The following is a 115,343-nucleotide window of genomic DNA, read 5'->3' on the forward strand; positions in this document are numbered from 1 at the left end:
CCGTCGACGATCTCCAGCCCGGTGACCTCGGTCTCGAAACGCACCTCGCCGCCGACACCGGTGAGCAGGACCTGCTGGAGGTCGGCCCGGGACAGCGCACGGGACTCGCCGACACCGGCCCAGAGAGCCGCGACGTCCATCTCGAAGAGCTGGCGGCCACGGGAGTCCAGGAAGACCTGACGGAAGATCAGATCGCCGAGCGGACGCAGCGGGACATCGAGTCCGAGCAGCCGCAACGCACGTGACGCGTTGCCCGGAAGATAGATGCCGGCACCGGGCACGACGGTGGCGGGCAGAGCCTCCACCACCTCCGGCCGGAAGCCGGCGACGCGTAGTCCCCGCGCCGCAGCCAGGCCGGCAATGCCGGCGCCCACCACGAGGATGCGCAAGGTCATCGCACCAACGCTTTCTTGTCGATGGATACGCGTCGGAGCCAAGACACTACCCCCCGCCATCGTCGCGGGGGAACACCCGCGATCAACATCGAGTCCGATTTGTTCGTACCGTCCCGCTCGTGTGCATGTGGACACACCCTCCCGCCTGTGGACACACCCCCCTCCGCCTATGGACACACCCCCTCCGCCGAGTTACACCGGTGTATTTCTCGATTCGCGCGGGCAGACAATCAACTCATGACGGACCGCCTCGACGAGTACCGCAGCAAGCGGGACGCCCGGCGCACCCCAGAACCCGTGCCGACGTCAAGAACAAGCAACACCGAACAGAGACGCTTCGTCATCCAGCAGCACCACGCCCGCAGCCTGCACTGGGACGTCCGCCTCGAACACGACGGCGTGCTGGTCTCCTTCGCCGTTCCCCGTGGGCTCCCCCGCGACCAGGCCCGCAACAACCTGGCCAAACACACCGAGGATCACCCACTCGAATACCTCGATTTCGCCGGCGTGATCCCGGCCGGCGAATACGGCGGCGGCCGGATGACCATCCACGACCACGGCACCTACGAGATCGACAAGTGGCGCGACGACGAGATCGGCGTGACCTTCCACGGCGAACGGACCAACGGACGCTACGTGTTTTTTCAGACGGATAAAACGGATAACCGGGACTGGATGGTCCGCCGGATGGACCCGCCCGACCCGGGCTGGGAGACGATGCCCGAGCCGGTCCAGCCGATGCTCGCGACGAGAACCACTGGACTCCCCGCCGACGACGCCGACTGGGGATACGAGATGTCCTGGGGCGGTCGCCGTGTCTCGGCGTACATCAGTGGTGGAAGGTCTCGACTGATCGACGCCGACGGCGTCGATGTGACCTCGTGGTTCCCTGAGATCCGGCCTTTGGGTCCGGCGCTCGCGCCGGTTGACGCCGTGCTCGACGGCGAGATCGTCGCGTTCGACGGCGCGCGACCCTCACCTGATCTTCTGGCGCGGCGCAACGCGCCGAAAGACCCTGCCGCGGCACGGCGCGCGGCGGAGCGCACGCCGGTGCAATTTTTGGTGTACGACCTGCTCTGGCTGGAGGGTCACTCCACGATGGAGCTTGTCCGGTACGCCGAACGCCGCGAACTTCTCGACGGACTGGCCCTGGCCGGCGATCACTGGCAGACGCCGCCGTTCTTCGCGGGCGGCGGCGATTTCGCGCTGGAGGCCGCCCGCGCGCAGGGCCTGCCGGGCGTGGTGGCGAAGCGGCTCGATTCGCCCTACCTGCCAGGCCGCCGCAGCCGCCTCTGGCTGAACATCCCGGCGGATTAATCCTTCAGATCCGGCCGATACATGCCGATCACAAGGTTTCCACCGGACACCACAGGGAAGGGTCGTCATCACCATGCACGCCGACGTCTCCGCCGAGCTCTGGAAGTCCGCGACCTGGGTGCTCGACACCGGCCGCGCGAATCGCCCAGCCCGCACGAGCTGGGACATCGCGGTCACCTCGATCGGTTTCGCCTACACCGACCCCGCGCGCGCCTGGGGCGAACTTCGAGGCCTCTTCGAGGCCCAGCGACCCGACGGCCAGGTGCCTCACCAGACCTTCATTCCCGGGTACGCCCAGCGCCCCGCCCGTCCCGTGTCACCACCTCTGCACGCCGTGGCCGCCTGGGAGGTCTACCGGCGTTCGGCAGGACACGGCGCAGCGCCTCTCCGTCATGCCCTCGCCGAACTCGACTGGCTGTACCCCCGTCTCTCCGCTCAGCAGGAGTTCCTGACAGACGAGGTGGAGAACCCCGGGTTCGACGCGATCCTCGGTGCCGCCGACCTCGCCCTGGCCCAGATCGCCGGGGCGCTGGGCCGGCCCTCCGACGCTGACCGGCACCGCGACCGGGCGCATGCCGTGACGGCCGCGATGGTCCGGCGGCTGTGGGATCCGGCGACCCGCACGTTCCGGTCTCGGGACGCGCGCACCGGCGAGTCCGGGCCGGCGCACACGGCCGGTGGGCTGCTGCCGCTGCTGCTCCCGGATCTGCCCGGCGAGCTGGCCGAGGCGATCGTCGACGAGATGGCGTCGGAGCGGTTCGGGCTGCCGGTACGGACCGGGCTGCCGGTACCGGAGCACGACGGCACCCGGCGCGGACCGATCCGGATCGACCTGAACTGGCTGCTGTGCCGCGGCCTGCTGGTGCACGGCCGCCGCGCGGAGGCGGAACAGCTGCGCGCCGCCGCGACCGGCCTGGTCCACGCGAACGGCCACCACGCCGGATACGACCCGGACACCGGCGAGGGCATCGGCCCGTCGTCGGACGAGCGAACCGCGGCGCTCAGCCTGGACCTGCTGGCCGACCGCTCAGCCCCGGCATACGCCCGCGCCTAGCGGCGGTCGCGGACTTCGAGCGGGTCTTCCAGCAGCGCCTCGGTCACCCGGGTCAGCTGGCGTGCCTGTGCGGCGGTCAGACGATCGAAGACCAGCTGCTGGACGGCCTCGGCGTGGCCCGGCGCGGTCGCCACGACCTTGGCCCAACCCTCGTCGGTGAGCACCGCGATCTGCACGCGGCCGTCGGCGGCGTCACGTTCCCGGCGGATCCAGCCCTTCTCCTCCAGCCGTGCCACCACGTGGGACAGCCGGGACAGCGACGCGCAGGCCCGCTGCGCCAGCTTGCTCATGGCGAGCCGGCGGTCGGGGCGCTCGGAGAGGGTCACCAGGACCAGATAGGCCATGTGGGTCAGCCCGGCGTCACGCTGGAGCTGAGCTTCGAGCGCGGCCGGCATCTTGACGAGCACCTCGACCAGCTGCCGCCAGGTGTGCTGCTGCTCGTCGGACAGCCAGCGAGGCCCGCCGTCGATGGGCTCAGTCATGCTGGCAGGTTAATGGTGATCGAACGGCCTGGGCGAAGCCGGTCAGCAGACATCCGCCAAGATCCATATATCGCGCGTCGATTCGATCGACTTACGTGAACCTGGACCGGTAGTCTGTGCGGGGACTTTCACCCCGACACGACGCCGGAACCGGCTGGCTGGGGGGCCTCGGCCGGTTCCGGCGTCGTTTAAGCGGGCCGAGCATTTGAACAACGCTCACGCCGACGGCGGCTCGTCCTGCCCGGCCTCTTCGGCGGCGTCCGCCTCTTCCTTCGTCTTGTGCACAGCGCCGTCCGCGTGCTCCGGCGGGCCGTAAACCGTGTACAGGACCAGCGGGTTCGGACCCTCGTTGGTGAAGTTGTGCTTGCGGCCGGCCGGCACCACGACGAGGTCACCCTGCGCGACGTTGCGGGTCTCGCCGGAGATGATCGCCTTGCCGACCCCGCTCACGAACGTGAGGATCTGGTCGACCTCGTGGATCTCCTCGCCGATCTCGCCGCCCGGCGGGATCGTCATGACCACGAGCTGGGTGTGCTTGCCGGTCCACAGGACGCGGCGGAAGTCGGGACTGGTTTCCGCGACGGTGGCAATCGTGAAGTGCTCCATGCACCGCACGTTACCCCCGTCAGGCGCCGCGCAATCGGAGCGGCGAAACAGGTGACGGACGACCGATCAGATAGCCCTGTACGTAATCGACGCCCAGCTCACGCAGCATCCGCAGGGTCGGCTCGTCCTGCACGAACTCGGCGACGGTGTGAATCCCGTACGCCTGGCAGACCTGGACCAGAGCACGGACCAGGACCTGGTCCTGTGGGTTGTCGACCAGATCCACGACGTACTCCCCGTCGATCTTGACGAGGTCGATCGGGAAGATCCGCAGGTAGCGGAAGGACGCGTACCCGGAGCCGAAGTCGTCGAGGGCCAGCCCGCAGCCGAGGTCACGGACCCGGTCGGCGAAGCGGCGCGCCTCGCTGAGGTTGCCGATCAGCGCGGTCTCGGTGATCTCGAAGGTGAGCTGCGCCGGGTCGACCCGGTAACGCTCCAGCAGCTTCTCCACCTCGGTGGTGAGCCGCGGGTCGCCGACCGAGCGGCCGGAGAGGTTGACCTGCAGACAGAGGCCGGGCTCGTCGGCGGCGAGCCGCATGGCCCGTTCCACCACCCAGAGGTCGATGTCGAAGATCGCGTCGAGCCGCTCGGCGGTGTCCAGCACCTGGATCGGGGACTGCGGGCCGTCCGCCTCGTCGATCACCCGCAGCAGCAGCTCGTGCCGGGTCACCTTGTTCGACTGGAGTTCCAGGATCGGCTGGGAGTAGAGGGTGAACCGGTCGGTGCCGAGCGCGTCGGCGACCCGGCTGCGGTACGAACCCTGCCGGTCGCGTACCGGAACCGGGTGGGCGACCAGGGTGAGCGGGCGGCCGAGCTCGCGGGACTGGCGCCAGGCCTGCTCGGCGTCGATCAGCAGGCCGTGGCTGCCCGCTTCGGCGTCCTGCTCGAACCGGACCAGGCCACCCCAGGCGCCGACGGTCAGGCAGTCCTGCTCCAGCCGGAACGCTCGCAGCGCGTCGACCAGCTGCCGGGCGTGTTCGTGTGCCGCGTTCCAGCCGGCGCCGGCGAGCAGCACGCCGATCTCGGTCGGACCGACGCGGCCGAGCAGGTGTTCCGGCCGGACCTGGTCCTCCAGCAGCCGTGCGGCGCCTCGGAGCAGCTCGGCGTTGTGCTCCGGGCGTACCCCCTCGGCGCCCTCACCGTCGACCTGGACGCGCAGAACGAGCACCGCGCCGGCCGCGCCGCGCAGCGCGCGGTCGATCTCGTCGGCGAACCTGGCCCTGGTGAGCAGGCCGGTGCCCGGATCCGGTTCGACAAGTGACGCCTGCACGGTCTCGCCGCGGCGGGTGAGCCGGGCGTTCTCCCGGCGGGCGCGTTCCCGGGCGGAGACGTCCAGGACGGTGCCGCGGATGCCCCGGACCGTGCCGTCGGAGCTCATCATCGGCTCGAGCCGGCAGTCGACGTCGAACCAGCCGCCGTCGGTACGCATCAACCGAACCGTCGTGTGCACGGTGTTCCGGCTGGTCCACGACCCGGTGATGGCGCCGAGCGCCTTCGCGTGGTCGTCGCGGTGCACGTAACGAGCCAGGATCTGGCGGGTCATCTCCTTCTCGGCGGGTGGTCGGCCGAGCATCGCGGAGAGTGCCGCGGACCAGACGATCTGATCACCGGTCGCGGTGTAGGTGAACCAGGCCGCACGATCCTCGGCGGACTGCCGCGGCTCGGGCAGCGCCTGCTCGGGCAGCGCGGTCGGGGACGCCGGCGACCAGCGTTCCCGTTCTTCGGGCACGGTCATCCGCCGACACCTCCCCCCTTGCGCAACGCTGTTCCCCCCAGCAAGCCAAGACCCCTCACCTATTACGACCCGTCACCGGGCTGTAGTAACAGTGGACGCAAGCGTCAAAGTTTTGACGGTTTCGCCAGCAGGGTCATGAGCAGGGAATTATCGCCCATCCAGAGCAGCGAAACAACCGAACGGACGACCGCGTCGCACCACAATTCCGCCGAAATGCCGCCTCCAACTCCATGACAGACAGTCACTGCAAGTGTCCGCCTTGGAACCTTCCGCATTGTTCTACCCGGCAGTAGTCGTCCACATGCACTCAGCGTTCCATCAAGAGTGCACAATGTGATCCTCAGTCAGCGTCGGTGGCGACGACCGAGGCGATTTCGAGCTCCTCGATCCGCTGCCAGAGCGGCCGCATCGCCGCCTCCGGCTCCCGGGCGAAAACACTCCCCCGGATCCGTACGAAGACGCAGTTGCCGACCCGTTCGAGCACCGACTGCCGGCGCATGTCGCTCTCCCAGCGCTCCGGGCCGTGGTACGCGTCCCCGTCGCACTCGATCGCGAGCCGCCTGCCGTCCGGCGCGTTCAGCACGAAGTCGATCCGGTACCCGCCGATCCGGAACTGCGGCACCGGCCGGAAACCCCGGGCCACCAGCAGCTTGAGCACGTCACGCTCGAAGTCGCTCTCGCAGCGGGCGGCCAGGTCGGCCGCGCCGGCCTCGGTCGGCAGGTTCAGGGCGTACGACAGGAGCAGTCCCCGGGCGTCGTCGGCGGCCAGAGCGGACGGCCGTACCGAATGGAAGATCCAGAGCTGGTCCCGGGCGCGGGACGCCGCCACGTTGATCCGCCGGTGGTAATCGCGCTTCGTGAACGCCGCCACCCGAGGATCGTTTTCGGACACCACCATCGACACCAGCATGACGTCACGCTCGTCGCCCTGGAACGTGTACGCGTCACCCACCCGCAGCCGCCGGGCCTGGATCTCGTCCTCGCCGATCGCCTCCCGCAACGCCGCGATCAGGTGCCCGGCCTGCCCACTGCTGCTCAGCAGGCTGATCACGCCAAGCGTCTTCCCGTCGTACCGCGGGTCGGCCACGATCTTGGTGATCCGCTCGGTGAGTGCCGTCGACTCCTCCAGGTTGACGTCGCCAAAACCGGCCAGCGACTGGCGTACACCGGTCGCGCAGAAGACCGTCTGGATCGGCGGCAGCACCGGGCGGTCGGCCCGCAACGGCATGATCTTGTTGTCGTAGTAGTGCCGCGACGAGAACTCGATGATCTGCGGCACGCAGCGGAAGTGCTCGGTCAGCAGGATCCGCTCCGGCGAGCGGCGGACCGCGTGGTCGTACAGCGACGACTCCGGGTCGAAATGCTCGGCCGACGGCACCCCGTCCAGGTGCCGCTGGATCAGACCGGAGACCGCGCCGACGAAACCGAGCTGCGGACCGATCTGCTGATCGTCGCCGACCACCACGGCCCGCTCCGCGAGCGAGAGCACCGGCAGCGCGAACAGGTCCGCCTGCGAGGCCTCGTCGACGATCACCACGTCGAACTTGGCGCCACCGGCGAACTGCTCGATCGCCCGGTCCACCGACATGACCCAGACCGGCACCGCGCTCACCGCGGACTCCATCGCCCGTTGCGCGTGCGCCTGCCAGGCCGCGGCACCCCGGCCGGTGCCCTTGCCGATCTTGCGAAGGGCCGTGGTCCAGTCCGCCAGCGCGGCACGGCGGCGGTCGTCCAGCGCACGGGCCACTTCCAGCCACGCCGACCCGACCACCAGCTCACCGGTCAGCCGCCGGATCTTCGCGCGCGCCCGTTCCACCCGCCGCGCCAGCATCGCCGGATCCACGTCACCGACCACACCGTCGAACCAGGTCTGCGCGCGCCGCCACTCCCACGCCTCCAGGCACGCCTGGCCGGAGACGACCGGATGCTCCCCGCTCGCGATCCGGGCAGCCCACTCCGGCGCCGACGACGTGAGCCGGTCGTGCGCCGCATGGAACCGCATCACGTCCGGCTGCATCAGCACCAGCCGACGCACCTCGGCGACCGCCTCGTCCCACCCCTCCAAGGTCTTCCACGCCTCGGCCAGCTCCGGCCAGGGCGCCACCCGCTCGGCCACGGCGCGCGCTTGCGCTTGCGCCTTCTCCAAGGCGAAAACCCCGGCCGCGCTCTCCAGAATCCCGGCCACGTCCGCCAGGCACGCTGCGTCGAGCGCAAGATCTTTCTGGGGTACGAGTAAAGCGATGCGCTCCTCCAGCGGAGGCCACCGGTTCAGGTCGAAGTCGAGCGACTGGTTCGCCTCGGCGAGCAGTGTTCCCGCCCAGATCTCCGGGTCGCCCCAACCGGTCGCCGGAGCCGGCACCGACAGCCGCTCCACCCACTCCGCCCACGAGTCACCCAGCCGCTGACGGGCCTGCGACCGGCGGACCCCGGAGGTCACCAGGTCGATGTCAGCCACCGTACGCAGCGGTTCGCCGTCCACCCGGATCTCGTCGGCCAGCCGGTACAGCCCGGCCTGGAGCAGCCTGTTCAGTCCCCGGCCCGCCTCGAACCGCTGCCGGATCTCGCCCAGCCGGGTCAGCAGCAGTTTCGGCTCGGCCAGGATCGGCTCCGGCACCGCGATCCGGTGGCCGGTCACCTCCCGGGCCAGCGTGGCGAGCTCGGCGAAGAGCGTCTCGGTGGCGACCACCTGGTCGTTCCAGAGCCGGCGCCAGTGCGGATCGTCGAGCAGCCGGCCCAGCCGGTCGGTCCAGGTACCCTCGCGCCGGCGCAGCCAGGCCAGGGCGTCCTTCAACTCGGCGAGCAGTTCGGTCATGCCGGCCCGCTGCTCCGTGCGTACCCTCGTGATGTCGAGGCCTTGGTCCACCAAGCGGGAGAGGGCCGCTTCGATCTCGTCGCATCGCTGCCGGGACGCCGCGACAGCGGCGGCATCCGGCAGGTCCTGGATCTCCGGTGACGGACGCATCGCGGCCGCGCGATCCTCGGCCGTGAGCCGGGCCGCCAGCTTGAGCATCGTCGCGAATTCCTCGATGGTCAGCGGCGGCGGACCGGTCAGCGGATCCGGGATCCCGCCGTGCGCGGCGGCACGCTCCCGCAACCACGCGCCCACCTCGGCGGGGAGCAGAGCAACCCCACCGATCTGGTACGTGGCCGCTTCGCTCTCGGCGATCAGCCGCAGGCCGGCTGTCGCGGTGGCGAGCTCGCGTTCCGCCTCCTCCAGCGAGCGGGTGAGCCGATCCACCCGGCGTGCCTCGGCCTCCTTGTCGAGCGTCGCCGCCCGGTCCGACAGCTCCCGCGCGGCGAGTTGCAACTGCACCAGCTGATCGGTGGTACGCCCGAGAACCGCGAGGCAGAGCGCCTGCACCTCCTCCGGGAGGCCGTCCCGGAGAACCCGCAGCGGCTCCTCTTTCTGCGCGACCACGAGGACCCGCTTGCCGTTCGCCATCAGATGGCAGATCAGGTTGCGGATCGTGTGCGTCTTGCCGGTGCCGGGCGGACCCTGCACGGCGACGTTCCGGTGGTGCGCGAGCCGGCGGGCGATCGACTCCTGAGCCTCGTTCGTGGGCAGCGGCATGAGCAGGCGCTCACCCACGCGCTCCCAGGTCTCCGGCTGGTCGTCGGGCATCTCCAGGCGGCTCGGCTCGTGCGCCACGATCGCGGCGAGCGAACCGACCGCGCCGAAGTCGCCGGTGGTGAGGCGGTCCCGCAGGTTTTCCAGGAAGGCGCGGAGGTGGCGCTGGCGAGGGCGCGCGAAGAGAACGGCGACGTCGCGGATGCCGTCCTTCTGGGTCTTGTCGGCTTTTTCGATGATCGTCTTGTCGAAGCCCAGCCTGGTGAGCGCTCGTTCGAAGAATTCGCGGCGCTCGAAGTCGTTCCAGAGGTCGACTTCGAGGGCGCCGCCCGGGCCGGCCAGGTTGGTGAGCTGGTTGATGTATCGCTCGTCCAGCCCGGTGAGCGCCTCGACCTGCAGCCGGGACGGGCCGGCCGGGGAGACGCTGATCAGCGCTTTGTCGGGGTCGTACTCGATCAGGACCGGGGTGGCGACCAGCGGGTAACGCACCCGGCTGCCGTCGATCGTGGTCTCCAGGATGCCGTGACCCCAGACCAGCTCGGTGGTGGCGGTGTCCATGTCGAGCTGATGCATCCGGTCGAAGAGGCGGCGGTGAAGCTCACGGGTCTGCTCGGCGACCGCGGTAGCAAGGGACCAGGGGCGCCAGGTTTGATCACGCCAGAGCTCGAAGTCGTCCGGGTTCTGCTGGCCGTCCGGGCTTTGTTGGCTGTCCGGGCTTGGCTGGCCGTCCGGGCTTTGTTGGCTGTTTAGGTTCTGCTGGCCGCCGCCCGCATCTCCCTTCGCCCCGTTTGGGGGATTTATGAGCTTATTGCGCGGTTTTTCATCCACGGGCTCGGCTGCTGCGGACACGTCGCCGCGCAGCCGGCGGCGCAGGGCGGCCGGGACCGGGACCGGAGGCGGGAGCTCGGGACGGCCGACGCGCAGCCAGGACGTGCCGTCGGCGCCCGGGCCGGTCCGGCAGTCCGGGTGCTGAGGGAGATCGCTCAGCCAGTGCGCGTCGGACGGAAGGGTCCGCGAAGGCCGCTCCATCTGCGCCCGGACCGCAAGCAGGTAGTCGGCGACAGCCACGGCCCGATCCCGGATCGTCGTGGGTGACTCCCGCTGCTCGGCCATCCCACGGAGTCTAGGGCCTGCCCTGCTGATCTTCGCGGGGCTGCTGCGTACCCCGGCACCCGCTATGGTGGCGCGCACTGATCTTGGATCGATGCCTTGGGGACCACGTGAATCACGGCTGGGAGAACTTGGACGGCAACGGCCATTACTGGCCTTCGCAGACCCCGGGAGTTCCGTCGTCCTTCCACGCCGGGCCCTCCGACCCGCTGGTCAGCCCGGACTTCAGCGGCTGGTGCGCCCGGGGCACCGCGCTGGTGAAGCTGATCTGGAAGCCGGCCCTGCTGCTGCACGTGATCGTGGCCGTGCCGACTCTGGTGATCAGCCTCCCCGCCCAGAACCTGCTGGAGCGGGAGCAGAGCACCTTCACTATCGCCCTTGATGCCCGCCCCACCGGATTTCCGCCGGTCGGCGACCTGGCCGTGGCCGTTCTCGTGGTGCTGCTCGCCGCCCTCTTCACCGGAGCGCTCTACCTGATCGCCACGTCGGCCACCGTTCAACTGGTGATCCAGGCCGCCACCGGCCGGCCCGTCGAACTCGGCAACGCCCTGAAAGTCGCGCTCCGCCGAACCCCGGCACTGTTCGGCTGGGGCGTCCTGGCGATGCTGCTGAGCGTCGTGGCGGTTCTGTTCTGCATCCTGCCGGTCATCTACGTCGCCGCCGTCCTCGCCGTCCTGCCGGTGGTGGTCACCGTGGAACGCGGCGCCGGCATCGGCCGCTGCTTCCAGCTCTTCCACGCCGACTTCGGCGTATCGGCCGGCCGGGTGGCGACCGTCTACGGCATAGCACTCGGCGCGTCATTCGCCCTGCTCGTCGTCTCCACACTGGCGCACGCCGGCCTGGGCGCAACAGCCGGCTCAGCGACCGAGGTCATTCTGAACGGGCTGTTCTCGGTGGCGTTCGGCGTGGTGGGCACAACCTTCCTGGTCACCACATACGCCGACATGAGATCAAGAAAAGAACCATTCTCAACGGCGTATCTGACGGCCCCCTAAGCACTGAGCCGGCCGACCCCGGCTCCGGCCCCAGCCCCGGCCCCGCGCGACCGCCAGGGCGAGGACCAAGAGCGTCGATTAGCGGTTCAATACGCACCCAAACGCGACACGCAAGCCGCAGAGCGCAAGCCGCACGCCGCAGAGCGCATGCCGCACGCCGCAGAGCGCATGCCGCAAGCCCGTGTCGACTTCAGGTTCGATCCGCGCCCAAACTCCACACGCATCGGCGGGCCGCTCACACCGTCTCGACTCCGCCCCACCACGCGGAAATCCGGCCCGACTACTGGCCGAGCCGAGCCGCTGGCCGAGCCGAGCCGTAGCTCAGACGTGTCATCGGACGCTCATAAGGCGCCTGGGCTACGGCTGAGTGGCACGAGCCGTCGTTCAGGGACGTTATCGCTGCCTCATGAGGTGTCTGAGCTACGGCTCGCCCTCGGCAGCGGGACCTGCGGCGGGAGAACACGCCGTGGCCCGACCGGCCAGCGCTTCCGGTCGGCGCCTGCTTGTGTGTCGAGTTCGGGTGCGGAGCGCACCTCAAATCGACACGCCCGGGCCAGCGCCCGCCTGTGTGTCGAGTTCGGGTGCGGAGCGCACCTCAAATCGACACGCTCGGGTTGGTGGGGGGTCAGGTTTCTTCGGGGTCGCGGCCTTGGGCTGCTCGGCCGCCGTCTACCGGGATTGTGGTGCCGTTTATGAAGGAGGCCGCGTCGGAGAGGAGGAAGGCTGCTGTTTCGGCTACCTCGGACGGGCGGCCCATCCTGCCCAGTGGGTGGAGCAGGCGGATCTCCTGGTGAAAGTGGTCACGTCCGGGTTCGGAGAGTGCTGCCAGGTGGGATTCGGATCGGTCGGTGGTGATCGAGCCCAGGGCGAGGGCGTTCGTGCGTACGCCTGACGGGCCGTAGTCGACGGCCAGCGCTCGTGTCAGGCCTTCGATGGCGGCCTTCGCGGTCGCGTACGGAAGAGCGGCCCGGACCGCGCGGCTCGCCTGGTGTGACGAGATGTTGACGATCGAGCCGCCGGACTCGGGCGTGGCGAGGAAGTGGCGGATCGCTGTCGCGCAGCCGGTCAGGACGGGGTCGAGGTTCTGGCGGATCAGGGTGGAGACCTCGGTGGGTGACTCGTGCAGGGCGGCGTCGCGGAAGATCGCTGCGTTGTTGACCCAGCCTTGCAACGGTGCCTCGGATGCCGCCGTCGCTGCTGCTTGCTCGGCGGCCTGCGGGTCCGCGGCGTTGCCAAGCACCGGGATGATCCGGCCGGGGTGATCGGTGGTCCAGGTCAGGGCTGCCGGGTCGAGTTCCAGGACCACTACGGGGCCAACGGTGGCCAGGCGTTCGGTGATGGCTCGGCCGATACCTCGGCCTCCGCCGGTGACGACGAATGACGGCATCCGGCCATCCTTCCCCCAACGGCCCGCCCCGAAAAACGCCTCGACAGATGCCCCGGAAGGCGCCTCGAATAGCGACACCTTGAAGAGATAAGGCCCTTCGAAGGACGATCAACGGCCACCTCGGCGGCGGCTGCCTGAGGTGGCCGTTGATGGGTGGAGTTACCAGGGTTGTCAGGGGAATTGCATGCGCCTCGGGCGCGGGATCACCGGCGGCGGGAGCGGTAGGTCGTCCATGTGGCTCCAGTTGAGAGTGCCGTTGTCCGTGGACTTGACCTCGCCCAGGCACGCGCGGAGCAGGCCCAGGTTCGGCGCGCCGGCGAAACCGGCGATCACGACCTCGGGTTTTGTTGCCATCTGGGCGATCGCCGCACAGATCTTGGCTACTTCGCGCTCGTCGACGGCGTCGAGCGGGAGTGGGGCCTCAACCGGTGAGCGGCGCCACGGCGGGCCGAACCGGCGGAGCAACTCGCGGGCCAGGCGGCCGAAGGAGCGGCCGACCTCGGCGTCGCGCATCGAGATCCGCGCGGACTGGCCGTAACACCATGGCACCACGACGTGCCCATTGATCAGAACGAGCTGGTACACCGATCGGGGCACCGCGATGATCTCCGCGCCTGGGAGTGTGCCCAGGAAGAGGACCAGTTCCTCATAGGGCAACGCCCAGCGCGGGTTCGCGAGCACACGCTCCACCGTCTGGGTCATCGCCGGGTGCGCGTGTACCTCGCGGTCGATCGCGGTGCTCAAAGCCTCGGGTACCCGGGTCCAGAGCTCGTCGGCGATCTGATCACCGAACTGCTCGATGAGCCATTCACTCGGACCGACGAGAACGTCTGGGCGCATTCCCCACCACCACCGTCCGTGTTACTGACGTCACTGCTGGCTAGAAGAGTTGCACTTCCGATGATCGACTGGAAGGGGTCGCAACGAGATCATAAAAACAACCGTGAATGAACTCGCGCATGTCGACCAACAGGCTGCCACGACGTTGGAGCGAGCGGCCGGGGATCGACGAAACCTGCAACTTGCGCAAGCGAACCGCATGCGCAAGTTGCAGGCCGGCTTCGCTATTCGCCCGTACTGAATATTGAAGCCGAGAGTTATTTCCATGCGATGACGGAGAAGCAAACATCGTTTCACTCATAGTGATCGAATGCTGTTTCACCTGCGACGAAGAGTCGCCCTTGATCGTTTAGCCGGGCGGTTACCGGGCGAATCCGGGGCGTTCCAGGACCTCATGCAAGTGGCTGCAACGGGCTCACCCGCGGATCTCCTCGCGCTGGCCCCGCGGGGCCACAAGATCGCTAGATGGCGCACGACGATGCGAGTGTCAGATTCCCGTCAGATCATCCGCGAGTAGGTGCAGCTAGCGGCGCGACGGCCTCAGCGTGCGCTCTCCCGTCGGCGACCAGGGCGCGCCCGAAGCCCCAGCGCACGAGAGCAGTCATCTATAAACACGAGAGAAGTCATTTATAAAACGCAAGACTGAACCGTGAAATCGCGTACCCGGAAATCATTTAAAATGGCGTGGCAATCACCTTTGGGCTGCCCAGCGCCGACCTACCCGCCGGGAACCATCATCAGACGATCGAACGTGAACGGCCACCGGCTGAACCGTTCAGATATTTCCGGAAGACGGGCCGACGGTGTCCCAGGAGTGCTCGAAATGGTCCGGCCGCAGTCGCCATTCGCGCAGGACGGCCAGGAGCGCCGCCTCGTCGGCCGCTTCGGCGTGCCGGATCCGGACGGCACCGAGGTCGTGGTCGTACCCCTCGAGCCGGTCGGCCTCGAACTCCCAGTGGGTGACCCGGAAGCTGCGCGTGTCGTCGCTGCGTGCCCGGCCGGCGCGCAGCGAGGCCTTGTCGGCCGGCCCCGAGCTGGGCACGATGTGCACGAACGACCACCGGTTCGGCTGCGACGCGGGCACGAGCACGCCCAGCCGGCGACCGAGCCGGAGCGCCGACAGCTTCACCGCCGGCCAGTCCCATTCGCTCCCGTCCATGATGCCGGGCAGCGTACCCATCCAAGGCTTCGCCCACGCTAACGTGCCGGGGTGAGTCTGAACGTGTCACCGGTAAAAACCGCTTCACCAGCGGAAAGCGTGTCACCGGCTGAGGAGGCCGCCGCCGTCATCGCGGCGGTACTGAGCGACCTGCGGTCCGGCCGCCACCGCGGCGTGGTGGTGGACTCGCCGCCCGGCGCCGGCAAGTCGACCCTGGTGGTACGCGCAGCCGGCGAACTGGCCGAAACAGGCGAGCCACTGATGATCGTGGCGCAGACCAACGAGCAGGTGGACGACCTGATCGACCGGCTCGGCACCCGCTCGCCGGAGGTCTCGGTCGGCCGGCTGTCGGCGGTCGACTACGAGGCGTCAGCCCGGGTCAAGGCACATCCGAGCTGCCGGGTCGCGCCGAAGGTGACGGACCTGGGCTCGCCGTCGGTCACCATCGGCACGGCGGCGAAATGGGCCACGGTCACCGAGGGCACCTGGCCGTGGGCGATCGTCGACGAGGCGTACCAAATGCGCTCGGATGCACTGCTGCGTGTCGCTCCCCGGTTCGAGCGGGCGCTGTTCGTCGGTGATCCCGGCCAGCTCGATCCGTTCTCGACGGTCGAGGTGGACCGGTGGGTCGGCCTCTCCTGGGACCCGATGCAGAGCGCCGTCGCCGTGCTGCTGCGCCACAACCCGGAGCTCCCGGTGCATCGCCTGCCGGTCTCCTGGCGGCTGCCCGCCTCGGCGGCACCGGTGGTGGCCGAGGCGTTCTATCCGTTCACCGGGTTCCGGTCCGGCACCGGTCCGGGTGATCGCTCGCTCGTGTTCGGGCAGCCCGCGCAGGGCCCGCTCGACGAGGTGCTGGACACCGCCGCGGCGACCGGCTGGGGGCTGTACGAGCTTCCGGCCCGCTTCACCGTGCGTACCGATGCGGAGGCTGCCGCCGCGTGCGCCGAGCTGGCCGCACGGGCCTTGACCCGGCAGGGGGTCGCCTCCTCGGAGTCCGGGACCGGACCGCTCACTGCGGACCGGATCGCCATCGGCGCCGCGCACCGGGACCAGGTCGCGGTGATCCGTTCGCTGCTGCCGCCGGAGGCCGCCGAGGTCACCGTCGACACGGCGAACCGGCTGCAGGGCCGGGAGTACGACCTGACCGTGGTCCTGCACCCGCTCTCCGGCCGGCGCGACGCCACCGCGTTCCACCTGGAGTCCGGCCGGCTGTGCGTGCTGACCTCGCGGCATCGGCACGCCTGTGTCGTGGTGGCCCGGGCCGGCATCGCCGAGCTGCTGGACGCGCACCCGTCCACCGAGCCGGTGCACCTCAACGTCCCGGTGAAATTTCCGGACGGCTGGGAGGTGAATCAATCGATGCTCGCGCATTTATACAGAGCGTAACACTATGGTAACCGTCAATAAGGTTACCGTTGATTCATGGATCTCTATGCCGACTACCAGCCGATCCTGCGCCCGCGGCGCGGCGAGCTGACCGCGCTGGCCCACCTGTCGGCCGAGGAGGCCGCGCGGGTCACGCCGATCGTGGAGCTGGAGTCGGTCGAGGGGATTCTTCCGTTGTTACGGGAGCTGCGGCCGCGTACCCAAGTAGTCGCTCTTGATCTTGGAAGTGTTCCTGGGCCGCCGGAGCTGCTGCTGGCGCTGGCCGGGAGGCTGACCGAAATGGATCTCGGTCTGGTCCCGGTGATGCGTCCGCGGGAGAGCCTCCAGCGGCTCGCCGCTCATGGCGCGGCGGCCCGGATGCATCGGCAGCGGGCCGTTCTGCGCCTCCAGCCGCACGCCGACGCCGGCAATCCGGCCGAGGCGAACGCCGTCGCCGAGCGCGTTCTCGAAGCCTCCGGGCTCGACCCGCGGCAGGTCGACCTGCTGATCGACCTGGCCGAGACGGCCTGCCTGTCGCACGCCGACATTGTCGAGGAGCGGGCCCGGCGGGTGCTGCGCTGGGCTCGTGGCTCGGCGTGGCGCTCGGTCAGCGTGGCGTCCGGCGCGATGCCGCCTAACCTCGACGACCTGCCCACCGACCGCCCGGTCGCGGTGGGACGGCTCGATGCCCGGGTCTGGGCGCGCCTCGGCGAATCCGGGGTCGGGTACGCGGACTACGGCGTCACGTCGCCCGTCCGCCGCAACGGCGTGCAGCATCACCGGCAGCTGCCGACCCTGCGGTACACCTCCGAGCAGGAGTGGTGGATCTACCGATGGGCGCGCCGGGGCGGGCGCAGCGACGACCGCTGTCACGACCTGTGCCGGACCCTGGTCAGCTCGCCGCAGTGGCCGTCCACCGGCGCCCGGTTCTCCTGGGGTGACGCCGAGATCGCCCGGCGGGCGCGGACCGCCCGGGGCGCCGGCAGCTCGGCGAGCTGGATCGCGTGGAGCACCTCGCACCACATCTCCCATGTGCTGCGGGCGCTGCCCTGTCCGTAAAACTGTCGTACGCTTGTTCTAATGTCGCTCATGGCTGCCCTTTCGTACGCCCGGCACGGCATCCCGGTCCTGCCGGTGCACGCGCCTGACCAGGGTGGCGCCTGTTCGTGCGACAAAGGAGTGCGATGCGACCGTCCCGGCAAACATCCCCTGCTCCGCCACGGCCTGACCGACGCCTCCACCGACACCGACCAGATCCGGCTCTGGTGGACGCACTGGCCGCGTGCCAACGTCGGCCTGCGCACCGGCGTGATGATGGATGTCGCCGACGTCGACTCGGCGGAGGGCTGGCACGGGCTTCGCCACCTGCTGCACGACGAGGTCCCGGCCGGCCCGCGGGTGCGCACCGGCCGGGGCGGCCTCCACCTCTGGTTCCGTCCGACCGGTTTCGGCAACCGGGTCCGCCTGCTGCCCGGCCTCGACTGGCGCGGCGCGGGCGGTTACGTCCTGGCCCCGCCCTCGCGGCACGCCAGCGGCGTCGACTACAGCTGGATCCGCCGTCCGACATCCGGCCTTCCGGCCGGCCCACCCGCATTGCTCGCGCTCATCGAGGGCCCCGCTCTGCCGCCGGCTGGGCGGCGGGTCACCCACCCCATTCGGTACGCGGAAACGGCCCTCGAATCCGAGTCCGACAAAGTGGCCCACGCGCCGGTCGGTGCCCGTAACGACACGCTGAACCGGTCGGCGTTCATCCTCGGCCGGCTCGTCGGCGCCGGGCTGCTGGACGAGGCGGCGGTGTGGCACGCGCTGACCGCGGCGGGGCTGTGGGCGGGGCTGAGCCATGCCGAGATCCGGGGGACGCTGCGATCCGGGCTGACAGCCGGCATCCGGCAGCCGTTCGCGAGCAGCGGCCGAGACGCGGCGTGAGCGCCGGCGTCATGCGCCGGAGGGCTGAGACCGCTGCGGGCCGACTGCCGCGCGGGCTGAGACCGCTGCTGCCCGACTGCCACGGGCTGAGGGCGCTGCGGGCCGGCTGCCGCGGGCTGAGGGCGCCACGGGTTGACGGCCGGGATACTTCCGCCGTTGGACGATGGCAGCTGTCTGGGGGTGTCCGTTCGGGCAGGGTTGAAACGGATGATCGGGTCAGCTCCGGAGGAGCCCGCATCCGGACACCGCCGGTAACCTGGCGGAACGGACCGGGGGGCGATGGTGCTGCACGAGGAAGTGATCGGCGACGCCGGGCGCGGTGTGCTCGCGGACCCGGCACGGCTGCTGTCGGTCCGCCGGATCATGGGCGGCCCCCAGCCGGGCGACGCGGCCGGCGACGAGGCGTTCGACAGGCTGGCCATGCTGGTGAACAAGCTGGTCGACGCCCCGATGGGCGCGGTCTGCCTGGTCGACGCCGAACGGCAGCACCTGGTCGGCCAGGTCGGTGTGCCGGAGCCGCTCGCCACGAGCCGCGAGATGCCGCTGACCCACTCGTTCAGCCGGCACGTGGTGGTGGCCGGCGAGCTGCTGTCGATTCCGGACGCGCGGACCGATCCCAGGACTCGGGACAATCCGTCGATCCATGAGATCGGCGCGGTGGCGTACGTGGGAGCGCCCATCACCGGTCCGGACGGGCAGATCGTCGGCACGCTCTGCGCGATCGACCAGGAGCCCCGGGCCTGGACACCGAGCGAGATCACCCTGATCAGCGAGCTGGCCGAGGTCTGCTCGTCGGAGGTCTGCCTGCGGATCTCCCGGGCCGCCGCGGACGAGGCCCGGGCCGCCGCCGAGTCGGCGCATCAGCAGCTCGAGGTGCTCGCCGAGCTGACCGAGTCGCTGGCCGCCACGATGGACGTCGAGGAGGCCATGCGGCGGCTCGGCGGCGTCGTCACGGCCCGGCTCGCCGACTGGTGCGTCGTGACGGTCGCCGACGAGCCGCGCGGTTCCGCGTACGTGTCGGCCGCGCACCGCCTCCCGGAGCGCGCCGCCGACATGGCCCGGCTCGGCGAGCTGGGCGTCCGATCCCGCGCCGACCTGCGCGCCATGGTCAAGGCGGTACGCCGGACCCGCTCGTTGCGTACCCCGGACGGCGCTGCCGACCTGCAGAGCCGGCTGCACGACACCGAGCTGGCCGAGATCACCGCACGGGCCGGGTTCGGCGCGTCGCTGCTGGTGCCGATCACGTCGCCGGTGCGGCGGGAGACGCTCGGCGCGGTGCTGCTGGTGAAGCATCCGGAGCGGTCGGCGTTCACCGCTGCCGAGGAACGCACCGCCGCCGAGATCGGCCGCCGGGCCGGGCTGGCCGTGGAGAACAGCCGCCTCTACCGCGAGCAGCGGCACATGGCCGAGGTGCTGCAGCGCAGCCTGCTCACCGACCTGCCCAGCATCGACGGCATCGGCCTGCACGCGCGTTACGTGCCGGCACAGGACGGCGCGGCCGTCGGCGGCGACTGGTACGACGCCTTCGCCCAGCCCGACGGCAGCGTCATGGTCGCGGTCGGTGACGTGGCCGGGCACGACATCGAGGCGGCCGCCACGATGGGCCAGATGCGCAACCTGGTGCGGGGGAACGCGTACGGGCGGGACGAGGAGCCGGGTGAACTGCTCTTCGCGCTGGACCAGGCGCTGCACGGCCTGCACGTGCCGGGTGCGGCCACCGCGGTGCTGGCCCGGGTGAGCCGGTCCTGGTCGGGCTGGGTGGTGTGTTTCGCGAGCGCCGGGCATCCGCCGCCGCTGGTCCTGCTGCCGGACGGGACCGTGCAGGCCTGGTGGGTGCCGCCGGAGCCGCTGCTGGGCCTGCCGCCGAAAGAGCCGCGGAGCACGAACCGCCGGTTCGTCCCGGCCGGGTCGACGCTGGTGCTCTACACCGACGGCCTGGTGGAAAATCGCCAGCGCCTCTTCGACGACGGCGTCGCGACGATCTCCGAGGTGCTGCGGGCGAACGCCGCGAGCAGTCCCGACGAGCTGTGCGAGCGGCTGCTGGCCGCCGCGCCTCCCGGCAACGACGACATAGCCCTGTTACTGGTCAGCCTCACCTGATGCAGCGGCCTCCGGCGCGGCGGTGACATCAGCCGGCGGGGCTGGTGGGCCGCCGTGGGTCCATGGGGTCTCGGCCGGCTCGGGGAAGGCGCCGCCCGGGCGGAAAGCCTCGCTCAGCGTGGTCAGGATCAGCCGCTCGCCCACCTCGGGCACGCTGCCCGGCTCGGCGACCAGCTTGCGTCCCATCCCGCCGGAGAGCTCCAGCAGCACGTCCACCCCGTCGCCGGCCGGTGTCACCGAGACCACCCGGGCTTTCTGCGCGGTCCGGGACGGGGAGGTGAGTGACGTTCCGGGCTCCATGCGCACGGGTTCCGTGGTGTGCACCATGATCCGGGGGCGCAGGACCGGCCGTTTGCCGCTGTCGTCGACCCGGTTCGGGTTGGCGAGGGTGACGACGCCCGCGAAGGCCGCGCCACTCAGGCGGTATTCGGCGAGGACCAGCGGGTCGTCGAAGGCGCGCTGCACGGCGTACCGGGAGGCGGCGTTCTCCAGGCGTTGCAGCCGGGCCGCGGCGGCGACCGCCCCGTCGCGGCGGGGCTGTGGTGCGCCACCTTCGGCGATGTACTGCGCGAAGGCCGTGTACGCGTCCCGGTCGGAGTCCCAGCGCAGCGACACCCGCTCACCCGCCGGGAGACCGCGCAGCAGGTCCAGCGTGCGCCACATCCGGTCCCAGGTCGGCAGCAGCAGTTCCCGCAGGACGTCGGGCAGTTCGGGCGCGGATCGCTCGATCAGCGGCGCCAGGACCTTGTTGTCGAACTCCGGGTCGGTGGCCGGCCCGGCGACCGGTCCGTTCTCCGCCTCGCGGGCCTCGGCCGCTCCGGACTCGATCCAGGCCAGCTGGGTGCCGAACTGGGCGTCCTCGGTGGCGCTCTGCCCGGTCGCCCAGTGCAGCCCGAGCGCCTGCACGGCATTGAGCAGCAACGACGAGCCGGGGATCTCGGCCGTCCCGGCGAGGAACGTGAGCCAGCGGCCGAGCAGCGGCACTCCGATCGGCACCGGGTACTCGCCGTCGACCGTACGGAATCGGGTGGAACGGCCGAGCATCCGCAGGAAGTCGATGCCGCCCGGGTTGGGCACCCAGATCTGCGGCGCGTCCAGATAGCGCTGGCGGACGTCCTTGCCGCGATCGATCGGGACGTCCTCGCTCTCGGTCGCGAAGCTCTCCAGATACGGAAGAAGCTCCTCGGCGAGCTCGGCGAAGAACGCGAACCGCAGGTCCCGGTCGCGCGGCTGGGTCACCACGAGCAGACGCGGAGCCTTATGCGAAGCGCCGACCATGGCCGCCAGCGGCGCGTTCGCCTCGCCGGCCATGGCGAGCGGGATGAGCACCAGCGGATGGTCCTGAACGTGCAGGTGCCGCACGGTGGCGATCGGCTGGGCCCGGCCGGCGACGAGGGCCTGAGCCCGCGCCAGCGCGGTCAACGTACTCAATAGAGAGCCTCGTTGCGCAACCTCAGCGCGGCCTGCAGCAGCGCCGCCGACTCCGCCTGGTCCTCGGTGGGCGCCTGACGCCCCTCCGCGAGCGCCAGCACCTCGTCCACGCTCTCGATCCCGCCCAGCGCCTCCCGGACCGTACGCCCGAGCACCGCCGTCCCTCCGGCGGCCTCGTGCCGGCAGTACACCGACAGCTCGCACGCCGACAGGCACTCCGGCGCGTACCGCGGCTCGATGTGCCCGAGCGCCTCGACCAGCGCGGCCGGCTCAAGGGTCACGTCGAAGCTCACGAAGTCCGGCAGCTCGGCGATCAGCGACGACACCGAGGACAGCCGGGACAGCTGGCGGCGCAGCGTGGAGAGCTGCTTGCGGACGTCGAGCACTACCGCTTTCGGGCTGAGCGAGAAGTTCTCCGGGCAGACCAGCACGACCTCGTGGCTGACCAGCATCGGATCCTGGCCGAGGCGGGTGAGCAGCTCCCGGAGCGCCAGCACGTAAACGGCGGCCTGCACGGCGGCCGCCGAGACCTTGGCGCTGTCGGCCTGGTCGTCGACGATCGCGAACGACTTGATCTCGACGACCTGGAGGCGGCCCTGGTTCGCGTACGCCACAAGGTCGGGTTCCAGGTAGACGGTCTGGCCGGCCACGTCGAGGGTGAGCAGCGGGTGGTCGATCAGGGCGGCCCGCGCGCCGGCGATCGCCTTGACGGTCTGTGCGTGGCGGTCGTCGACCGACGAGGCTCCAAGATCTTGATAGGCCAGCGACGAGGAGGCGCCGAGCACCGAGCGCAGCAGCTCGCAGTCGTCGGCCTTCAGCATCGCCTCGAACGCGTTGCCCCGGGACAGCGCGAAACGGGACTGGCCGAAGCTGCCGGGGAAGCCGAGTTGCTCGCCGAGTTTCACCTTGTCGACTCCGGCGGCGTCCAGGACGGCCCGGCGGGAGCAGCCAGGGTTGCCGGTGAGCGCGGCGATCGTCCGCGCGTTGTGCCGCTTGGCTTTCGCCGGTCCGCGCAGCTGATTGAGCCGGTCATCCATCAAACGCACCCCAAAAAACGACAGGCGAAACTGGGGACCCACTGTAGATCTTCACACGCGTGTTTTCCTACGTTTCACCCACGAGAGGTGAATAAAACGCACGTATCGGACACAAATGCCACGGCGCGCTACGTTCGAGGAATGCCGAAGGCTATCTGGAACGACGAAGTGATCGCGGAAAGCGACGACACGGTGGTTGTCGAGGGCAATACGTACTTCCCCCTCACCAGCGTGCGTGAGGACGTGCTCGTGCCGTCGGAGACGCACAGCGTCTGCCTATGGAAGGGCAAGGCGTCCTACTACTCCCTCCAAGCCAACGGGAACACAGCGCCGGATGCCGCCTGGTACTACCCCGACCCCAAACCGGATGCCTCAGCGGTGCGTGACCGCGTCGCGTTCCGGAAAGACGTCCACGTCGAAGCGTAAGAAAACCTGACCGGAGGCCCGCTCACGTGATGCGGGGGTGGGCCTCCTCGATCGCACTGACCTCCAGGTAATCCAGCATGTCCCGCTGTTCCTCCGGGTCCAGCGCCGCGAAAGCCGCGTACGCCTCGTCCCGCGCGTGCCCGGTCTCCGCCGCCAGCAGCGCGATGATCGCCGACCAGGCCAGCGAGACCCGGTCGAAGAGCCGCGCCCGGCGCAGCGAGTCGAGCCGGGACAGCATCCCGATCTTGGTCGCCGCGTCGTCATCGGTCGGCACCCGGTCGCAGAGCTCGAAGAGCGCCTTACCCCGGTACGGATGCTCGGCCTCGACCATCCTCGCCAGCTCCGAGTTGTTCATCTGATCCACCGGCGGCGCCGGGCCCCGACGGGGCAGCGACGGAGTGGGTTCACCTGGCACGACTGTCACGTCCGCTCTCGAATCCGTTGCCCGGCGACTGATGCGGCAACGTGGGGGTGTTCTGAAAGGTGGGGAATGGCGGCGCCGGCATCACCGGCTCGTCCGCCTCATCCTGGCCCGCCGGTGGAGCGGCCGCACCGCCACTTTCGGCGCCTGGCTCTACACCCAGCACGATTTCGCCCTCCGTTACCGCTTGCGGTCGTGTTGTCCCATGAGATCACGGCGACGCAACCCTGTGCGAGCACCCACGGTAGTGACTCCCGCCGGTCACCCGACCCGACGACCGCCGTAACCTTGCGGCAACGCATCGACCGACACCGAGGCAGCACCGGAGGAGAAGGCCCGTGGACGCAGGCCAGGACGGCGGGGGGACGCCGGAGGAGTGGCGATCAGTGATGATCGACATTTCCGGGGCCACCCTGGCGGAACTCGTCGAAGAGGACACATCTGCCCTCGCCCACGCCTTGCGCCGTGTCACCGACGAGCTGGATCGGCAGGGTGAGCCGATCGCCGGCTTCAACTCGGCGATCTGATGCGACCACAGCCCTTCCTGCTCACCGACACCGCTTTCGCCGCCCTCGGCGCCGGCCGCCCGGACTCGGACACCCTCGACACGCTCCGGCGCGCCCAGCTCAGCCGCACCCTGCTCCTGCTGCGCGAGATCCGCCGCCGCCTCCCGCACACCCCCGCGTGGTACTCCCGCCTCACCACCGCCGCCCCCGACGAGGCGAATCGGCTGATCGCCGACCCGATGACCGCTCTCTGGGCCGCCCAGGCGCTGCGCGCCGGCAACGAGGCGACAAACCATGACCTCCCCCAGCCAGGACTCCCCCTCACCGCCACTGCCCAAGATCAAATTCTTGGGGTACGCGTAGAGGACTCCAGCTCCGTGCGACACGGACTGGGTCTTCCGCCTTCGGCACCCCTCACCACCGCCGAACGAGACCACTGGCAGCGCTGCCTCGACGGGGCCTGGCAGATCCTGGCGAGCCGGCACCGCCCGGCCGCCGAGATGCTCGCCGCCGTCCTGAAAGTGATCGTGCCGGTCCGGCCCGACCCGGCGGCCGAGGGGATCAGCGCCACCTCGTCCGAGGCGTTCGGCGCGGTCGCCATGTCCTCGCCGGCCGGCCCGGCCGCGCTCGCCGTGGGCCTGCTGCACGAGACCCAGCACAGCGTGCTGAACGCCACGAACCTGCTCTTCGACCTGGTCCGCCCGGGTGGCGGCCCCGGCTATTCGCCGTGGCGTGACGACCCGAGGCCCGCGTCCGGCGTGCTGCACGGCACCTACGCCTACCTGGCCGTGACCCGGTTCTGGCGTACCGAGCGGACAGCGGGCGGCGGCAGCGGCCGGGCGGCCGAGTTCGAGTTCGCCCGCTGGCGGGTCGCGGTGGCCGAGGCGGCCGAGCTGCTGATCGGCGGTGGGGAGCTGACCGAGGCCGGCGCCCGGTTCGTGGCCGCGCTGCTCGACGAGGTGCGGCCGTGGCTCGCCGAACCGGTCGAGCCGGAGATCGAGCGCCTCGCCACGCTGGCCCGTACCGACCACCGGCTGCGCTGGCGCCTGCGGAACCTGACCGTCGCGCCGGACGACACCGCCGAACTGGCGGCCGCCTGGCGAGCGGGCCGCCCGGCACCGGCGGTCACGTCGGTCCTGGCGCCGGGCACCGGCCGGGCGCTGGAGAACAGCCCCCGGCTGCGGCTCGTCCGCTCGCTGGTCAAGGGCCAGGACGCCGGACAGGACGAGTTCGCGGCGGACGGCGACGCCGCCTGTGTGCGGGGCGATGACGGTGCCGCGCTTCGTGCGTACGAAATGGGCCTGGAAAAAGAGCGGGACCATGATCTGACCTGGGCGGGCCTCGCCCTGGTCTCCCCGCGCCCGGCCTTGCGCTCGCGACCGGAGGTGGTGAAGGCCGCCGCGATGGCCGCGCCGGAGGCTCCGGTGGACGCGCTCGCCGATTGGCTCTCCGGATAGCTCATCTGCAGCGCTCCCGGACCGATCTGTCTCGCCGGAGGTGGATCGTGGCTCGCAACGTTCTCTTGGATCGGGTACGGCTCGGTGTCGACGACACCGTCGTCATCGCGTCGCTCGTGCTGCTCGCCTGGCCGGCTGCCGGACCGCAGCAGCCCGGCATGGGTGACGGGCGGATCGTGCCGTTGCTGGCGGCGCTCTGTCTCGGCCTCGCCGTGCTGCTGCTCGACGGCGGCCGTCCGATGCTGCGTCATGCGGTGACCGCCGCGGCGCTGCTCGCCGCCGGTTTCCGTCACCTGAACACCGAGCTGGCGCCGGCCGCGATCTGGCTGGTGCTGCTGATCGCGGTGGCGGTGCTGGTCCGGGAGTTGCTCGGCCGTGGCGCCGAGACCGATCTGAACCGGCAGCAGAGCCTGCTCGCCCAGCACGCGTTCCGCGACCCGCTGACCGGGCTCGGCAACCGGGCGATGTTCCTGGAGTACGCCGAGGGTGTCATCGACGAGCCGACCCGCGGGCAGACCGCGGTGATCATCGTGGACCTGGACGGGTTCAAGGACATCAACGACTTCCACGGGCACGCGATCGGCGACGACCTGCTGCGTGCCGCCGCCGACCGGCTCTCGGTGAACGTCCGCGCCGGTGACACTGTCGCCCGGCTCGACGGCGACGAGTTCGCGGTGCTGCTGCCCGGCGTCGAGGACGAGCAGGCGGCTCTCGCGGTCGCCGAGCGCGTCCTGGCCGAGCTGCACCGGCCGCTCAGCGTGGCCGGCATCCCGATGAGCGTCCGGGTCAGCGCCGGTGTGGCCGTCGCCCGCGACGGCGACCGGCTGGACTCCGTGCTGGGCCGCGCCGACCAGGCGCTGTACCGGGCCAAGCAGGAGGGCGGCGGCCTGGCCCGCCGGTTCGACCCGGTGCTCTTCGCCGCGGCCGAGACCCGCCGCCGGGCCGAGGCCGACCTGATGCGCGGGCTGGACGCCGGCGAGTTCGAGGTCTACTACCAGCCGATCGTCGACCTGGACGGCGGCGAGCAGACCGTCGGCGTGGAGGCCCTGATCCGCTGGCGGCACCCGGAGCACGGCCTGATGGCGCCGGCCCAGTTCCTCGACCTCGCCGAGTCACTCGGCCTGCTCCCCCGGATCGGCGGCTGGGTCCTGGAGGAGTCCTGCCGGCAGGCGATCACCTGGCAGAACCGGTTCCCCGGGTTCGAGCTCAACGTGAACCTGTCCGCGTCGCAGCTCGGCAACCCACGGCTGATCGACGAGGTGCAGGCGGTTCTCGACCGTACCGGCCTGCCCCCGCAGGACCTGGTCCTCGAACTCACCGAGTCGGTGGCGCTCACCGACCTGGAGGAGTCGGCGCGGGTGCTCGGCGCGCTCAAGGCGCTCGGTGTCCGGCTCGCCCTCGACGACTTCGGCACCGGTTTCTCCTCGCTGAGCCACCTCAGCACCCTGCCGGTGGACGTCGTCAAGATCGACCGCTCGTTCGTCCAGGCCATGCCGGCCAGCGGCGGGGCGTCGGTGGCCGAGGCCGTGCTGCACATCGCCCGGACCTTCAACCTGGCGCCGGTCGCCGAGGGCGTCGAGGACGCGGCGACGGCGGCGTGGCTGCGGGAGCTGGGCGCGGGACGGGCGCAGGGTTACCACTTCGCCCGGCCGATGCCGGCGGCCGACGTGACCGAGTTGCTGGACCGTCAGGCTGTTGAGGTTTTCAAGGCGATCGCTTAGAGAGGCGGGAGATCGATATCGGTCTCCAGCCGCTCGCCGGCGGCGGTCCTCCGGAACACCGGATGGCCGTCGCCGAACACTTTCCGCAGCTCGTCCAAGGCCTGCTGCTGTGATCCCTCGTCGCCGTCGCCGAGAGCCAGGTTCCACGCGCAGGCCACCGTGTCCGGGTGGTCCGGGCCGCGAACCGCCCGGGACCGGCGCAGCGTGTCGGCGGCCAGCTCGCGGGCCGGCTGCGCCTCCCCCACCGCGGCCAGGTCGCCGGCCAGGCCGTTCGCACAGCTCAGCGTGAACGGGTGGTCGGCGCCGACACTGCGGCGCAGGCCACCGAGCACCTCCTGGTCGATGGTGCGGGCTTCGGCGTACCGGCCGCCGGCGCGGACCACGGCGGCCAGCCCGGCCGAGGCGGCCAGGGTGAACGGGTGCTCGTCACCGAGCACCGCGTGATAGCGGATCACGGCGCGTTCCAGCAGCTCGTGCGCCCCGGCGAGATCACCCTCGGCACGGGCGCAGTGCGCCAGCGAGACCCCGGCCGCGAGCGTGTCCACGCTCAGATCGCCGAACCGCTGCCGGCAGGCCGCGAAGTTCGCCGCGGCCAGCTCGCGGGCCTCCGGCTCACCGCGGCGGCGGGCCGCCATCGCGGCGAACCGGCCGGCCCAGAGCGCGAATGGGTGATCGGCCGGCACCCGGCCGGCCGGCTCACCGGCGAGCAGTTCGGCCGCGCCGGCGTAATCGCCGAGGCCGTACAGGTCGAAGGCGAGACCGGTCCGCGACGACAGCGTCTCCGGATGCCCGTCAACGAAGATCGCCTGGCGGTGCCGCAGGGTCTGCTCGTCGAGCGCCCGGGCGCCCCGGAAGTCGCCGAGCAGCCGCAGGTCGGCCGCGAGGTTGTTGGCGCAGCGCAGCGCGGTCGGGAAGCTCTCGCCGAACAGCCGCCGGTAACGCACCAGGTTGTCCGCGTCGAGCTGCCGGGCCTGCCCGAAGTGGCCCTGCATCCGCAGGTCGCCGCCGACGCTGTTCGCGGTGGCAAGCGTCGCCTCGTCGTCGGCGCCGAAGACCTCCCGCTGGGTACGCAACGTCTGCAGGTTCAGATTGCGGGCGTCGGCCGTGCGGCCCACCGCCCGCAACGCGTTCGCCAGGTGGAACGCGGCCAGCAGCGTCTGCTCCGCCGTCTCGCCGAGCCCGTCGCGCCAGCGGGCCACCGCCGAGCTCGCGAGGTCACGGCTGGAGTCGTAGTCACCCCGGGCGAAATGGAACCGGATGCAGTTGATGACGAGCTGGCGTACCTCTTCGGCGTCGCCGCCCAGCAGGTCGGAGTGGATCAGATGCGGGGCCAGTTCGGCGTACCGGTACCAGCCGGCCGGGTTGTCCGGGTCCCCCGGGTCGGCAGCGGCCAGCATCCCCCGGACCGTACGCAGCAGCGCCGCGTGCCGTTCCGAGGTGAGCTCCTGGCCGAACATGCCCCGGACCAGCGGGTGCACGGTGAGGCTCTCGCCGGCCGGGTCCAGATCGGCCAGACCGTAACGGCCGATCCGGCGCATCGCGGCGCGCAGCCGGCGCTCGACCCGGACCGTCCGGGACAGCTCGCCCTCCAGCGGCAGGGTGCGTGCCGCCCAGAGCAGCCGCCACGAGATCGGCGCGCTGGCCAGGAACGTGCAGAGCTCCAGCAGGATCCGGTCGGCCGGCGCGTTCTCACCCAGCGCCTCGGCGGCCAGTCCCCAGGCGACCCGGATCGGGGTGGGGAAGGCCAGCTCGGCGGCGCGTTCGTCGTACCGTCGCAGGTAATCGGCGAGCGGCCAGCCCGCGGCGTCGCGAACAGCCGAGGCCAGGTCGAGGGCCATCGGCACGTCGTCCAGACGGGACGCCAGCAGGTCGGCATCGGACGCGGACAGTTCCGGCGCCCGGGCCCGCAGCAGGTCCACACTGTCCGACCGGTCGAAGATCGGCACCGGCATCGCCTGCGCCACCTCGGCCGTCCAGCGCGGGTTGCGGCTGGTCACCAGCACATGCCCGGCCCCGCTGGGCAGGTACGGCATGATGTCCTCGGGCCGGTTCGCGTTCTCGAAGACGACCAGCCAGTTGCGGTACGGCTCCCCCCGGCTCAGCGCGTCGCGGACAGCGCCGAGCGTCCGGTTGAGATCGCGGGCCTCGGGCACACCCAGGCGCTGCGCCAGGCCGGCGAGGGCGGCGCGCATCCCGGCGTTCTGCTCGGCGGGGATCCACCAGACCAGGTCGTAACTGTCGGCGTGCCGGTAGGCATACTCCACAGCCAACTGGGTACGCCCAGTACCGCCGAGTTGGTGGTCCGGGCTCGGCAGCAACACCACCGGACCGTTGCCGAGCAGGCCACGCACCCGGGTCAGCAACTCCTCCCGGCCCACGAAGCGGGGGTTGCGCGGCGGCAGACCGCCACGGATCGGCACACTGTGCTCCTCACGTGTTGGTGATGCCGATTACCGTACGTGGAACCCCCGCCAACGCAAAGCGGGCACCCGCCCGGAACGGAAGGTCCCCCCGTGACCGATGAGATCGTGACGAGCCTGGATGTCGTCGATGGCACGGCGACCGTGTCGTTGCAGGGCGAGATCGACATCCTGACCGTGGAGCAACTGCGGGTCATCCTGGGCGAGGCGGTCGCGAGCCGTCCGCAGGAGATCGTGGTGGACATGGCCGGTGTCGCGTTCATCGACTCGACCGGGCTGGGCGCGCTGATCTCCGGATTTCAGCGCGCCCGGGACAAGGCGATCGCGTTCCGGCTCACCCGGCCGAGCGTCAACGTGCGGCAGATCCTGGTGCTGAGCGGCCTGCTGGAGGTCGTCCAGGTCACGCCTTGAGCGTTGTCAGCCCGAGCTCGGGTGACATCGTCTTGATCTTCTTACCCGCGAAGAGCATCAAACTCAGGATCGAAGCTCCGATGGCCAGGGCGCCGGCGCCGTACCACGCTGCCGTGTAGGTGCCGAGCTGGTCGCGGACCAGGCCGGCGGCGGTCGCGGCGATCGCCGCGCCGAACTGGTGCGAGGCGAAGACCCAGCCGAAGACGATCGGACCGGCCGCGCCGAAGTACTCCCGGCACAGCGTCACGGTCGGCGGCACGGTGGCCACCCAATCCAGGCCGTAAAAGAGGATGAAGACCAGCATGCTCGGGTGCGCGGTGGCGGCCAGGATGGACGGCAGCACCAGCAGCGACAGCCCGCGCAGGAAGTAATAGCCGCCGAGCAGGATCCGGCTGTCCACCCGGTCGGTCAGCCAGCCGGACGCGATGGTCCCGGCGATGTCGAAGAGCCCGACCAGCGCCAGCAGGCTCGCCGCCGTGGTCTGCGGCATCCCGTGGTCGTGCGCCGCCGGGATGAAGTGCGTGCCGACCAGACCGTTGGTGGTCGCCCCACAGATCGCGAAACCGCCGGCGAGCAGCCAGAACGCCCGCGTCTTCGCGGCGTCACGCAGGCCGCGCAGGGCGTTGCGTGCAGCACCGCCGGTGTTACGGGCCGGCCGTTCGGTGAAGGTGCCGCCCAGAGCGCTCACGCCCAGGTCGGCCGGGTGATCCCGCAGACGCCAGAAGATCAGCGGCACGACGAGAAGCGCCGCGATCGAGACCGTCAGCGCGGCGGTACGCCAGCCGTCGGACACCGCGATCCGGGAAAGCACCGGCAGGAAGATCAGGTTGCCGGTGGCGCCGCCCGCCGTGAGCACTCCGGTGACCAGGCCGCGGTGCTTCACGAACCAGCGGCCGGTGATGGTGGCGACGAACCCGAGGGCGAGCGACCCGGTACCGAGACCGACCAGCACACCCCAGCAGAGGATGAGCTGCCAGCTGTGCGACATCCACAGGGTCAGGAAGGAGCCCAGCGAGACCAGGAACAGCGCGGCCATGGCGACCCGGCGGATGCCGAACTTGTCCATCAGGGCCGCGGCGAACGGCGCGGTCAGGCCGTAGAGCAGCAGGTTCACCGACACGGCGGCCGAGATGGTGCCGAGCGACCAGCCGAACTCGTCGTGCAGCGGCTGCAGCAGGACCGACGGGGTGGCGCGGAAGCCGGCGGCGCCGATCAGCGCGATGAAGGTCACCGCGGCCACGGCCCAGGCGGGATGGATTCGTCTCACGACACAGATCCTGCTTGTTTTCCAACACGGAGACGAGTGGCCGGGAGGCCATGATGCGTAAGAATCGAGCCATGGCGCATGTGATCGGCATCTTGGTCTGCGACGGTCTGGTCCCCTTCGACCTGGGGGTGCCGACCCAGATCTTCCTGACCGCCCGGGACGAGGACGGCAACCGCCTCTACGAAGTGATCGTCTGCGGCGCCGGGCCGGTGCGGACCGAGGCGGGGTTCACGGTCATCCCGGAATTCGGCCTGGATTCACTGGCCCGGGCCGACACAGTGATCGTGCCGGGGATTCACAGCGGTGGCCCGGTCACCGACGGGACGCTGCCCTCCCCCGTGCGGGACGTGCTCTTGGCCGCGTCCGCGCGTGGGGCTCGGATCGTCTCGATCTGCACGGCCGCCTCGGTGCTGGCCGCCGCCGGGCTGCTCGACGGGCGGCCGGCCGCCACCCACTGGGCGTGGGCCAAGCGGATCGGCGGGCTCTATCCGCAGGTCGACTGGGACTTCGACGTGCTCTTCGTGGACGACGGCAACGTGCTGACGTCGGCCGGGGTGGGTGCCGGGGTGGATCTGTGCCTGCACATCGTGCGTACCGATCACGGCGCTGACGTGGCGAACCGGGTGGCCCGCCGCTGCGTCGTCCCGCCGTGGCGGGACGGCGGGCAGGCGCAGTTCATCGAGCGTCCGGTGCCGGCCGCCGGCGGCGCCGGCACCGAGGCGACCCGGACCTGGGTGCTGGAGCGGCTGGCGGAACCGGTGAGCCTGGAGGAGATGGCGGGACACGCGAGGATGAGCGTGCGCACGTTCACCCGCCGATTCCGCGATGAGACCGGGCTGAGTCCCCGGCAGTGGCTGCTGCGGCAGCGGGTGGAGCACGCGCGGATCCTGCTCGAATCGACCGACCTCGGCGTCGACGCGGTCGCCCGGCGGGCCGGCCTGGGCAGCGCCACCGCGCTCCGGCAGCATCTGCACGCCACGATCGGGGTGGCGCCTTCGGCGTACCGGAGGACATTCCGGCACACCGGCTGATCTCCCTACGGCTCAGTTCCATGGCTGATCGCCCGATGGGTCCGATACAGGACCTGTGCCGCGCTCCGCTGAGGACTCCATGGATCAGACGTTCCGCCCGTTGCTCGATGCCCTCAAGCAGATCGGTGTCGACGCTCACGCGATCGACGCGGCATCTGAAGAGGCGCAGCGCAGCGGGCGGTCCGTGCGTGCCGTCCTGATCAACGACCAGGTGGTTACCGAGGAGCAGCTGACCCAGGCGGCCGCCGCCGCGTTCGGCATCAACACCCTGGACCTGGTCGGTTTCACCCCCGATCCGACCGCGCTCAAGCGGATCCCGCTGCCGGTGGTGCTCCGGCACCGGGTGCTCGGCCTCGCCATCAACGACGGCGAGCTGGTCGTCGGCGTGACCGACCCGGCCGACGTGGTGGCCCTCGATGACGTCCGCGCGGCGACCGGCATGACCATCCGCCCGGTCGTGGTGGCCCGCAGCGAGGTCCGGCGGATCATCGAACGCCTCCAGCGCGAGGGCGCCGACCTCGCCGATCTGGCCGACGACGCTGAGGAATCCTCCGGCATGTCGGCCCAGGCGACCAGCGCCGACGACGCCCCGATCGTCCGGTACGTGAACAGCCTGATCGAGCAGGCCGTCATGAACCGCGCCTCCGACCTGCACCTGGAGCCGACCGAGGACGACATGCGGGTGCGGTACCGGATCGACGGCGTACTGCACGAGCTGGACGTGGTGCCGCGCGGCGTGATGGCCGCCCTCACGTCCCGCATCAAGATCATGTCGGGTGTCGACATCACCGAGAAGCGGCTGCCGCAGAACGGCCGGATCAGCGCGCTCATCCGGGATCGGACGGTCGACCTGCGTACCGCGACGCTGCCCACGGTCTGGGGCGAGAAGATCGTGCTCCGTGTCCTGGACACCGGCGGCATCGACCTCGACCTGGCAAAACTCGGCTTCACCCAGCACAACCTGGACCGGTTCAGCGCGTCCTTCACCAAACCGCACGGGATGGTCCTGGTCACCGGCCCGACCGGTTCCGGCAAGTCCACCACGCTGTACGCCACCCTCGGCAAGATCAGTCGGCCGGAGGTCAACGTGATCACGGTCGAGGACCCGGTCGAGTACCGGCTGCGCGGCGTGAACCAGGTCCAGGTCAACGCGAAGGCCGGGCTTACCTTCGCGGCGGTGCTGCCGGCGATTCTGCGTACCGACCCGGACGTGGTGCTGATCGGTGAGATCCGGGATGGCGCCACCGCGCAGATCGCGGTCGAGGCCGCGCTCACCGGTCACCTCCTGCTCTCCACGCTGCACACCAACGACGCCCCCGGCGCTGTCACCCGGCTCACCGAGATGGGCATCGAGCCGTTCCTGGTCGGCTCCTCGCTGGACTGCGTGCTGGCACAGCGGCTCGCCCGGCGGATCTGCGACTGGTGCAAGGAGGCGTACGCACCGACCGAAGAGGAGATCGTCGGCGCCAACTGGCCGCTGGAGGACCTGGCGTTCCCACAGGTGCTGTACCGGCCGGTGGGCTGCCGCAACTGCGCGAACACCGGTTACAAGGGCCGGATCGCGGTGCACGAGGTCATGCCGATCAGCGCGGAGATCGAGTCGTTGACCATCAAACGGGCCTCGACCGGCGAGATCCGCGAGGTCGCCCTCGAACAAGGCATGTACGAACTGCGGGCCGACGGCCTGGCCAAGGCCGCCGGCGGGCTCACCTCGATCCGGGAAGTGTCCCGGGTCGCCATCTGACGCGGCGCCGCACCTGATCGGTACTAAACACCGTCCCTTCGGTGCCGAATCAAATGTCGTCGGGACGACGGGTCATCGGGACGCCGGGTCGTCGGGACGAGGAAAGGACCGGAGCGGGAAATGGACACGATCGAGCAGGTTCGGCAGCCGGACACGGCCGCCACCTCGGACGATCTGGACGTGCTCGACCAGTTGCTCGTCACTCTGGTGGAATCTCGTGGCTCCGACCTGCACCTGACCGTCGGCTCACCGCCGATGATGCGGGTCGACGGCTCGCTGCGGCCGGTTCCCGGTTACGGCAAGCTCAACGCCTCGGACACCGAGCTTCTGGCCCACGCGGCGGTCTCGCCGGAGCAATGGGAGACCTTCCTGCGTGTGCAGGAGATGGACTTCGCGCACAGCATCGTGGGCGTCTCCCGTTTCCGCGGCAACCTCTACCGGCAGCGAACCTCCTGCGGCGCGGTCTTCCGGGCCATCCCGCACAAGATCAAGCCGCTGGACGAGCTGGGCATGCCGGAGTCGGTGTCCCGGTTCGCGCATCTGCCGCGTGGCCTGGTGCTGGTCACCGGCCCGACCGGCTCCGGCAAGACCACGACCCTGGCCTCGCTTCTCGATCTGGCGAACCGCACCCGGGCCGACCACATCATCACGATCGAGGACCCGATCGAGTTCCTGCACCCGCACAAGCGCAGCGTGGTCAATCAGCGCGAGGTGGGCACCGACACCGACAACTTCGCCAGTGCGCTCAAGCACGCGCTGCGGCAGGACCCGGACATCATCCTGGTTGGCGAGCTGCGTGACCTGGAGACGACCGCGACCGCGCTGACCGCCGCGGAGACCGGTCACCTCGTGCTGGCGACGCTGCACACGCAGAGCGCCACACAGACCATCGACCGTGTCATCGACATCTTCCCGCCGCACCAGCAACTCCAGATCCGCGCCCAGCTGGCAGCCAGCCTCCAGGGCGTGATCACCCAGGCGCTGGCGCCGAAGGCCGACGGAAAAGGACGCGTCGTGATCGCCGAGATCCTGACCGCGACCCCCGCCATCCGGAGCCTGATCCGTGAGGGCAAGTCGCACCAGATCCCGTCCTTCATGCAGGCCGGTGCCAGCGAGGGCATGCTCGCCTTCGATCAGCACCTGGCCGAGAAGGTCCGGGAGGGCTCGATCAGCCTGACGACCGCGCTGGAGATCAGCCACTCACCGGACGAGCTCAAACGGCTCGTGGGACGGGCGTGATCAGATGCCGGCCACCAAGGTCTGGAACTACAACACGATCGACGCCCAGGGAAAGAAATCCAAGGGCACGATCGAGGCGCCCAACGAGGCCGCCGCCACACACATGCTGCGCCAGCGTGGCGAGGTTCCGCTCGGGCTGACCGAAGCGGGCCAGGGCATGCAGCGCGAGGTCAAGATCCCTGGCTTCGGCAACCGGGTCAAGATCAAGGACGTCGCGGTCTTCGCCCGGCAGTTCGCCACGATGACCGCGTCCGGCATGTCGCTGCTGCGTTCGCTGTCGATCCTTGAGGAGCAGACGTCCTCGCCACCGCTGAAGAAGGCGATCGCCGAGGTTCGTACCGACGTCGCCAGCGGTTCGGGACTCTCCGTCTCGATGGCCAAGCACGATCGGGTCTTCCCACGCCTGATGATCGCCATGATCCGGGCCGGCGAGACCGGCGGCATGATCGACAAGGCTCTCGAACAGATCGCACAGAGCCTGGAGAAGGACACCGCGCTCCGCGGCAAGATCAAAGGCGCGCTGACCTACCCGGCGATCGTGCTCGGCTTCACCTTCGTCATGATCGCCGCGGTTCTCGTCTTCATCGTTCCGATCTTCGAGGCGATGTTCAAGAACCTCGGCGGCGAGCTGCCCGGAATCACCCAGTTCCTCGTGACGACCAGCCACAACATGGGCTGGATCGGCCCGCTCGTCATCGGCATCGGCGCGGGAACCAGCTTCGCGTACAAGCGCCAGATGCGGGCGAGCGCCGATTTCCGGTACAAGGTCGACGGAATCAAGCTGCGCATGCCGGTCTTCGGGTCGCTGCTGCGCAAGCTGGCGATGAGCCGGTTCTCCCGCAACCTGGGGCTTCTGCTCAACGTCGGCGTCCCGGTCATGCAGGCGCTGTCGGTGGTCGGCGAGACCACCGGCAACGAGGTCATCAACGTCGCCATGAAAGACGTCCAGGCCACCGTCCGTGACGGTCAGCCGATGTCCTCGGCCCTGCGCAACCACAAAATCTTTCCCGAAATGGTCACACAGATGATCGAAGTCGGTGAAGAAAGCGGCCAAATCAGTCAGATGCTGGACAAGGTTGCCGACTTCTACGACAGAGAGGTCGACGAGGCAGCCGAATCACTGACGGCGTCGATCGAACCCATCATGGTGCTCGTCATGGGCGCCGTGGTCGGCGGCATGGTCGTCTGCCTCTACCTGCCGATGTTCACGATTTACCAGAACATCCAGACGAGCTGATCCTCAGCATTCCCGGCGGCTCCCGACTGCCGGTTTCGCACCACCTTCCCCGCCCCACCCTCATGCCCTGGAGGCACCCCGAATGCAGGACGTCATCGCCAAGCTCCGCGCCAAGAAGGCCGACGAAGGCTTCACCCTGATCGAGCTCCTCGTGGTCGTGGTCATCATCGGTGTCCTCGTCGCCATCGCGGTCCCGGTCTACCTGAACTACCGCCAGGGTGCGGCCGACAAGTCGGCACAGTCCGACGTGCGCGGCGCGATCAGCGCGGTGGAGCAGTTCTACACGAACAACGGCAACGCGTACCCGACCGACAAGGCCAGCGCCACCGCTGCCACTTCGCTGGACCTGCCGGCCATCGGCACCGGCACCAAGGCCACCATCACGCTCTCTGACAAGACCCAGCTGGCCTACGTCCCGAACGGCACCACCGCCTACCTGCTCTGCGCGAACAACACCGGCGGCAGCGGCAAGTGGTACCTCTACGACAGCTCCACCGGTGGCTCCGTCAAGACCGTCAGCGGCACGCTCTCGCTGACCACCTGCAAGACCGCCTGATTCGCCACTTCGGTCCCGGGCATCGCGCCCGGGACCGAAGGCACCGCAGGGAACCCCGCCGCGAGCCGATAGGAACGACATGACGGAGACGGTGCTGCTGTTCTGCCTGGCCGGCGTGCTCGGTCTTGCGGTCGGCTCGTTCCTCAACGTGGTGATCTACCGGGTTCCTCGCGGCGAGTCGCTGGTACGGCCCGGCTCGCACTGCCCGCACTGCGACAGCGCGGTACGCCCGCGGCACAACGTCCCGGTGCTCGGCTGGCTGCTGCTGCGCGGCCGGTGCGCGGACTGCCGCACCCCGATCAGCGTCCGGTACCCCCTGGTCGAGGCCGGGACGGCCGCCCTGTTCGTGGCGGTCGGCGCCCGGTTCGGCTGGTCCTGGGAACTACCCGCCTACCTCTATCTCGCGGCCGTCGCGATCGCCCTGGCGCTCATCGACCTGGACGTCATGCGACTGCCCGACAAGATCGTCCTCCCTTCGTACGCGGTGGCCGTCGCCCTTCTGGTGCCGGTCTCGCTGGCCGCCGGTGATCTGAGCGCGGTCATCCGGGGCCTCGTGGCAGCCGTCGCGCTCTACGTCTTCTACCTGGTCATCTCCTTCTGGGGGATGGGCGGCGGTGATGTGAAGCTCGCGCCGCTGCTCGGCTTCTATCTCGGCTGGCTCGGCTGGGGCGCGGTCGCGATCGGCGCGTTCGCCGGCTTCCTGCTCGGCGGGCTGGTCGGCGCGGTCCTGCTCGCACTCAAGCTCGCCAGCCGCAAGAGCAAGATCCCGTTCGGCCCGTACATGCTGGCCGGCGCGTTCCTCGCGGTCTTCGCGGCGACGCCGCTCGGCGACTGGTACAGCAACCTGCTCGTGGCACCCACGCTCTGACCGCTGATAGGAAGGAAGGCCGATGGCCGGCGCAACACCGATCGGGCTCGACATCGGCTCGTCCTCTATCCGGGCGGTCGAGGTACGCCGCTCCAAAGACGACTACACCCTGATCAATTTCGGGCAGTTCCCGCTCCCGCCCGGCACCGTCACCGGCGGCGTCATCCAGGACCCGATCGCCGTCACGGCGGCGTTGAAGCAGCTCTGGGCCGCCTGCCGGTTCGGCACCAAGAAGGTCGCCATCGGCGTCACCAACCCGCAGCTGGTGGTCCGTGAGATGTCGATCGCCAACCTGCCGGCCAACCAGATGAAGCAGGCCCTGCCGTTCCAGGTCAAGGAGGCTCTGCCGCTCGCGGTCGAGCGCTCGCTGCTGGACTTCCTCCCGCTGGAGGAGCCCGGCGACAACCCGACCGTCCGCGGCCTGCTGATCGCCATGCCGAAGGACTCCGTGGTGACCATGGTGCAGTCCGTGGAGAAGGCCGGCCTCCAGGTCACCGGCGTCGACCTGGCCTCGTTCGCGCTGCTGCGGTCCGCGTCCCGGCTGGACGCGCAGGTCGAGGCGATCGTCGACATCGGCGCCAACATCACCAGCGTCGTGGTGCATGCGGACGGGGAGCCGATCTTCGTGCGTACCCTCCCCCGCGGTGGCACCGAGGTGACCGAGAGCATCGCGACCCGGCTGGGTGTCGACACGGCCGAGGCCGAGGCGATCAAGTGCCGCAACGGGCTGCACGGCGACGGCAACCCGGACACCGTCGCGGCGCTCACCGACGCGGTCCGGCCGCTCGCCAGCGAGCTGCGCAGTTCCTTCACCTATCTCGCTTCCGGCGAGCGGCAGAAGCAGGTCACCCGGGTGTCGCTCTGCGGCGGCAGCGCACTGATGCCCGGCCTCGCCGAGCACCTCCAGGAGCAGCTCGGCGTCGCGGTGATGTACGCGGACTCGACGGCCCGCCTGCGTGACACCCGGAAGGCCCGCGAACGCGGATTCGACAGTTTCGTGCCGTCGGCGGCGGTGTCGATCGGCCTCACCCTGGGAGCGTCGCGATGACCACGGTCCTGATGCCGCTCGACCCCTCGGTCTCCCCCGCGCAGGCGGCCCGGGTGCTGAGCATCCGCGCCGACCTGCTGCCGCCGGAGATCCGGGACGGCCGGCGCGCCCGGCGTACCCGCGGGTTCGTCCTGGTCTCGCTGACGGTCGTGCTCGCCCTGCTCGGCGGCTGGTACTGGCTCGCCGTGCAGGACCTGGACGCCGCGCGTACCGAGAACAACGACGCCTTCGCCCAGCTCACCGACGCGCAGCGGGCCCAGCAGAAGGACCCCGAGGTGCAGGGCCTCATCAAGGTCGAGAACGGCACCACCCTGCTCGCCAACGAACTCAAGGCCGCACTCGCGAACGACCTCTCCTGGGCGAACATGCTGGACCTGATCCGGGACCGGGCCGACGACGTGGACGTGACGGTCGGCGAGATCACCGGGTCGCTCGACAGCGCGAACAGCGACACCAGCGTCGCCGGTGAGGTCGGCAGCCTGACCGTGACCGGTTCCGCCAAGAACAAGAAGGTCGTCGCGGCGTACGTGGACGCGCTCAGCGACCTGGAGGACGTCTCGAACCCGTTCGTCAGCAGCATCGCCGGCAACAACGGCAAGGTCTCCTTCAGCATCACCGTGACCATCACCGAGGACGCGCTCTGCGGCCGCCTCGTGGACTCCGACCACGTCTGCCCGAGCGGAGGAAAGTGATGACCGCGCGTCGCATCGACAGCATCTGGCTCATCGGCGGGCTCTCGCTGATCGCCGTCCTGATCATCGCCAGCTGGTTCATCCTGATCAAGCCGAAGTACGCCGAAGCGGACGGCGAGCGTGAGCAGGCCGGCACCATCGCGGCCCAGGTGAGCACGCTGAAGAGCAAGTACTCGCAGCAGCAGAAGCGCGCCGAGAACCTCGACCAGTACATGACCGAGCTGGCCACGTACCAGGCCGCCCTGCCGCAGAGCAGCAACAACAACAGCATTCCGGCGTTCCTGCGCGAGCTGCAGGCCCTCGGCACCAAGCTCGACGTCGACGTCAGCGGTTACAGCGCCGCCGAGCCGGAGACCTCCGACGACGCCGGCACGGTCACCGAGCTGCCGATCACGCTCAACGCGTCCGGCAAGACGACGAACCTGAGCAAGTTCCTCAAGCAGTTGCAGAACACGCAGCCACGCGCGGTGCTGATCGAGAGCGCCTCCCTGACGATCGAGAGCAGCACCGCGGCATCGGTGACGCTGGCCCTGAACGCCTTCATCACCTCATCCGAGACGGTCGACCTGGACGAGCTGAAGAAGGACCTGGAGGAAGCCTCCTGACCCGCGGCCGGATTGCCGTACCGCCCGGCGGGGCATGGATCGACGTATGGCTGTGCTGAATCGCTTGATCACGGTGGACGGTGTCGTTTACCGCTGGCGCGTCCGCAAACGCCCATCCCACCCGTCCCCGCTCTCCTTCGCCGTGGAGCGAGCCGACCGCCGAGGCGCCATCCTCCTGGCCACCGTCGGCGGCACCCCCGGCGACTGGATCGGCACAGCCACCGTCCCAGCCCTGGTAGCCACGATGGTCCGGCAGGCCCAGGACCAGGGCTGGCACCCCGACCAACCAGGCCCAGCCTTCGCTTTACGCGTACCGGAAATGAAGCCGGCGCAGAAGCGCGAAGGGTGACCATCGCAACGCGGGGTTTCCGGGGGCTCGGCCCCCGGAGCAGAAATGACGAAGGGCGGCCGATGTTCGCGCACTCGCGAACACAGACCGCCCAACCGCTCGGAGTGGAGCTGAGGGGACTCGAACCCCTGACCCCCACACTGCCAGTGTGGTGCGCTACCAGCTGCGCCACAGCCCCTTGCGGTGTCCCCGGCGTTTCCCCCGGGCACGGTGGAAATACTACACAACCTTCGGGCGAGGCTTCAGCCACCCCCTCAGTTGAGGGCTGGGTCCGGTGGGAAATGGGCGACCGCTGCGAGGATGTCGCCCTGGCGTTTCAGGACCATGGCCCAGAGGTCGTCGGGGCGTTCGACGAAGGGGTCGCCGGGGAGCGCGTCGAAGACGAACCAGGAGCCGGCGGCGATCTCTTCTTCGAGCTGGCCGGCTGACCAGCCGGAATAGCCGGCGAAGACGCGGATGCCGGCGACGTTCTCGCGCATCCGGTCCGGGTCGGCGGAGAGGTCGAGGGTGCCGAGGGATCCGCTGACCGTGTGGAAGCCGGTCACGCGCTTTTTCACCTCGGGACGGGTACGCGCCAGGCAGATGGCCGACTCGGGCTGGACCGGGCCGCCCTCGAAGAGCACAGCGGGGTCACCGGCGAGCTCACCCCAATTGCCGAGCACCTCGGCGACCGGCACCTCGGTCGCCCGGTTGAGGACGACGCCGAGGGCGCCGCCGGTCTCGTGGGCGACCAGCAGCACGACCGTACGGTCGAAGTTCGGGTCTTTCAGGGTGGGCGTGGCAACAAGCAACTGACCGGTCATCGACTCCACAGACCGGCCTCCCACCCGCTGCCCTTCACCGAACACGTGATCCCGCCGTCCGCTCGACGTAGCCATGACTCGCACATTAGCTTGCGTTTCCGGCCACGGATAAGGTCTGGACATGAACCCGCCACCTACGGCAGCAGAGATCGGTGTCATCGGCGGATCGGGGCTGTACGCGCTCCTCGACAACGCCACGGAGTTCGAGGTGACAACGCCGTACGGCGCGCCCTCCGACAAGGTCACGATCGCCGAGGTGGGCGGGCGCCGGGTGGCGTTCCTGCCGCGGCACGGGCGTGACCACCGGTTTCCGCCGCACAAGATTCCGTACCGTGCCAACCTGTGGGCGCTGCGCTCGCTCGGCGTACGCCAGATCGTCGCCCCGTGCGCGGTCGGCGGGCTTCGCCCGGAGCTCGGCCCGGGCACGTTCGTGGTGCCGGACCAGCTGATCGACCGGACCAGCGGCCGCGAGCAGACCTTCTACGACCAGGGCGCGGTGCACGTTTCCTTCGCCGACCCGTACTGCCCGGCCGGCCGCGCCGCGGTGCTGGATTCCGCCGCGCGGGTGAACGCCGTCGACGGCGGCACCATGGTGGTCGTGGAAGGACCGCGCTTCTCCACCCGCGCCGAGTCCCGCTGGTTCACCGCGATCGGCGGCACGATCGTGAACATGACCGGTCACCCGGAAGCGGTCCTGGCCCGCGAGCTGGAGCTCTGCTACACGGCGATCGCTCTGGTGACCGATCTGGACGCGGGCGTCGAGGGCGGCGAGGCCGTCACCCACGAGGAGGTCTTCCGGGTCTTCGGCGAGAACACGGCCCGGCTGCGTGAGGTGCTGCTGGACGCGGTGGTCAAGCTACCTGCCGAGCGTTCCTGCCCCTGCAAGGATGCCCTGGCGGGCATCAAACTGCCGATTCAACTGCCTTGAGGGTACGGGAGTGAGCGCCCGCTGAGGACGCGTCTCATCCCCGTCCCGGATCCGCCGGGTCCAGTCCGGCGATCGCGGCCAGACTCGCCGCCGGTAGGTCCAGCGCCCGGGCCACCTCTTCGACCATCGCCCGTTCGGGGGCCAGATATCCGGCCCGAAGCCCTCGGATCGTCGAGATGGCCCGGCCGGTCAGCATGGCCATGTCTTGGTAGGACAGGCCGCGCATCTCCACCAGCATCTGGAACACGGCGCCGAAGGGGTGCGGCTCCGGTTCGCCCGCCGGCGCGAATCCGGGCCCGATGACCCGATCCCCGATCTTGATCTGCCAACGGAGGAGCCGGTTCTCCAGCAGCCTCACCCGGGCCGAGAACTCCTGCACCTCGCCGGCGTCCGCGGTCACGGAACCGGGCACGGTCACCTCGACGACCTGCACGGCGCCGGGCCGCAGACCCCGGGATGGCGAGCTGGGAAGCACCGCTCCCACCTCGGCGACCCGCCAGGCCCGATTCCACCACGGCAACTCGCCCAGCAGGTCGTCGAGAAACGTCGCCAGCACCGCCCGATCAGCGGGCGACGGCCGATCCGAAGAGACACCTCGCCGATCGGTCAGCGCCTCGACCACGGCGGCGTCCAGTCGATGACCCTCATTCATCATCGTCAAATGGTAAGGCGCTCGCGGCGGCCGTCGAGAAAGCGCGACCGCCACCTCAGCCTTGGCCGGCGTGGTGAGAAACGAAAGCGGCGGCACCATCGGTGCCGCCGCTTTCCGGTGAACTCTCGCCCGCTCGCGGGCTCAAGTAACCCTCCAACTGGTGGAGGTGCCGGGAATCGAACCCGGGTCCTTCGTTGCTTTGTCAGGGCTTCTCCGAGCGCAGCTCACTATGTCTCTACTCGGCCCTGCCAATCACGTGAGCGAGTTGGCATGACAGGCCCAGCCGTGTTTAATCTCGCCGCCCGGTCCTCACGACTAGAACCGTTTGGCCAGCCTTCTAGCTTATGCCGACAAACCGGGTCGAAGGCGACCCCGGGTCGACAGACTCGCTACTTACCTCAGGCGGCAAGGGCGAAGTCAGCGCGGGAGTTATCCTTGGCGCTTATAAGTTTCCAACGACCGATTCTCGAGACGACGTTGGCTTCCTCGGCTCGCTTCCCCTGTCTCCACGTACGAAGTCGAAACCAGTCACCCCCTGGCATGTGTTCCACAACCCGGCAATCTTAGCTCACCCGACAGGTTCCGCCACCGACGGAGCAGCTTGGTGATCTGACGTTGCGGTCGCCGTCCTTGCCGCCCTGGAATCCGGCGGTGATCGCGGCGCCCGCGTTGAGGGTGCCGCTCAGGGTGACCTGCTCGCCGCCGCCGCTGGCCCGGGTGTTCCAGACGCCGTAGACCTTCACGTCGGAGCCGGACGGATAATTGATCGTCACGGAGTAATCGCGGCTGGCGGAGGCCTCGTTCTCGATCCGCACCGAAGCGATGAAGCCGCCCCGCCAGGTGGCGGTGGTGGAGTACGTGACGGCGAGATCGTTGACCGGCGCCGGCGTGGTCTTGGTCGGCTTCGGAGCGGCCGGGACTGTCGTCTTCTCCGGCGTCGGCGCAGCCGTGGTGGGCGCCGGCGCACCGGGCACGGAGGCGGCGGGCGAAGCCGCCGGAGACGACGGCGAGACTGACGCGCCCGCCGACCGGCTGGACGAGGCCGACGGTGAGGCTGAGGCAGAAGCCGACGAGGCCGACGGCGAGGCGCCGGCCGCAGCCGTCGCGGTCGTCAGCGGCTCGTCCAGCGGAATGTGGTTCTCCACCGCCTGAAGGTCACCGGCGGACGGGTGAACGAGTAACGGGTCACCCGCGGCGGAGGCGGAACCACCGCCGCCGGACCGGACCACGATCAAGCCGACCAGAGCGACCAGTACGGCAGCGGCCAACCCGAGGATGAGTCGTGCCGGGGTGAACCGGCGTTCGGCATGCTTGGACAACGACCGGGTCTCCTCGCGCGACAGAGCCAGCGGACGACAGGAAGCGATAGATCAACAGAACCAGGCTGGGCAGGATACCCCGTCAGTCCATGCCTTTGGCACGGCGGCCCATCGCGCGGTTGATCTCCCGCTGGGCGTCCCGGGCGGCCAGGTCGTTCCGCTTGTCGTAGCTCTTCTTGCCCTTCGCGACGCCGATCTCGACCTTGGCGTAGCCGTTCTGGAAATAGAGCGAGAGCGGCACCAGCGTGACACCGTCGTCGCGCAGCTTGCTGAGCACCTTGTGGATCTCTTCGCGGTTCAGCAGCAGCTTGCGGACCCGGCGCGGCTCGTGGTTGGTCCAGGTGCCCTGCGTGTACTCCGGGATGTGCAGCCCGTGCAGGAAGATCTCGCCGCGGTTCTCGTGGCCGAACGCGTCGACCAGCGAGGCACGCCCGAGACGCAGCGATTTCACCTCGGTGCCGGTCAGCACCATCCCGGCCTCGTACGTCTCGAGGATGGAGTAGTCGTGGTACGCCTTGCGGTTGGAGGCAACCGGCTTACGCCCTTGTTCGCGCGGCACGTCGGCCCTCCCTATTGACGATGGTGGAACCGATCAATCCTACCCGGGCCCGCCCGGCAAAGCCTCAGCAGAGGCAGCCGGGCAGATAGTGCAGCGGATTGCGCGGGACCCCGCCGAAACGGGTCTCGAAGTGCAGGTGTGCGCCGGTGGACGCCCCGGTGCTGCCGACCCGGCCGATCACCTGGCCGCGGCGCACGTAGGACCCGCGATGGACGTACATCCGGGACTGATGGCCGTAACAGGTGGTGAACCCATATCCACCGAGCTGCCCGTGGTTGATGCACGTGTAGTTGCCGTACCCACCGGCCCAGCCGGCCTGGATGACCCGTCCGGTGGCCGCGGCCCGGATCGCGGTGCCCGATCCGGCCGCGAAGTCGGTACCCGCGTGCAGCTGCCACACCCGGTAGTAGGGGTCGTACCGATTCCCGAAGTCGCTGCTCTTCCAGCCCTGCACCGGCATGGTGAGCCGGCCGCCGCCGTAACCCTTCACCCCACCGGTCCGGCTGTCGTAACCGCGCAGCGCTGCTTGGACCTTGCGCTCGGTCGCGAGCGCGGCACGGTAGTTCGCGAGCACGGTGACCCGTTGCGCCTGTGCGGCGCGCAGCGCGGTCTGCCGGGCGAGGACCAGGTGGTACATCGCCTGCCGGGCCTCGACCGCGGCCGTCTGCGCCGCTTGCGCGGCACGCAGCTTGGTGAGGGCGACGCGCTCGAATTCCTCCGCGGCGCGCTTCGCGGCGCCGGCTCGGTCATGCGCGGCGCGGGCGTCCCTGCGAGCACCCACGAGGGTACGCACTTCGGCCTGCTCGTGGTCCATGAGCTGCTCGACGAAGCCCATCCGGTCCAGCATGTCCTGTGGTCCGGAGGCGGTGACGAGCACGTTGACCCGGGAGAAGGTGCTGCCCATGTAACTGGTCGCGGCGATCCGGTCGACCCGGGAGCGGGCCTCGCTGACCCGGTCCGCCGCGTTGGTGTAGTAGTCGGCGACCTCGCGGTACTCGGCGCGGGCCCGGTTGGCCTGCCGCCGGGCGGTGTTGGCCTCGACCTTCGTGGCGACGACGACGCCCCGGGTGGTGGCGACAGCGCGCTGTGCGGCGGGCATCGACGCGGTGGCGGCGGCGAGGCGGCGGGCTGCGGCGCGGGCGGTGACGCTCGCACTCTCCAGCAGCGCCTCGGCCTTGCGGACCGCCCTGGCGGCGTCGTCACCCCGATCAGCGGCGGCCGGCTCCTCGAAGAAAGCCAGCAGACACAGACAAATGGTGAGCAGAGCAGCAGAACGGCGATACCTCACGGGGAGTCACCGTACCCCCACCAATCGCCCGCAATGCCGTAAATCGCCCGACGGCCGCGACCCCGTCAGGGATCGCGGCCGTCGAATTCAGCTCGTTTTCGTGCTTTTACGTGCGGGAACTACTTAGACCTTGAGGTAGAACCGCAGGGTGACCCATGCGGTGACAGCGCTGACCAGCGAGCCGACTCCGGCGAGCAGCGGCAGCATGAGCCACACGTTGCCGTTCGGGATGGGCGTCAGGATCGTGGTCAAGGCCTGCAGCTTGTTGTCGAGCAGCACGACCTTGCCGATGAACAGGGCGACGAACCCCAGCACCGAGCCGATCAACCCGGCGACCACCGCCTCGAGGACGAATGGTGCCTGGATGAACCAGTTCGATGCGCCCACCAGCTTCATCACCGCGACTTCTCGGCGCTTGCTGTAAGCGGCCACCTGGATGGTGTTGCCAACCAGCAGCAACGCGGCGAATGCCATCACCGCCGCCACGACCAGTGACATCACCTGGATCGAGTTGAAGATCTTGAAGACCTTGTCGAGCAGGGTTCTCTGGTCGATGATCTGCCGGATCCCGGGCAGACCCTCGATCTCCTTGGCGAAGTCCGCGTACTGCTCGGGGTCGCTCAGCTTCACCCGGTACGACTCGGGGAGGCTGCTCGCGCTGATCGAGTTGACGAAGTCAGGAGAGTCCTCCCAGAGCACCTTGAAGCGCTCGAAGGCCTGCTCCTTGTTCTCGTACGTCTTCTCCTTGACCAGCGGGTTGCTGTCGATCGCCTGATCGATCGCCGCCCGTTGTGCATCGTCGACGTCGTCGTTCAGGAAGATCGAGACCTCGATCTCGCCGTAGTAGAAGGTCTTCATCCTGTCGACCTGCATGTACATGAGCACGCTCGCGCCCAGCATGGTCAACGAGACCGACATGGTGATGATCATGGCGACCGTCATCGTGACGTTTCGCCACAGGCCCACCAAGACCTCGTTGAGGACGTACTTCACGCGCATCGGGGGGATCCTCCAAGGACTCCGCGTTTTGCTGTGTCAGCTGCCGGCACGAGCACGGAGCCGGGCCTATCCGTAGACACCGCGGGCCTGGTCACGGACGATCCGTCCGCTTTCGATCTCGATGACCCGCCGGCGCATCTGGTTGACGATGTTGGAGTCGTGCGTGACCATCACGACGGTCGTGCCAGTCCGGTTGATCCGATCGAGAAGACGCATGATCTCGATCGAGGTATCCGGGTCGAGGTTACCGGTGGGCTCGTCGGCGAGCAGGATCAGCGGCCGGTTCACGAACGCCCGGGCCACCGCGACTCGCTGCTGCTCTCCACCGGAGAGCTCGTGCGGGTAACGGTGCTCCTTGCCGCCGAGGCCGACCAGTTCCAGCACCTCGGGAACGACGCGCCGGGCGACGGCTTTCGTCTTGCCGATCACCTCAAGGGCGAACGCCACGTTCTCGTACGCGGTGCGGTTGGGCAGCAGGCGGAAGTCCTGGAAGACACAACCGATCGAACGCCGGAAGTGGGGGATCTTCCACGAGCGCAGGGAGGTCACGTCCTTGGCGTTCACCACCACTTTGCCGCTGGTCGGAGCGACCTCTTTCAGCAGCAACTTGATGATCGTCGACTTACCGGAACCGGAGGGGCCGATGAAGAAGACGAACTCACCCTTCTCGATCCCGACGCTGACATTGTCCAACGACGGCCGAGACGCCTTCGGATACGTCTTCGTCACGTTCTCGAGCTGAATCACGGGACTGGAGTCTACGCGGTGTAACGAATTCGCCAAGTCCGCCGGGGGCCGGAATATTTGCCACCTGCGGTAACAGCCGAACCGGGCACTCCTCGCCTGACCCAGCGTTCAGGCGAGGTAGCGCTCAGTGACGAAATTGGGCTAGGCGCTCATCTGGTTCTGTTTGCGCCACCGGACGCCCGCCTCGATGAAGCCGTCCAAGTCGCCGTCGAAGACGTTCGTTGGGTTACCGACCTCGAACTCAGTGCGCAGGTCCTTCACCATCTGGTACGGGTGCAGGACGTACGAACGCATCTGGTCGCCCCACGAACCGGTGGTGTCCTGCCTCAGATCGGCCATCTTGGCAGCCTCTTCCTGGCGCTTGCGCTCCAGAAGACGGGCCTGGAGCACCCGCATGGCGGCCGCCTTGTTCTGCAGCTGCGACTTCTCGTTCTGGCAGGACGCCACGATGCCGGTCGGGATGTGGGTCAAGCGGACCGCCGAGTCGGTGGTGTTGACGCTCTGCCCACCCGGGCCGGACGACCGGTACACGTCGACCCGGATCTCGTTTTCCGGAATGTCGATGTGGTCGGTCTGCTCCACAACGGGCATAACCTCGATGCCGGCGAAGCTGGTCTGCCGGCGGCCCTGGTTGTCGAACGGGCTGATCCGGACCAGGCGGTGGGTCCCGGACTCGACGCTCAGGGTTCCGTAGGCGTACGGCACCTTGACCGCGAAGGTGGCGGACTTGAGGCCGGCCTCTTCCGCGTACGACGTGTCGTAGACCTCGGTCGGGTAACCCTTCCGCTCCGCCCAGCGCAGGTACATCCGCATCAGCATCTCGGCGAAGTCGGCGGCGTCCACACCACCCGCTCCGGCCCGGATCGCGACCAGGGCCTCCCGGGAGTCGTACTCACCGGAGAGCAGGGTGCGGACCTCCATCTCCTCGATGGCCTTGCTCAACGTGACGAGCTCGTCGCCGACCTCGGTGATCGAGCCGGCGTCACTCGCTTCTTCGGCCATCTCGAGGAGGAGGCCGGCATCGTCGAGACGGGAGCGCAGGCGCTCCAGCTTGGAGATCTCTCCCGAGACGTACGCGAGGCGGCTGTTGACCTCCTGCGCGCGAACCTGGTCGTCCCAGAGGTCCGGGGCTGAGGCCTGCTCCTCGAGGTCGGCCTTGTCGCGGCGCAGCTTGTCCACGTCCAGGACGGTCTCGATGTTGCGGAGGGTGGCGTCGAGGACTTTGAGTTGCTCAGGAAAGTCGGCAGCGGTCACGACACCCAAGACTACGCCGCCCGGCCAGTCAACTGGCCGGGCAGGTCGTATATCAGCTCGTCGGCACAGCCTTGAGCCATGTGAGAGCGGCCTTGTGATAGGCGACGGCGAACTCCAGCGCGGCCGCGCCGTACGGATCACCGTTCTTCTTCGCCTCCTTGGCCTGCTCCTTGGCCATCGCCATGGCTTCGGAGTGGTACTGATTGGCGGTGCTGTAGAGCACCTCCAGCTGCTCACCACTGTGCTGCTGACCGAAAGCCACCCGCAGCGCGATCGGATTGCGCAGAGCGTCCCGGCCGGGCGACTCCGCGAGCCAGCGGCTGAACGCGCGCTTGCCAGAAGCGGTGATGGCATAGGGCTGACTGGACCTGGGACCCGGCTTGCCGAGGCGGACGTACCCCATTTCGGCCAGTACGGGCAATTCGCGGTAGACCTGGCTCCGCGTCATCGACCAGTAGGGCCCGAGGCGGCGTTCGGCAGCCGCCATCAGCTGACCACCGGTCATCGGCCCCTCGTGAAGGAGTCCGAGGAGGGCAGCCGCCGTCGGATTGATTTGGAAGTCGGGCATGCCTTCTAAGCTGCCACTTTGTAGCTCTGGCGTCCAGGATTTCGCACGATCCGTCCAGTTTGCGCCTCCACAAACGACTGTCCCGCACAGACAGTCCGACAACGAGGGTGCAGACCCGGCGTTTCGCCGTTGAAACCGCCCTTGACCAGGTAGGATGGAACACCTATTCGGTCAGACGGCACGTGCAAGGCAGGAAACCTCCCAAACAGGGCAAACGTCGCGTGCAAAAAACGACACTTGGCTCATGTGCGGATAGTTCTACGGGACCGGCCGATCGGGTGGCCGCAGGTTCGCCCGCTACCCTGACCTCCATGACCGACCGTGACAAAGCTCCGGAGAGCTCCGAGGGATCCCGGCTCACCGTGATGCTGCTCGCGGCCGCCGCCCTCGCATGGACGGCCGCGATGCTCTGGTCCGCCCGGGTGACCATCACCGGCCGGGCGAACGCCGAGATGGAGGTGACCTCCACTGCGTACGCGTTGCCCGGAGCCGTCTCCGCCGACCTGGTGGCCGGAGCCGCCGTGGCCCTGCTCGTCCTGACCCTGATCGGGTCGCGGCGGACGCTCGGCGCCACCGTCCGCTTCGCAGTCGCGACCGGCGCCGGCCTGCTGGTCGGCGTGCTCAGCGCGGTCACCATGATCACGATCAACACGGCCGGGTCGCTCTACGCGATCGTCGGCGGCACCGTGGCGGCTGCCGCCACGATCGGCGGCGCGCTCGCCGGGTTCCGGATCCCGCGGGTCATCACGGCTGCCGTGGCCGCCTCGGTCGGCGTGTTCGTGCTCGGGTTCGTGCTCAACCTCTTCCAGTCGCCGGTGCTGGACCTGCTCGGCGCCGACGACACCGCGTCGTCAGCCAACGCGGCACAGTGGTTCTCGTACGGGCAGGCGGCGCTCAGCGGTCTCGCGGCCGGTCTGATCGCGTACTTCCTGCTGCGCAAGGCCGAGGTCAAGTGGCCGTTCTACACCCTGGCGGGCGCCGGTCCCGGCCTGGTCGTGGTGATCGGCGAGATCCTCTCCCGGACCGCCGGGGCCGAGGTGCTCGAGCTGGCCGGAAAAGTCAGCCCGTTGGACCAGCTGGCCCAGCAGATCCTCAGCACCGCGCGGCTCAACAGCGGCCTGGTCGTCCTCTTCGTCGGCGCGATGACCGCGATGCTCGCGGTCGGACGAACCCTCTCCCCCACGGACGAGGACGAGACCGAGGCCGCGACCGAGCAGAAGGCCACGGAGAAGGACGAGCCCGAGGAGAACGAGGGTCAGGTCAGCTCGTCGAGCTCCGAGACGGCGTACCACTCCAACTCGTGATCCTCGGCGCTGTCGACGGTGAACTGCGCGTCCGGGTCACCGGCCAGCGCCTCCTCGACCACGCCGGCCGCTGCCTCGACCGCCTCGGCGGCGTCAGCGCTGTCCACATGGATGCTCGCGACCTCCTTCAGCGTGATCGGCTGCGGCAGCCGGACCGTGCTGGAGCCGAGCTCGGTGTCCTCGCGTACCAAAGAGGTCGTAGGCACGTCGGCCGAGACCACGACGCGCCGGTGTGGCGCTGAGGGGTCCTGCCGCAGCAGCCTCAGAGCGTCCTGGGCGGCGCGGGTGAAGGCCACGTACTCCAGCTCCTCCTCGTCGCCCTCCGCGTACCACTCCCGCAGATTGGGAGTCACCGCGTGGGCGGCCGTGGTCGCCTCGCCGAGTCGCCCGGCTGCTTTCAGGGCCGCGAGCATCGGCACGGTGGCCGGCACGTAAACCCGGACCAGGTCGGTGATCGGCACGTCTTCCTCCTGCGCTTCGCGAGTCCGGCCCTCATTCCACCAGGCGTCTGTTCATCGTGACGATCCGGGATCCAACTCGGCCGCAAACGGTGGCAAACTCAGGCTATGGAACCTCGATTCCTGTTGCTGGGCGACGTCGCCACCGAGCTGAACGTCTCGGATTCGCAGGTCTACCACATGGTCCGCAGCGGTGAGCTGCCCGCGATCAAGATCGGTGGCCGCGGCCAGTGGCGTGTGGAACGCGCCAAGCTGGAGGAATACATCCAGCAGAAATACAGCGAGACGGCCACCTGGGTCCGGGACAACCCGTTGACCGAGCGTGAGCCCGACTGAGGCGTTTTGCCTCTTCGCTCGCATCGTTCGCCGCGCATTGCCCCGCCGATCGTCCATGGGCGACAGTCGAAGGCAAACGTAGGCAAACACAAGGAACGGAGGCCTTCATGCGGTCGACGATCCACCTGCGCCCCGCGCCTCGGCACGATCCACCGTTCGACGACGAGCTCGCCCCACAGGTCTGGAGCCCGCCACGGCAGCAGCTGGCGCTGGACTGGACCGTCCCGGCCCCGCCACCGGCACCGGCCGGCGTTCCGCGGCCACCACCGCCACCCGGCGCCTCCGGCGACGCGCGGCTGGCCGTCCGACGTTTCGTGCACCTCTGCGTGGAGGTCCTCAACGGATTCCGCCCGGCCGGGCACCTGCGCCGGCTCAGCCTGCCGGCCACCGCGGCGGAGGTGGTCGACTCAGGCCTGGCCGGCGCGCAGTGGGTCGGCCGGCTCCGCAAAGCCAAAGGCGGCAAAGCCAAGGGGATGCGGCGCCCGGATCCGGTGATCGTGCTGCGCGTGCAGCTCTGTGAGCCACGGGCCGGCGCCATCGAGGCCGCGATCGTGCTGGTGACCGGCGACCGGACCTGGGCCTTGGCCCTGCGGATGGAGCTCCATGAACAGAGCTGGGTGGCGACGACCCTGTGCCTGATCTGAGCCCCCGGGGCGTCCGGCGAGCATCACGGGCGGTGGGCGTCCCGGGCAGTGCCCCTGGGGGCAAACGAAACGGCCCGCAGCGGATGCCGCGGGCCGTTTCGAAACGAGACTGTCAGGCGGTGCCGGGCGCGCCGTGGCAGCGCTTGTACTTCTTGCCCGAGCCGCAGTAACACGGCGCGTTACGCGACGGGCCGTTCGACTCCTGGCCGGCCACGCGGTTCGCCGCGGTCCGGGCGCCGGTGTGTGCCGGGTTCGCCGGAACAGGCGTGCCACCGGGGCCGATGTTGACCTGGCCCTGCGGCTGCTGCTGGATCACCGGGCGACCGGTGCCGGCCTCACCGTCGATCGCCGGAGCTGTGTACTGAAGGTTCTGCTGACGGCCGGGACCGCCGAGGCCCTTCGCACGCACCTCGACCCGCTCCGGCTCGTCGCCGTCATCCAGGTCGTCATCGTCGCCGCCGACCTTGGGCAGCTCGAACGCCTGGGACGGGTCGACCGTGATGGTGGGCTGTTCCTCGACCTGAGCTTCGAGGTTGAAGACGAAGCCGACGGCTTCCTCCTTGATGCCCTCCATCATCTGGTTGAACATGTCGAAGCCCTCGCGCTGGTACTCGACCACCGGGTCGCGCTGCGCGTAGGCCCGCAGGCTGATGCCCTCCTGGAGATAGTCCATCTCGTAGAGGTGCTCACGCCACTTGCGGTCGATGACCGCGAGCAGCACCTGACGCTCCAGCTCGCGCAGACCCTCCTCGCCCAGCTCTTCCTCGCGGGCCCGGTACGCCGCCTGGGCGTCCTGCTTGAGCTGCTCGGCGAGGAACTCCTGGTCGACCGTGTTCCGCTCGCCGCCGGACTCCTCGACGATGTCCTCGATGGTGATGGTCATCGGGTAGAGGCGCTTCAGGTCGGTGAAGAGCTGTTCGAGGTCCCAGTCCTCGGCGAAACCGTCGGCGGTGGCCGCCGAGACGATGTCCGCGATCACGTCGTCGATCATGTGCGTGACCTGGTCGTGCATGTCCTCGCCATCGAGCACCCGGCGGCGCTCGGCGTAAACGACCTGGCGCTGCTTGTTGAGCACCTCGTCGTACTTGAGGACGTTTTTCCGGATCTCGGCGTTCTGACCCTCGATCTGGGTCTGCGCGCCGCGGATCTGGCGGGTCACCATCTTGGACTCGATCGGCACGTCGTCCGGGATGTTGAACCGCTCCATCACCGCTTCGACCGCACCGGCCCGGAACCGCTTCATCAGGTCGTCCTGCAGCGACAGGTAGAACCGGGACTCACCCGGGTCACCCTGACGGCCGGAACGACCACGCAGCTGGTTGTCGATGCGGCGGGAGTCGTGGCGCTCGGTGCCGAGCACGTAGAGCCCGCCCGCGGCCTGAACCTCGGACTGCTCCGTCTCGCATGCCTGCTTGACGGTCGGGAGCACCTCTTCGAGCGCTTTCGCGTACTCCTCGGGGTTCTCCACCGGGTCGAGCCCGCGCTGGGTGAGCTCCTGGGCGGCGAGGAAGTCCGGGTTGCCACCGAGCAGGATGTCGGTGCCACGGCCGGCCATGTTGGTGGCGACGGTGACGCCGCCCTTGCGGCCGGCCTGCGCGATGATCGTGGCTTCCTGCGCGTGGAACTTCGCGTTCAGCACGCTGTGCGGGATGCCCCGGCGGCGCAGCAGCGTCGACAGGATCTCCGAGTTCTCCACCGAGACCGTGCCGACCAGCACCGGCTGGCCGGTGACGTGGCGCTCGGCGATGTCCTCGATGACCGCTTCGAACTTGGCCTTCTCGGTCTTGTAGATCACGTCCGGGTGGTCGATGCGGACCATCGGACGGTGCGTCGGGATGCTCACGACGCCGACCTTGTAGACGCTGTTGAACTCGCCGGCCTCGGTCTGCGCCGTACCGGTCATGCCGCCGAGCTTCTCGTACAGACGGAAGTAGTTCTGCAGGGTGATGGTCGCCAGGGTCTGGTTCTCCTGCTTGACCTCCACCCCCTCTTTCGCCTCGATGGCCTGGTGCATGCCCTCGTTGTACCGCCGGCCGTGCAGGATGCGGCCGGTGAACTCGTCGACGATCAGGACCTCGTCCTCAGGACTGACGATGTAGTCCTTGTCCTTCTTGTAGAGCTCCTTGGCCTTGATGGCGTTGTTCAGGTAACCGACCAGAGGGGTGTTCACCGACTCGTACAGATTGTCGATGCCCAGGCGGTCCTCAACCTTCGCCACACCACGCTCGGTGATCGCGACGGTGCGCTTGGACACGTCGACCTCGTAGTCGCCCTCGCCGTCCTTGCCGGCCTTGAGCCGGTTGACGATCTGGGAGAACTCGCCGTACCACCGGGCGGAGTGCTCGGCCGGGCCGGAGATGATCAGCGGGGTCCGCGCCTCGTCGATGAGGATCGAGTCCACCTCGTCGACGATCGCGAAGTTGTGCCCACGCTGCACCAGCTCAGCTTTCGACCACGCCATGTTGTCGCGCAGGTAGTCGAAGCCGAACTCGTTGTTCGTCCCGTACGTGATGTCGCACTGGTACGCCGCGCGGTGCTCGATCGACGGCCTGTTCGGCAGGATCACGCCGACGGTCAGGCCGAGGAAGACGTGCACCCGGCCGACCCACTCGGCGTCACGCTGAGCGAGGTAGTCGTTCACCGTGATGATGTGCACGCCCTTGCCGCTCAACGCGTTGAGGTAGGCGGGGAACACACCGGTCAGGGTCTTGCCCTCACCGGTCTTCATCTCCGGGATGTTGCCGAAGTGCAGCGCGGCGCCACCCATCAGCTGGACGTCGTACGCCCTCTGGCCGAGCACTCGCTTGGCACCCTCACGAGCGACCGCGAAGGCCTCGGGGAGCAGCGAGTCGAGTGCCTCGCCCTCCTCATAACGCTCCTTGAACTGCTGGGTGCACTCGCGCAGCTCGTCGTCGGTGAGGTCGACATAGTCGTCCTCGATCGAGTTGACCGCGTCCGCGATCGCTTTGAGCCGTCGCACCATGCGGCCTTCGCCGGCGCGAAGAATCTTTTCCAATATCGACACGGGTCAGCGCTCCCCTAGACAGTCTGCCGAACCATCGTAGGCACCTTCGCCCGGGACCTGTGACCCGAGCCTCCAGTGAAACTGGCAAACAGGGCGAAAGGTGTCAGTAAGTTCGCTGACAGCGTCATTTCAAACCAGTTTGGCGTCCCGGGCGCGTCACGGCGAGGATGACCGAGTGGATCAAAAGATCAGGGTGCTGCTGCGTGAGCTCCGGCCGGACGACGCCCCGGCGATAACCGAGGGCGAGACAGACCCTGCGTTCCAGCGCTTCCTGGGCACAAACCGGTTCGCCGGCGCCGGGAACGGCGAGGAAAAGCTGGTGATCGAGGGTCCGGACGGCGATTTCCTCGGTGTCATCACCGTCACACCCGAGCTCACCTTCTGGGTCGCACCCGGCGCCCGGCGCCGCGGCGTCGCGACCGCGGCCCTGCGAGCGCTCGGCGAGCGCGGCTCCGAGGGCCGCCTCGAACTGCTGATCGGCTGGGACAACCCGGTGGCGCAGCGGGTGGCGATGGCCGCCGGTTACACCCGGGAGGGCGTACGCCGCGAACCTGGCGGTGAGCAGCAGGTCTGGTCGCGGCTGGCCGGCGATCCGGCGGAGCCCGCCCCGCGACTGCTGCCCGATCTGCCCGGCGGGGAACTCAGCGACGGCGTGGTGAAGCTTCGACCGCTGGGCGTACAGGATGTCGGTTTTTACACCGAGCTGCACAATTTGCCGGAAGTGGTGAACACCAGCGTCCCGCCGGTGCCGCCGACCCCGGAAGAGGTGCTCCGGCGGTGCTCCCGGTCGGACGCGCAGTGGCTGGCCGGCACGCGCGCCGATCTGGTGATCCTGGACGAGGCCACCGGTGAGCCGGTCGGCGAGATCGACCTCTACTACCAGGAGCCGCCGACCCAGCAGGCGATGATCGGGTACAGCATGCTGCCCGGTCATCGCGGGCGAGGCCTGACGACCCGCGCGGCACAGCTCGTCGCCCTCTGGGCGTTCGCCGAGACCGACATCGTGCGGCTGATCGCCGGGGCGGCCCCGGACAACACCGGATCGCAGCGGGTGCTGGAGAAAGCGGGTTTCCGGCGGGAGGCGTACCTCAGCTCGCGGCTGCCCGGCCCGGACGGCACCCGGATCGACGACGTGCAGTACGTCCTTCTCGCTGGAGACCTGCTCGCACAGGCCTCCAGCGGCGGATCGAGTACCTAGGCGCCCAGGCTGAGAATGCCGTAGTCGTAACCGCGACGGCGGTAGACGACGCTGGGCCGGCCGCTGTCCTTGTCCTGGAACAGGTAGAAGTCGTGGCCGACGAGCTCCATCTGGAACAGGGCGTCGTCGACGGTCATCGGCTCAGCCGGATGCTCTTTCTCCCGGACGATGCGCCATGGCTGGTCCGCGTCGTGCTCGCTCAGCTCGGTGTCGACCTCCGGCTCCGCGACCAGGGTGCCGGTCCGGCCGGGGTGAACGTCGGTGGGGAGGTTGGCGGTGGCCGCCGCGACGGAAACCGGCGCGTGCCGGCCTCGGTGGACTCGGCGGCGGTCGGCGGAACGCCTCAGCCGGCCGTCGAGTTTGTTTATGGCGCAGTCCAGAGCTGCGTAGAAGTCTTGCGCCTGGGCCTCGGCTCGAACGACCGGGCCGCGCGTCATGACGGTGATCTCGACTCGCTGGCAGGTGTCGGCCTGCCGCGGATTGCGTTCGTGGAAGAGCTCGACGTCGACTCTCATCAGCTTCGGGTCGTAACGCTCGACCTTGCTCAGCTTCTCGGCGACATGCTCTCGGTAATGATCGGGAACCTCTACGTTGCGGCCCTTGACGACAATGTCCACTCGTGACCTCCCCCAACGTTGTGCTTGCGGGCGCCGAACCACGGCGCATCCTGCATAAAGACGCCGCGTGACTTACCACCGTCGCGGCCTACGTGGGTGGGACGACTCCTTTCCGGTGCGGGGAACTGGCCCGTCGGCGCTCCGGTGGCGGGTAACGATTCCGCTAACCCTCGTCACCTAGACGCTAACCTGCCGCTGCCTGTCCGTCACCACTCGTTTGGGATAACCGATGGCTGACATTCGCCTCTATCGGCACCCCGGGACGGCATGGGAGTCAAATGCGGGGAGTGATTTTGCGCAGTTGTGTCGCTGCCAGCACCGCAGCACCCGTGACCTGCATGTCCGCCTCCTCAAGCCGGCGAACCACCGCCGCCAGAGTGGCACCGGTGGTGACGATGTCGTCCGTCACCACCAGGGTCCCCCTCATCCGATCGCCACGCCGACGAACGCTGATTCGAGGATTGATTCGCAGGGAATTGACAGCTGCCGCGTGCCGTCCGGCAGCGTCCAGTGACGTGGAGTCAGGGCGGGGCAGCGCTCGCAGCGGCTGAACCATCCCGGCCGTCCAGCCGGCCGCCCGCAGCCGCCGCACCGCGTGACCGGTCATCCGGGCCATGTGGTCGCCGTGCCGCTGCCGGCGGGCGGCAGCCGTGGACGGGACCGGGATGAGGACCACCGGGCGGTCACGCGGCGCAAGCGCCGCTACCGCGCCGGCCAGGAGCGTGCCGAGCGGCCGGGCGAGCCGGTGCCGGCCCTTCTCCTTGTACGCGAGAAGAGCGCCCCGTAAAGGCCCCGCATAGGGCCCGACAGCCGCGCAGGCCGGAAAACCCGGTGGTGGCGGCGTGGGGGCCGCCGGATGCGGTACCAGGGCTTCCAGGTCGGCCACGCAGACCGCGCAGGTCCCGTACCGAAGTCGCACTCGTTCGGTCTCGCACCCGGCGGCCAGATCACCGAGAAGAGCGAACATCTCAGTTCAGGAAGAAGGGCGCTGCCGGCACGGTGTTCGCCGGCTGATCGCCGGGCGGCTGAGCCAGGTCGGCCGCGTCGATCCGGACCGGGGTGGAAAGCGCGTCCCACGCCGCGTCCGCCGTCGTGTACGAGACGTAGTCGGCGTTGCCCAGCTCGTTGCTGACCGGGTTGGTGGGGTTCGCCGGGTACGCCGTCACGTAGTTCACCGTGTCGTCGCCGAGGTCCGCCAGCCGCGGGTCCTGGAGCGCGCCGTCGATCGTCACATCCATCACGCTGACCCGCCCGTCGCCACCGCGGGTGCCGGCGACGGTGAGCCAGCCCTCGCCGCTGAAGTCGGCCGCGGTGACCGGGTTCAGCGGGGGACGCAGCAACTCCGGCTCGCTGAGCGACACGCCGTCGCCGCTGACCGCGAGGACCGCCCGGTAGAGCCGGCCACCGGCCACGATCGCCACCCGGTGCCCGTCCGGCGCCACGGTGATCGCGGTGATCTTGCCGATCACACCGGACACCTGGACCTGCCGGGCCGCGCCGCCCTCGGCGCGGAAGCTGTAGAGCCCGCCGCTGCCGATGATCAGCCCGATCGAGGACCCCGGGCGGTCGTCGCTGGTCATCGCCCAGACCGGGTATCCGAGGCCGGACGGCAGGCCGCTCACCTCACGCAGGGTGGCGTCCTGACCGCTGCTGTCCAGCGTGACGCCGACGCGCAGCGCCTCGCTGCCGCCCGATCCGGTGACCAGGGCGGCGTAGGTGCTCGTCGCCGTGGAGCTCAGCGCCGCGGTCCGGACGTCCTTGTTCGCCTGCGGCGGGACCGCCGGGATCGCCTCGACCGCGCGCGGTGACTCGGACAGCCGGACGATCTTCCCGCCGTACACCGCGAACCGTTGCGGAAGACGTTCCAGCCGGGAGGCGGCGTTGCTGGTCTCGTAACCGGTGCCGTAGTAGTTCTCGGTCTCCTGGTGGCCGATCTTGAGGGCCAGGTTGTCCGGCAGGAGCGTCCGCAACGACCACTGGAGCTGCCGGCGGAGCCGGTCCAGCGCCTCCGGGGCGCCTTCGGTCGGCACCGCCTGCGCGCTCAGGTTGATCGACAGGGTCTGGTTGGCGATCGCTGGCACCTTGCCGAGCAGCGCGGTGCCCTCCGGCAGGAGCTCCACGGCGCTTTTCAGCCACGGCGCCGGGCCCTCGATGAGCCAGCCGATCACGGTGGTCGGCACCTGCTCGATCGGCACGTCGCGCAGCATGTACCGCACGTCCGGGATCAGGCCGGTGTGCTCGGTGTTCCAGAAGTAGATGGTCCGCTGCGTGTACCGGCTCGCCAGCGCGGTGTCGGTGATCAGCAGGAACGGCGGCGCTTCCAGTACGTACAGCGAGATGCCGTCCTCGGCGGTGCCGAGGGTGATCTCGTACTTGCCCCGGACCGGCTCTTTCGGCGGCTCCAGCAGGCCGTTCTTGCCGAGCGTGCCGACCAGTTCGTACGTGATCTTGACCTCGGGGTCTCCGGGCGAGACCAGCGGATTACCGACCAGCCGGATCACCCGCGGGATGGTCACCGGCTTGAAGTCGGCGCCCGCCCGCGGTGACATGAACTCCTTGACCCGGTCGATCGCGCCGTCGTAATCGCCGGCTGCCGCGGCCAGGTAGTTGTCGACGAACTCGGTCCGGTCGCTGGTCGTCGTCCGGGTGGCCTGGTCCGGCGTGGCGTCGCTGCCCGACGTGATGCCGGTCGACGGGCCGGGGCCGACCACGGTGACCCCGGACTCGTCCGGGATGCCACAGCCGCTCAGCACCAGCAGGGAGACCACCACGAGACAGGGAAGGGAACGGCGCATCAGCTGCTGACCTCCGCCGGACGATCACGGGGAATGAGCGGGAGCGGCGCCGCGACCAGCCGGTCACCGGCACGCACCGGCAGGGTCAGGCGGAACTGGGAGCCCTCGCCCGGCGATCCCCACGCCTCGAGCCAGCCGCCGTGCAGGCGGGCGTCCTCGACGCTGATCGACAGGCCCAGGCCGGTGCCGCCGGTCTGCCGGGCACGGGACGGGTCGGCACGCCAGAACCGGTTGAAGACCAGGCGCTCCTCCCCCGGTTTCAGCCCGATCCCGTAATCGCGCACGGTCACCGCGACGGCGGCCTCGTCGGTCGTCATCGTCACCACGACCGGTTTGGCCTCGGCGTGCTCGATCGCGTTGCCGACCAGGTTGCGCAGCACCCGCTCGACCCGGCGCGGGTCGACCTCGGCGATCACCGGGGTGTCCGGCAGGCGTAGCTCGACCTCGACGCCGGCCCGCTCGGCCAGGCCGGCGAGCCGCTCGGTGACCCGGCGCACGATCGGGACCAGGTCGGAGTGCTCGGCGTCCAGCGCGGCGAACCCGGCGTCGAACCGGCTGATCTCCAGCAGGTCGGTGAGCAGGCCTTCGAACCGGTCCAGCTCGGCCTGGAGCAGCTCGGCGCTGCGAGCCACGGCGGGCTCGAAGTCCTCGCGCTCCGAGAAGATCAGGTCAGCTGCCATCCGTACCGTAGTGAGGGGTGTTCGAAGTTCGTGAGAGACGTCCGAGGTGAACCGGCGCTGGAGGCGGGACATCTCCTCCAGCCGGACGATCTGCCGCTGGAGGTTCGCCGCCATCTGGTTGAACGCCGCGGCGAGCAGCGCCAGGTCGTCCTCGCCGTCCACCTTCATCCGCTGGTCGAGCAGGCCGGCCGAGAGCCGCTGCGCGGTCCGCGCGGCCACCCGGACCGGGGTCACCACCATGCGGGTGACCAGGCCGGCCACCACCCCGAGCAGGATCACCAGCGCGATGCCGGTGACCAGCACGGTCGTCCGTATCTGGTTGGCGGCCCGGTCCTCGGTGGTGAGCGGGACCATGTAGTAGAGCTCGAGGTGACCGAATTTGGTCGGCACCGGGGAGCCGTAGACCAGATATTTCGTCGTGATGCCGTTGAGGTCGGCGGTCCGGATCTGCTGCGCCACCTGACCCTGCTCGGCGACCGTCCGGATCATGTCCGGAGTGATCAGCTGGCGGGTGTCCACGTTCGGCAGGGTGACCGCGGGCAGGTCCTGGTAATGCTCGGCCCGGATCGAGATCACCGAGCCGCCGTCCTCGGCCTGATCGCCGTCGAAGAGCTCGTTGACGGTGTCGTTGATCGTGTTCGCCAGCTCCGGGTCACGGGCCTGCGGGTGCACGGTGAGCTGGCTGTACGCGTACGCCACCTTGCCGCTCATCGACGAGGAGATCTCGTCCTGGGTGCGGCTGAGCAGGATGTTGGCGCTCTGCGCGGCGATGAACCAGCCGAACGTGCCGACCAGCAGGCTGGAACCGACCAGGGTGAGCGTGACGACCCGCAGGTGCAGCGAACGACGCCAGGCCCGCCGGGCCGGCGCCGTGTATTGCTTGCCGTGCCGGGCGACCACGCGCCAGTAGCGCCGCACCACTCGAAGGGCACGGCGCACGGGCATCGGGAGCCAGGAAGGAGCACGCATCTCGCGGCAACATTAACCGCTCGGACGACCTAGCCGGTGCCCGCCTTGTAGCCGACTCCACGGACCGTGAGGATGATCTCCGGCCGCTCGGGGTCCGGCTCTATTTTCGCCCGCAGTCGCTGGACGTGCACGTTGACCAGACGGGTGTCGGCCGCGTGCCGGTAACCCCAGACCTGCTCGAGCAGCACCTCGCGGGTGAAGACCTGGCGCGGCTTGCGGGCGAGCGCGACCAGCAGGTCGAACTCCAGCGGGGTCAGCTTCACCTCCTCGCCGTCGCGCGACACGGTGTGCGCCGGGACGTCGATGGTGATCTGGTTCCCGGGCGGGCCGATGGTGAGCATCTCCGGCGCGGCGTCCTCGCCCCGGCGCAGCCGGGCCCGCATCCGGGCCACCAGCTCCTTGGGCTTGAACGGCTTGACCACGTAGTCGTCGGCGCCGGACTCCAGGCCCAGCACCACGTCGACGGTGTCGCTCTTGGCCGTGAGCATGACGATCGGGATGCCCGACTCGGCTCGGATGGCGCGCGCCACGTCGATGCCGCTCATGCCGGGAAGCATCAGGTCCAGCAGGACGATGTCGGGACGGCTTTCCCGGAAGGCCGCCAGAGCTCGTTCACCGTCCGCGACGAAGGAAGGCAGGAATCCTTCGCTGCGCAGGACGATGCCGAGCATCTCGGCCAACGCTGGGTCGTCGTCGACGACCAGTACCCGGGCTCTCATGCGGTCCAATATTGCACTGTCCTGCCGATGTCCGCGCTACCCGGGGGTCGATCTTGCCCCGAGAACGGCCGATCTTTTCCGGCACCCCCGCACGGAGGCATAGAAAACGGGCGGTCCCTGACCCGGGACCGCCCGTCGTGGCACACGATCTGCGATCAGATGCCGGGCCGGTCGAACTCTCCGGCTCGGACACCGGCGATGAAGCCGGTCCAGTCGCCCGCGCCGAAAGTGAGCACCGGACCCGTGACGTCCTTCGAGTCACGGACCAGCACTGCGGCCGGAACGTTGGCGACCTCGACGCAATGCCCAGCAGCGCCACTACGGCTGCTCTTACGCCAGGTGAGCGTGGCGTTCTGCATGATCATCTCCTTCCGTGGAATACCTTCTCCATTGGACCCCACGGCGAGGGCTCACCGAGCCAATCGATCCCTCGTCTCAGCGATGGCCGTTCGGCTCTCTTCTAGCGACAATGCGCGTTCCTGCAGGTCATCGAATGCGTCTTGATAAACGTCGATCTCCTCGGGCTTCACCCGGAAGAGGCCGCCCGTCAGTCCCTCGATGTGCACCACCGGGTTACGCGTGCCCGGCGCGAACTCCATGACCAGAAAAGACTCGACGAGACCCGCGTGCGCGCCGGCCTCGAAAGGGAGGATCTGGAGCTCCACCTCAGGACGGCTGCTCGCCTCGTAGAGCCGGCTCAGCTGGCGCTGCTGCACCTCCCGGCCACCCACCTCGCGCAGCAGGACACCCTCGTCGATGACGATCCGCAGGCTGGGCGGAGGGTCCCGGGCCAGCACCTCCTGACGGCGCATCCGCAGGGCGAGACGCCGCGCGATGATGTCCATGTCGTCGATGTCGGCGCCGGTCTCGATCACCGCCCGCGCGTACTCGTCGGTCTGCAGCAGGCCCGGCACCACCTGGGCCTCCCACTCGGTGATCAGCACCGCTTCGCCCTCCAGGGCGAGGTACTCGTCGTACGGATCCGGCACCGACGATCGGTACGGTGTCCACCAGGCTCGCGCCCGTCCGCGGCGGGCGAGATCACGCAGCCGCCCGCGGTCCTCGACGGCGACGCCGTACAGCGTGAGGAGCCGGTCGAGGTCGGCCTCGGTGATGCCGGTGTGCGCCGTCTCGATCCGGCTCAGTTTGGACTCCGACCAACCCAGAGCGGTCGCCACGTCGACCGCGCGGCGTTCACCGCGGAGCCGGCGCAGTTCGCCCCCGAGCTCCTGACGTGCTGTCGATGTCGGCCGAGCCACGGAGCCACCATATCGGCGTATCGATGAGCCGTTGCAACTTGCAAAGGATGCATTGCGCTTGCAGTGCCTCCGCCTGCGTGAAGTAATGGTGGGAGACAGCCGACCCCCGGTGGCGGCAACCCCCGGGGAGACAACGAGCCCCCGCTCGGCGGGCGAGCGGGGGCTCCGGCATGTCTAGACAGCTGTCTAGTAGCGGTAATGGTCCGGCTTGAACGGTCCGCCGACCGCGATGCCGAGGTACGCCGCCTGTTCCTTGGAGAGCTCGGTGAGCCTCACGCCGAGGGCGTCGAGGTGCAATCGGGCGACTTTTTCGTCCAATTGTTTGGGGAGCACATACACCCCCACGGGGTACTCCTCGGTCTTCGTGAAAAGCTCGATCTGAGCGATCGTCTGGTTCGAGAAGCTGTTGCTCATGACGAACGACGGGTGCCCGGTGGCGTTGCCGAGGTTCAGCAGACGCCCCTCGGAGAGCACGATGATCGAGTGCCCGTCGGCGAACCGCCACTCGTCGACCTGCGGCTTGATCGTCACTCGCGTCACATCGTCACGGCGAGCCAGGCCCGCCATATCAATTTCATTATCAAAATGACCGATATTTCCGACAATTGCCTGATGCTTCATCTGGGCCATGTGCTCATGGGTGATCACATCGAAGCAGCCGGTCGCGGTGATGAAAATATCCCCATAACTCACGACATCTTCAATGCGAGCCACCTGATAGCCGTCCATCGCGGCCTGGAGCGCGCAGATCGGGTCGATCTCGGTCACGATCACCCGGGCGCCCTGCCCGCGCAGCGACTCGGCGCAGCCCTTGCCCACGTCGCCGTACCCGAAGACGACCGCTACCTTGCCACCGATCAGCACGTCGGTGGCCCGGTTGATGCCGTCGATCAGCGAGTGCCGGCAGCCGTACTTGTTGTCGAACTTGCTCTTGGTCACCGAGTCGTTCACGTTGATCGCCGGGAAGAGCAGCGTGCCGTGCAGCTGCATCTCGTAGAGCCGGTGCACCCCGGTGGTGGTCTCCTCGGTGACACCCTTGATCCCCGCCGCCACCCGGGTCCAGCGTTTGCCGTCCTCTTTCAGGCTGCGGGCGAGCAGGCCGAGGATCACCGCGTACTCCTCCGAGGACGCACTCTCCGGCGGCGGCGCCACGCCGGCTTTCTCGAACTCGGCGCCCTTGTGCACCAGCAGCGTCGCGTCACCACCGTCGTCGAGGATCATGTTGGGCGCCTCGCCGTCCGGCCAGAGCAGCACCTGCTCGGTGCACCACCAGTACTCCTCGAGCGTCTCGCCCTTCCACGCGTAGACCGGCACACCCTGCGGTTTCTCCGGCGTACCCTCCCGGCCCACCACGATCGCCGCAGCCGCGTGATCCTGCGTCGAGAAGATGTTGCACGACGCCCACCGCACCTGCGCGCCGAGCACGGTCAGCGTCTCGATCAGCACCGCGGTCTGGATCGTCATGTGCAGCGACCCGGTGATCCGCGCCCCCCGCAGCGGCTGACTCGGCCCGAACTCCGCCCGCAACGCCATCAAACCGGGCATCTCGTGCTCCGCCAGCTCGATCTCCTTACGCCCGAACCCGGCGAGCGAGAGGTCAGCGACCTTGAAATCACCCTCAGCCAACATCAAAACCCCTTTTTGGTACGACCTAAGGGCGCCCCAACCGCAGCCACGCCGCCCGTGACGACCCTGCGCAAGCCCCTTGCCACTAATCCTGGCTGCCGCGCCGCCACCGCGCGCCCTTACGGCCGCTTCGCGCCCGCCCAATCCCGCAAAGGTCTCCAGACATAGCGAACGGGGCGACAGGCCTAAGCCCATCGCCCCGTTCATCCCCCCGGTTTGGTACCGCGCGCGTCCGTGGGACCCCCCGATCACCAATGACGCTGCGTGTTTCTAGATTCACACTCCGCAACCACTATGTCAAGCTATTTCCCCAAAATCCGGACGAAAGCCGCCGCCAAACACCCCAAGCACCCAGCACACACCGCCACCATGTCGGGGTGCTCCCGGTGTGATCCACTCACCCCCGCCAAGCAGGCCGCACCCAGCCGCCGAACGACCCGACCGCTGAACACGAGCCGTAGCTCAGATAGGTCATGAGGCTTGATGACCTATCTGAGCTACGGCTCGCCCCACCCAGCCCCGCCAGCGTGTCGAGTGCAGGCTCAATACGCACCTGAACTCGACACGGGCGGCGTGGTGGGCCCTCCTTCGGGCTGGGTGCTGTGTTGGGCGGAGAAGGCCTCGCCGGGAACGGAGCAGCCGTGAACCCCCACGATTGGGGTTCACGGCTGCGGGCTGTGCGCGATTGGGCGTACCCAAGAATTAAGCAGGAACCGAGGCGACGAAGAGGACGCCTACGCCGGCCGCGGTGAGCGGCCCGGCGCTGGCCGGGGCGTAAGCGGCCTCGCCGGGACGCACCTCGACCGGTGTGCCGTGCCCCTCGCCCACGTGGATGTCGCCGGACGCGCCCAGAATGACCCGCGGGCCGCTGCCCGGCAGCTGCGCCGGCGGGCGGTCCTCGGTGAGCGTGACGCGGTAGAGCTCGAAGTCCGGCACCGGGACCTTCCACGATGTGACGCCGGGCGCGAGTTCGGTGGGGTGCAGCAGCGGGTCGTCCAGGACTTCGAAGCGCAGAACCCGCAGCAGTTCGTCGACGTCGACGCGTTTCGGGGTGAGGCCGCCGCGCAGCACGTTGTCGCTGGAGGCCATCAGTTCGACGCCCAGGCCACCCAGGTACGCGTGGAGGTTGCCGGCGGGCATCCAGATCGCCTGGCCGGGCTGGAGCCAGACCAGGTTGAGCAGCAGCGCGACCAGTACGCCCGGATCGCCGGGATAGTTGGCGGCCAGGTCGACGGCGAGGACGAACGACGGGGTGTGCCCGTGGTCCTCCGGCACCTGCTGGGCGGCCGACGAGACCTGCTTGATCAGGTCGTCGCGCTCGGACTCGGGCCAGCTCAGCAGCGTGCGTACGGCGGTTTCGAGGTCGCCGTCGTGCAGGGCGGTGACGACCGGCGCCAGTTGCGGCAGGTTCAGCTCACTGAGCACCTCGGCGGATACCTGCGGCGACCGGAACCCGCAGAGCGCCTCGAACGGCGTGAGCGCCACCAGCATCTCGGGCTTGTGGTGGCCGTCCGTGTAGTTCTTCGGCGCGGCCGGGTCCTGCTCCTGGCGGGCGAAGGCAGCCTTCGCGTAATCGGCGTCGGGATGGGCCTGCAGGGAGAGCGGGCCGGCCGCGGCCAGAACCTTCATGAGGTACGGCAACCGGTCGCCGAACCGCTCGACGATCGGCGCGCCGAGCTGGCCGGCCGGGTCGCCGGAGATGAGTGCGTTCAGTGCGAGCGGACCGTCCGGCCCGGGCACTGTCGACGGGTCACCCGGGTGCGCGCCGAGCCACAGCTCCGCCTCCGGTCCCTCGGATGCTGGGCGGCCCTGCAGCTCGGCGATCGCGGTCCGGGAGCCCCAGGCGTAAGTCCGGATCGCTCCGTGAAGCGGGTACACGGTCATACCCGGCAAAGTAGCAGTTATCAGACGGCCGCGGGGGGTGCTGCCTGCTCTTTGCCCGCCCGGTCGATGTCCGGCTCGATGTAGATCACGCGGGCGATCGGAACCGCCTCGCGAATCCGTACCTCGGTCTCGTCGATGTGCTGCGCCACGTCCGCGGCGCTCTCCGACTTCGGTACGGCGATCTTCACGGCGACCAGCAGCTCCTCAGGACCGAGGTGCAGCGTCTTCATGTGGATGATCCGGTCGACGCCGCCGCCGTTCAGGATCGCCTGCTCGATCTTGCGTACCGTCTCGGGGTTGGCTCCTTCGCCGAGGAGCAGGCTCTTGGTCTCGACCGCCAGGATCCCGGCGATGCCGACCAGCAGCAGGCCGATCGCGGCGGTGCCGGCCGCGTCCCACCGGCCGTCGTCGGTGATCAGCGTCAGCCCGACGCCGAACAACGCCAGGACCAGGCCGATCAACGCGCCGAAGTCCTCCAGGAGCACCACCGGCAGCTCGGGCGCCTTCGCCCGGCGTACGTAATCAACCCAGGAGGTCGTGCCGCGGGTCTGGTTCGACTCCTTGATCGCGGTACGGAACGAGTAACCCTCCAGGCCGATCGCGACCACCAGCACGGCAATCGGCACCCACTTGTATTCGGTGATCCCGTGCGGGTCCTGCCACTTGTGGTACGCCTCGTAGAGCGCGAACAACCCACCCAGGCTGAACAGCACGATCGAGACGATGAACGCGTAGATGTAGCGCTCCCGCCCGTACCCGAAGGGGTGCTCCGGGGTGGCCGCGCGTTTCGCCCGCTTGCCGCCGATCAGCAGCAGCAGCTGGTTGCCGGAGTCGGCCACCGAGTGGATCGACTCCGCCAGCATCGACGACGAGCTGGTGAGCAGGTACGCACCGAACTTGGTGACCGCGATGCCCAGGTTCGCACTGAGCGCCGCGATGATCGCTTTGGTGCCGCCTTCGGCGCTCACGCGATCCCGTCCGGAAGCGGGTTCGCGAGCTCCTTCATCTCGCTGATCGCCGGGACGGCCATCGGGTCGAGGCCGTGCGCCAGCGCGAGGTAGAGCGATGCGAAGTCGGGGACCGCCACCAGGGACGCGAGCCGCTCCAGCGCCGAGCCGCCCTCGGCGGTCAGCACGTCGCAGCGCACACCACGCCGGTCGGCGATCGTCTGGATGGCGTCGGCCCGGCGTTCCTCGACGGCGACCGGCTCGTCGGCGTCGTCCTCCGGGTTCAGCCCGCCGTCGCGAAGCAGCACGAGACGCAGCCGGGTGACGTTCTCGTCGACCTCTTCCGGGTCGGCGAAGATGTCCCGGGTGCCCTCGGCGAGACCGCCGAAGACGCCGTCGAGCAGGCCCACGCGACCACGACCGGCCTCACCGAGCGCGCCGGCCATGACCGGGTAACGCGCGTTGGCGGCGAGCGTGTCGCCGAAGCGCCGGGCCGCGACCGTGGCCAGCGGCGAGGAGCCCCAGACGATCGGCACCGAGCCGGCCAGGCCGAGCGCGAGCGCCTTTGCCGGGTTCACGAACGCGTCGGCGGCCGGACGGCAGCGCTCCGCGTCCGCGTCGAGCCGGGTCGCGGTCTCGGCGATGTCCGCCTCGGTGACCTTGACCAGGCCCAGGGCCCGGCCGGCGAACAGCACCGGAAGGATCAGGCCCCAGAGCGTGGCGCGGGCCGGAGCACGGCGCGGCACGCCGATGAACGGCGCGCGGGCCCGCTCGGCCATCGCCTCCAGCTCCGAGCCGGGGTTGCCGATCGCGACCAGCCGGGCGCCGCGGCGGGACGCGGCCTCGGCGGCGGCGAGCGCCTCCGGGCTGCGACCGGACGCGGAGACCGCGATCACCACGTCGGCGGCGCCGACCCAGCCGGGCACGCCGGCGCTGCGGTGACCGATGATCGGCACCGGGCAGCGTGGCCCGGCCACGGTCGCCAGGATGTTGCCGGTGAGGCCCGCGGTGCCGATGCCGGCCACCACGACGGCCCGTGGCCGGCCCTCCTCGGCGAGCATGCTCAGGTCGACCTCGCCGGCGAGCGCCGCCGACTCACGGACCTGGGCGCCGGCCGACGCGGTGGCGCGGAGCATGCCACCCGGGTCGTTGCCCAGCATCGTCTTCTCGTCGTCGAGCAGGGACTCGTCGGCGACGCGGTGCCCGTTAACCCCGGCGGAGCCGTCCATCGGGTTCACCATCAGGACGCCTCCGTCGTGGTTCCGTTGTTGCTCGCAGACTTGCGCGCTTCGTCCAGCAGGAGGATCGGGATGTCGTCCCGCACCTCGAAGATCAGACCGCAGCCCTGGTCGGTGCAGGTCAGCGTCTGAGCGTCCTCGTCGTATGCGAGCGGCGAATGATGCGTGTCCGGGCAGGCCAGAATCTCCAGCAACTGCTGATCGAGCGCCACCGCTCTACTCCTTTGTGCAAACGTCGAGTGTCGAGGCGATCCTATCCACGAACGATGGCGAGCACCTCGTCTCGCAGTTCGGCCATCCGCGCCGCGTCGTGCGCCTCCACGTTCAAGCGGAGCAGCGGCTCGGTGTTCGAGGCGCGCAGGTTGAACCAGGCACCGTCGCCGACCTGGAAGGTCAGACCGTCGAGCTCGTCCACCTCGGCCTGCGGGAACGCGGCACGCACCTCGGCGATCTTGGCGGGCGTGTCGGTCACCGTGGAGTTGATCTCACCGGAGGCGGCGTACCGCTCGTACTCCGCGGCGAACTCGCTCAGCGGCAGGTCCTGCCCGCCGAACGCGGCAAGCACGTGCATCGCGGCCAGCATGCCGGTGTCGGCGAACCAGAAGTCACGGAAGTAGTAGTGCGCCGAGTGCTCGCCGCCGAAGATCGCGTTGGTCGCGGCCATCTCGGCTTTGATGAACGAGTGGCCGACCCGGCTGCGCACCGGCTTGCCGCCGTTCTCCGTGATGATCTCCGGAACCGCGGCCGAGGTGATCAGATTGTGGATGATCGTGCTGCCCGGGAACTTCGCCAGCTCACGGGAGGCGACAAGCGCCGTGATCGCCGACGGGGAGACCGGGTCGCCCTTTTCGTCGACCACGAAACAACGGTCGGCGTCGCCGTCGAACGCCAGCCCGATGTCGGCGCCCTGCTCGCGTACGGCTTTCTGCAGGTCGACCAGGTTCTTCGGGTCCAGTGGGTTCGCCTCGTGGTTGGGGAACGAGCCGTCCAGCTCGAAGAAGAGCGGGACGATCTCCAGCGGCAGCGCCGGCAGCACCTGGTCGCCGAGCACCGCCGGAACCGTGTAACCGCCCATCCCGTTGCCGGCGTCCACGATCACCTTGAGCTGCCGGATACCGGCCAGGTCGACCAGCGAGCGCAGGTGGGCGGCGTAATCCTTGAGCGACTCACGCTGCTCGACCCGCTCCGGGCCCTCGGCGTCCGCGTTCAGGTCGCCGAGCAGTTTCTGAGCGCGCTGGCGCACCACCGCGAGACCGCTGTCCTGGCCGACCGGGCGGGCGCCGGACCGGCAGAGCTTGATCCCGTTGTACTGAGCTGGGTTGTGGCTGGCGGTGAACATGGCACCGGGAAGGTTCAGCGAGCCCGATGCGTAGTAGAGCTGGTCGGTCGAGGCGAGACCGATATTGATCACCCCGGCACCGGCCGCGTTGACACCCCGCGCGAAGGCGGCGGCCAGGCCCGGGCCGGAGTCGCGCATGTCGTGAGCGATCACGATCTGGTCCGGCTCGCTGCCGGACTCGCGCAACATCTCGACGAACGCGGTGCCCAGCGCCCGGGCCACCGGTTCGTTGAGCTGGTCCGGAACGATGCCCCGGACGTCGTACGCCTTGATGATCTGCGACAGATCGGTCACCACTCGCTCCTCCATGAGTCCCCTTTGGGCTGAGGGTATCGGAGCGATCAGTACCGAAAAGCTTCAACCGCGATGCCGCCCAGTTAACTCAGAAGATCACGACAGGCACGGTCAGCTACCCGGGTGGTTTCCGGCAACCGGAACTTCGGCGTCAGCCGCAGGGTGATCGCACACGCGTTATCAAGATCAATCCGGTGCCCCGCCGAGACGAAGACCGGCTTCACCCCGCTCCGGGTCCGCAGCACCGCACCGACCGTCTCCCCCGCGTCCACCAGCGGCGACCGGTCACCACGCTCCGCACCCACCGGTGCGAACTCCCCGACCAGCCGGGTCTTGCCCACCCCGAACGCCGGAAGATCCGTCAGCACCCCGAGATGCGCCGCCAGCCCGAACCGCCGTGGATGCGCCAGCCCGTGCCCGTCACAGATCAGCACATCGGGCCGCACTGTCAGTTTCTCCAGCGCGTCCAGCAGCGACGGCACCTCCCGGAACGCGAACAGCCCCGGAACATAAGGAAACGCCGGCCGCCCGATCACCAGAGCGGTGTCGCGCACCGAGAGATCCGCGTAATCGAGCACCACGACCGCCGCACCGAGCCGGTCACCGTCGTAGGCCACGTCCAGCCCGGCGACGGTCACCGGAGACGCAGGCCCGGGGGCGGAGACCACCCGGGAGCGCAAGACCTCCTGAGCGGCGAGAGCTTCCTCTTCGGTACGCGGCCAGAACTCCACTGCCGAAGCATAGAACCGCCTGGATCACCCCCACCCGCCCGAGCGCAGCCACCGCCCCACCGTGTGCCCCCGTCTTCACGGAGCCAGAGACCACCGTGTGCCCCCGTCCCGCCAAGACGAGTCGCCACCGTGTGCCCGCTCATCGCCGGTTTCGAGCTTCAGGTCGGCGCTCAGCACTCTTCGTGACTCTTCGTGGTCGCCGAGCAGGATGTGACCGAGGCTCGGGCGCCGATCTTGGAGTCGCGTGGGCGCTATATGCCCCGCAAAACTCCACTAACGCGCGAATTCACGCTGTCGATCATTGCCTTCGACTACGCCCCGTCACCGCCAGCACTGGATACCCCTTGGGTCCAGCCCTCTGAACTGGGCTGGGGCGCACGCACGAGCCTGAGCCGTAGCTCGGCCACGCTATCGACCCGGCATTCCGTGGCTCAGCTACGGCGGACAGGGCCGAGCCGTAGCTGAGGCACGTTCACAGACCGCTATTCCAGGCCTCAGCTACGGCTCGGGTGCGCGAAACTCGCTCGGCAGCCCCTGCCAACCGGCAAACCCGCGAGCCCACCAACCCACGAACCCGCCAACCCGGCGAACCCGGCGGACCCGGCAAACCGGCAACCCGGCGGACCAGCGGACCGGCGAACCCCGTGGGCGAACTCGTCTCGGCGGGCCGGCTGAACAGTGGGCCGTCGAGTGGGTGGCGCGCCGGCCCCGGACTCTCGAATTACCTGGGTGGAAGCTGAGTGCTCTGTGCTGTTGTCTCCTGGCGTGACGGGGGTCACGATGGGGATCTGGAGGTGCCCCAGGTGAACCCGTGGCTTGCCCTCACTCCTGGAGATGACCCGGCCGAGCGGATCCGCCAGGTCGGCCGTGCCCATGAACGGTTTCTGGCCGGTGATCGCCGGCCGGAGCAGCCGGACCGGCCGGGCCGGATGCGCTCGGTTGTCGCTGACTCCTGGGCGAGGTCGGCCGCGTCGATCGGGGCTGACAACACCGCTCCGATCGATCTCTCCGACGACGACCTCGAGGCGTACCGGTCGGGGCATCCGCTCGCGCAGGTCATGCCGATCTTCCGGGACCTGCTGGGCGGGCTGGCCGAGGACGGCGAGCACATTCTGGCGGTCTGTGACGCGACCGGGCGACTGCTGTGGGTGGAGGGACGGCCGGCCACGCTGCGCGGCGCGGCGTCGATGAACTTCGTGCCCGGCGCGCGCTGGGACGAGGCGCACGCCGGCACCAACGCCCCGGGGACCGCGCTCGCCGTCGACCACGCCATCCAGATCTTCGCGACCGAGCACTACAGCCGCCCGGTGCAGCGGTGGACCTGCGCCGCAGCGCCGATCCACGATCCGGTCAGCGGGCGGCTGCTCGGCGCCATCGACGTGACCGGTGGAGACCATCTGGCGAACCCGCACAGTCTGGCGCTGGTCCGGGCCACGGCGCTGGCCGCTGAGGCGTACCTGGGCGCGGCGAAGCCGGTGAGCGACCGCCCGGCGGTCGCGGCACTCGGCCGGGACGAGGCGATGATCGCGGTGGGTGGGAAGCGGTTGCGGCTGGGCCGGCGGCATTCCGAGCTGCTGGTGCTGCTCACCCTGCATCCGGAGGGTCGCACCGGCGACCAGCTCGGCATCGATCTGTACGGCGACGACGTGAACCCGGTGACGATCCGTGCCGAGCTGTCCCGGCTGCGCCGCATCCTCGGTCCGGAGCTGCTCGACTCCCGGCCCTACCGGCTCCGCGCCGAGATGGACGTGGACTTCGTGACCGTGAGCCGGCTGCTGGATGCCGGGCGGGCGGCGGAGGCCCTTTCCGCGTACCCAGGGGTGTTGCTCCCGGCGTCGGACGCGCCGGGGGTGGCCAGGCTGCGCCGGCGCCTGGACGACCGGCTGCGGGCCGCTGTGCTCGCCACCGGCGACCGGAGGCTGCTGCAGACCTGGCTGGGTGGCCCGCTCGGCGCCGAGGACCTGGAGATGTGGGAGGCGTACGCCCTCCTGGCCCCGGCCGACCCGATCGCGGCCCGCCGGGTCGCCCAGCTGTCCGACGAATACGAGATCTGCAACGTTCGCGCAACGTCGCCGTAACTAGCGTCCGCCTCGAAGAGGAGGCGAGACTATGACCATCTACACCCCGCCCGGTTCCGACGGCTCGATCGTCAGCTACCAGTCGCGCTACGACCACTACATCGGTGGCGAATACGTCCCGCCGGCCAAGGGCCAATACTTCGAGAACCCCTCACCGGTGAACGGCCGCACCTTCTGCGAGGTCGCCCGGGGCACCGCCGAGGACGTGGAGAAGGCGCTGGACGCCGCACATGGCGCGGCCGACGCGTGGGGCCGCACCTCGCCGACCGAGCGTGCCAACATCCTCAACAAGATCGCCGACCGGATGGAACAGAACCTCGAGAAGATCGCGGTCGCCGAGGCCTGGGAGAACGGCAAGGCGGTACGCGAGACCCTCGCCGCCGACATCCCCCTCGCCATCGACCACTTCCGCTACTTCGCCGGGGTGATCCGGGCGCAGGAGGGCACCGCGGGCGAGATCGACGAGGACACCGTGGCGTACCACTTCCACGAGCCGCTCGGCGTGGTCGCCCAGATCATCCCGTGGAACTTCCCGATCCTGATGGCCGTCTGGAAGCTGGCGCCCGCCCTGGCCGCCGGCAACGCGGTGGTGCTCAAGCCGGCCGAGCAGACGCCGGCCTCGATCCACTATCTGTTCTCGCTGATCGGCGACTTGATCCCGGCCGGCGTGGTGAACATCGTCAACGGCTTCGGTGTGGAGGCCGGCAAGCCCCTGGCCAGCTCGAACCGGGTCGCCAAGGTCGCGTTCACCGGCGAGACCACCACCGGCCGCCTGATCATGCAGTACGCCTCGGAGAACCTGATCCCGGTCACGCTGGAGCTCGGTGGCAAGAGCCCGAACATCTTCTTCGACGACGTCAGCCGGGCCGACGACGACTTCCTGGACAAGTCGCTCGAAGGCTTCGCGATGTTCGCGCTCAACCAGGGCGAGGTCTGCACCTGCCCGTCGCGCGCGCTGATCCAGCAGGGCCACTACTCCGACTTCCTCGCGGCCGGCGTGAAGCGGGTGGAGAACCTGAAGCAGGGCAACCCGCTGGACACCGACACCCAGGTCGGCGCGCAGGCCTCCAACGACCAGCTGGAGAAGATCCTGTCGTACCTGGACACCGGCCGGCAGGAGGGCGCTCGCGTCCTGGCCGGCGGCGCTCGCGCGGAGCTGTCCGGCGACCTGGCCGGCGGTTACTACGTCCAGCCGACGATCTTCGAGGGCCGGAACGGGATGCGGATCTTCCAGGAGGAGATCTTCGGCCCGGTCGTGTCGGTCACACCGTTCGCCGACTTCGACGACGCCATCAAGATCGCAAACGACACTCTGTACGGTCTCGGCGCCGGCGTGTGGACGCGGGACGGGAATCAGGCGTACCGGGCCGGGCGGGCGATCAAGGCCGGCCGGGTGTGGACGAACTGCTACCACCTGTACCCGGCACACGCCGCGTTCGGTGGCTACAAGCAGTCCGGCATCGGCCGGGAGAACCACAAGATGATGCTCGACCACTACCAGCAGACGAAGAACCTGCTGGTCAGTTACTCCCCCAAGGCGATGGGCTTCTTCTAGGCCATGGCCACCAGAGTTGATGTCACTCCCGCGGCTGCCGGCATGATGCGACAGCTGCGGGAGCAGCACGGTCCGCTGATGTTCCACCAGTCCGGCGGCTGCTGCGACGGCAGCTCGCCGATGTGTTACCTGGAGGGTGAATTCCGCACCGGCCAGTCCGATGTGCTGCTGGAGTCTCTGGTGATCGAGGGGGTACCGGAGCCGATCACGTTCTGGATGTCGAGCTCGCAGTTCGCACTCTGGAAGCACACGCATCTGACGGTGGACGTGGTACCCGGTCGTGGCGCCGGCTTCTCGCTGGAAGCGCCGGAGGGCGTCCGGTTCCTGATCCGCTCGCGCCTGCTCACCGAACAGGAGCTGGCCGAGCTGGCAGCGTAATTTTGTTCACAAAGAAAGGGGCTGAGGCGACTCGGCCCCTTTCGGACATTTACTGCCATGCGCAGCAGCTTGCGCCGGTGCGCGATGATACGCCGACATACCTGAGCGCATTACCGTTTTCGAACGAAGCATGCGTACGGGACTGGCGGCCGGACGCACTCCTGAGGCATCGTCGTCAGTCGCCGACGAACCTGGGGAGGAACACTCGATGCGGCTGTCGCACACCAGAAAGGCCGTCACGCTCAGCACTTTGCTGATCATGACAGCTCTTCTCGGACAGGCCGCAGCGGCCCAGACGACGTCGTCACCGGTTCCGGTGACCTCGACGCCTGCTACACCGACCGCTCCGTACTCGGAGGCGGCGACAAGCCCTGAGGTCGCGGCTGATCCTGAGGCCGAGACAGACCCCGCCGCCACAAGCCCTGAGGCGGCACCCGCGAGCAAGCCCGCCGCGGCGAAGCCGAACCCGGCCAAGAGCAGCGATCGCACCGAGAGCACGACCGGTGGCAAGCATCACGGCCGCCCGCGCATCAACGGGCCGGCACGCAGCATCACCACCACCGGCACCGAGGGCGTCGCGCTGACGTTCGACGACGGGCCGGACCCGACGTACACGCCGCAGCTGCTGGAGATGCTCGCCAAGGAGCGGGTGAAGGCGACGTTCTGCGTCGTCGGCACGAACGCCAAGAAACACCCGGAGCTGATCCGCGAGATCGTCAAGGCCGGCCACTCGCTCTGCAACCACTCGTGGAACCACGACCTGAAGCTCGGCAAGAAGCCGCCCAAGAAGATCAAGGCTGACTTGGAGCGCACCAACGCCGCGATCCGCGCGGCCGTGCCGAACGCGAAGATCAGCTTCATGCGGGCGCCCGGCGGCAACTTCACGCCGAACCTGGTGAAGGTCTCCGGCAAGCTCGGCATGGCGCCGCTGTACTGGCAGGTCGACCCGCGCGACTGGGACCAGCCGAAGGGCGAGTCACACGCCGACCACCGCAAGAAGATCGTCAAGATCGTGCAGAAGCGCACCCGGAAGGGCTCGGTGATCCTGTCGCACGACAACGCGCAGCCGGACACGATCGAGGCGTACAAGACGCTGCTGCCCTGGCTCCGCCGGCACTTCACGCTGGTAGCCCTGTAAAACGCCCCTCAGGGCTAGTGCGAGGGCGGGATCACGCGCAGGTGGCCCCGACGGCCGGTCTGGTGCCCCGGAGCGTGCTCGGACTCGTCAGGGCGCGGGTGCACCGGACGGGCGGCCTCACGGACGGCGTCAGCGAGGGCGACCAGGTCGTCGGTGGTCGGGGGCGGCGGCGCGAAGTCGCCGTCGTGCCGGACCAGTTCCCAGCCGCGCGGGGCGGTGAGGCTGCGGGCGTGCGGCTCGCACAGGTCGTACGTGTGCGGTTCGGCGAACGCCGCGAGTGGACCGACCACGGCCGTGGAATCGTTGTATACGTAGGTCAGGGTGGCGACCGCCTGTCGGGGACAGCCGTTCCTGGAGCAGCGCCTTGGTGACCTCACGGCGGCACGTTATCTCTCCATCGGCCGATCCGGGGAGCGTTGCCCTCGCGACACGCCGACCCACAACGCATCACGATTCGGCCATGGCGGCAGGACACGCCGCCCCGTTGGGGCGAATTAACAGGTGAGACACACGATGAGAACAGCCTGACCACGTATGTCGCCCGCGTGGGGATACGCTGGCCGCGTGACCACCAGCCCTGAACGCCGCCGGACGGATCCGAAGGCGACGCGCAGCACCGGCCCGGGTCATCCGGCCCGGCGCGACCGGCACGGACGAGGCCTGCGCGGCCGCCTGGTCCCTGCCACCGTGCCGTTGGCCCGCACCAAGGCGGAGATCTTCGACGACCTGGTGCTGGACACGGTCGAGAGCCTCGAGCGGCGGTACGCGAAAGAGCTGGCCGGCGTCGAGTTCGCAGTCGAGGACGTGCCCCCGGAGCTCAACGTCTACGACTCGGACGTGCTCGAGGACGGCGAGGTGCCCCTGGCCCGGCTGCTGCCCGGCCGCCCCGGCCGGCACGAGTTGCCGCCGCGGATCGTGCTGTACCGCCGCCCGCTGGAATTCCGGGCGATGGATCGGGAAGACCTCGCCGACCTCGTCCACGATGTGATCATCGAGCAGGTTGCCAACCTGCTCGGCGTCGACCCGGACGAACTGGCTTGAGACGAACCGGCTGGAGTGGCCTCAGGCCACCCGCCGCTTCAACTTCCGACGTTCACGTTCGGACAGTCCACCCCAGATCCCGAAGCGTTCGTCGTGGCCGAGTGCGTACTCCAGACAATCGGCTTTCACGTCGCAGCGGCCACAGATGCGCTTGGCCTCGCGCGTCGAGCCGCCCTTCTCCGGAAAGAAGGCTTCCGGGTCGGTCTGCGAACACAGTGCTCGCTCCTGCCACTCGGGGGCGTCCCCGAGCAGGTCGAACCCTTCAACCTGCGTTTCCATCGGCGTGCCTCCATTTTCCGCGTCGGCTGTGAAGCCGACGCTGACCCCCCACGCACGCGGCGTGTTTCTGTGGGTTCGATGCGAAATGAGCACATCGTCCCCACAACCCCACCAAAATTACACGCGTGTAAGACGTGCGTCGTCAAGCCGAACCTGATAAATAGGCCCGTTCCTGCAAGCGTCGAGGACGCTTCGCGGCCCCCGTTCCTGCCCTATCTCCCGGAGCCACCGGAAGGTAACGCGGGCTCGGGCGGTCACGTCCAATTTAACCCGTTTTGTAACTTAGTGGCAGGGGGTCCCCCGGAGCGGGTCCGCCGAATGGATCAAGTGGTCAGTGGTCGCCGTAGACAGTGGCCTGTCCCGAGACCGGCAAAAGCGCACGCCAGGGCCGGGGGTCGGGGCTGATCTCCAGCGCCAGTCCGTCCGGACCGGACAGCGCGGTGACGTGCGCGGACAGGTGAGGATCAAGCCAGCCCTCATCGGCGCGGCGGACGTACTCCGGGTAGATCGTGAGCCGTTCTCGCAGTTCGAACCCCGATCGGGCGGACAACTCGCGCAGGTTGTCGATCTGGGGCCACGGGCGCTCGGGGTTCACGTGGTCCGGCGTCACCGGCGAGACGCCACCCCAGTCGTCGATCCCGGCGCGCAGCAGCAGCGGGAACTCCTGGTCGATCAGGTTCGGCGGCGCCTGGATCCGGGCTCGCGGACCCATCAGGATCCGGGCCACGGCCACCGTGGCGGCCAGCTCCCGCAGCTCGGCGTCGGGCATGCCACGCATCGCCGTGTCCGGCTTCGCGCGGAAGTTCTGGATGATGACCTCTTGGATGTGCCCGTACTCCTGGGCCGTCCGCCGGATCGCGAAGAGTGAGTCGGCTCGCTCGGCGATGTTCTCCCCGATGCCGATCAGGATGCCGGTGGTGAACGGGACACCGGCGCGGCCGGCGTCGTCCAGGACCCGCAGCCGGACCGCCGGCTCCTTGTCGGGCGAGCCGTAGTGCGGTCCGCCCTTCTCCGACCAGAGCCGGGTGGCCGTGGTCTCCAGCATCATCCCCATGCTCGGTGAGACCGGCTTCAGCCACTGGAGCTCGTCGAAGGTCATCACGCCGGGGTTGAGGTGCGGCAGCAGACCGGTCTCGGTGAGGACGGCGACCGCGCAGGCACGGACGTAATCGAGGGTCGACTCGTATCCACGCTCGTCGAGCCACTGCCGGGCGGCCGGCCAGCGCGCCTCGGGACGGTCACCGAGGGTGAAGAGCGCTTCCTTGCAGCCCTGCGCGGCGCCCTGCCGGGCGATCTCCAGAACCTCGTCGAGCTCCAGGTACGCCGACGGCAGTCGATGCGGCACGGTCGCGAACGTGCAGTAATGACATCGATCCTGGCAGAGCCGGGTGAGCGGGATGAAAACCTTGCGAGAGTACGTGACCACGCCGGGCCGGCCGGCCTCCCGCAGACCGGCATCGCGCACACCGCCCGCGATGGCCAGCAACTCGTCGAATTGTTCGCCGTCGGCCCCGAGCAGCGCGATCGCGTCGTCCACATCGATCGTCTCGCCACCCGCGGCGCGGCGCAGGGCTCGCTGGATGCTCGCCGGTACCGGTTCCACGTTGACCTCTACCACGCAAAGCAGCCTAGGCCGGAATCGTTTCTGTCGCCCCCATGGTCAGCGGGCCAGGCAGTGTCGTGGAACACGGTGGCCCCGGGACGAGATGCCCCGGGGCCGGGTGCTCACTGACGCGGCGGGTCCTGGTCGGCCGGGCCGAAACCGGGCCGGTCGGAGGGCACCCCACCGGGCTGGTTCTCGGTGGTGGGAACGACCTGGGTGGGATCCGAGAAAGAAGCGGGGGCAGGAGCGGGCGCGGGCACGGCGGAGACCGGCGCGGCCGGGACCGGAGGCTGCCCATAAACCTGCGGCTGGTTCCACCCGGGCGGCGGACCCTGCGGCGGGCCGAATCCCTGCGGCGGCGCCGGCTGACCCTGCTGCGGCTGACCCCACGGCTGCTGAGGCGCACCGAAAGGCGGCTGCCCACCAAAACCTTGAGGCCCGCCGAAACCCTGCGGCGGCCCATTGAATCCCTGCGGCCCGTTGAATCCCTGCGGCCCACCGAAACCCTGCGGCTGCCCGTAAACACCCTGCGGCCTCGGCACCGTGAACACCCCGCGCCAGATCTGCCAGACCGCGTACGCCGCCAGCCCGAACAGCGCCAGCCAGGCGACCCGCTCCAGCAGCTCCAGCAGCGCCGAACCCGGCGAGGTCGACGCGATGTTGCTGACCCCGAACAGCACGCCGAAGACGAGCCCGAAGAAGGCCGCCACCCCGTACTCCACCAGGGCGACCAGCGTGATGGTCCGGGCCTGCGGGTGCACCGGCTTCACGGCGAGGGAGAGCACCACGGCGGCGATCGGGAAGAAGATCGTCGCGAGGTTCACAAAACTGCCGAAGCTGTACTGGGTACGGTTCAGGAAGTCCTCGCCGAACATGTCGAGGACGGCCACGAACAGGATGACGGCCGGGACCCCGGCCAGCGCGTACACGGCCCAGTCGCGCAACGGCCGCAGGAACTGCCCGATCGGCTTCTCCCCGGCCTGCGGCGGCGGTGAAGGCGGCGGTGATGTGGTCACGGTCACTCCCGGTGCGTATCTGACGGAGGGCCAGCGTAAACCGGCACCCACAACCCGTCGCGCCGACGCGGGTGCGGGAGGATGTAGGAATGCGGATCGTGGTCCTTACCGGGGGTATCGGCGGCGCCCGGTTCCTCCTCGGCGTGCGTGAGCACGCCCGCGCCATCGGCGCCGACGTCACCGCCGTGGTCAATGTCGGCGACGACGTACGCATGCACGGCCTTCAGATCTGTCCCGACCTGGACAGCGTCATGTACACGCTGGGCGGCGCTGCCGACCCGGACCGTGGCTGGGGCCGGGTCGGCGAGACCTGGGTCGTCAAGGAGGAGCTGGCGAAGTACGGCGTGGAGCCATCCTGGTTCGGGCTCGGCGACAAGGACACCGCCACCCACCTGGTACGCACGACGATGCTGAACGCCGGGTACCCCCTGTCCGCGGTGACCGCGGCTCTCTGTGAGCGCTGGCAGCCCGGCATCACGCTGCTCCCGGCCACCGACGACCGCCTGGAGACGCACGTCGTCGTGGACGTCGACGGCGAGCGCAAGGTGATCCACTTCCAGGAGTGGTGGGTACGCCACCGGGGCAACGTGCCGACTCACAACTTCGTCTTCCGCGGCGCCGACGTGGCGAAACCGGGCGCGGGTGTCCTGGAGGCGATCGGTCAGGCCGACGTCGTGCTGGTCGCCCCGAGCAATCCGATTGTCAGCATCGCGCCGATTCTTGCCGTACCCGCTCTGCGAGAGGCCGTGGCGAACGGCCCGGCGCCGGTGATCGGGGTGTCGCCCATCATCGGTGGCTCGCCGGTGCGCGGGATGGCCGACAAGTGCCTGGCCACGCTCGATATCGAGGTGAGCGCGGCCGGTGTCGGCCGGATGTACGGCCCACGCGCCGAAGGCGGCCTGCTGGACGGCTGGCTGGTCGACACGTCGGACGCCGGCGCCGAGGTCCCGGGCGTGCGCACCAAGGCGGTGCCGCTCTGGATGAAGGACGAAGCCCTGACCGCCCGGATGGTCGCGGAAGCACTGGAGCTGGCGAAGTGAAGCTCGAAATCCTCCCGGTGCAGGGCATAGGCGACGTGACCGCCGGCGACGACCTCGCCGAGCTGATCACGAAGGCCGCGCCCTGGCTCGCCGACGGCGACATCCTCGTGGTGACCAGCAAGATCGTGTCCAAGGCCGAGGGACGCCTCGTCGAGGTGCCGGCCGACGGTCCGGAGCGCGAGGAGGCCCGGCAGCGGGTGCTCGCCGGCGAGACCGCCCGGGTGGTGGCCCGCCGCGGTCCCACCACGATCGTGCAGACCCACCACGGTTTCGTGATGGCCGCGGCCGGCATCGACGCGTCGAACGTCGACAAGACCCATCTGGTGCTGCTCCCCGTCGATCCGGACGCCTCGGCCCGATCCCTGCGCGACAAGCTGCTTTCCCAGAACAAAGACGTCGCGGTGATCATCTCCGACACGATGGGCCGGGCCTGGCGCAACGGTCTCACCGACGTGGCGCTCGGAGCCGCCGGCATCGAGGCGATCCGCGATCACCGGGGCGAGCTCGATCCGTACGGCAACGAGCTCGTCCTCACCCAGATGGCCGTCATCGACGAGCTCTCGGCCGCGGCCGAGCTGGTCAAGGGCAAGTCCGACCAGGTGCCGGTGGCGGTGATCCGCGGTTATCCGGGCACCGGCGAAGGCAGCGGCGCGAAAGAACTGATCCGCGACACCGCGAGCGACATGTTCAGCCTGGGCACCGCCGAGGCCCGCGCCCAGGGCCTCCGCGACGCCGCCCTGCTGGACGCCGATGACGAGGCCACGACCCAGCGGGCGCTCGACATCGTGCGGACCGGCGCTCTGCGCCTCACCCCCGCCGGTCCCTCTCCGGCGGACTTCTTGCGCTTGGGCGCCGAGACCCATCGGGTACGCACAATGCTCGCGGCCGATGGACACAGGACAACCGTGGTCTTCGACGACGCCGGAGCCACCATCGAGGTGATCAAGTGAGCGCCCTTTACGACGACGCGGCCAAGGTCCTCAGCGCCTGGTCCGCCACCTCGGAAGACGCCGAGCTGGCCCGCAAACGCACCCTCGACCTGCTCGCCGACGGCCCGGAGGCGATGACCCGGGCACACCGGGCCGGCCACGTCACGGCCAGCGCGCTGGTCGTCGACGACGCCGGCCGGGTGCTGCTCTGCCTGCACGGACGGCTCGGCATGTGGATGCAGCTCGGCGGGCACTGCGAGCCCGGTGACACCACCCTGGCCGCCGCCGCACTGCGCGAGGCCACCGAGGAGTCCGGCATCGACGGCCTGGTCATCGACCCGGAACCGATCGACATCGACATCCACGAGGTCCGCTGCGGCGCGGCCGACGGCGCGCCGGCCGAGCCGTCGGTCCACTTCGACGTGCGGTTCCTGGTGCGCAGCCCGGCCGGCGCGACCGAGCGGATCAGCGAGGAGTCCGCTGATCTCGCCTGGTTCACGCCGGACGACCTGCCGAGCCCGCTGGCGTCCGGAACCGTCCGCCAGATCGCGCCCGCGTTGAAACGGATCGGCTAGATGTAACCGTGGTGGCCGAGCTCCTTGAGCTCGTCCACCAGGTGCTTGACCTCCTGAGCCCGCTCACGGGGGCAGACCAGCACCGCGTCCGGGGTGTCGACGATGACCAGGTCGCGGACGCCCATGGCGGCCACCAGCCGGCCCGACGACGGCAGCACCACGAGGTTTTCGGTGTCGCGCAGCAGCACTGTCGGCCGCTCCACGTCGCCGTCCCTGCCGACTATCACGTTGCCCGCCGGGTCAGCGGTGAGCACCTCACCGAGGGTGTGGAAGTCGCCGACGTCGTTCCAGCCGAAGTCGCCCGGGATGGTGCCGACCCGGCCGACGGTGGCCGCGCCTTCCATCACCGCGTAATCCACCGAGATCCGCGGCAGGGTCGGCCAGACCTCGCCGAGGACCTCCTCGCGGCCGGCCGTGTCCCAGGCCTGCGCGATCCGGCTGACACCGGACGCCAGCTGCGGCTGCTGCCGGGCCAGCTCGGCGAGGAACACGTCGACACGCCAGACGAACATGCCGGCGTTCCACAGGTAGTTGCCGGACTTCACGTAGCTCTCGGCGACCTCGTAGGACGGCTTCTCCTTGAACTCCTCGACCACCAGGACCGGGCCGTCGACGGACTCGCCGCCGCACTGGAGGTATCCGTACCCGGTTTCCGGGCGGGTCGGGGTGATGCCGAGGGTCATCAGCAGACCCTGCTGCGCGCCGGCCATCGCCTTGCGGATGACCGAGGCGAACTCCGCCTTGTCCGCGATCAGGTGATCGGACGCGAAGGAGCCCATGATCGCTTCCGGGTCGCGGCGGGCGATGACCGCGGCGGCCAGGGCGATCGCCGCGCACGAGTCCCGCGGCGACGGCTCGACCAGAACGTTTTCCTCGGGGACCGAGGCGAGCTGGCGGGAGACCGCCGCGGCGTGCGCGACACCGGTCACCACAAACATCCGTTCGGGTGACGTCAGGGTGTCCAGCCGGTCCACCGTGGCCTGCAACAAAGAGGCCGGTGTACCGGTCAGAGGGTGAAGGAATTTGGGATGACCGGCGCGGGACAGTGGCCAGAGACGGGTTCCGGTGCCCCCGGCCAGAACCACGCCATATAGCACAGACTGTTCGTCGTTCATGTGCGGAGAGTGTAGTAGATGATCATGCGACGACCCGATTCCACGTTGTTACATGTACCTCCGCGCTGGAGGCCCATGTGAACTCCTTCGCACGGTCGAAACCTGCCTTCGCGAGGGTCTGCCGGCGCTGCTCGTCATGCAGCAGGTCAGCCAGGTCCTCAGCGATCCGCTCGGGCGCCTCGGTGGTGTAGGCGACCGCGTCGCCACCCACCTCGGGCAGCGAGAGGCGCGGCGTCGTCAGCACCGGGGCGCCACAGGCCATCGCCTCCAGGATCGGCAGGCCGAAACCCTCCCCGAAGGACGGATAGCAGGCCACCAGGGCGCCACCGAGGAAGCCGGGCAGGTCCGCGTACCGCAAGTAGCCCGGCCGGAGCAGGCGCAGGTGCGGAGGCATCTCCGCGACGGCCCGGTCGATGTCGTCGTCGTGACCCTGACCGCCCGCGATCACCAGGGCCGGCGGGTGCGGCCAGTCGGCCACCGCGCGAGCCCAGCCACGGATCAGGTTCGGCACGTTCTTGCGGGGCTCCTTGGCGCCGAGGAACGCGACGTAACCGGAGTCGCCGAGGCCGAGGCGGGCGCGGACCCGCGCCTTCTCCTCCTCGGTCGGCCGGTGGAAAGCGCCCTGGTCGACGCCGTGGTACGCCACGTCGATCCGGGTCGGGTCGGCGTCGAGCAGCCGGATCAGCTCGTCACGGGTGGCCTTGCTCGGCACGATCACCCGGGCGGCGCGCCGCATCGACGTCTTGATGGCGCTCCGGAAGAACGTCCGCTTCGTGTTGTCGTAGTGCTCCGGCTCGGTGAAGAACGTCGCGTCGTGCACCGTGACGGTGACCGGGCAACCGGCACGCAGCGGGCACGTGTAGAACGGCGAGTGCAGCACCTCGGCGCCGACCTGCTGGGCCAGCAGCGGCAGACCCGTCTGCTCCCAGGCCAGGCGGGCCGGGCGGTGCACGATCGCGGCCGGGGCCGGGATCACCTCCGCCGACGGCAGCATGCGGCGGTAACGCTCCGCGTCCGCCCGCTGGGCCACCACCGCGAGGTCCACACGGTCCGGGCCGAGCTGCCCGAGGGCTCCGAGCAATCCGTCGACGTATCTGCCGACACCACCTCTGTCAGCGGGCACACTTGTGGCGTCGACCAGCACTCGCGGGGGGCGACCGGGGGTCACGAGGCATCTCCTTGGCATCTCTGACGTACCGAAGCTGCGTTGGATCTCAAGAGCAACGTCATCACCGAGGGTACGCCCGGATGGCTTCAAGGAAGTGTCCGCGACACCGCGACATCACGGTCGTTCCGCCGTCATCACGGACAGTGATCCATCTATCGTGAGGACGGTGACGAACACGATCCCCCAGGCATTCGCGGCCGCAGTCCGGCGTGATCCGACCGCACCGCTCCTGACCTGGTACGACGATGCCTCCGGAGATCGCACCGAACTCTCCGGCGCGACCCTGGACAACTGGGTCTCCAAGACTGCGAACCTGCTGGTCGACGGCGTCGGACTGGGCCACGGCGACATCGTGGCCCTGGTTCTCCCGCCGCACTGGCAGACCGCGGCGCTGCTCCTCGGCACCTCGGTGGCCGGCCTCGCCGCCGACCTCGGCGAGGAACCGCAGCCGGTCGAGGCGGTCTTCACCACGCCCGACCTGGTCGTGCGGGCGACCGCGTGGTCCGCCCTGGACCGGTACGCCACCGGCCTGCTGCCGCTCGCCATGCCGCTGCGCACCCTGCCCGAGGGGTACGCCGATTACGTCACCGAGGTCCGCAACTACGGCGACCACTTCCGGGGTGGCGCACCCGTCGACCCGGCCGACCTGGCCCTGTCCGGCCCTTATGAACTCAGCCACTCCGACGTGATCGAGGCCGCCACCGAGCGGGCCGCCGAGCTCGGTATCGCCGCCGGCGACCGGGTGCTGGTCGACACGGCGGTGCACCCGGAAGCCGCGGACTGGCTGCTCGCGCCGCTGGTGGCCGGTGCCTCAGTGGTGCTCTGCGCCAACCTGGACCGCGCCAAGCTGGAGTCCCGGATCACCAGTGAGAAGGTCAGCGTCTCGCTCGCCTGATTGCCAGGTCGGAAAATTCGGTCAGCGACTCCGGGTTGGCCAGGGCACCCTTGGCCGCCGCTTTTTCCACGGGAGTGCCGGTGAGGATCCGCTTCACCGGCACCTCCAGCTTCTTGCCGGAGAGAGTGTGCGGCAATGCGCGTACCTGGTAGGCGGCGTCCGGGACGTGGCGCGGTGAAAGCGCGGCACGGAGCTCTCGCGCGATCCGGCCGCGGAGGGTGTCGTCCAGTTCCAGGCCGTCGGTGAGGACCACGAAGAGCAGCAGCTCGCCGTTCGGGTCGCCGGGGGTGTCCAGGTGCACCACCAGCGAGTCGGCGACCTCGGGCAGGCTCTCCACCACCGAGTAGAACTCGGCGGTGCCCAGGCGCACACCGCCACGGTTCAGCGTGGCGTCCGACCGGCCGGTGATCACGCAGGTGCCGTCCTCGGCGATGGTGATCCAGTCACCGTGCCGCCAGACGCCCGGGAAGACGTCGAAGTACGCCTCCCGGTACCGCGAGCCGTCCGTGTCGCCCCAGAAACCGACAGGCATGCTCGGCATCGGCGCGGTGATCACGAGCTCGCCCAGCTCGCCGATGACCGGTTTGCCCTCGCTGTCGTAAGCCTCCACCCGGGCGCCGAGGATGCGCCCGGAGATCACCCCGGCGCGGACCGGCAGCAGCGGAGCGCCACCGACGAACCCGGTGCACACGTCGGTGCCGCCGGAGAGCGAGAGCAGCTGCAGTTCGCTGCCGACCGCCTCGTAGACCCAGGCGAAACCCTCCGGTGGCAGCGGCGCGCCGGTCGAACCGACGCCCTTGAGCCGCTTGCGCGGCGTCAGGCCCGCCTTGCGGCAGGCCATCAGGAACGGCGCCGAGGTCCCGAAGTACGTGATCCCGGCAGTGTCCACCAGGTCCCAGAGCGTCTCCAGGCCCGGCCAGCCCGGGTTGCCGTCGAACATCACGATCGAGGAGCCCACCGCCGGGCCGCTGACCAGGAAGTTCCACATCATCCAGCCGGTCGTGGTGAACCAGAAGAAGCGGTCGTCCGGGCCGAGGTCGTGGTGCAGGGCGAGGGTCTTGAGGTGTTCGAGCAGGATGCCGCCGTGACCGTGAATGATCGGTTTCGGGAGGCCGGTGGTGCCGGAGCTGTAGAGCACGTAGAGCGGGTGATCGAAGGCGACGGGTTCGAAGGCCATTTCGTCGTCGCCGTCGAGCTGATCCCAGTCGCCGTCATCCGGGTTGAGATAGCCGATGGTGATGACGTGCTCGATCGACGGGATCGCTTGCGCAATATCCGATATTTCGGCTTTTCTGCTGATCGCTTTGTCGCCGTAGCGATACCCGTCCGTCGCGACCAGGACCTTCGGCTCGATCTGGCTCCAGCGGTCGATCACGCTGCGCGCCCCGAACTCCGGCGCGCACGACGAGAAGATCGCGCCGAGACTCGCGGTCGCGAGCATCAGCACGTAGGTCTCCGGGATGTTCGGCGCATAGGCCGCGACCCGGTCACCCTTGCCGACACCCCGGGCCTTCAGCCCGGCACGGACGCGGGAGACCTGGTCACGCAGCTGCCGGGCGGTCAGTTCCACCGGCTCACGGCTTTGTGAGTACGCGTGAACGACGACGTCGTCATCGGATCGGCCGGGGATCCGCAGCACGTTCTCCGCGTAGTTCAGCGTCGCGCCGGGGAACCAGCTCGCACCCGGCATCGTCGCGTCACCCAGCACCGCCGCCGGCTGGTCGTGGGCCACCACGTCGAAGTAGTCCCAGATCGACTGCCAGAACCCGGTCAGGTCGGTGACCGACCACTCCCAGAGAGCCGCGTAATCGGCGAAGACGAGACCGCGCTCGCTCTCCAGCCACGCCAGGTAACGGCCGATCCGGGACGTCTCCCGGATGTCGGCCGGCGGCTCCCACAACACTGTGTCCGTCGTCACCGTCATGCGGCTCACATTAACGCCCCGAACGGCTTTCGCCTTTGGGGATTTGATCACGCTATTCGTCGTTGTCGCTCTCGGCGCGGGCCTTCTGGATGGCCGTCCGGCGGGCCAGCCGGTGGTCGCGCCGGATCATCGCTTCCTGGAAACGCCGCTGGTCCTCGCGGTCGCCGGGCAGCACCGGCGGAACCTTGCGCGGACGGCCCGCCACATCGATCCCGACGAAGACCAGATAGGCCGTCGCCACCGGGATCGGCGTCGGCTCCTCGGCGTCCCAGCGTTCCGCGGTCAGGCGTACGCCGACCTCCATCGAACTCGACCCGGCCCAGTTGACCTGCGCGTACGCATGCACAAGGTCACCCACCCGCACCGGCTCCAAGAAGACGATCTCGTCGATCGCCGCAGTGACGGCCGTGCCGCCGCTGTGCCGTGCCGCGCTGGCACCGGCCACGTCGTCCACGAACTTCATCAGCACACCACCGTGCACCGTGCCGTACAGGTTGACGTCGACCGCGCTCATGATCCGGCTGAGCGTGACCCGCGAGCGCGCCGTAGGGCGTCCTTCTTCCATGCGGGTACGTTACGACGGCATTCGCAGACGGTTGCCCGCCCGGGGTAGCGTGCCGGATCATGCGCCACCTCAGGTCGATCCTCTATGCCCTCGTACTGGCCCCGTCCATCTGGGTCCTGGCCGCTGTCGGGTTCACCGACGACCTGAGCACCCGAGGGCGCGACTTCTTCGCCGCCGAGTCGATCAGCGGGCTGCTGCTCGTGCTCTTCGCCGGCATCCTCTACACGATCCTCACGTTCGCCCCGGTTTCTCCGGCGGGCCCGGTGCTGGCCGGTTTGGCGTACCTGAGCGTGACGATCTGGGCGTGGACCTCACCCGCCGATTACGCCGCGCTGTGGGCCCCGGAGGTCTCCAAGGAGGGCTTCGACCTGAGCCGACCCGGTTACGGCCTGGTCGCTCTCTTGGCGATCCCGCTGCTGGGCACCGCGTTGAGCGCCCGCCGCTGGGCCCGTTACGAGCCGCCGGTCCTCCCGATCATCGGTGAGATCGGCCGCTTCCGCGGCAAGGCCACAGTGGTCGGCGAACCCATGTCCATCTCCGAGACCACGGTCCTGCGAGCCGGCACCCCGATCGGAACACCAGGCTCCCTCATCCCCCCGAGCGCCGACCGTACGATCGCCATCCCCAGCAACGACCGCACAGTGGCGATGCCAGGCGGCGACCGGACCGTGGCAATGCCGGGTGCCGATCGGACCGTGGCGATCCCGAACGCCGACCGGACCGTGGCAATCCCGAGCGCCGACCGGACTGTGGCCTTCCCGACAAACGACCGCACGGTCGCGATCCCCAGCAACGACCGGACCGTCGCGATGCCGGGCAACGACCGCACCGCCGCCACGCCGAACGCGGACGAGACCATCGCGATCAACGGCCTGACCAGTCCCGCCGCCGCCGGCCCTGCCGCTGCCAGCCCTGCCGCCGCCGGCCCTGCCGCGACCAAGCCGACGGTGACCGCGCCTCGCGAGGACACCACGGTGTTCTTCACAGCGGTGACCGAGGAGAAGACCGCACCCCTCTCCCCCGCACCCCCGGCCCCAGCAGCCGAGTCGGACCGGACGCAGCTGCTCCCGAAGGCCGTCCCGGATTCCAGTAAATCCGGCATCACCGCTGATCCGGCTGCCTCGGCCACCCCGGCAAAGCCCGGACCGTCCACCCAGGACGAGCCGACCGCCCTGATCCCGGCTCAGCGCAACGCCTCCACCACCGAGTCCTGAAGATCCAAGCCGCCCGCCGGGCCGAGCCGTAGCCCAGATACGTCATCCGACTCTCATAAGGTGGCTGAGCTACGGCCGCGCGACGCGAGCCGTAGTCCAGCCATGTCATCGCAGCCCGATGACCTCACTGAGCTACGGCTCGCCCAGAGGCACCAAGATCTCCGGCGAAACCGCGCCCGAACTCGACACACACACCGCACACCAACCACCCGTGTCGACTTGAGGTGCGATCCGCGCCCGAACTCGACACACACCGCGCACCACGGCGGTGCCGGATCGCCGGACGGTGGTCAGGCTGCTGTTTCGGTTCGGCGGGCGAATACGGCCGCGGCTGCGGCGCCCACGCACAGCACCGCGCACATCAGCCAGACGAGGACGTAGGCCGTCTCGGTGGGCGTACTCTCGCTGCCCGTGACCAACGCGGCCAGGATGGCCGCGACCACCGCTCCCGCGACGGCGCCGCCGAGGGTTTTGACATTGTTGTAGAGGGCTGTGGTGATTCCGGTGCGAGAGGCGTCGGCGGTCTCGGCGATCACCGTGGGCATCGCGCCGAGGGCTACGCCGGCGGCCAGGCCTACCGGGATCTTGAAGAGCAGCAGCTGCCACAGCTGGTCGTGGAAGAGCGCCTGGGCCAAGAATGTCACGGCGATCGTCAGGAACGCGGTGATCAGGGTCGGGCGGTACCCGAAGCGGCCGGCGATCACGGCGGTCAGGGTGGAGCCGATGACGGCGGCCACCGCGGCGGGCAGGGCGGTCAGCGAGATCTGCAGGGCGGTGAAGCCGAAGCCATAGCCGGCGTCGGCGCGGTCGGCGGCCAGGAACGTGGCGTCCGGGGCCTGGCTGCCGAAGTAGACGATGCCGAATACGAACGAGCAGAGGAAGAACGGCGCCACGTGCCGGCCGGCCAGGGCTCGCAGGTCGACGAGCGGTTCGGCGGTGCGCAGCTCCAGGACGATCCAGCCGGCGAATCCCGCGACGCCGGCCACCACGAGAGCGGCACCCACCAGCGCGACCGAGCTGAGCAGCGAGATTCCGGACAGCAGCGTGACCATCGAGACGCTGAGCAGTGCCACACCGGGCAGATCCAGCTTGCCCGACGCCAGCTGGGAGGTCTCCGGCACGGCGAGGAACGACACCGGTACGCAGATGACCGCGAGCACTGCCGGGACCAGCAGCGTGAGCCGGGCGTCGCCGATCACCTGGTAGAGGCCGGCCGTGATGACGCCGCCGAGCAGCCCGCCGAGGGTCAGCGCGCCGACGAGCCGGGCGATGGCTCGCCGGGCCAGTTCGACGGGCAGGCGGTCGCGTACCAGGGCGATCTCCAGCGGGAGCAGCGCGGCGAGCGGGCCCAGCAGGGCGCGGCCGGCGAGCAGGACCGGCAGGTTCGGCGCGATCACGACCAGGATGCTGCCGACCGCGACGCAGGCGAGGGCGATCCGGAGCATCCGGCGGTGGCCGTACAGATCGCCGAGCCGGCCGAAGGCCGGTACCGAGACCGCCGCGGTGAGCAGCTGGACCGAGATCACCCAGTTCAGGTTGGCGTCCGAGATGTTCATCTCGGTGCCGAGGTCGGGCAGCAGCGGCGCCACCCCGCCCTGGATGAAACCGCTGGTGATCTCGAAGAGGACCAGCAGGCCGACGACGGCGGAGACCTTCTGCTTGTCCAGGACGGCGGTCATCGGGCGAGCCGGGCCGCGGCGAGGGAGGCGAGCGCGACGGCGGCTTCCGGCACGGCACGGTCGTCGAAGACCGCCTGCGGCGCGTGGTTCATCGGCGCGGTCACCGGGTCGGTGCCTGGCGGCACCGCACCGAGCATGAGGTACGCACCCGGAACCTCGTCGAGCACGAAGGAGAAGTCCTCCGAGCCCGCGAGCGGCCTCGGAGCAAGGAATGTCCGTTGCGCTCCGAACGTCTCCTGCAATGTTCGGTACGCGAAATCGGCCTCGACCGCATCGTTCACAGTGACCGGGTAGTTCTCGTCGTAATCCAGTGACACCTGCACACCATGCGCGTCCGCGATGCCCCGCACGACGCGTTCGACACCGGCCCGGACCGCCTTGTGCGTGGCGACCGAGAAGGTACGCACCGTCGCCTGGAAAGTCCCGCTCTCCGGAATCACGTTGGAGGCCGAACCGGCGTGGATCGAACCGACGGTCAGTACGGCCGGGTCCCACGCGTCGGCGGTGCGGGTCACCATGGTCTGCAGTGCGGTGACCATCTCGCAGAGCGCCGGCACCGGATCGATCGCGAGGTGCGGCGACGAGCCGTGCCCGCCCTTGCCGGTGACCGTGACGGTGACCGAGTCGGAGGCGGCGAGCACGGTGCCCGGCCGGGTGGCGAACACGCCGAGCGGCAGCGCGGTGGCCGCCACGTGCAGGGCGTACGCCGCGACGACGCGAGAACCGGCGGCGTCCAGCACGCCCTCGTCAATCATGATCTTGGCGCCGCGCTGGCCCTCCTCGCCCGGCTGGAACATGAAGACCACGTCGCCGGCCAGCTCGGAGCGCCGCGACGCGAGCAGGTGGGCGGCGCCGACCAGGCCGGCGGTGTGCAGGTCGTGCCCGCAGGCGTGCATCACCCCGGCGATCTCCGAGGCGTACCCGACCCCGCTCTCCTCCTGAACCGGCAGCGCGTCCATGTCACCCCGCAACAGCACGGCCGGCCCGGGACGCCCGCCGCGCAGCACGGCGGTGACCGAGGTCAGTGCCGTACCCGTGGTGACCTCCAGCGGCAGGCCGTCCAGCGCCGCGAGCACCTTGGCCTGGCTGAGCGGAAGGTCGAGACCGAGCTCGGGTTCGCGGTGCAGCGCCTGGCGCAGGCCGATCAACCGCTCGGCGTGGGGAAGCGCGTCGGAGGAGGTGAACATGCCGGTATGGTCGCCAGAATGAACGCTGCGGCGTGGAAATTGCAGAGATCGGCCGCTGATGGCCGTTGAGACGCCGGAAACGCTCACCCTCGACGAGTTGGACTATCAACTCCTGACCGCCCTGCAACTCGCGCCCCGCGGCGACTGGCAACGCATCGGTGACGCCATCGGCGTGGACGGTTCGACCGCGGCGCGGCGCTGGAACCGGCTCTTCCGGTCCGGGCACGCGTGGATCAGCTGCCTGCCGGCCCAGCTGGCACTGCCGTCCGCGGTGCTCGCCGTCATCGAGGTGGACTGCGTGGCCGGGCGGCTGCCCGAGGTGGCAGCCGGACTGGCGAACGACGTCAACATCGTCACCCTGGAACACGTGACCGGCGCCCGTGACCTGCTGATCCAGGCCGCTTTCGTCGACCACGTGCAGCTCGGGCGGTACCTGAGCATGCGGCTCGGGATGTTGCCCGGGGTGGCGTCGTCGCGTACCCAGATCGCGGTGACCGTGCACATCGAGGGCAGCCGGTGGCGGCTCGAACGGCTCAGCGACGAGGCACGGCAATCCCTCACCGAGGGCCGGGCGGATACGCGTACCAAAGGCCGGGTTTTCAGTGACGAGGACATCCGCCTGATCCAGGCGCTGAGCGAGGATCCGCGGCAGTCGGCCGTGCGGATCGCCGAGCGGACCGGGCTCAGCCCGACGACAGTGCGGCGGCGGCTGGACCGGCTCGACGCGGAACGGTCGATCGTCTACCGCTGCGAGGTGGCCCGGTACGTCTCCGGCTTCCCGATCTCGGTGTCGCTGTGGTGCACGCTGCCGCCGGGCGACACCGGGCGGGTGGTGAGCAAGCTGAGTGGCATGCGCGAGACCCGGTTCTGCGCGACGCTGTCCGGCTCGGCGAACCTGATCCTGGTGGTCTGGCTGCGGTCGGTGCAGGAGGTCGCCGCGTTCGAGGCGCGGCTCAGTGTGCAGGTGCCGGAGCTGACGATCACCGACCGGGCGGTGGCGCTGTGGGTGATGAAACTCGGCGGCCACCTGCTGGATCCGCTCGGGCGCAACCTGCGGACCGTACCCCTGGGGTTTTGGAATGACCCCGCGTCCGACGCTGCCGAAGGCGAGCTTTTGGCTCGCCTCCGGCAGGCGGCCGGCTGACCGCCCCTACTCAGTCAGCCGACGGCAGTCCAGATTGAACCCACCAGCCCTCACACTAAACCGCACCGCCGGTTAATTGAGCGTCCATTTCTGGTTCGCGCCGGTCGTGCACGTCCAGATCTGCAGCCGTGTGCCGTCTGCCGAGCTATTCCCGGTTACATCAAGACATTTCCCGGAATATCCGTTGACCAGCCGCTGCGTCGCGCTGTCGTAGGTCCACTTCTGTGAGGTGCCGGTGTGGCAGTCCCACAGGTGCGTGACCGTCCCGTCAGCGTTGCTCGGCCCGCTGATGTCGAGGCATTTGCCCAGCGAGCGCAGGGTTCCGTCGGACGCCCGGGTCCACTGCTGGGCCGTGGATCCGTTGCAGCCGTAAAGCTGGATGGCCGTCCCGTTGGCGGTGGCGGCGCCGGCCACGTCGACGCACTTACCGCCGAGTCCGACGATCTGACCGTTCGGCACCGGGCCGGTTGCGGAGGACCAGGTGAACGTCGCGGTGGTACGCGCCGGCAGGTTGTACACGAAGGACTGACCCGACCAGTTGACCCGCACCGACTGCGCCGACGTCCCGCCGTTGTGTGCGATCAGCGCCTTCGAGCCGTCCGGGTTGCGCCAGGCCACGTTCTGCACGGCGGTGTTGTTCGACTCGATGCGTACCGCTCCCGGCTTCACGAACTTCGTGAGGTGCCCGGTCGTGTAGTACTCGATGGTGTAGTCGACCTGACCGGCCCGGCTGCCGCCCTCCTGCACGGTGATCAGCCCGGTGCAGGTGCCACAGCCGCCGTTGTGCGGGCCCATGTTCTGGTTCAGCGCCAGGCTCCACTTGACCAGGCTGCTGCTCCAGTTCCGGGTGTAATTGACGATGTCGGCGAGGTCCTCGTTGTGCTGGTTGGTGATCCAGGTGCCACCGGAGTGCTCGGTGCTGAACTGCTTCACTGACGGATATTGATCGTGCACCTGCGTGCCGACCACCGGGTCGCCGAAGTACCCGTGCCAGGCGATGCCGCCGAACAGCGGGTCGTTGCGCACGCCGGCGTCGCCGAGGATGGCCGCGCCGAAGTTCGCGTAATCGCCGTAATTCCAGTCGTGGATCAGCACCTTCGTGGTGATGCCGGCCGCCCGGAACGCGGGGTAGACGAAGTTCTTGGTGAACTCGACCAGGCCGGAGGGGTTCCAGCTCATACCGGGGTAGTTCATCGCTGTCGGGTTCGACGCCTGGCAGCAGTTCGGCTCGTTCTGCACCGAGATGTAGTTGATCGGCACACCGGCGGTCTGGTAGCTCTGGATGTACTTGACCAGGTACTGCGCGTACGTCGGGTAGTGCTCGAACTTGAGCCAGCCCATCTGGTCCATCCGGCCGTTGTCCTTCATCCAGCCGGGCGCGCTCCACGGCACACCCTTCACCCGCAGTGCCGGGTTCAGCTGGCGGGCCTGCTGGGTGAGCAGGCGGACGTTCGTGTCGTACCCGTTGGCGCCGAAGTCGTTCAGGTCGCAGCAGGTGTCGTCGAGCGAGACGTTGCCGGGCCGGGACAGGTCGGAGGCACCGATCGGGTTGCGGACGAACGAGAGACCGATGCCCTGGGTCGGGCTGAACAGCTTGGTCATCACGTCGTCGCGGGTGGCCGCACTGATCGGCCCGCCACGCATCAGGTACGCGGTGGTGTCGGTGATCGACGCGCCGCCGCCTTCGAAGGTCTGGTAGCTGACGCCCTCGTTCACGTTGATCGTCTGGTTCGCGGTGCCGCCGGCCGGGCCGAACGCGACGGCGGCCTGCTGCTGGAGACCACGGGCGACGGTGCGGCCGCCACTGTCCGAGGTGGTGGTGAGGTAGACGTTGACGGTCTCGCCGACGGCGAGCGCGGGGGAAGCCGGGGATGAAAGGAAGGCGGTAGCACCAACCACCGCTGCGAGTAACAGCCTCATACCGGAAGGAAACCTTCATTAATCCAGTGAGGTCAATGGAATCAAGCCGCTGATTGTTACATCCCGGTTCCGGAACCGTGAAACACGTCAGACCGGCCCGGTCGAGCCTCGGACCACGAGCGAGGTGGCGAGCTCCACGTGCAACGCCTCCAGCCGGTGCCCGCTGAGCATCCGCAGCAACAGGTTCACCGCCATCCGGCCCATCTCGCCGAGTGGCTGGCGGACCGTGGTCAGCATCGGCCGGCACGCCTCGGCCAGCTCGATGTCGTCGAAACCGGCCACCGACAGGTCCTCCGGCACCCGTAGCCCACGCTCGGCCGCGGCCCGCAGCGCGCCGATCGCCATCTTGTCGTTGAACGCCAGCAGCGCGGTCGGCCGATCCGGCAGGTCGAGCAGTTCGGCGGCGGCCCGATGCCCGAGTTCGACGGTGGGCTCGGCGACGAACCGGGTCAGCTCCGGCGCCTGCAGCACCCCGGCGTCGGCCAGAGGCGACAGATATCCGGCAAACCGGTTCTCGCTGGCCAGCCAGTCGCGCGGGCCGCCGATGATGCCGATCCGGCGATGTCCGAGTTCGACCAGGTGCGCGGTGAGCATCCGGGCACCGGCGAAGTGCGCGGCGGAGACCGCGGCGATGTTGCGCGGCGGCGGCGTACGCGGATCGACCACCACGAACGGGAAACCCCGGTCCCGCAGCCGGACCAGTTCGGCGCCGGGCTCGGGCGGCAGGATCAGCACCGCGCCGGCCACGTCCCGGCGGCCGGTCAACTCGCCGAGCACCCGCTCACGCTGCGCGGACACACCGGCGTTGAGAATCACCTGCAGGCCGTGCGGCTCCAGCGCCTCGGCCAGCGCCGAGACGATCAGCCCGAAGTAATCGGTGAGCACGTACGGGCAGCGCACGAAGATCCCGGTGGCCCGGTCACCGCGCCGCCGCGGCGCCTGCCGGCCCAGCCCGCCCATCGCACTGAGCACCCGATCGCGGGTGTGCGGCGCCACGTTGGCCCGCCCGTTCAGCACCCGGGAAACCGTGGCGATCGACAGCCCGGTCTGCGCGGCCACGTCGCGGACGGTGATCCGCCGTGGCGATGTTTCATCGTCATGTTTCACGGCCGAAGCATAGACACTGATACCTGGGTCCTAGGGGTTTTCTGGCTCTGCGGACCGACTCGGAGCGACCCACCGGCTCCCTACCTTCCGGTCCATGACTCGACTGTGGATGGTTTCGCTGCTCCTGCTCGCCGCACCGGCGATGTGGCTTTTCGGTCCCACCCACGCCACTCCCGAGGTGGACGGCGCCGACCGGAAGATCGAGGTGGTCGGCGATCTCACCACCGCACGCCGGGTCGCCATCCTGATCCCCGGCGTCGCCACAAAGGTGTCCAATTTCGATCGGGGCCTCGGCGGCGTCGTCCGCCGCGCGCCCGCCTGGCAGGCGCGTCGCTTACGCGACGAGATCACCGCACTCCAGCCAGGCGCCCCGGTCGCGGTGATCGCCTGGCTGGGCTACGACACACCCGATGGGGTACGCGTAACCGCGCTCCGCGAGGACCGGGCGGCGGCCGGCGCTCTGGCCCTGGAGCAATACGTCGCCGACCTGATCAAGGCACGGCCACAGTTGGAGATCACCGTGATCGGGCACAGTTACGGATCCATCGTCGCTGGTCAGGCCGCCGCGAAACTCCCAACCCAGGTGACCGACATCGTGGCGATCGGCAGTCCCGGAATGGGCGTCTCAAAGGCAGCCGACCTGGGCTCGGACGCCCGGGTGTGGGCCGGCAGCGCCCCGGACGACTGGACCCGCCGCCTGCCCGGCATCCGGATCTTCGGCGTGGGCCACGGGCGTCTGCCGATCGACGCCGCGTTCGGCGCACTCCCCCTGCCGGCCGCCGACGTCGCGGGCCACGACGGATATTTCGTGCCCGGCACGTCGTCCCTGACGGCGATGGCCGAAATCGCCCTCGGTCAGCCGGCGACCAGCCGCAGCGGCTCGGACAGTCCGCGCAGCGCCACCTCGGTCGCCGCGTCGGCCGGGAGGTAGACCAGGATGCGCTGGTCGTCGTCGGCGGAGAGTTCGAGGGTCTCGTACGCCAGGCGCAGCGGGCCGGCCGCCGGATGGGCCAGCCGCAGCACGCCGGTGGCCCGGGGAAGGCCCGGCACCCGCTCGACGCGGCCGGTGAACTCGTCCCCCGCCGTGACGGTCAGCTCGTCGGCGAGCGCGGCCACGTGGCGGTCCGCTCGGAACGGGCCCTGTTTCAACGCTGCCACCTGCTCGTCGGCGACCTGGTCCCAGTCCGGGAACGCCGTCCGGGCACGCGGGTCGCCGAGGACGTACCGCACGATGTTCGCCTCCGGGTCGTCCAGCAGTCCGATCGGGCCGGTCAGCCGCCGGAAGCCGCGGGTGAAGGCCAGCACGTCGCCCATCTGGTTCAGCAGCACGGCGGCGGCCGGCTCCAGCTGGTCGAGCAGGGCGTGCACGGTCGGGCGTACCGTCCGGGCCGGCCCGGCGTCGCCGCGGCAGGTGAAGCCGGCGTCCGCCGACTTGACCAGGCGGTGCAGGTGGACCCGCTCGACCGGGGTCAGCCGCAGCACGCCGGCGAGGGCCGCGAGGACCGGCGGCGACGGATGCCGGTCACGGCCCTGCTCCAGCCGGATCAGGTATTCCACGCTCACCCCGGCGAGCATCGCGACCTCGGTGCGGCGCAGGCCAGGCGTACGCCGGCGCGGGCCGGCCGGCAGTCCCGCCTCGGCCGGGCTCACCGATTCCCGGCGGCTGCGCAGGAAGAGGCCGAGCTCGTTGTCGCTCACCCATCGACCGTAGCAACGCGCGCCGCCCGCAGGGTGTCCCCCGCGCTACCACCCTGACCACGGTCTCCCCCGCCGGCCGCCCGCCGCCGAGAGTCGATCTCGTCTCCTAACGAAAGGCGCATGAGATGACCCAGAACGTAGTGGTGATCGGCGGCGGATACGGCGGCATCGCGGTGGCGAAGGCCCTCGACGACATCGCCCGCGTCACGCTTGTCGAACCGCGCGAGGCATTCGTCCACAACGTCGCCGCGCTGCGAGCCGTGGTCGACCCTGCATGGCAAGAAAAGATCTTTATTCCGTACGGGGGTCTGCTGGCGCACGGCAGCATCCGGCGGGATCGGGCCACGCTGGTCTCGGCGACGTCGGTCGAGCTGGCGTCCGGTGACCGGCTGCCCGCCGATTACGTGGTGCTCGCGACCGGCTCGTCCGGCCCGTTCCCCGCCAAGATCGAAGACCCTTCGCGGGGTGGTGCCGATCTTGCCCGGCTGCGTGACAACCTGCTCCGCGCGTCGCACGTTCTGCTGCTCGGCGCCGGTGCGGTCGGGCTGGAGATGGCCGGGGAGATCACGTCGGCCTGGCCCGGCAAGACGGTCACTGTGGTCGATCCGGGTTCGGACCTGCTCGCCGGACGTTTTCCTGCCGAGTTCCGGGGCATCCTGCGGGACCAGTTGAGCGCATTGGGCGTACATCTGAAGTTGGGAAGTCGGCTGCGCACGCAGCCGGAACCGGAGGCAGGGAGCGTGCGCCCGTTCACGGTGACCACCGATGAGGGTGAGGTGATCGCTGCTGATCTGTGGCTGCCGTGCTTCGGAGGGTCGGTGGACACCGGCTATCTGGATCCGGCGCTGGCCGCCGCGCGGCAGCCGGACGGGCGGCTCGCGGTAACCCCGCAGCTGAACGTTTTCGGACAAGACCGGGTTTACGCGGTGGGTGACGTGACCGCTGTGCCGGAGATGAAGATGGCGCGCAACGCCGGGCAGCACGCCGAGGTGGTGGCGGCGAATGTTCGTGCGCGGATCCTCGGGCAGGGTGATCCGGTGGCCTATGAGCCGGCGGCGGACGCGATCGTGTTACCGCTCGGGCCGGCCGGTGGAGCGAGTTACGAGGCGAGCGTCGGTGTCCTCGGCGCCGCTGACACGGCTCGGTTCAAGAGCACGTTTTACCTGGAGCGGTATCGCGAGATGCTGGGCACGGCCGATTCGCTGGCCGGGTAGCTCGATGTATCGGTAGGTCAGCGTGCAGATGCCGAAGAGCACGGCCAGGAAGGCGAGCGCTCCCGGCAAACCGTGCAGACGAGGGCCGACCACCTGCAACAGGACATAGTGGACCAGATACAGCGAATAGCTCAGTACGCCGATCCGGGCGAGCCAAGCGGGCGTGCGCCAGCGTCGTGTCGCCATGCCGGCGGCGAACGCGCCGCCGAAGACGAGCAGCGTGATCACCGAGCGGGCCATGTAGTGCGGGGTGAGCGCGCCCAGCGACCGCAGCTCGGCGAACCAGTTGGCGAGCAGCGCGGCCGCGACAATCGACGTAGTGATCAGAACCGGCCACCAGGGGATCTGGCCGGTGTCGGCGCGGTAGATCGCGGTGCCGGTGAACATCACGGCGAGGATCAGCAGGCCATCCCAGGCGTGCGACGGGTCCATGTTGGAGAGAAGCAGGATACTGACGAGCGCGACCAGGGTGAGCCCGCCCGCGATGACCGCCCAGCGGCGTCGGCTGCACACTCCGGCGAGTCCGGCGGCGAGGGCGATCAGGGCCGGGACAAGCTTTGTTCCGGCCGGGTTCGTGAGGGGTGCGGTGATCACCGCGAGGACGACCAGGAGCACGGCGACCGGCGCCTCGACCCGGCGCAGCCTGAGTGCGAAGAGCGCCGAGACGAGGAGGTAGAACGCCATCTCGAAGGTCAGCGTCCAGAGAACCGCGGTGACCAGCGGGACGTCCAGCAGGAACGGCAGCATCGAGGCGTGGGCGGCGAGGCTGCGCGCGGATATCTCCGGACTTGCCGGCAGAAATGCGGCTATCGCGACGACCGCGATGTAGAGCGGCCAGAGGCGGCAGACGCGGCCTGCCCAGAACGTGCGCAGGTCGCCGTGCCGCTCCAGCGAGGCCGGGATGATGTATCCGCTGACCAGGAAGAAGAGCATCACCCCGGCGGTGCCGGCGTGCAGCCACTCACTGGTGACCGCGCGGGCGCCGGTGAAGACGTACCGCGTCAGATGGGCGTAGAGGACGAGCAGGACCGCGACGGCCCGCAGCGCGTCCAGCCACCCGAGCCGCCGGACGGTGGGGATTCCTTCCGGCATTCAGCGAAGAATACTCAGGAATTGACCTTCGCCACCTCGGCCAGGATCTTCTCGTTCTGAGTCCGCACCTCGTCGAGTGCGGCCCTGTTCGCCTCGACCTCCCGCTGCTGGTAAGCCGTCTCCACCGCGGCCCGGGTGTTGACGTAGTTCACGTTGGTCTTGCACGTCACGTCGATGGTGGCCACCTCGATCTCCAGCCCGGTAGCGGCCTCGGTCGTGAACCTGGGGTCACCAGCGATCTCCAGCGGGTCGGGGTAGTCATGGCCGGCCGCTTTCAGACATTCCCGCCAGCCCTCGGTCGCCTTGCTGACCCGGCTGTCCGCCATCCCCTGCGCGTACGCCTTGTGACTCAGCGACTCGACAAGGTCGGAAAGTCCCCAGCCGCCCAGCCTCCGCGCCACCTCCTCGTTGCACCCGGCACCACCGTCCGGGCCGTTGAGGGTGACCTCCTGCTCCTCGGTCATCGTCTGCTCGACGGCGAGTCTGCGGCTGCGCTCGTCCTCTTCCGGATCGTGGTAGCCCACGGTCGCCGCCCGCTTCGGATCAGCCAGCCCGAACCGCTTCTCGTTCGGCCCCAGGAATCCGGGAATCGACGGCGGCAGCGGATAGGCGTACCCAAGCTTCTCCATGCATTGCTTCACCAGCCGCAGGCGCGCCTCGGTGAACTCCTGCTGCTGCCGACCGTCGAGCCGGTAGGCATCAAGCGGAAGTGCGAACGTCTTGACGTCACCCACCCGGAACGAGGAGTCAATCGAAGGCTCCGGCGAGGGCTGCTCCTCAGCGCCACATCCGGCGACGAGGGCCAGCATTGCCACTACAAGCAGTCGGTGTGTTCTCACGGACAGCAAGCCTGCCGATCAACACCTCGGCGGTCCACGTCCACATCAGACCGTGGCACGAATCAGTGACGAGGGCCCCGGCGCTTGAAGCGCCGGGGCCCAGGGCTAACGGGTTGGATACACCATCTACCGACACGTTCGTCGGGTTGTCTTTTCCGCGCTTGCCGCTGTGAGCGGGTTGCTGCGCGAGGATCGCATAAGCGTGACCGGAGACCACCTCACGTTCGATGGAGACTGCGGTGTCCACCCCAGAACCGGTACCGCGTCCTGACGGGCGGGCGATCCAACGGTGCTCGGCCCTCCCTTTCCTCTGATTCCTGCAGTGCTGTCGTGCCACCTGCCGGTGCCGGAGCCCCACGCGAACTTCATGGCCCCGCACACGTGCGGCAGATCCTGCCTCATCAAGCAGAGCCCCGAAAACCGCATCAGCCCTGCCTGCGTCTTCCACGATCTCCGTGTCCGACGAGAGAAACATTAGCCAACCCTCGCGAGAATGTCTAGTCCCGCCAACCCAGATTTTCTCGGCGGTTAGTCACAGACACCGGGTCGGACCTATCGATGATGGAAGCCCTCGGCTCCTACGGCAGACCGTTCCACCAGCGCGGCAAGGAAATGGCCCTCGGGCCGCTGAACCCGGCGGAGGTCGGTGAGATGCTCCGGCTGGACCCGGCCGCCGCCTTCGACGCGGCTCTGGTGACCGGCGACCTTCCGCTGATCTGCGCCAGCTGGCGGCATGACGGTGCGCCACGGTCTTCACACGGCTTCACATCACTTCACACATTCTTCGCACACTGCTTGCGAGGTGTGAAGCTCGGGTGATGAGATGGACTCATGAGCGCTGAAAGCGTCAGGGAAGCCCTTGCCACGTTGCGTCGGATGGGCGGCGAACCGACACGGATCGAAGCGAAACGTGCCGCAGGCGGGCTACCCAAGGCGGTGCGCGAGACACTGTCTGCCTTCTCGAACACCGACGGCGGGACGATCCTGCTCGGCGTGGACGAAGCGAGCGGCTTCAGCGTGGTCGAGCTCACCGACCCCAGCTCCCTCCGTGATGCGCTGGTGCAGATGTCACGAGACGACATCACACCCCCTCTGCAGATCAGCACCGAGATCGTCGACGTCGAGGACCAGCGGCTGGTCGTGGCCGAGGTCCCCCCGATATCGGCGGACCGGCGGCCCGTCTACGTCACCGCGCAAGGAATCTCCGGTGGTTCCTACCTACGCGGGGGAGACGGCGATCGACACATGACCGAGGCTGAGATCGCCCTCATCATGGCGGCCCGAACTCAACCGGCCTACGACCGCGAGGTCATCGACGGAAGTTCTGTGGAGGACTTGGACGAGGAGGCGATGCGGCGCACCCTGCGACGGGTTCGGGCCGGGTTCCCCAAACTCGCGCAGTCTGACGACACGACGGTCCTCTTTCGCCTGGGCATCACCGCCGGGCGTTCCGCGGACGCCCCGCTGACGCTGGCGGGGCTGTTGGCCTTCGGCCAGTTTCCACAGCAGTTCTTTCCCCAGCTGATGGTCTCGGTCGTCGTGCACAGCCCGGACTCCAGCTCCGGAACCCGGTTCCTCGACAACCAGACAGTCCGTGGCCCCATCCCTGAGATGGTCGAGACGACGCTGGCCATGCTTCGCCGCAACCTCGCGGTCCGAGCAGTCATCAGCGAGCACGGCTCACGCGTGGACGAAGTCGAATACCCCCTAGAAGCGGTACGCGAGGCGGTCGTCAACGCCCTGATGCACCGCGACTACAGCCCGGTAACCAGAGGCACTCAAGTACAGATCGAACTGTTCCCCGATCGCCTCGTCGTCCGCAGCCCCGGCGGACTCTACGGCGGAGTCATCGTCGACGAACTCGGCGAGGAAGGCATCTCGTCATCTCGGAACGCGGTACTGAGCAGTCTCCTCGCAGACACCTACCTCCCGTCATCGAACGAACTCGTGGCGGAAAACAGATCCTCAGGCATCCCCGCGATGCTGGCCGTGGCCCGGCGCCGAGGACTCCCCCGGCCGAGCTTTCGCAGCTCGATCGCCAGCTTCGTGGTCACCATGGCCCGGTCCGAACTCCTCAGCCCTCAAGTCCGCGGCTGGATCTCCCGGCTCGGGGCCCACCTGCCCACACAGGCACATCACCTCGCTCTCGCCATGCTGCGCGACGACTACCTGACCAACGAAATGCTCCGGCAGTGGGGAGTGGACCGCGTAGCAGCCGGCCAGGTCCTCCGCGACCTTGTCGATCAAGGATTGGCAGTGAAGGAGGGCGGCAGACGCTATGCGCGGTATGTCCTCGACCCCGCAGCCTCGGGCCGGTCACGAACTCCCGATCTCTTCTCGGCGCTTTCCCTTCAACCGCCGCCCGATGTTGCTCAAGCGCTCAAGGCACGTGGAGAAGCGACAGCAGGCGAGCTCGTTGAAATGACCGGGCTGTCCCGTAATGCCGTCCTGAACCATCTCCGCGCTCTGGCCAAGACCGAGACCATCGAGGTCGTCGGGCCTACCAAGAGCCCCAAACGTCGCTACCGTTGGGTTGCGCCCGAAGCCTGAGAAGCCCCGATCGCCGGCGTGCTGTAGCCGGATCCCCAGCCGCAAGGTTCGGGCACCGCAGTAGCCACGACCGTCCACGTATTTCCTGGAACCGGCGACCGACCCGCGCAAACCAGAGTTCGGGTCGAGTTCTCGTAGCCGAAAACGGGGCCGACTGTAGACAGTCGGCCCCGTTTTAAATCGCTCTGACCTGCGGAAACTCGCCTGCCTCAGCCCTTCAGGAGCTGCCGCGCCATCACGATCCGCTGGACCTGGTTCGTGCCTTCGTAGATTTGGGTGATCTTCGCGTCGCGCATCATCCGCTCGACCGGGTAGTCGCGGGTGTAGCCGTACCCGCCCAGGATCTGCACCGCGTCCGTGGTGATCTCCATGGCCGCGTCGGACGCGAAGCACTTGGCGGCCGCGCCGAAGTACGTCAGGTCCGCGTCGCCGCGTTCGCTCTTGCCGGCCGCCACGTAGGTCAGCTGGCGGGCCGCTTCGAGCTTCATGCCCATGTCGGCCAGCATGAACTGCAGGCCCTGGAAATCGGCGATCGGCTTGCCGAACTGCTTGCGCTCTTTCGCGTACCCAAGGGCGAAGTCGAGCGCGCCCTGCGCGATGCCGACGGCTTGCGCGGCGATGGTGACCCGGGTGTGGTCCAGGGTCTTCATCGCGGTGGCGAAGCCGGTGCCCTCGGCGCCGATGATGCGGTCGGCCGGGATGCGTACGTTGTCGAAGTAGACCTCGCGGGTCGGTGAGCCCTTGATGCCGAGCTTCTTCTCCGGCGCTCCGAAGCTGACGCCCTCGTCGGACTTCTCCACGACGAACGCGGAGATGCCCCGGGAGCGGGCGGCGGGGTCGGTGACCGCGAAGACCGTGTAGTACTCGGAGACGCCGGCGTTGGTGATCCAGCGCTTGACGCCGTTGAGCACCCAGTGGTCACCGTCGCGGACCGCGCGGGTGGTCATCGAGGCGGCGTCCGAGCCGGCGTCCGGCTCGGAGAGGCAGTACGAGAACATGCCCTCGCCGGCCGCGACCTTCGACAGATACTTCTGCTTGAGCTCCTCGGAGCCCGCGATGATCAGCGGCATGGTGCCGAGCTTGTTCACCGCCGGGATCAGGGAGGACGAGGCGCAGGCGCGCGCCACCTCCTCGATCACGATCGCGGTGGCGAGGGCGTCCGCGCCGGCGCCGCCGTACTCGACCGGGATGTGCGGCGCGTGGAAGTCGGACGAGCGCAGGGCCTCGTACGACGCCTTGGGGAACTCGCTGGTCTCGTCGGCCTCAGCGGCGTTCGGCGCGACGCGTGCATCACAGACCTCGCGCACGGCGGCACGAATGGTCTCGTGGTCCTCCGGCAGCCGGTATGCGTCGAAATCAGACATGACCTTAACCTTCCCTAAGGGGTCCCGAGGTCATGTTACCGGCGCGTAGCGCAGCCGATGCAACAGTCGGAAGTGTGCGGAAGATCCCCCTGCGAAGTAACCCCAGGAAAAGTGCCGGGTTCCGCGCCGTTTCCGTAGATCTCCACCCGGTTGAGACTGTTCTAATGAGGTGTCCGACCGGCATGCTCTAGTTACCAAGAGGAGTCGAGGAGGCCCCGTGGCGCAGGCTGACGAGTCCGGCTATGCCGACGATCTGGCTCGGATCGACGCCTCGATCGCGGAGCTGAAGATCAAGGACATGCAGGCCGCGTCCGAGCGGACCAAGATCGCCAGCAAGATCCAGGCCGCGCAGTTCCAGCGGGACATCCTGGCCCATGCGAACAAGGCGAAGGGCGCCAAGAGCAACAAGCGGTCCGCGCGGCGCCGGCCACCGGACGGCGGCGACTTCCCGCCTCCCCCTCCGCCGCCAGCGGCGGGCGGGCGCCCGCAGCACGACGACCCGCCGCCACCACCCCGGGGTGGCGACCGTGCCGCGCCGCGACCGAGCCGCAATCCACGGCCGGACCGCAACCCGCCGCCGCCCGACTGGGCCGAGCCCGGCGCCCGGCACACCGGTCCGCCCGGTGTCGCCACCGACGGCGTCACGCTGCTTGTCGACGATCCGCCGCCGACCGAGCGGGTCACCACCGCGCCGCGCCGGCCGCCGCCCGCTCCCCCGGGCCACCCGCCCGAGGCGTCCACCCAATCGGTGCAGAACATCCTGCTCGCCCTCGGCGCGCTGCTGCTCGGCATCGCCGCCGTGGTGTTCGCCGGTGTCGCGGTGGACAACCCGTTCGCGCGTACCCTGATCCTCGCGATAGCGACAGGCATCGCTCTCACCGTCGCGCCGGGCGTCGCCCGGCGGGGTCTCACCTCGACCGGCGAGACGATCGCCGCGGTCGGCCTGGTGCTGTTCCCGATGACGCTGTTCGCGCTGCACGGCAGCACGATCGTCGGCGGGCCGGACGTGCCGGTCGCGCTCTACCTGGGCATCACGTTCGCGATCACGGCGGTGGCGGGCTTCGTCTACGCCGGTGTCACCCGCCTGGCCGCTCCGCGGTACGCCACGGTCATCGCCACACAGCCGGTCGCGCCGCTTCTGGCGTACCCGATGATCCAGAGCCCGGCCGGCTGGGGCCTGGCCCTGACCGCCGTGGCCGTGCTCGACCTTCTGCTTCTCACCACCGTGATCCGGACCGGCCGGCTGGTGCCGCGCTGGCCGCTGGGCCGGCCGACGCCGGCCGACCGCGCGCCCGCCGAGATCGACCTGGATCCCGACGCCCCGCCGCGCCCGGAGTCCCACCCGGAAGAGCCCGACCTGATCATTTCCGGTCTGGCAAAGCCCCGGCGCCGGTGGCTGCCGACCCGGATCTTCCCCGGCCCGCGTCCCGAGGGCGCGCCGGCGGCCGGTTCGGTGCCGCTCGCGCCGCCGACCAGTCCGCCGTCCGCCGACTGGCTCCGCGAGCTGACGTTCGCGCTGCTCTGCTTCGCCTGCGCGGGCGCGCTGATCTACTCCTCGGTGGCCCTGCTGCAGGCCCAGGTGCTGGCGGACGCCCTGCGTTCCGGCCTGATCCTGGTCGCGGCCGCGCTCACCGGGGTCGCCGCCGCCCGGCTGCTGAAAAACCCGCTCGCCATGAACATCGCGGGCGCCGTTCTCACCCTCGCCGTCATCGGTACGACAGCCCGGTTGGCCGATGTCGTCGCACCCCGCTGGACCCTGGTGATCGCGGCGGCCACCGTCGCGCTCACCGGCGCGGTCGTCGGGCTGCTGGCCGAACCGATCCGCCGCGGCCCGCAGTACGCATCCACCGGCGCCCTGACCATTATCGGACTGATCGTCTCGATCGACGCGCTCCGCGCCGCGTTCGCCCCGGTTGCCGCTGCTCGCCCGATCTGGAACGCCGACACCGCCACTTACGCGCAGCAGCTCGCCGACGCGGTCGGTCCGTCCGGCTGGCTGCTGGCGTTCAGCGCACTGCTGCTCACCATCGCGGCGGCGCTCGCCCTGCCGTCGAGCATCCGGCACGAGGGCGCGGTGGCCGGCATCGCGCTGACCGCGCTCGCCGTGCCCGCCTCGCTCGGGCTGCCCTGGTCCGAGGCACCCTGGCCGCTGGTCCTCGCCGCGATCGGCCTGGGCGCGGCCGGCCTGTGGGCGAGCACCCGGCGGATCGCCTTCGCGCACATCATCGCGGCCGGCATCGTCGGCCTGTTCGGTGCGGCCGCTTCGCTGAGCGCCTCCTGGCTGACCGCCGCGGTGCTGACCGCGATCGCCGGCGCCGGCGTGATGGTGGCGATCGCCGCGCGGCAGATCCCGGTCCGTCTCTTCGCCTGGGTGATCGGCGACTGGGCCGCCGGTGCCGCCGCGCTCGCCATCCCGGGCGCCGCGGTGACCGCCGCCCTGGCGATCGCCGACACCGGCGGCGGGCCACCGGCCACCGCCCAGGCGACAGTGCCGGCGCTGGCAGCCGGGTTCCTCGCGGTGGCCGGCACCCTCAGCTACGCCGCCGTCTACCAGGTCGCCCGCCGGGAGATCAGCCTGCCGCTAACCCTGGGTACCGGGCTCGGCGCAGTGGCGATGGCCCTCGCGGCGCTCTTCGCGCCCGGTGCGGCCGCACCCGACATCTGGGTCGGCGCGCTGCTGCTCGGCGCCGCCGGGCTGCTGTTCTTCGCCAAGTCGATCGACGAGCGCGGCCGCAACGACCGGCTGCTGGACGGCGCGGACATCGCGGCCGCGGCCGCCACCGTGGCGATCTGCGGCGCGCTGGCCCGGGTCGCGGCGCTCGCCTTCCCGGACGCCTCGCTCGCCGTGGCCGGCGTCGTGGTGCTGCTGGTCGGGATGGCCGTCACCGTCCTTCCGGAGGACTGGAAACGCGGACCGTCCCGGGGGCTCGGCATCGCCGCCCTGGTGGTCGGCCTGATCGCCGGCGCACAGGCGGTGGTCGGCGGTCTGCGGATCCTGGCCGCGCCCGGCCCGATCTGGGCCGCCGACCTGAGCCGGTACGCGCAGGAGCCGCCCGCCGGCGCCTGGCAAGCACCGTTCGCCCTGGTCATGGTCGCCATCACGGCTGCCATCGGGATGTCCAAGCCGTGGTCGCACTACGCATCCGGCCTGGCCGCCGCGCTGGCGACAATCGGTGCGCCGTACGCGTTCGGCATGCCCTGGTGGGCCCCGCTGATCGTCGGCGGCGCGGTCGCCATCGCATACGGCCTGGCCGCCGTGGCCGCTCCTTCCCCGGCAGCCGCCCGGGCCCGGGCCGGCGTGGCCGCCGTGGTCCTCCTGCACACCGTGGCGACCTGCCTGGTCCGGCCCTGGGCGACCGCCCTCGGCCTGCTGCTCGTGGTGCTCCTCGGCGTGCTGGTCGCGGTGACCGCCCGGATCCCGATCCGGGGCACGGCCCCGGAGGCCCTGGAGTCCGAGGACGCCGAACTGCCGAAAAGCGCGCTGCCCCGCCACCGGGCACAGATCGGTGGCGCGGCCACCGGCGCGATCCTGCTCGCCCTGCCCGGTGTCTTCGCCGCGACCGCCGCCGACCAGGGTTTCCCAACCCCGGTCGTGCTCACCGCCGCGCTCGCCGCGTCCGCCATCGGCCTGGCCGTGCTGGCGGCGCTCGGCCAGTACATCCCGCAATACCTGCCGTGGGCCACGATCGGCCTGGTCCTGGGCGCCACGATCACCGCGCTCACCTCGGTGCCGAGCGATTACCCGACCGCTCTGTACGCGGCAGCGGCCGCCCTGCTCGGTGTGCTCGCCGAGCTGCTGCGCGGCGCTGTCCCGGCCCCGGTGCAGCGGGTGGCGCCGCTCGAATATCCGGCGCCACGATATGTCCGGGCCCGCCGCGGCACCCTGCGGTCGAGCGGCCTGACCGCCGGCGGGCTGGGCGAACGCTGGCTGGCCGACCCGGCGACCGGCGCGGTCTGGCTGGCGCTGCTACCGACCCTGCTGGCTCTCTTCTCTCTCGCTCCGGCCCTGCGGGCCGCCCTGATCGACCCGCTGAAGCAGATCAACGCGATCTGGGAGGGCCCGATCGCGGCGCTGGCCGTGCCGGACGCCGGGACCGTGGACGCCACCAGCGCCCTGGCCGCGATCCTGCTCACCGGCGCCGCGGCGCTGGCCGCGCTCGGTTTCGGCGGCAAGGCCTCCGAGACGGTCCCGGTGATCCTGCCGGGTGTGGCACTGACCCTGCTGATCACGCCGATCGCGCTGCACGCCGGGTTCCCGGCGGCGACCGGGGCGGCGCTGGTGGTCTTCACCATCTCGATGCTCGGCCTGGCGCTCACCCCGCCGCCGGCGGCCACCCGGGCGCCGCTGCTGCGGACCACGCGCAGCATCGTCTTCGTGGTCGGCCTGCTGGCCGGTGGTGCCGGGCTCGCCGGCAGTCTCGCCGAGGAGCCGCTGACCCTGTTCACACTGGGCAGTGCGATCGGAGTCGGGCTGGTCGCGGCGGTCGGTGGGCGTACCCAAGCAGCTCGGATCTTGGGTTGGCTTTTCGCCGCGCTGATGGGTCAGATGTTCGTCCTGACCGTGGCGATCTCGGCGGGGCTGGCGCGGCAGTGGGCGGCGTTCGGTGTGCTCGCGGTCGGTGCCGTGCTGCTCTCGCTGGAAGCGGCGCTGCCACGGCTGGGCCTGCCGCAGTACCGTGCCGAGGCGGTCACCGTCGAGTGGTGCGGTTACGCGTCCGCGCTGATCGCCGGCGTGCTGGCGTTCGACTCCCCCGCGCATCTGGCGGCGCTGCTGGCGGCCTGGGGTGCCATTCTCGGCCTCACCGCGTCCCGGCCGGACCGCACTCCGCAGCAGCGGCGCACGCTGTTCTGGGTCGCTGTCGGTTTCGAGATCGTCGGCTGGTGGCTGTTCATCGCGCTGGCCGAGGTCGCGGTCCCGGAGGCGTACACGCTGCCGTTCGCCACGCTGGCGCTCGCGGTCGGCGTGGTCGAGGCACACCAGCGGCCAGATCTGAGCAGCTGGGCGGCGTACGGTCCGGCGCTGATCGCCGCGTTCGTGCCGACGATGGGCATCGTGCTCGCCGACGCCGGTGGCGACACCCGTCCGGTGCTGCTGCTGCTCGGTGCGGTGGCGACGCTGATCGTCGGTTCGCGTACCCAGCAGCAGGCGCCCGTCGTGATCGGCACGATCGCGACCGTCTTCGCGGCGCTCTGGTTCGGCTTCAACCTGGTCGGGCCGTGGCTCGTGCTGGTGCCGGTCGGTGTGGTGCTGCTGTTCCTGGGCGCGACGAGCGAGAACCGCCGCCGCACCCAGGACATCAGGAACGTTCTTTCAAAGATGCGTTAGCCCAGCAGCTGGTTGCGGAGAGCAGCGTCCTTCTCCGCGACCAGCTTCTCCAGGCTCACCTGGAAATCGCTCATCCGCTGCCGCAGCACCGGGTCCGAAGCGCCGAGGATCCGCACCGCGAGCAACCCGGCGTTCCGCGCCCCACCGATCGACACCGTGGCGACCGGAACCCCGGCCGGCATCTGCACGATCGACAGCAGCGAGTCCATCCCGTCCAGGTGCTTGAGCGGCACCGGCACCCCGATGACCGGCAGCGGGGTCAGCGCCGCGACCATGCCCGGCAGATGGGCCGCGCCACCGGCGCCCGCGATGATCGTCTTGATGCCCCGGTCAGCGGCCGACTCGGCGTAATCGAGCATCTTGCGCACGGTCCGGTGTGCGGAGACGACGCCGACCTCGAACGGCACCTCGAACTCGGCGAGCGCGATCGCGGCGGCCTCCATGGTCGGCCAGTCGGAGTCGCTGCCCATGATGATGCCGACGACGGGTGCCATCAATTGCCTTCCTGAAGCCACTTCGCGGCCCGCGCGGCGCGCGCCCGCACTTCTTCCAACGAGGAGCCGAGAACCGTCACGTGCCCGATCTTGCGGCCGGGCCGGACCTGCTTGCCGTAGAGGTGCACCTTCGCGTCCGGCACCTCAGCGAACAGGTGGTGCAACCGCTCGTCGATCGAGATCCCGCCCGGCTCACCACCGAGCACGTTCGCCATCACGACGACCGGCGCGGTCAGCGTGGTGTCACCCATCGGGTAATCCAGAACCGCCCGCAGGTGCTGCTCGAACTGCGACGTCCGGGCACCCTCGATGGTCCAGTGACCGGAGTTGTGCGGGCGCATCGCCAGCTCGTTGACGACGATGCCGTCGTCGGTCTGGAACAGCTCGACGGCGAGCAGGCCGACGACGCCGAGCTCGTTCGCCAGGTCGATGGCGAGCTGCTGCGCGTCGAGCGCCAGCTCCTCGTCCAGGTCCGGCGCGGGCGCCAGCACCTCGACGCAGATGCCGTCCCTCTGCACGGTCTCCACCACCGGGTACGCCGCGACCTGCCCGAACGGCGACCGCGCCACGAGCGCCGCGAGCTCCCGCCGCAGCGGAACCTTCTCCTCGACGATCAGCGGAATGCCGGTCGACACCAGGTCAGCCGCAGCCTCGGGCGATCCGACCATCCAGACGCCGCGTCCGTCGTACCCACCGCGGGTTGCCTTGGCGACCACCGGCCAGGACCCGGCCGCGAAGGTCTCGATGTCCTGGGCCGTGCTCACCCTCGCCCAGCGCGGGACGGGCGCGCCGAGCGCCGCGAGGCGCTCCCGCATCATGCCCTTGTCCTGCGCGAAGACCAGCGCCTTCGACCCCGGGAAGATCTTCACACCCTCGGCCTCAAGCGCCTCGATGTGCTCGGTCGGCACGTGCTCGTGGTCGAAAGTGACCGCGTCGCACCCCTTGGCGAACTCACGCAGAGCGGAAAGATCGGTGTGCGTGCCGATCGGCACGTCAGCCGCGACGAGCGCGGCACTGTCATCAGGCTTCTCACTGAGCACACGCAGTGACTGGCCGAGAGAAATGGCAGCTTGGTGGGTCATCCGGGCCAGCTGGCCGCCACCCACCATGCCGACTACAGGCAGACCGGTTCGGGTATCCATCGCCAGGCCAGCCTAGCGACGCCACCCCAAAGACCGAAAATCAACCCCTTTCTTGGGTACGCCCTACGCCTCCCCAACCGCACCACGGGGCCGGCCGCCCTCCGGGCGCTACCGCCGGTGATCTCGGCCAAAGCAGGTCATCGCGAGTGCCCCACATCAGGCGTAAATTTCCACCATGCCGGCCGAACCGTTCATCAGGTCGCTCCCCATCCACGTGACGCCACCAACATGGTGACCATGCGCCGGCTCTCGGACGGCTCCTACCGAATTACGGAGGAAATGCCGCTGGACCAGCTACTGCGCCACGAGGGTTTCAGCCTGGCTCAACCGGGTGGTGAGGTCAGCTGCAGTGGTGACCGGGCGGTCGCACACGAAGCCCCGGCACACGTAAGCCGCCGAGGCCCCGCCGATCAGCGGCCGGTCGGCCAGCAGAGCCACACCCTCGCGATCCGGCTCCCCCGCGACGATCACGGTCCCGCCCGGCGCCTGCCTCCACGCCGCTTCCACCAGCGGATCCTCGTCCACCGGCCCCGCGGTGACGATCGCGATCTCGTACGGCCCGGTCAGCGCCGCCTCGGCCACCGCCGCCGCATATCCGGCGAACCGCGGATGTCCCCCGATCAGCGGCCCGGCAGTGGCGAGCGCCTTGTCGGCCGCCTCCCGATAAGCCGTCTCCCCGCTCAGCGCGGCGAACGACACCAAAGCCGCGCACAGCGCCGACAGCCCGGACGGCGTGGCGTTGTCGGTCGGGTCGGCCGGGCGGGTGAGCAGTTTCTCCGCGTCGTCGGCCGTGTCGTAGAACCCGCCGTCCCCGCTGGCGAACCGCGCCAGAGCGACATCGAGCAGCTCCCGAGCCAGGGACAGCCACCGAGGGGCGGCGGTCACCTGGAAGACCGCGAGGAACCCCTCGGCCACGCACCCGTAATCCTCAAGCACCCCGGCCGGTTCGCCCGCCACCCCGTCCCGGGAGACCCGCCGCAGCCGGCCGCCGACCAGGTGCCGGTCCGCCAGGACCTCGGCAAGCGCGATCGCGGCGTCGTGGGATTCCGCCGATCCGGTGAGCGCGCCGTGCTCGGCGAGCGCCGTGACGGCAAGGCCGTTCCACGAGGCGACCACCTTGTCGTCGCGGGCCGGCTGGGGCCGCCGCGCACGGGCCGCGAGCAGCCGGGAGCGCACGTCACGCCACCGGTCGACGATCGCCGGGTCGGCCTCGTCGATGTCCCGGGCCAGGACGAGGACGCTCGAGCCGTGCTCGAAGGTGCCTTTTTGCGTGACACGGAACAGGTCGGCGGCCCAGGTCCCGTCATCCGCGCCGAGCGCACCGATCAGCTCAGCGGGCGTCCACGCGTACGTCAGCCCCTCGGAGCCCTCGGTGTCGGCGTCCAGCGCGGACGCCAGGCCACCGGACGCGGTGCCGAGGTCACGCAACAGGAAGGCGGCCGTCTCGTCGGCGATCCGGCGGGCGAACAGGTCGCCGGTGAGCCGCCACAGCTGGGTGTAGACCCGCAGCAGCAGGGCGTTGTCGTACAGCATCTTCTCGAAGTGCGGCACGGTCCAGGTCTCGTCCACCGCGTACCGTGCGAAGCCGCCGGCCAGCTGGTCGTAGATGCCGCCGCGAGCCATCTGCTCGCACGCGTGCCGGACGATCTCGAGGGCCTCGGCCGAGCCGGTGCGCTCGTGGTGGCGCAGCAGGAAGAGCAGGTTCATGTGCGGCGGGAACTTCGGCGCGCCACCGAAACCGCCGCGCTCCCGGTCCTGCTCCTTCTCCAGCCCGGCGGCCGCGGCGGCGAGCAACTCGGCGGAGATCGGCGCGGTCGGACCGCCGATCATCTGCGCCCCGCCGACCGCCTCGACGACTGCCGCACCCTGCTTGAGCACGTCGTCACGCTGCTCACGCCAGGCGGTGCCGACGGACTCGAGCAGCTTGCCGAACCGCTCCCGCGGAAAGTAGGTCCCGCAGAAGAACGGGTCGCCGTCCGGGGTCGCGAAGACCGTCATCGGCCAGCCGCCCTGCCCGGTCATCGCCTGGGTCGCGGTCATGTAGACGGCGTCCACGTCGGGCCGTTCCTCACGGTCCACCTTGATCGAGACGAAGCCCTCGTTCATCTGCTTCGCGATCGCGGCGTCCTCGAACGACTCGTGCGCCATCACATGACACCAGTGACAGGCCGCGTAACCCACCGAGATGATCACCGGCACGTCCCTGCGGCGCGCCTCCTCGAACGCCTCGGCCGACCACTGCCACCAGTCGACCGGGTTGTCCCGGTGCTGCAACAGATAGGGCGACGTGGCATCGGCGAGACGGTTGGCCATGCCGCCAAGCCTCTCACGCCGGCTCAGGAAGCGCCGTCAGCCCGCAATCGGGTGACCGGGGCCGGCGCGTCCTCCA

99 protein-coding genes, 1 tRNA gene, 1 other RNA gene and 2 pseudogenes (2 of these 103 only partly in view) are annotated in these 115,343 nt (G+C 69.4%); 43 read left to right on the forward strand and 60 right to left on the reverse strand.

Features of this window, described 5'->3' with window-relative positions:
* A protein-coding gene (locus B0I29_RS08005) for an FAD-dependent monooxygenase (RefSeq protein ID WP_111648254.1) crosses the window boundary here: on the reverse strand, positions 1–395 show its start. It extends 712 nt beyond the left edge of the window; only the first 395 of its 1,107 coding nucleotides appear in the window; it begins with the start codon at positions 393–395; the stop codon falls past the left edge of the window.
* 237 nt (positions 396–632) lie between these two features.
* On the opposite strand from B0I29_RS08005, the gene B0I29_RS08010 reads away from it, so the two are divergent.
* A complete protein-coding gene (locus tag B0I29_RS08010; RefSeq protein WP_111648255.1) occupies positions 633–1,712 on the forward strand; it encodes a DNA polymerase ligase N-terminal domain-containing protein in 1,080 nt (359 codons plus the stop codon).
* Between the two features lie 73 nt (positions 1,713–1,785).
* Positions 1,786–2,766, forward strand: coding sequence for an MGH1-like glycoside hydrolase domain-containing protein (locus B0I29_RS08015; protein WP_111648256.1), 981 nt, complete (start codon positions 1,786–1,788; stop codon positions 2,764–2,766).
* Here B0I29_RS08015 and B0I29_RS08020 read toward each other — a convergent pair.
* The 4 genes from B0I29_RS08020 to B0I29_RS08035 form a co-directional block, all read right to left on the reverse strand.
* A complete protein-coding gene (locus B0I29_RS08020) occupies positions 2,763–3,248 on the reverse strand; it encodes a MarR family winged helix-turn-helix transcriptional regulator (protein WP_111648257.1) in 486 nt (161 codons plus the stop codon). The genes B0I29_RS08015 and B0I29_RS08020 overlap by 4 nt on opposite strands.
* Before the next feature lie 216 nt (positions 3,249–3,464).
* The gene (locus tag B0I29_RS08025; protein WP_111648258.1) at positions 3,465–3,854 is read right to left on the reverse strand and encodes a cupin domain-containing protein; all 390 of its coding nucleotides are present in this window, start codon (positions 3,852–3,854) and stop codon (positions 3,465–3,467) included.
* A gap of 19 nt (positions 3,855–3,873) precedes the next feature.
* A complete protein-coding gene (locus tag B0I29_RS08030) occupies positions 3,874–5,589 on the reverse strand; it encodes an EAL domain-containing protein (protein WP_111648259.1) in 1,716 nt (571 codons plus the stop codon).
* Between the two features lie 340 nt (positions 5,590–5,929).
* Positions 5,930–10,270 carry an AAA domain-containing protein gene (locus tag B0I29_RS08035; protein ID WP_111648260.1) on the reverse strand — a complete coding sequence of 1,447 codons (4,341 nt, stop codon included), beginning with the start codon at positions 10,268–10,270 and terminating at the stop codon, positions 5,930–5,932.
* 107 nt (positions 10,271–10,377) lie between these two features.
* Between B0I29_RS08035 and B0I29_RS08040 the strand changes: the two genes are divergently transcribed.
* Entirely contained in the window at positions 10,378–11,262 is an 885-nt protein-coding gene (locus B0I29_RS08040) for a hypothetical protein (protein WP_111648261.1), read from the forward strand.
* A 625-nt stretch (positions 11,263–11,887) separates the two neighbouring features.
* Here B0I29_RS08040 and B0I29_RS08050 read toward each other — a convergent pair.
* From B0I29_RS08050 to B0I29_RS08060, 3 genes are all read right to left on the reverse strand, one after another.
* A complete protein-coding gene (locus B0I29_RS08050) occupies positions 11,888–12,649 on the reverse strand; it encodes an SDR family NAD(P)-dependent oxidoreductase (protein WP_111648263.1) in 762 nt (253 codons plus the stop codon).
* 171 nt (positions 12,650–12,820) lie between these two features.
* Positions 12,821–13,489: a hypothetical protein gene (locus B0I29_RS08055; protein WP_111648264.1), complete on the reverse strand. Its 669-nt coding sequence runs from the start codon at positions 13,487–13,489 to the stop codon at positions 12,821–12,823.
* 775 nt (positions 13,490–14,264) lie between these two features.
* Positions 14,265–14,669: a hypothetical protein gene (locus B0I29_RS08060; RefSeq protein WP_245972336.1), complete on the reverse strand. Its 405-nt coding sequence runs from the start codon at positions 14,667–14,669 to the stop codon at positions 14,265–14,267.
* Positions 14,670–14,705: 36 nt separating this feature from the next.
* On the opposite strand from B0I29_RS08060, the gene B0I29_RS08065 reads away from it, so the two are divergent.
* From B0I29_RS08065 to B0I29_RS08080, 4 genes are all read left to right on the forward strand, one after another.
* Positions 14,706–16,034, forward strand: coding sequence for an AAA family ATPase (locus tag B0I29_RS08065; protein ID WP_221403062.1), 1,329 nt, complete (start codon positions 14,706–14,708; stop codon positions 16,032–16,034).
* A gap of 36 nt (positions 16,035–16,070) precedes the next feature.
* Positions 16,071–17,072, forward strand: coding sequence for a beta family protein (locus tag B0I29_RS08070; protein ID WP_111648266.1), 1,002 nt, complete (start codon positions 16,071–16,073; stop codon positions 17,070–17,072).
* A 30-nt stretch (positions 17,073–17,102) separates the two neighbouring features.
* Positions 17,103–17,939, forward strand: coding sequence for a bifunctional DNA primase/polymerase (locus tag B0I29_RS08075; protein ID WP_245972338.1), 837 nt, complete (start codon positions 17,103–17,105; stop codon positions 17,937–17,939).
* A 279-nt stretch (positions 17,940–18,218) separates the two neighbouring features.
* On the forward strand, positions 18,219–20,039 hold the full coding sequence (locus B0I29_RS08080; RefSeq protein ID WP_111648268.1) for a GAF domain-containing SpoIIE family protein phosphatase: 1,821 nt from the start codon (positions 18,219–18,221) through the stop codon (positions 20,037–20,039).
* Here B0I29_RS08080 and B0I29_RS08085 read toward each other — a convergent pair.
* Both B0I29_RS08085 and B0I29_RS08090 read right to left on the reverse strand, forming a co-directional pair.
* Entirely contained in the window at positions 20,019–21,470 is a 1,452-nt protein-coding gene (locus B0I29_RS08085) for a hypothetical protein (RefSeq protein WP_111648269.1), read from the reverse strand. The genes B0I29_RS08080 and B0I29_RS08085 overlap by 21 nt on opposite strands.
* The gene (locus tag B0I29_RS08090) at positions 21,467–22,507 is read right to left on the reverse strand and encodes a hypothetical protein (RefSeq protein WP_111648270.1); all 1,041 of its coding nucleotides are present in this window, start codon (positions 22,505–22,507) and stop codon (positions 21,467–21,469) included. Before B0I29_RS08090 ends, B0I29_RS08085 begins: the two co-directional genes overlap by 4 nt.
* Before the next feature lie 141 nt (positions 22,508–22,648).
* On the opposite strand from B0I29_RS08090, the gene B0I29_RS08095 reads away from it, so the two are divergent.
* Positions 22,649–22,933: a DUF427 domain-containing protein gene (locus B0I29_RS08095; RefSeq protein WP_111648271.1), complete on the forward strand. Its 285-nt coding sequence runs from the start codon at positions 22,649–22,651 to the stop codon at positions 22,931–22,933.
* Positions 22,934–22,955: 22 nt separating this feature from the next.
* Here B0I29_RS08095 and B0I29_RS08100 read toward each other — a convergent pair whose 3' ends face one another.
* Entirely contained in the window at positions 22,956–23,288 is a 333-nt protein-coding gene (locus tag B0I29_RS08100; protein ID WP_111648272.1) for a hypothetical protein, read from the reverse strand.
* 404 nt (positions 23,289–23,692) lie between these two features.
* Here B0I29_RS08100 and fxsA point away from each other — a divergent pair, with 404 nt between their 5' ends.
* The 3 genes from fxsA to B0I29_RS08115 are packed head-to-tail and all read left to right on the forward strand — an operon-like array spanning position 23,693 to position 27,038.
* The gene (fxsA, locus tag B0I29_RS08105) at positions 23,693–23,881 is read left to right on the forward strand and encodes an FxSxx-COOH cyclophane-containing RiPP peptide (RefSeq protein WP_245972339.1); all 189 of its coding nucleotides are present in this window, start codon (positions 23,693–23,695) and stop codon (positions 23,879–23,881) included.
* A complete protein-coding gene (locus B0I29_RS08110) occupies positions 23,881–25,317 on the forward strand; it encodes an aKG-HExxH-type peptide beta-hydroxylase (RefSeq protein WP_111648274.1) in 1,437 nt (478 codons plus the stop codon). The genes fxsA and B0I29_RS08110 overlap by 1 nt, the downstream gene beginning before the upstream one ends.
* Positions 25,318–25,364: 47 nt before the next feature.
* Positions 25,365–27,038 (forward strand): putative bifunctional diguanylate cyclase/phosphodiesterase, encoded by a 1,674-nt coding sequence (locus B0I29_RS08115; RefSeq protein WP_111648275.1) that lies wholly within the window; start codon positions 25,365–25,367, stop codon positions 27,036–27,038.
* Here B0I29_RS08115 and fxsT read toward each other — a convergent pair.
* Positions 27,035–29,458, reverse strand: coding sequence for an FxSxx-COOH system tetratricopeptide repeat protein (gene fxsT / locus B0I29_RS08120; protein ID WP_111648276.1), 2,424 nt, complete (start codon positions 29,456–29,458; stop codon positions 27,035–27,037). The two genes, B0I29_RS08115 and fxsT, sit on opposite strands and share 4 nt — an antisense overlap.
* A gap of 93 nt (positions 29,459–29,551) precedes the next feature.
* Here fxsT and B0I29_RS08125 point away from each other — a divergent pair, with 93 nt between their 5' ends.
* Positions 29,552–29,869, forward strand: coding sequence for an STAS domain-containing protein (locus B0I29_RS08125; RefSeq protein WP_111648277.1), 318 nt, complete (start codon positions 29,552–29,554; stop codon positions 29,867–29,869).
* Here B0I29_RS08125 and B0I29_RS08130 read toward each other — a convergent pair.
* Positions 29,859–31,136, reverse strand: a complete 1,278-nt coding sequence (locus B0I29_RS08130) for an MFS transporter (protein WP_111648278.1) — start codon at positions 31,134–31,136, stop codon at positions 29,859–29,861. The two genes, B0I29_RS08125 and B0I29_RS08130, sit on opposite strands and share 11 nt — an antisense overlap.
* Positions 31,137–31,189: 53 nt before the next feature.
* On the opposite strand from B0I29_RS08130, the gene B0I29_RS08135 reads away from it, so the two are divergent.
* The 10 genes from B0I29_RS08135 to B0I29_RS08180 all read left to right on the forward strand — a co-directional run bounded on the left by B0I29_RS08135 (position 31,190) and on the right by B0I29_RS08180 (position 40,505).
* A complete protein-coding gene (locus tag B0I29_RS08135) occupies positions 31,190–32,167 on the forward strand; it encodes a GlxA family transcriptional regulator (RefSeq protein WP_111648662.1) in 978 nt (325 codons plus the stop codon).
* A 79-nt stretch (positions 32,168–32,246) separates the two neighbouring features.
* Entirely contained in the window at positions 32,247–33,911 is a 1,665-nt protein-coding gene (locus tag B0I29_RS08140; protein WP_111648663.1) for a GspE/PulE family protein, read from the forward strand.
* A 120-nt stretch (positions 33,912–34,031) separates the two neighbouring features.
* Positions 34,032–35,150 (forward strand): type IV pilus twitching motility protein PilT, encoded by a 1,119-nt coding sequence (locus B0I29_RS08145; RefSeq protein ID WP_111648279.1) that lies wholly within the window; start codon positions 34,032–34,034, stop codon positions 35,148–35,150.
* A 4-nt stretch (positions 35,151–35,154) separates the two neighbouring features.
* On the forward strand, positions 35,155–36,387 hold the full coding sequence (locus B0I29_RS08150) for a type II secretion system F family protein (RefSeq protein ID WP_111648280.1): 1,233 nt from the start codon (positions 35,155–35,157) through the stop codon (positions 36,385–36,387).
* Positions 36,388–36,469: 82 nt separating this feature from the next.
* Positions 36,470–36,943, forward strand: coding sequence for a prepilin-type N-terminal cleavage/methylation domain-containing protein (locus B0I29_RS08155; RefSeq protein WP_111648281.1), 474 nt, complete (start codon positions 36,470–36,472; stop codon positions 36,941–36,943).
* A 79-nt stretch (positions 36,944–37,022) separates the two neighbouring features.
* Positions 37,023–37,811: a prepilin peptidase gene (locus tag B0I29_RS08160; protein ID WP_111648282.1), complete on the forward strand. Its 789-nt coding sequence runs from the start codon at positions 37,023–37,025 to the stop codon at positions 37,809–37,811.
* Between the two features lie 22 nt (positions 37,812–37,833).
* Positions 37,834–38,859 carry a type IV pilus assembly protein PilM gene (gene pilM / locus B0I29_RS08165; protein WP_111648283.1) on the forward strand — a complete coding sequence of 342 codons (1,026 nt, stop codon included), beginning with the start codon at positions 37,834–37,836 and terminating at the stop codon, positions 38,857–38,859.
* On the forward strand, positions 38,856–39,551 hold the full coding sequence (locus B0I29_RS08170) for a hypothetical protein (protein WP_111648284.1): 696 nt from the start codon (positions 38,856–38,858) through the stop codon (positions 39,549–39,551). Before pilM ends, B0I29_RS08170 begins: the two co-directional genes overlap by 4 nt.
* Positions 39,551–40,156: a type 4a pilus biogenesis protein PilO gene (gene pilO / locus B0I29_RS08175; protein ID WP_111648285.1), complete on the forward strand. Its 606-nt coding sequence runs from the start codon at positions 39,551–39,553 to the stop codon at positions 40,154–40,156. Before B0I29_RS08170 ends, pilO begins: the two co-directional genes overlap by 1 nt.
* Before the next feature lie 46 nt (positions 40,157–40,202).
* Entirely contained in the window at positions 40,203–40,505 is a 303-nt protein-coding gene (locus B0I29_RS08180) for a hypothetical protein (RefSeq protein ID WP_111648286.1), read from the forward strand.
* Positions 40,506–40,610: 105 nt separating this feature from the next.
* Here B0I29_RS08180 and B0I29_RS08185 read toward each other — a convergent pair.
* Positions 40,611–40,683: transfer RNA gene (locus tag B0I29_RS08185), tRNA-Ala, on the reverse strand.
* Between the two features lie 76 nt (positions 40,684–40,759).
* Positions 40,760–41,308: a YqgE/AlgH family protein gene (locus tag B0I29_RS08190; protein ID WP_181557748.1), complete on the reverse strand. Its 549-nt coding sequence runs from the start codon at positions 41,306–41,308 to the stop codon at positions 40,760–40,762.
* Positions 41,309–41,429: 121 nt separating this feature from the next.
* Here B0I29_RS08190 and B0I29_RS08195 point away from each other — a divergent pair, with 121 nt between their 5' ends.
* The gene (locus B0I29_RS08195; RefSeq protein ID WP_111648288.1) at positions 41,430–42,236 is read left to right on the forward strand and encodes an S-methyl-5'-thioadenosine phosphorylase; all 807 of its coding nucleotides are present in this window, start codon (positions 41,430–41,432) and stop codon (positions 42,234–42,236) included.
* A gap of 34 nt (positions 42,237–42,270) precedes the next feature.
* Here the strand turns inward: B0I29_RS08195 and B0I29_RS08200 are convergent, their stop codons facing one another.
* The 9 genes from B0I29_RS08200 to B0I29_RS08240 all read right to left on the reverse strand — a co-directional run bounded on the left by B0I29_RS08200 (position 42,271) and on the right by B0I29_RS08240 (position 49,622).
* Positions 42,271–42,891, reverse strand: coding sequence for a helix-turn-helix domain-containing protein (locus tag B0I29_RS08200; protein WP_146616744.1), 621 nt, complete (start codon positions 42,889–42,891; stop codon positions 42,271–42,273).
* A gap of 155 nt (positions 42,892–43,046) precedes the next feature.
* Positions 43,047–43,424, reverse strand: a transfer-messenger RNA (tmRNA) gene (gene ssrA, locus B0I29_RS08205).
* 27 nt (positions 43,425–43,451) lie between these two features.
* Positions 43,452–44,207: a cellulose binding domain-containing protein gene (locus B0I29_RS08210; protein WP_111648290.1), complete on the reverse strand. Its 756-nt coding sequence runs from the start codon at positions 44,205–44,207 to the stop codon at positions 43,452–43,454.
* An 82-nt stretch (positions 44,208–44,289) separates the two neighbouring features.
* Entirely contained in the window at positions 44,290–44,766 is a 477-nt protein-coding gene (gene smpB / locus B0I29_RS08215; RefSeq protein WP_111648291.1) for an SsrA-binding protein SmpB, read from the reverse strand.
* 64 nt (positions 44,767–44,830) lie between these two features.
* Positions 44,831–46,054 carry a M23 family metallopeptidase gene (locus B0I29_RS08220; protein ID WP_111648292.1) on the reverse strand — a complete coding sequence of 408 codons (1,224 nt, stop codon included), beginning with the start codon at positions 46,052–46,054 and terminating at the stop codon, positions 44,831–44,833.
* A 123-nt stretch (positions 46,055–46,177) separates the two neighbouring features.
* Positions 46,178–47,053, reverse strand: a complete 876-nt coding sequence (gene ftsX / locus B0I29_RS08225) for a permease-like cell division protein FtsX (protein ID WP_111648293.1) — start codon at positions 47,051–47,053, stop codon at positions 46,178–46,180.
* Between the two features lie 66 nt (positions 47,054–47,119).
* Positions 47,120–47,800, reverse strand: a complete 681-nt coding sequence (ftsE, locus tag B0I29_RS08230) for a cell division ATP-binding protein FtsE (RefSeq protein WP_111648294.1) — start codon at positions 47,798–47,800, stop codon at positions 47,120–47,122.
* 141 nt (positions 47,801–47,941) lie between these two features.
* Positions 47,942–49,054: a peptide chain release factor 2 gene (gene prfB / locus B0I29_RS08235; protein ID WP_111648664.1), complete on the reverse strand. Its 1,113-nt coding sequence runs from the start codon at positions 49,052–49,054 to the stop codon at positions 47,942–47,944.
* Between the two features lie 52 nt (positions 49,055–49,106).
* Positions 49,107–49,622, reverse strand: coding sequence for a PadR family transcriptional regulator (locus tag B0I29_RS08240; RefSeq protein WP_111648295.1), 516 nt, complete (start codon positions 49,620–49,622; stop codon positions 49,107–49,109).
* A gap of 311 nt (positions 49,623–49,933) precedes the next feature.
* Here B0I29_RS08240 and B0I29_RS08245 point away from each other — a divergent pair, with 311 nt between their 5' ends.
* Positions 49,934–50,926: a hypothetical protein gene (locus B0I29_RS08245; protein ID WP_181557734.1), complete on the forward strand. Its 993-nt coding sequence runs from the start codon at positions 49,934–49,936 to the stop codon at positions 50,924–50,926.
* On the opposite strand, the gene B0I29_RS08250 is transcribed toward B0I29_RS08245, so the two are convergent.
* Positions 50,878–51,381, reverse strand: coding sequence for a DUF6912 family protein (locus B0I29_RS08250; RefSeq protein ID WP_111648665.1), 504 nt, complete (start codon positions 51,379–51,381; stop codon positions 50,878–50,880). The two genes, B0I29_RS08245 and B0I29_RS08250, sit on opposite strands and share 49 nt — an antisense overlap.
* A gap of 111 nt (positions 51,382–51,492) precedes the next feature.
* Between B0I29_RS08250 and B0I29_RS08255 the strand changes: the two genes are divergently transcribed.
* Together B0I29_RS08255 and B0I29_RS08260 are read left to right on the forward strand one after the other, a co-directional pair.
* Positions 51,493–51,720: a helix-turn-helix domain-containing protein gene (locus tag B0I29_RS08255; protein ID WP_111648296.1), complete on the forward strand. Its 228-nt coding sequence runs from the start codon at positions 51,493–51,495 to the stop codon at positions 51,718–51,720.
* A gap of 107 nt (positions 51,721–51,827) precedes the next feature.
* Positions 51,828–52,364: an Rv3235 family protein gene (locus B0I29_RS08260; RefSeq protein WP_111648297.1), complete on the forward strand. Its 537-nt coding sequence runs from the start codon at positions 51,828–51,830 to the stop codon at positions 52,362–52,364.
* Positions 52,365–52,476: 112 nt separating this feature from the next.
* Here the strand turns inward: B0I29_RS08260 and secA are convergent, their stop codons facing one another.
* The gene (secA, locus tag B0I29_RS08265) at positions 52,477–55,389 is read right to left on the reverse strand and encodes a preprotein translocase subunit SecA (protein ID WP_111648298.1); all 2,913 of its coding nucleotides are present in this window, start codon (positions 55,387–55,389) and stop codon (positions 52,477–52,479) included.
* A 175-nt stretch (positions 55,390–55,564) separates the two neighbouring features.
* Here secA and B0I29_RS08270 point away from each other — a divergent pair, with 175 nt between their 5' ends.
* Positions 55,565–56,587 carry a GNAT family N-acetyltransferase gene (locus B0I29_RS08270; protein WP_111648299.1) on the forward strand — a complete coding sequence of 341 codons (1,023 nt, stop codon included), beginning with the start codon at positions 55,565–55,567 and terminating at the stop codon, positions 56,585–56,587.
* Here B0I29_RS08270 and hpf read toward each other — a convergent pair.
* The 14 genes from hpf to nfi form a co-directional block, all read right to left on the reverse strand.
* Positions 56,584–57,204 carry a ribosome hibernation-promoting factor, HPF/YfiA family gene (gene hpf / locus B0I29_RS08275; RefSeq protein WP_111648300.1) on the reverse strand — a complete coding sequence of 207 codons (621 nt, stop codon included), beginning with the start codon at positions 57,202–57,204 and terminating at the stop codon, positions 56,584–56,586. The genes B0I29_RS08270 and hpf overlap by 4 nt on opposite strands.
* A gap of 274 nt (positions 57,205–57,478) precedes the next feature.
* Positions 57,479–58,171, reverse strand: a complete 693-nt coding sequence (locus B0I29_RS08280; RefSeq protein ID WP_111648301.1) for a ComF family protein — start codon at positions 58,169–58,171, stop codon at positions 57,479–57,481.
* A 1-nt stretch (position 58,172) separates the two neighbouring features.
* Positions 58,173–59,999: an LpqB family beta-propeller domain-containing protein gene (locus B0I29_RS08285; protein WP_111648302.1), complete on the reverse strand. Its 1,827-nt coding sequence runs from the start codon at positions 59,997–59,999 to the stop codon at positions 58,173–58,175.
* Complete coding sequence (gene mtrB / locus B0I29_RS08290) at positions 59,999–61,624, reverse strand: MtrAB system histidine kinase MtrB (RefSeq protein WP_111648303.1); 1,626 nt, start codon at positions 61,622–61,624, stop codon at positions 59,999–60,001. The genes B0I29_RS08285 and mtrB overlap by 1 nt, the downstream gene beginning before the upstream one ends.
* Positions 61,625–61,677: 53 nt before the next feature.
* Positions 61,678–62,367 (reverse strand): MtrAB system response regulator MtrA, encoded by a 690-nt coding sequence (mtrA, locus tag B0I29_RS08295; protein WP_089293161.1) that lies wholly within the window; start codon positions 62,365–62,367, stop codon positions 61,678–61,680.
* A 155-nt stretch (positions 62,368–62,522) separates the two neighbouring features.
* Positions 62,523–62,726, reverse strand: a complete 204-nt coding sequence (locus tag B0I29_RS08300) for a DUF397 domain-containing protein (RefSeq protein ID WP_111648666.1) — start codon at positions 62,724–62,726, stop codon at positions 62,523–62,525.
* Between the two features lie 51 nt (positions 62,727–62,777).
* Positions 62,778–63,626, reverse strand: coding sequence for a helix-turn-helix domain-containing protein (locus B0I29_RS08305; RefSeq protein WP_111648304.1), 849 nt, complete (start codon positions 63,624–63,626; stop codon positions 62,778–62,780).
* A 186-nt stretch (positions 63,627–63,812) separates the two neighbouring features.
* Positions 63,813–65,255 (reverse strand): adenosylhomocysteinase, encoded by a 1,443-nt coding sequence (gene ahcY, locus B0I29_RS08310; protein ID WP_111648305.1) that lies wholly within the window; start codon positions 65,253–65,255, stop codon positions 63,813–63,815.
* 699 nt (positions 65,256–65,954) lie between these two features.
* On the reverse strand, positions 65,955–67,136 hold the full coding sequence (gene manA / locus B0I29_RS08315) for a mannose-6-phosphate isomerase, class I (protein ID WP_221402518.1): 1,182 nt from the start codon (positions 67,134–67,136) through the stop codon (positions 65,955–65,957).
* Between the two features lie 20 nt (positions 67,137–67,156).
* On the reverse strand, positions 67,157–68,104 hold the full coding sequence (locus B0I29_RS08320; protein ID WP_111648306.1) for a cation diffusion facilitator family transporter: 948 nt from the start codon (positions 68,102–68,104) through the stop codon (positions 67,157–67,159).
* Positions 68,101–69,324 (reverse strand): SIS domain-containing protein, encoded by a 1,224-nt coding sequence (locus tag B0I29_RS08325; RefSeq protein ID WP_245972341.1) that lies wholly within the window; start codon positions 69,322–69,324, stop codon positions 68,101–68,103. The genes B0I29_RS08320 and B0I29_RS08325 overlap by 4 nt, the downstream gene beginning before the upstream one ends.
* A complete protein-coding gene (locus B0I29_RS08330) occupies positions 69,324–69,533 on the reverse strand; it encodes a Trm112 family protein (protein WP_111648307.1) in 210 nt (69 codons plus the stop codon). The genes B0I29_RS08325 and B0I29_RS08330 overlap by 1 nt, the downstream gene beginning before the upstream one ends.
* A gap of 41 nt (positions 69,534–69,574) precedes the next feature.
* Complete coding sequence (locus B0I29_RS08335; protein WP_111648669.1) at positions 69,575–70,954, reverse strand: phosphomannomutase/phosphoglucomutase; 1,380 nt, start codon at positions 70,952–70,954, stop codon at positions 69,575–69,577.
* Between the two features lie 83 nt (positions 70,955–71,037).
* Positions 71,038–71,685, reverse strand: coding sequence for a deoxyribonuclease V (nfi, locus tag B0I29_RS08340; RefSeq protein WP_111648308.1), 648 nt, complete (start codon positions 71,683–71,685; stop codon positions 71,038–71,040).
* A gap of 803 nt (positions 71,686–72,488) precedes the next feature.
* On the opposite strand from nfi, the gene B0I29_RS08345 reads away from it, so the two are divergent.
* The 4 genes from B0I29_RS08345 to B0I29_RS08360 all read left to right on the forward strand — a co-directional run bounded on the left by B0I29_RS08345 (position 72,489) and on the right by B0I29_RS08360 (position 76,834).
* Complete coding sequence (locus tag B0I29_RS08345) at positions 72,489–73,763, forward strand: GAF domain-containing protein (protein ID WP_111648309.1); 1,275 nt, start codon at positions 72,489–72,491, stop codon at positions 73,761–73,763.
* Positions 73,764–73,794: 31 nt separating this feature from the next.
* Entirely contained in the window at positions 73,795–75,318 is a 1,524-nt protein-coding gene (exaC, locus tag B0I29_RS08350) for an acetaldehyde dehydrogenase ExaC (RefSeq protein ID WP_111648310.1), read from the forward strand.
* Between the two features lie 3 nt (positions 75,319–75,321).
* On the forward strand, positions 75,322–75,696 hold the full coding sequence (locus B0I29_RS08355; RefSeq protein ID WP_111648311.1) for a DUF779 domain-containing protein: 375 nt from the start codon (positions 75,322–75,324) through the stop codon (positions 75,694–75,696).
* Positions 75,697–75,955: 259 nt separating this feature from the next.
* Positions 75,956–76,834, forward strand: a complete 879-nt coding sequence (locus B0I29_RS08360; RefSeq protein ID WP_245972343.1) for a polysaccharide deacetylase family protein — start codon at positions 75,956–75,958, stop codon at positions 76,832–76,834.
* A 14-nt stretch (positions 76,835–76,848) separates the two neighbouring features.
* Here the strand turns inward: B0I29_RS08360 and B0I29_RS08365 are convergent, their stop codons facing one another.
* Positions 76,849–77,211, reverse strand: coding sequence for a DUF3499 domain-containing protein (locus B0I29_RS08365; RefSeq protein WP_111648313.1), 363 nt, complete (start codon positions 77,209–77,211; stop codon positions 76,849–76,851).
* Between the two features lie 157 nt (positions 77,212–77,368).
* Between B0I29_RS08365 and B0I29_RS08370 the strand changes: the two genes are divergently transcribed.
* Positions 77,369–77,875 (forward strand): metallopeptidase family protein, encoded by a 507-nt coding sequence (locus B0I29_RS08370; RefSeq protein WP_111648314.1) that lies wholly within the window; start codon positions 77,369–77,371, stop codon positions 77,873–77,875.
* A 21-nt stretch (positions 77,876–77,896) separates the two neighbouring features.
* Here B0I29_RS08370 and B0I29_RS08375 read toward each other — a convergent pair whose 3' ends face one another.
* The 3 genes and pseudogenes from B0I29_RS08375 to B0I29_RS08385 form a co-directional block, all read right to left on the reverse strand.
* Positions 77,897–78,154 (reverse strand): WhiB family transcriptional regulator, encoded by a 258-nt coding sequence (locus B0I29_RS08375; RefSeq protein ID WP_111648315.1) that lies wholly within the window; start codon positions 78,152–78,154, stop codon positions 77,897–77,899.
* Positions 78,155–78,533: 379 nt separating this feature from the next.
* Positions 78,534–79,772 (reverse strand): annotated as a pseudogene (gene cofG, locus B0I29_RS08380) (7,8-didemethyl-8-hydroxy-5-deazariboflavin synthase CofG); the annotation flags it as partial.
* A gap of 107 nt (positions 79,773–79,879) precedes the next feature.
* Positions 79,880–80,773, reverse strand: coding sequence for a hypothetical protein (locus B0I29_RS08385; RefSeq protein WP_146616745.1), 894 nt, complete (start codon positions 80,771–80,773; stop codon positions 79,880–79,882).
* An 89-nt stretch (positions 80,774–80,862) separates the two neighbouring features.
* Here B0I29_RS08385 and cofD point away from each other — a divergent pair, with 89 nt between their 5' ends.
* From cofD to B0I29_RS08400, 3 genes are read left to right on the forward strand one after another with little or no spacing between them, the layout of a single operon-like run.
* The gene (gene cofD / locus B0I29_RS08390; RefSeq protein WP_111648317.1) at positions 80,863–81,813 is read left to right on the forward strand and encodes a 2-phospho-L-lactate transferase; all 951 of its coding nucleotides are present in this window, start codon (positions 80,863–80,865) and stop codon (positions 81,811–81,813) included.
* Positions 81,810–82,763: a coenzyme F420-0:L-glutamate ligase gene (locus tag B0I29_RS08395; protein WP_111648318.1), complete on the forward strand. Its 954-nt coding sequence runs from the start codon at positions 81,810–81,812 to the stop codon at positions 82,761–82,763. Before cofD ends, B0I29_RS08395 begins: the two co-directional genes overlap by 4 nt.
* Positions 82,760–83,317, forward strand: a complete 558-nt coding sequence (locus tag B0I29_RS08400) for an NUDIX hydrolase (protein ID WP_111648319.1) — start codon at positions 82,760–82,762, stop codon at positions 83,315–83,317. The genes B0I29_RS08395 and B0I29_RS08400 overlap by 4 nt, the downstream gene beginning before the upstream one ends.
* Here B0I29_RS08400 and B0I29_RS08405 read toward each other — a convergent pair.
* Together B0I29_RS08405 and B0I29_RS08410 are read right to left on the reverse strand one after the other, a co-directional pair.
* Positions 83,314–84,432, reverse strand: a complete 1,119-nt coding sequence (locus B0I29_RS08405) for a mannose-1-phosphate guanylyltransferase (protein WP_221402516.1) — start codon at positions 84,430–84,432, stop codon at positions 83,314–83,316. The two genes, B0I29_RS08400 and B0I29_RS08405, sit on opposite strands and share 4 nt — an antisense overlap.
* A 22-nt stretch (positions 84,433–84,454) precedes the next feature.
* On the reverse strand, positions 84,455–85,600 hold the full coding sequence (locus B0I29_RS08410; RefSeq protein WP_111648320.1) for a glycosyltransferase family 4 protein: 1,146 nt from the start codon (positions 85,598–85,600) through the stop codon (positions 84,455–84,457).
* A 166-nt stretch (positions 85,601–85,766) separates the two neighbouring features.
* Between B0I29_RS08410 and B0I29_RS08415 the strand changes: the two genes are divergently transcribed.
* On the forward strand, positions 85,767–86,495 hold the full coding sequence (locus B0I29_RS08415) for a TIGR03089 family protein (RefSeq protein ID WP_111648321.1): 729 nt from the start codon (positions 85,767–85,769) through the stop codon (positions 86,493–86,495).
* On the opposite strand, the gene B0I29_RS08420 is transcribed toward B0I29_RS08415, so the two are convergent.
* Positions 86,476–88,419: an acetoacetate--CoA ligase gene (locus tag B0I29_RS08420; protein ID WP_111648322.1), complete on the reverse strand. Its 1,944-nt coding sequence runs from the start codon at positions 88,417–88,419 to the stop codon at positions 86,476–86,478. The genes B0I29_RS08415 and B0I29_RS08420 overlap by 20 nt on opposite strands.
* Positions 88,420–88,471: 52 nt before the next feature.
* Positions 88,472–88,984, reverse strand: coding sequence for an acyl-CoA thioesterase (locus B0I29_RS08425; protein WP_111648323.1), 513 nt, complete (start codon positions 88,982–88,984; stop codon positions 88,472–88,474).
* Positions 88,985–89,043: 59 nt separating this feature from the next.
* On the opposite strand from B0I29_RS08425, the gene B0I29_RS08430 reads away from it, so the two are divergent.
* The gene (locus B0I29_RS08430; protein ID WP_111648324.1) at positions 89,044–90,198 is read left to right on the forward strand and encodes a hypothetical protein; all 1,155 of its coding nucleotides are present in this window, start codon (positions 89,044–89,046) and stop codon (positions 90,196–90,198) included.
* A gap of 290 nt (positions 90,199–90,488) precedes the next feature.
* On the opposite strand, the gene B0I29_RS08435 is transcribed toward B0I29_RS08430, so the two are convergent.
* Both B0I29_RS08435 and B0I29_RS08440 read right to left on the reverse strand, forming a co-directional pair.
* Positions 90,489–91,877 carry an MFS transporter gene (locus B0I29_RS08435; protein WP_111648325.1) on the reverse strand — a complete coding sequence of 463 codons (1,389 nt, stop codon included), beginning with the start codon at positions 91,875–91,877 and terminating at the stop codon, positions 90,489–90,491.
* Entirely contained in the window at positions 91,874–93,064 is a 1,191-nt protein-coding gene (locus tag B0I29_RS08440) for a M20 metallopeptidase family protein (RefSeq protein ID WP_111648326.1), read from the reverse strand. Before B0I29_RS08440 ends, B0I29_RS08435 begins: the two co-directional genes overlap by 4 nt.
* Before the next feature lie 58 nt (positions 93,065–93,122).
* On the opposite strand from B0I29_RS08440, the gene B0I29_RS08445 reads away from it, so the two are divergent.
* Entirely contained in the window at positions 93,123–94,208 is a 1,086-nt protein-coding gene (locus B0I29_RS08445) for an Lrp/AsnC family transcriptional regulator (protein ID WP_111648327.1), read from the forward strand.
* 72 nt (positions 94,209–94,280) lie between these two features.
* On the opposite strand, the gene B0I29_RS08450 is transcribed toward B0I29_RS08445, so the two are convergent.
* Both B0I29_RS08450 and B0I29_RS08455 read right to left on the reverse strand, forming a co-directional pair.
* A complete protein-coding gene (locus tag B0I29_RS08450; RefSeq protein ID WP_111648328.1) occupies positions 94,281–96,128 on the reverse strand; it encodes an RICIN domain-containing protein in 1,848 nt (615 codons plus the stop codon).
* 87 nt (positions 96,129–96,215) lie between these two features.
* Entirely contained in the window at positions 96,216–97,235 is a 1,020-nt protein-coding gene (locus B0I29_RS08455; protein WP_111648329.1) for a LacI family DNA-binding transcriptional regulator, read from the reverse strand.
* Between the two features lie 94 nt (positions 97,236–97,329).
* Here B0I29_RS08455 and B0I29_RS08460 point away from each other — a divergent pair, with 94 nt between their 5' ends.
* A complete protein-coding gene (locus tag B0I29_RS08460; RefSeq protein ID WP_111648330.1) occupies positions 97,330–98,166 on the forward strand; it encodes an alpha/beta fold hydrolase in 837 nt (278 codons plus the stop codon).
* Here the strand turns inward: B0I29_RS08460 and B0I29_RS08465 are convergent.
* The gene (locus tag B0I29_RS08465; RefSeq protein WP_111648331.1) at positions 98,091–98,933 is read right to left on the reverse strand and encodes a helix-turn-helix domain-containing protein; all 843 of its coding nucleotides are present in this window, start codon (positions 98,931–98,933) and stop codon (positions 98,091–98,093) included. The genes B0I29_RS08460 and B0I29_RS08465 overlap by 76 nt on opposite strands.
* A 125-nt stretch (positions 98,934–99,058) precedes the next feature.
* Here B0I29_RS08465 and B0I29_RS08470 point away from each other — a divergent pair, with 125 nt between their 5' ends.
* Positions 99,059–100,147 (forward strand): FAD-dependent oxidoreductase, encoded by a 1,089-nt coding sequence (locus B0I29_RS08470; RefSeq protein WP_111648332.1) that lies wholly within the window; start codon positions 99,059–99,061, stop codon positions 100,145–100,147.
* 30 nt (positions 100,148–100,177) lie between these two features.
* Here the strand turns inward: B0I29_RS08470 and B0I29_RS46570 are convergent.
* Together B0I29_RS46570 and B0I29_RS08480 are read right to left on the reverse strand one after the other, a co-directional pair.
* Positions 100,178–101,239, reverse strand: a pseudogene (locus tag B0I29_RS46570) (acyltransferase family protein); the annotation flags it as partial.
* A 14-nt stretch (positions 101,240–101,253) separates the two neighbouring features.
* Positions 101,254–102,078, reverse strand: a complete 825-nt coding sequence (locus tag B0I29_RS08480) for a hypothetical protein (RefSeq protein WP_146616746.1) — start codon at positions 102,076–102,078, stop codon at positions 101,254–101,256.
* Between the two features lie 558 nt (positions 102,079–102,636).
* On the opposite strand from B0I29_RS08480, the gene B0I29_RS08485 reads away from it, so the two are divergent.
* The gene (locus B0I29_RS08485; RefSeq protein WP_220091296.1) at positions 102,637–102,897 is read left to right on the forward strand and encodes a hypothetical protein; all 261 of its coding nucleotides are present in this window, start codon (positions 102,637–102,639) and stop codon (positions 102,895–102,897) included.
* 12 nt (positions 102,898–102,909) lie between these two features.
* The gene (locus B0I29_RS08490; RefSeq protein WP_111648335.1) at positions 102,910–104,628 is read left to right on the forward strand and encodes an ATP-binding protein; all 1,719 of its coding nucleotides are present in this window, start codon (positions 102,910–102,912) and stop codon (positions 104,626–104,628) included.
* Positions 104,629–104,837: 209 nt separating this feature from the next.
* On the opposite strand, the gene B0I29_RS08495 is transcribed toward B0I29_RS08490, so the two are convergent.
* A complete protein-coding gene (locus B0I29_RS08495; RefSeq protein WP_111648336.1) occupies positions 104,838–105,992 on the reverse strand; it encodes an acyl-CoA dehydrogenase family protein in 1,155 nt (384 codons plus the stop codon).
* A 217-nt stretch (positions 105,993–106,209) separates the two neighbouring features.
* Between B0I29_RS08495 and B0I29_RS08500 the strand changes: the two genes are divergently transcribed.
* Complete coding sequence (locus B0I29_RS08500) at positions 106,210–111,318, forward strand: SCO7613 C-terminal domain-containing membrane protein (RefSeq protein ID WP_111648337.1); 5,109 nt, start codon at positions 106,210–106,212, stop codon at positions 111,316–111,318.
* Here B0I29_RS08500 and purE read toward each other — a convergent pair.
* From purE to B0I29_RS08520, 4 genes are all read right to left on the reverse strand, one after another.
* Complete coding sequence (gene purE, locus B0I29_RS08505) at positions 111,315–111,812, reverse strand: 5-(carboxyamino)imidazole ribonucleotide mutase (protein ID WP_111648338.1); 498 nt, start codon at positions 111,810–111,812, stop codon at positions 111,315–111,317. The two genes, B0I29_RS08500 and purE, sit on opposite strands and share 4 nt — an antisense overlap.
* Positions 111,812–112,954 (reverse strand): 5-(carboxyamino)imidazole ribonucleotide synthase, encoded by a 1,143-nt coding sequence (locus B0I29_RS08510; RefSeq protein WP_111648339.1) that lies wholly within the window; start codon positions 112,952–112,954, stop codon positions 111,812–111,814. Before B0I29_RS08510 ends, purE begins: the two co-directional genes overlap by 1 nt.
* Positions 112,955–113,248: 294 nt before the next feature.
* Entirely contained in the window at positions 113,249–115,267 is a 2,019-nt protein-coding gene (locus B0I29_RS08515) for a thioredoxin domain-containing protein (protein ID WP_111648340.1), read from the reverse strand.
* 23 nt (positions 115,268–115,290) lie between these two features.
* On the reverse strand, positions 115,291–115,343 hold the 3' end of the coding sequence (locus B0I29_RS08520; RefSeq protein ID WP_245972345.1) for a putative bifunctional diguanylate cyclase/phosphodiesterase. The gene runs 2,452 nt beyond the window's last position; the window shows 53 of its 2,505 coding nt (coding positions 2,453–2,505); its start codon lies off the right edge, out of view; its stop codon occupies positions 115,291–115,293.

It is taken from the genome of Actinoplanes lutulentus, from assembly GCF_003259845.1.
Taxonomy (GTDB): Bacteria; Actinomycetota; Actinomycetes; order Mycobacteriales; family Micromonosporaceae; genus Actinoplanes; species Actinoplanes lutulentus.

Coding starts and splice junctions, on each gene's coding strand:
- B0I29_RS08010 (WP_111648255.1), top strand. CDS start 633: ATGACGGACCGCCTCGACGAGTACCGCAGCAAGCGGGACGCCCGGCGC.
- B0I29_RS08015 (WP_111648256.1), top strand. CDS start 1,786: ATGCACGCCGACGTCTCCGCCGAGCTCTGGAAGTCCGCGACCTGGGTG.
- B0I29_RS08020 (WP_111648257.1), bottom strand. CDS start 3,248: ATGACTGAGCCCATCGACGGCGGGCCTCGCTGGCTGTCCGACGAGCAG.
- B0I29_RS08025 (WP_111648258.1), bottom strand. CDS start 3,854: ATGGAGCACTTCACGATTGCCACCGTCGCGGAAACCAGTCCCGACTTC.
- B0I29_RS08030 (WP_111648259.1), bottom strand. CDS start 5,589: ATGACCGTGCCCGAAGAACGGGAACGCTGGTCGCCGGCGTCCCCGACC.
- B0I29_RS08035 (WP_111648260.1), bottom strand. CDS start 10,270: ATGGCCGAGCAGCGGGAGTCACCCACGACGATCCGGGATCGGGCCGTG.
- B0I29_RS08050 (WP_111648263.1), bottom strand. CDS start 12,649: ATGCCGTCATTCGTCGTCACCGGCGGAGGCCGAGGTATCGGCCGAGCC.
- B0I29_RS08055 (WP_111648264.1), bottom strand. CDS start 13,489: ATGCGCCCAGACGTTCTCGTCGGTCCGAGTGAATGGCTCATCGAGCAG.
- B0I29_RS08060 (WP_245972336.1), bottom strand. CDS start 14,669: ATGGGTACGCTGCCCGGCATCATGGACGGGAGCGAATGGGACTGGCCG.
- B0I29_RS08070 (WP_111648266.1), top strand. CDS start 16,071: ATGGATCTCTATGCCGACTACCAGCCGATCCTGCGCCCGCGGCGCGGC.
- B0I29_RS08075 (WP_245972338.1), top strand. CDS start 17,103: ATGGCTGCCCTTTCGTACGCCCGGCACGGCATCCCGGTCCTGCCGGTG.
- B0I29_RS08080 (WP_111648268.1), top strand. CDS start 18,219: ATGGTGCTGCACGAGGAAGTGATCGGCGACGCCGGGCGCGGTGTGCTC.
- B0I29_RS08090 (WP_111648270.1), bottom strand. CDS start 22,507: ATGGATGACCGGCTCAATCAGCTGCGCGGACCGGCGAAAGCCAAGCGG.
- B0I29_RS08095 (WP_111648271.1), top strand. CDS start 22,649: ATGCCGAAGGCTATCTGGAACGACGAAGTGATCGCGGAAAGCGACGAC.
- B0I29_RS08100 (WP_111648272.1), bottom strand. CDS start 23,288: ATGAACAACTCGGAGCTGGCGAGGATGGTCGAGGCCGAGCATCCGTAC.
- B0I29_RS08110 (WP_111648274.1), top strand. CDS start 23,881: ATGCGACCACAGCCCTTCCTGCTCACCGACACCGCTTTCGCCGCCCTC.
- B0I29_RS08135 (WP_111648662.1), top strand. CDS start 31,190: ATGCGTAAGAATCGAGCCATGGCGCATGTGATCGGCATCTTGGTCTGC.
- B0I29_RS08140 (WP_111648663.1), top strand. CDS start 32,247: ATGGATCAGACGTTCCGCCCGTTGCTCGATGCCCTCAAGCAGATCGGT.
- B0I29_RS08145 (WP_111648279.1), top strand. CDS start 34,032: ATGGACACGATCGAGCAGGTTCGGCAGCCGGACACGGCCGCCACCTCG.
- B0I29_RS08150 (WP_111648280.1), top strand. CDS start 35,155: ATGCCGGCCACCAAGGTCTGGAACTACAACACGATCGACGCCCAGGGA.
- B0I29_RS08155 (WP_111648281.1), top strand. CDS start 36,470: ATGCAGGACGTCATCGCCAAGCTCCGCGCCAAGAAGGCCGACGAAGGC.
- B0I29_RS08160 (WP_111648282.1), top strand. CDS start 37,023: ATGACGGAGACGGTGCTGCTGTTCTGCCTGGCCGGCGTGCTCGGTCTT.
- pilM (WP_111648283.1), top strand. CDS start 37,834: ATGGCCGGCGCAACACCGATCGGGCTCGACATCGGCTCGTCCTCTATC.
- B0I29_RS08170 (WP_111648284.1), top strand. CDS start 38,856: ATGACCACGGTCCTGATGCCGCTCGACCCCTCGGTCTCCCCCGCGCAG.
- pilO (WP_111648285.1), top strand. CDS start 39,551: ATGACCGCGCGTCGCATCGACAGCATCTGGCTCATCGGCGGGCTCTCG.
- B0I29_RS08180 (WP_111648286.1), top strand. CDS start 40,203: ATGGCTGTGCTGAATCGCTTGATCACGGTGGACGGTGTCGTTTACCGC.
- B0I29_RS08190 (WP_181557748.1), bottom strand. CDS start 41,308: ATGACCGGTCAGTTGCTTGTTGCCACGCCCACCCTGAAAGACCCGAAC.
- B0I29_RS08195 (WP_111648288.1), top strand. CDS start 41,430: ATGAACCCGCCACCTACGGCAGCAGAGATCGGTGTCATCGGCGGATCG.
- B0I29_RS08200 (WP_146616744.1), bottom strand. CDS start 42,891: ATGATGAATGAGGGTCATCGACTGGACGCCGCCGTGGTCGAGGCGCTG.
- ftsX (WP_111648293.1), bottom strand. CDS start 47,053: ATGCGCGTGAAGTACGTCCTCAACGAGGTCTTGGTGGGCCTGTGGCGA.
- B0I29_RS08240 (WP_111648295.1), bottom strand. CDS start 49,622: ATGCCCGACTTCCAAATCAATCCGACGGCGGCTGCCCTCCTCGGACTC.
- B0I29_RS08245 (WP_181557734.1), top strand. CDS start 49,934: ATGACCGACCGTGACAAAGCTCCGGAGAGCTCCGAGGGATCCCGGCTC.
- B0I29_RS08255 (WP_111648296.1), top strand. CDS start 51,493: ATGGAACCTCGATTCCTGTTGCTGGGCGACGTCGCCACCGAGCTGAAC.
- B0I29_RS08260 (WP_111648297.1), top strand. CDS start 51,828: ATGCGGTCGACGATCCACCTGCGCCCCGCGCCTCGGCACGATCCACCG.
- B0I29_RS08280 (WP_111648301.1), bottom strand. CDS start 58,171: ATGTTCGCTCTTCTCGGTGATCTGGCCGCCGGGTGCGAGACCGAACGA.
- B0I29_RS08285 (WP_111648302.1), bottom strand. CDS start 59,999: ATGCGCCGTTCCCTTCCCTGTCTCGTGGTGGTCTCCCTGCTGGTGCTG.
- mtrB (WP_111648303.1), bottom strand. CDS start 61,624: ATGCCCGTGCGCCGTGCCCTTCGAGTGGTGCGGCGCTACTGGCGCGTG.
- mtrA (WP_089293161.1), bottom strand. CDS start 62,367: ATGAGAGCCCGGGTACTGGTCGTCGACGACGACCCAGCGTTGGCCGAG.
- B0I29_RS08300 (WP_111648666.1), bottom strand. CDS start 62,726: ATGCAGAACGCCACGCTCACCTGGCGTAAGAGCAGCCGTAGTGGCGCT.
- ahcY (WP_111648305.1), bottom strand. CDS start 65,255: ATGTTGGCTGAGGGTGATTTCAAGGTCGCTGACCTCTCGCTCGCCGGG.
- manA (WP_221402518.1), bottom strand. CDS start 67,136: ATGACCGTGTACCCGCTTCACGGAGCGATCCGGACTTACGCCTGGGGC.
- B0I29_RS08325 (WP_245972341.1), bottom strand. CDS start 69,324: ATGGTGAACCCGATGGACGGCTCCGCCGGGGTTAACGGGCACCGCGTC.
- exaC (WP_111648310.1), top strand. CDS start 73,795: ATGACCATCTACACCCCGCCCGGTTCCGACGGCTCGATCGTCAGCTAC.
- B0I29_RS08355 (WP_111648311.1), top strand. CDS start 75,322: ATGGCCACCAGAGTTGATGTCACTCCCGCGGCTGCCGGCATGATGCGA.
- B0I29_RS08360 (WP_245972343.1), top strand. CDS start 75,956: ATGACAGCTCTTCTCGGACAGGCCGCAGCGGCCCAGACGACGTCGTCA.
- B0I29_RS08370 (WP_111648314.1), top strand. CDS start 77,369: ATGTCGCCCGCGTGGGGATACGCTGGCCGCGTGACCACCAGCCCTGAA.
- B0I29_RS08375 (WP_111648315.1), bottom strand. CDS start 78,154: ATGGAAACGCAGGTTGAAGGGTTCGACCTGCTCGGGGACGCCCCCGAG.
- cofD (WP_111648317.1), top strand. CDS start 80,863: ATGCGGATCGTGGTCCTTACCGGGGGTATCGGCGGCGCCCGGTTCCTC.
- B0I29_RS08405 (WP_221402516.1), bottom strand. CDS start 84,432: ATGAACGACGAACAGTCTGTGCTATATGGCGTGGTTCTGGCCGGGGGC.
- B0I29_RS08420 (WP_111648322.1), bottom strand. CDS start 88,419: ATGACGGTGACGACGGACACAGTGTTGTGGGAGCCGCCGGCCGACATC.
- B0I29_RS08425 (WP_111648323.1), bottom strand. CDS start 88,984: ATGGAAGAAGGACGCCCTACGGCGCGCTCGCGGGTCACGCTCAGCCGG.
- B0I29_RS08430 (WP_111648324.1), top strand. CDS start 89,044: ATGCGCCACCTCAGGTCGATCCTCTATGCCCTCGTACTGGCCCCGTCC.
- B0I29_RS08435 (WP_111648325.1), bottom strand. CDS start 91,877: ATGACCGCCGTCCTGGACAAGCAGAAGGTCTCCGCCGTCGTCGGCCTG.
- B0I29_RS08440 (WP_111648326.1), bottom strand. CDS start 93,064: ATGTTCACCTCCTCCGACGCGCTTCCCCACGCCGAGCGGTTGATCGGC.
- B0I29_RS08445 (WP_111648327.1), top strand. CDS start 93,123: ATGGCCGTTGAGACGCCGGAAACGCTCACCCTCGACGAGTTGGACTAT.
- B0I29_RS08450 (WP_111648328.1), bottom strand. CDS start 96,128: ATGAGGCTGTTACTCGCAGCGGTGGTTGGTGCTACCGCCTTCCTTTCA.
- B0I29_RS08460 (WP_111648330.1), top strand. CDS start 97,330: ATGACTCGACTGTGGATGGTTTCGCTGCTCCTGCTCGCCGCACCGGCG.
- B0I29_RS08470 (WP_111648332.1), top strand. CDS start 99,059: ATGACCCAGAACGTAGTGGTGATCGGCGGCGGATACGGCGGCATCGCG.
- B0I29_RS08485 (WP_220091296.1), top strand. CDS start 102,637: ATGATGGAAGCCCTCGGCTCCTACGGCAGACCGTTCCACCAGCGCGGC.
- B0I29_RS08490 (WP_111648335.1), top strand. CDS start 102,910: ATGAGCGCTGAAAGCGTCAGGGAAGCCCTTGCCACGTTGCGTCGGATG.
- B0I29_RS08495 (WP_111648336.1), bottom strand. CDS start 105,992: ATGTCTGATTTCGACGCATACCGGCTGCCGGAGGACCACGAGACCATT.
- purE (WP_111648338.1), bottom strand. CDS start 111,812: ATGGCACCCGTCGTCGGCATCATCATGGGCAGCGACTCCGACTGGCCG.
- B0I29_RS08510 (WP_111648339.1), bottom strand. CDS start 112,954: ATGGATACCCGAACCGGTCTGCCTGTAGTCGGCATGGTGGGTGGCGGC.
- B0I29_RS08515 (WP_111648340.1), bottom strand. CDS start 115,267: ATGGCCAACCGTCTCGCCGATGCCACGTCGCCCTATCTGTTGCAGCAC.